General features: G+C 37.3%; 91 protein-coding genes, 2 tRNA genes and 1 pseudogene. 37 read left to right on the top strand and 57 right to left on the bottom strand.

Annotated elements, in window-relative coordinates; translation table 11 throughout:
* Positions 1-103: 103 nt before the first annotated feature.
* From A6A20_RS11110 to A6A20_RS11085, 6 genes are all read right to left on the bottom strand, one after another.
* Positions 104-913: a glycosyltransferase family 2 protein gene (locus A6A20_RS11110; RefSeq protein ID WP_279573492.1), complete on the bottom strand. Its 810-nt coding sequence runs from the start codon at positions 911-913 to the stop codon at positions 104-106.
* On the bottom strand, positions 913-1,800 hold the full coding sequence (locus tag A6A20_RS11105; protein WP_279573491.1) for a glycosyltransferase family 2 protein: 888 nt from the start codon (positions 1,798-1,800) through the stop codon (positions 913-915). Before A6A20_RS11105 ends, A6A20_RS11110 begins: the two co-directional genes overlap by 1 nt.
* A gap of 2 nt (positions 1,801-1,802) precedes the next feature.
* A complete protein-coding gene (locus tag A6A20_RS11100; protein ID WP_279573490.1) occupies positions 1,803-2,978 on the bottom strand; it encodes a hypothetical protein in 1,176 nt (391 codons plus the stop codon).
* Positions 2,979-3,755 carry a glycosyltransferase family 25 protein gene (locus A6A20_RS11095; RefSeq protein WP_279573489.1) on the bottom strand — a complete coding sequence of 259 codons (777 nt, stop codon included), beginning with the start codon at positions 3,753-3,755 and terminating at the stop codon, positions 2,979-2,981.
* Positions 3,756-3,865: 110 nt separating this feature from the next.
* Positions 3,866-5,056, bottom strand: coding sequence for a lipopolysaccharide biosynthesis protein (locus A6A20_RS11090; protein WP_279573488.1), 1,191 nt, complete (start codon positions 5,054-5,056; stop codon positions 3,866-3,868).
* Positions 5,046-6,023: a polysaccharide pyruvyl transferase family protein gene (locus A6A20_RS11085; protein WP_279573487.1), complete on the bottom strand. Its 978-nt coding sequence runs from the start codon at positions 6,021-6,023 to the stop codon at positions 5,046-5,048. The genes A6A20_RS11090 and A6A20_RS11085 overlap by 11 nt, the downstream gene beginning before the upstream one ends.
* A 179-nt stretch (positions 6,024-6,202) precedes the next feature.
* On the opposite strand from A6A20_RS11085, the gene A6A20_RS11080 reads away from it, so the two are divergent.
* Positions 6,203-6,955, top strand: a complete 753-nt coding sequence (locus A6A20_RS11080) for a YdcF family protein (protein WP_279573486.1) — start codon at positions 6,203-6,205, stop codon at positions 6,953-6,955.
* A 19-nt stretch (positions 6,956-6,974) separates the two neighbouring features.
* Here the strand turns inward: A6A20_RS11080 and A6A20_RS11075 are convergent, their stop codons facing one another.
* From A6A20_RS11075 to wecA, 3 genes are all read right to left on the bottom strand, one after another.
* Positions 6,975-8,339 (bottom strand): hypothetical protein, encoded by a 1,365-nt coding sequence (locus A6A20_RS11075; RefSeq protein WP_279573485.1) that lies wholly within the window; start codon positions 8,337-8,339, stop codon positions 6,975-6,977.
* A gap of 475 nt (positions 8,340-8,814) precedes the next feature.
* Positions 8,815-9,603: a hypothetical protein gene (locus tag A6A20_RS11070; RefSeq protein WP_279573484.1), complete on the bottom strand. Its 789-nt coding sequence runs from the start codon at positions 9,601-9,603 to the stop codon at positions 8,815-8,817.
* 13 nt (positions 9,604-9,616) lie between these two features.
* Positions 9,617-10,693 carry a UDP-N-acetylglucosamine--undecaprenyl-phosphate N-acetylglucosaminephosphotransferase gene (gene wecA, locus A6A20_RS11065; protein WP_279573483.1) on the bottom strand — a complete coding sequence of 359 codons (1,077 nt, stop codon included), beginning with the start codon at positions 10,691-10,693 and terminating at the stop codon, positions 9,617-9,619.
* A gap of 146 nt (positions 10,694-10,839) precedes the next feature.
* Between wecA and hemL the strand changes: the two genes are divergently transcribed.
* Positions 10,840-12,120, top strand: coding sequence for a glutamate-1-semialdehyde 2,1-aminomutase (gene hemL / locus A6A20_RS11060; protein WP_279573482.1), 1,281 nt, complete (start codon positions 10,840-10,842; stop codon positions 12,118-12,120).
* Between the two features lie 279 nt (positions 12,121-12,399).
* Positions 12,400-12,600: a hypothetical protein gene (locus A6A20_RS11055; RefSeq protein WP_279573481.1), complete on the top strand. Its 201-nt coding sequence runs from the start codon at positions 12,400-12,402 to the stop codon at positions 12,598-12,600.
* Between the two features lie 289 nt (positions 12,601-12,889).
* Here the strand turns inward: A6A20_RS11055 and A6A20_RS11050 are convergent, their stop codons facing one another.
* The 7 genes from A6A20_RS11050 to hinT all read right to left on the bottom strand — a co-directional run bounded on the left by A6A20_RS11050 (position 12,890) and on the right by hinT (position 18,834).
* Positions 12,890-13,729 carry a class II glutamine amidotransferase gene (locus A6A20_RS11050; protein WP_279573480.1) on the bottom strand — a complete coding sequence of 280 codons (840 nt, stop codon included), beginning with the start codon at positions 13,727-13,729 and terminating at the stop codon, positions 12,890-12,892.
* A 118-nt stretch (positions 13,730-13,847) separates the two neighbouring features.
* Positions 13,848-14,504 carry a hexitol phosphatase HxpB gene (gene hxpB / locus A6A20_RS11045; RefSeq protein WP_279573479.1) on the bottom strand — a complete coding sequence of 219 codons (657 nt, stop codon included), beginning with the start codon at positions 14,502-14,504 and terminating at the stop codon, positions 13,848-13,850.
* A 126-nt stretch (positions 14,505-14,630) separates the two neighbouring features.
* On the bottom strand, positions 14,631-15,530 hold the full coding sequence (locus A6A20_RS11040) for a mechanosensitive ion channel family protein (RefSeq protein ID WP_279573478.1): 900 nt from the start codon (positions 15,528-15,530) through the stop codon (positions 14,631-14,633).
* Positions 15,531-15,720: 190 nt separating this feature from the next.
* The gene (gene rlmC, locus A6A20_RS11035; protein WP_279573477.1) at positions 15,721-16,908 is read right to left on the bottom strand and encodes a 23S rRNA (uracil(747)-C(5))-methyltransferase RlmC; all 1,188 of its coding nucleotides are present in this window, start codon (positions 16,906-16,908) and stop codon (positions 15,721-15,723) included.
* 5 nt (positions 16,909-16,913) lie between these two features.
* Positions 16,914-17,963, bottom strand: coding sequence for a beta-N-acetylhexosaminidase (nagZ, locus tag A6A20_RS11030; protein WP_279573476.1), 1,050 nt, complete (start codon positions 17,961-17,963; stop codon positions 16,914-16,916).
* 147 nt (positions 17,964-18,110) lie between these two features.
* A complete protein-coding gene (locus tag A6A20_RS11025) occupies positions 18,111-18,482 on the bottom strand; it encodes a DUF1425 domain-containing protein (protein ID WP_279573475.1) in 372 nt (123 codons plus the stop codon).
* Between the two features lies 1 nt (position 18,483).
* Complete coding sequence (gene hinT / locus A6A20_RS11020; protein ID WP_279573474.1) at positions 18,484-18,834, bottom strand: purine nucleoside phosphoramidase; 351 nt, start codon at positions 18,832-18,834, stop codon at positions 18,484-18,486.
* A gap of 277 nt (positions 18,835-19,111) precedes the next feature.
* On the opposite strand from hinT, the gene focA reads away from it, so the two are divergent.
* The 3 genes from focA to pflA all read left to right on the top strand — a co-directional run bounded on the left by focA (position 19,112) and on the right by pflA (position 23,309).
* Positions 19,112-19,963, top strand: a complete 852-nt coding sequence (gene focA, locus A6A20_RS11015) for a formate transporter FocA (RefSeq protein WP_279573797.1) — start codon at positions 19,112-19,114, stop codon at positions 19,961-19,963.
* A gap of 103 nt (positions 19,964-20,066) precedes the next feature.
* Positions 20,067-22,379 (top strand): formate C-acetyltransferase, encoded by a 2,313-nt coding sequence (gene pflB, locus A6A20_RS11010; RefSeq protein WP_279573473.1) that lies wholly within the window; start codon positions 20,067-20,069, stop codon positions 22,377-22,379.
* 189 nt (positions 22,380-22,568) lie between these two features.
* Entirely contained in the window at positions 22,569-23,309 is a 741-nt protein-coding gene (gene pflA, locus A6A20_RS11005) for a pyruvate formate lyase 1-activating protein (protein WP_279573472.1), read from the top strand.
* Positions 23,310-23,316: 7 nt separating this feature from the next.
* Here the strand turns inward: pflA and tadA are convergent, their stop codons facing one another.
* The 6 genes from tadA to A6A20_RS10975 form a co-directional block, all read right to left on the bottom strand.
* Complete coding sequence (gene tadA / locus A6A20_RS11000; protein WP_279573796.1) at positions 23,317-23,820, bottom strand: tRNA adenosine(34) deaminase TadA; 504 nt, start codon at positions 23,818-23,820, stop codon at positions 23,317-23,319.
* Positions 23,821-23,889: 69 nt separating this feature from the next.
* Positions 23,890-25,692 carry a DEAD/DEAH box helicase gene (locus tag A6A20_RS10995; protein WP_279573471.1) on the bottom strand — a complete coding sequence of 601 codons (1,803 nt, stop codon included), beginning with the start codon at positions 25,690-25,692 and terminating at the stop codon, positions 23,890-23,892.
* A gap of 68 nt (positions 25,693-25,760) precedes the next feature.
* Positions 25,761-26,684 carry a lipoprotein NlpI gene (gene nlpI / locus A6A20_RS10990; protein ID WP_279573470.1) on the bottom strand — a complete coding sequence of 308 codons (924 nt, stop codon included), beginning with the start codon at positions 26,682-26,684 and terminating at the stop codon, positions 25,761-25,763.
* Between the two features lie 128 nt (positions 26,685-26,812).
* Positions 26,813-28,969 carry a polyribonucleotide nucleotidyltransferase gene (gene pnp, locus A6A20_RS10985; RefSeq protein WP_279573469.1) on the bottom strand — a complete coding sequence of 719 codons (2,157 nt, stop codon included), beginning with the start codon at positions 28,967-28,969 and terminating at the stop codon, positions 26,813-26,815.
* Positions 28,970-29,298: 329 nt separating this feature from the next.
* Positions 29,299-30,720 (bottom strand): sucrose-specific PTS transporter subunit IIBC, encoded by a 1,422-nt coding sequence (locus A6A20_RS10980; RefSeq protein WP_279573468.1) that lies wholly within the window; start codon positions 30,718-30,720, stop codon positions 29,299-29,301.
* A 73-nt stretch (positions 30,721-30,793) separates the two neighbouring features.
* The gene (locus A6A20_RS10975) at positions 30,794-31,969 is read right to left on the bottom strand and encodes a cytochrome-c peroxidase (protein WP_279573467.1); all 1,176 of its coding nucleotides are present in this window, start codon (positions 31,967-31,969) and stop codon (positions 30,794-30,796) included.
* 352 nt (positions 31,970-32,321) lie between these two features.
* Between A6A20_RS10975 and A6A20_RS10970 the strand changes: the two genes are divergently transcribed.
* The 6 genes from A6A20_RS10970 to bioD are packed head-to-tail and all read left to right on the top strand — an operon-like array spanning position 32,322 to position 37,742.
* Complete coding sequence (locus A6A20_RS10970; protein WP_279573466.1) at positions 32,322-33,188, top strand: alpha/beta hydrolase; 867 nt, start codon at positions 32,322-32,324, stop codon at positions 33,186-33,188.
* 19 nt (positions 33,189-33,207) lie between these two features.
* Positions 33,208-34,509 (top strand): adenosylmethionine--8-amino-7-oxononanoate transaminase, encoded by a 1,302-nt coding sequence (gene bioA, locus A6A20_RS10965; protein WP_279573465.1) that lies wholly within the window; start codon positions 33,208-33,210, stop codon positions 34,507-34,509.
* On the top strand, positions 34,502-35,653 hold the full coding sequence (locus A6A20_RS10960) for an 8-amino-7-oxononanoate synthase (RefSeq protein ID WP_279573464.1): 1,152 nt from the start codon (positions 34,502-34,504) through the stop codon (positions 35,651-35,653). The genes bioA and A6A20_RS10960 overlap by 8 nt, the downstream gene beginning before the upstream one ends.
* Before the next feature lie 13 nt (positions 35,654-35,666).
* Entirely contained in the window at positions 35,667-36,323 is a 657-nt protein-coding gene (locus tag A6A20_RS10955) for a DUF452 family protein (RefSeq protein ID WP_279573463.1), read from the top strand.
* Positions 36,314-37,084, top strand: a complete 771-nt coding sequence (bioC, locus tag A6A20_RS10950; RefSeq protein ID WP_279573462.1) for a malonyl-ACP O-methyltransferase BioC — start codon at positions 36,314-36,316, stop codon at positions 37,082-37,084. The genes A6A20_RS10955 and bioC overlap by 10 nt, the downstream gene beginning before the upstream one ends.
* A gap of 13 nt (positions 37,085-37,097) precedes the next feature.
* Positions 37,098-37,742, top strand: a complete 645-nt coding sequence (bioD, locus tag A6A20_RS10945; RefSeq protein ID WP_279573461.1) for a dethiobiotin synthase — start codon at positions 37,098-37,100, stop codon at positions 37,740-37,742.
* A 102-nt stretch (positions 37,743-37,844) separates the two neighbouring features.
* Here bioD and A6A20_RS10940 read toward each other — a convergent pair whose 3' ends face one another.
* From A6A20_RS10940 to A6A20_RS10830, 23 genes are all read right to left on the bottom strand, one after another.
* Positions 37,845-38,693, bottom strand: a complete 849-nt coding sequence (locus tag A6A20_RS10940) for a metal ABC transporter permease (RefSeq protein ID WP_279573460.1) — start codon at positions 38,691-38,693, stop codon at positions 37,845-37,847.
* On the bottom strand, positions 38,684-39,556 hold the full coding sequence (locus tag A6A20_RS10935; RefSeq protein WP_279573459.1) for a metal ABC transporter permease: 873 nt from the start codon (positions 39,554-39,556) through the stop codon (positions 38,684-38,686). The genes A6A20_RS10940 and A6A20_RS10935 overlap by 10 nt, the downstream gene beginning before the upstream one ends.
* The gene (locus tag A6A20_RS10930) at positions 39,556-40,437 is read right to left on the bottom strand and encodes an ATP-binding cassette domain-containing protein (RefSeq protein WP_279573458.1); all 882 of its coding nucleotides are present in this window, start codon (positions 40,435-40,437) and stop codon (positions 39,556-39,558) included. Before A6A20_RS10930 ends, A6A20_RS10935 begins: the two co-directional genes overlap by 1 nt.
* A complete protein-coding gene (locus A6A20_RS10925) occupies positions 40,437-41,300 on the bottom strand; it encodes a metal ABC transporter substrate-binding protein (RefSeq protein WP_279573795.1) in 864 nt (287 codons plus the stop codon). The genes A6A20_RS10930 and A6A20_RS10925 overlap by 1 nt, the downstream gene beginning before the upstream one ends.
* A gap of 435 nt (positions 41,301-41,735) precedes the next feature.
* The gene (gene gorA, locus A6A20_RS10920; RefSeq protein ID WP_279573457.1) at positions 41,736-43,091 is read right to left on the bottom strand and encodes a glutathione-disulfide reductase; all 1,356 of its coding nucleotides are present in this window, start codon (positions 43,089-43,091) and stop codon (positions 41,736-41,738) included.
* Between the two features lie 212 nt (positions 43,092-43,303).
* Positions 43,304-44,146, bottom strand: coding sequence for a 23S rRNA (adenine(2030)-N(6))-methyltransferase RlmJ (locus A6A20_RS10915; RefSeq protein WP_279573456.1), 843 nt, complete (start codon positions 44,144-44,146; stop codon positions 43,304-43,306).
* 275 nt (positions 44,147-44,421) lie between these two features.
* Entirely contained in the window at positions 44,422-46,161 is a 1,740-nt protein-coding gene (locus A6A20_RS10910) for a thiamine pyrophosphate-dependent enzyme (RefSeq protein ID WP_279573455.1), read from the bottom strand.
* 204 nt (positions 46,162-46,365) lie between these two features.
* Complete coding sequence (locus A6A20_RS10905) at positions 46,366-46,983, bottom strand: 2-dehydro-3-deoxy-6-phosphogalactonate aldolase (RefSeq protein WP_279573453.1); 618 nt, start codon at positions 46,981-46,983, stop codon at positions 46,366-46,368.
* Positions 46,980-47,876 carry a 2-dehydro-3-deoxygalactonokinase gene (locus tag A6A20_RS10900; protein WP_279573452.1) on the bottom strand — a complete coding sequence of 299 codons (897 nt, stop codon included), beginning with the start codon at positions 47,874-47,876 and terminating at the stop codon, positions 46,980-46,982. The genes A6A20_RS10905 and A6A20_RS10900 overlap by 4 nt, the downstream gene beginning before the upstream one ends.
* Positions 47,873-49,375: a tripartite tricarboxylate transporter permease gene (locus tag A6A20_RS10895; protein WP_279573451.1), complete on the bottom strand. Its 1,503-nt coding sequence runs from the start codon at positions 49,373-49,375 to the stop codon at positions 47,873-47,875. The genes A6A20_RS10900 and A6A20_RS10895 overlap by 4 nt, the downstream gene beginning before the upstream one ends.
* A 3-nt stretch (positions 49,376-49,378) precedes the next feature.
* Positions 49,379-49,849: a tripartite tricarboxylate transporter TctB family protein gene (locus tag A6A20_RS10890; protein WP_279573450.1), complete on the bottom strand. Its 471-nt coding sequence runs from the start codon at positions 49,847-49,849 to the stop codon at positions 49,379-49,381.
* Between the two features lie 69 nt (positions 49,850-49,918).
* Positions 49,919-50,869, bottom strand: a complete 951-nt coding sequence (locus A6A20_RS10885; protein ID WP_279573449.1) for a Bug family tripartite tricarboxylate transporter substrate binding protein — start codon at positions 50,867-50,869, stop codon at positions 49,919-49,921.
* Between the two features lie 43 nt (positions 50,870-50,912).
* The gene (locus tag A6A20_RS10880; RefSeq protein WP_279573448.1) at positions 50,913-51,680 is read right to left on the bottom strand and encodes an SDR family NAD(P)-dependent oxidoreductase; all 768 of its coding nucleotides are present in this window, start codon (positions 51,678-51,680) and stop codon (positions 50,913-50,915) included.
* Positions 51,681-51,703: 23 nt separating this feature from the next.
* A complete protein-coding gene (locus A6A20_RS10875) occupies positions 51,704-52,432 on the bottom strand; it encodes an IclR family transcriptional regulator (protein WP_279573447.1) in 729 nt (242 codons plus the stop codon).
* 405 nt (positions 52,433-52,837) lie between these two features.
* On the bottom strand, positions 52,838-54,319 hold the full coding sequence (locus A6A20_RS10870) for an aldehyde dehydrogenase family protein (RefSeq protein WP_279573446.1): 1,482 nt from the start codon (positions 54,317-54,319) through the stop codon (positions 52,838-52,840).
* Positions 54,320-54,512: 193 nt separating this feature from the next.
* Positions 54,513-55,355: a Dam family site-specific DNA-(adenine-N6)-methyltransferase gene (locus A6A20_RS10865; RefSeq protein WP_279573445.1), complete on the bottom strand. Its 843-nt coding sequence runs from the start codon at positions 55,353-55,355 to the stop codon at positions 54,513-54,515.
* Positions 55,356-55,369: 14 nt separating this feature from the next.
* Complete coding sequence (gene aroB, locus A6A20_RS10860; RefSeq protein ID WP_279573444.1) at positions 55,370-56,458, bottom strand: 3-dehydroquinate synthase; 1,089 nt, start codon at positions 56,456-56,458, stop codon at positions 55,370-55,372.
* 33 nt (positions 56,459-56,491) lie between these two features.
* Positions 56,492-57,019: a shikimate kinase AroK gene (gene aroK / locus A6A20_RS10855; RefSeq protein ID WP_279573443.1), complete on the bottom strand. Its 528-nt coding sequence runs from the start codon at positions 57,017-57,019 to the stop codon at positions 56,492-56,494.
* Between the two features lie 286 nt (positions 57,020-57,305).
* Entirely contained in the window at positions 57,306-58,658 is a 1,353-nt protein-coding gene (locus tag A6A20_RS10850; RefSeq protein WP_279573442.1) for a type IV pilus secretin PilQ, read from the bottom strand.
* Positions 58,659-58,666: 8 nt separating this feature from the next.
* Positions 58,667-59,038: a pilus assembly protein PilP gene (locus A6A20_RS10845; protein WP_279573441.1), complete on the bottom strand. Its 372-nt coding sequence runs from the start codon at positions 59,036-59,038 to the stop codon at positions 58,667-58,669.
* Between the two features lies 1 nt (position 59,039).
* On the bottom strand, positions 59,040-59,573 hold the full coding sequence (locus tag A6A20_RS10840; protein ID WP_279573440.1) for a hypothetical protein: 534 nt from the start codon (positions 59,571-59,573) through the stop codon (positions 59,040-59,042).
* Positions 59,563-60,108, bottom strand: coding sequence for a hypothetical protein (locus tag A6A20_RS10835; protein WP_279573439.1), 546 nt, complete (start codon positions 60,106-60,108; stop codon positions 59,563-59,565). Before A6A20_RS10835 ends, A6A20_RS10840 begins: the two co-directional genes overlap by 11 nt.
* A complete protein-coding gene (locus A6A20_RS10830; RefSeq protein ID WP_279573438.1) occupies positions 60,098-60,943 on the bottom strand; it encodes a competence protein ComA in 846 nt (281 codons plus the stop codon). The genes A6A20_RS10835 and A6A20_RS10830 overlap by 11 nt, the downstream gene beginning before the upstream one ends.
* Positions 60,944-61,050: 107 nt before the next feature.
* Here A6A20_RS10830 and A6A20_RS10825 point away from each other — a divergent pair, with 107 nt between their 5' ends.
* Together A6A20_RS10825 and A6A20_RS10820 are read left to right on the top strand one after the other, a co-directional pair.
* A complete protein-coding gene (locus A6A20_RS10825) occupies positions 61,051-63,612 on the top strand; it encodes a penicillin-binding protein 1A (protein ID WP_279573437.1) in 2,562 nt (853 codons plus the stop codon).
* Positions 63,613-63,686: 74 nt separating this feature from the next.
* Positions 63,687-64,493 carry a Cof-type HAD-IIB family hydrolase gene (locus A6A20_RS10820; protein ID WP_279573436.1) on the top strand — a complete coding sequence of 269 codons (807 nt, stop codon included), beginning with the start codon at positions 63,687-63,689 and terminating at the stop codon, positions 64,491-64,493.
* Between the two features lie 78 nt (positions 64,494-64,571).
* On the opposite strand, the gene A6A20_RS10815 is transcribed toward A6A20_RS10820, so the two are convergent.
* Positions 64,572-65,732, bottom strand: a complete 1,161-nt coding sequence (locus tag A6A20_RS10815; protein ID WP_279573434.1) for a 3-phenylpropionate MFS transporter — start codon at positions 65,730-65,732, stop codon at positions 64,572-64,574.
* Positions 65,732-66,550, bottom strand: coding sequence for a pyrroline-5-carboxylate reductase (proC, locus tag A6A20_RS10810; protein ID WP_279573432.1), 819 nt, complete (start codon positions 66,548-66,550; stop codon positions 65,732-65,734). The genes A6A20_RS10815 and proC overlap by 1 nt, the downstream gene beginning before the upstream one ends.
* Before the next feature lie 115 nt (positions 66,551-66,665).
* Between proC and rdgC the strand changes: the two genes are divergently transcribed.
* The gene (gene rdgC, locus A6A20_RS10805; RefSeq protein WP_279573431.1) at positions 66,666-67,574 is read left to right on the top strand and encodes a recombination-associated protein RdgC; all 909 of its coding nucleotides are present in this window, start codon (positions 66,666-66,668) and stop codon (positions 67,572-67,574) included.
* Positions 67,575-67,693: 119 nt separating this feature from the next.
* On the opposite strand, the gene A6A20_RS10800 is transcribed toward rdgC, so the two are convergent.
* On the bottom strand, positions 67,694-68,038 hold the full coding sequence (locus A6A20_RS10800; protein ID WP_279573430.1) for a helix-turn-helix domain-containing protein: 345 nt from the start codon (positions 68,036-68,038) through the stop codon (positions 67,694-67,696).
* Between the two features lie 224 nt (positions 68,039-68,262).
* Here A6A20_RS10800 and A6A20_RS10795 point away from each other — a divergent pair, with 224 nt between their 5' ends.
* From A6A20_RS10795 to A6A20_RS10755, 9 genes are all read left to right on the top strand, one after another.
* Positions 68,263-69,087 carry a hypothetical protein gene (locus tag A6A20_RS10795; protein WP_279573429.1) on the top strand — a complete coding sequence of 275 codons (825 nt, stop codon included), beginning with the start codon at positions 68,263-68,265 and terminating at the stop codon, positions 69,085-69,087.
* The gene (locus tag A6A20_RS10790; RefSeq protein ID WP_279573428.1) at positions 69,075-69,965 is read left to right on the top strand and encodes a helix-turn-helix transcriptional regulator; all 891 of its coding nucleotides are present in this window, start codon (positions 69,075-69,077) and stop codon (positions 69,963-69,965) included. Before A6A20_RS10795 ends, A6A20_RS10790 begins: the two co-directional genes overlap by 13 nt.
* Before the next feature lie 35 nt (positions 69,966-70,000).
* Positions 70,001-70,366 carry a hypothetical protein gene (locus A6A20_RS10785; RefSeq protein WP_279573427.1) on the top strand — a complete coding sequence of 122 codons (366 nt, stop codon included), beginning with the start codon at positions 70,001-70,003 and terminating at the stop codon, positions 70,364-70,366.
* Between the two features lie 328 nt (positions 70,367-70,694).
* Positions 70,695-74,024 carry a dynamin family protein gene (locus tag A6A20_RS10780; RefSeq protein WP_279573426.1) on the top strand — a complete coding sequence of 1,110 codons (3,330 nt, stop codon included), beginning with the start codon at positions 70,695-70,697 and terminating at the stop codon, positions 74,022-74,024.
* A gap of 62 nt (positions 74,025-74,086) precedes the next feature.
* Entirely contained in the window at positions 74,087-75,001 is a 915-nt protein-coding gene (locus A6A20_RS10775; RefSeq protein ID WP_279573425.1) for a hypothetical protein, read from the top strand.
* Between the two features lie 11 nt (positions 75,002-75,012).
* Positions 75,013-78,279, top strand: coding sequence for an ATP-binding protein (locus tag A6A20_RS10770; RefSeq protein ID WP_279573424.1), 3,267 nt, complete (start codon positions 75,013-75,015; stop codon positions 78,277-78,279).
* A 16-nt stretch (positions 78,280-78,295) separates the two neighbouring features.
* Positions 78,296-78,910: an HNH endonuclease gene (locus A6A20_RS10765; protein WP_279573423.1), complete on the top strand. Its 615-nt coding sequence runs from the start codon at positions 78,296-78,298 to the stop codon at positions 78,908-78,910.
* The gene (locus A6A20_RS10760) at positions 78,910-79,305 is read left to right on the top strand and encodes a hypothetical protein (RefSeq protein WP_279573422.1); all 396 of its coding nucleotides are present in this window, start codon (positions 78,910-78,912) and stop codon (positions 79,303-79,305) included. Before A6A20_RS10765 ends, A6A20_RS10760 begins: the two co-directional genes overlap by 1 nt.
* 98 nt (positions 79,306-79,403) lie before the next feature.
* Positions 79,404-80,048, top strand: a complete 645-nt coding sequence (locus A6A20_RS10755) for a HEPN domain-containing protein (RefSeq protein ID WP_279573421.1) — start codon at positions 79,404-79,406, stop codon at positions 80,046-80,048.
* A 124-nt stretch (positions 80,049-80,172) separates the two neighbouring features.
* On the opposite strand, the gene A6A20_RS10750 is transcribed toward A6A20_RS10755, so the two are convergent.
* From A6A20_RS10750 to rppH, 4 genes are read right to left on the bottom strand one after another with little or no spacing between them, the layout of a single operon-like run.
* The gene (locus A6A20_RS10750; RefSeq protein ID WP_279573420.1) at positions 80,173-81,024 is read right to left on the bottom strand and encodes a thymidylate synthase; all 852 of its coding nucleotides are present in this window, start codon (positions 81,022-81,024) and stop codon (positions 80,173-80,175) included.
* Positions 81,025-81,034: 10 nt separating this feature from the next.
* A complete protein-coding gene (lgt, locus tag A6A20_RS10745; protein WP_279573419.1) occupies positions 81,035-81,847 on the bottom strand; it encodes a prolipoprotein diacylglyceryl transferase in 813 nt (270 codons plus the stop codon).
* A 20-nt stretch (positions 81,848-81,867) separates the two neighbouring features.
* Positions 81,868-82,659 (bottom strand): sulfite exporter TauE/SafE family protein, encoded by a 792-nt coding sequence (locus tag A6A20_RS10740; RefSeq protein ID WP_279573418.1) that lies wholly within the window; start codon positions 82,657-82,659, stop codon positions 81,868-81,870.
* A 1-nt stretch (position 82,660) separates the two neighbouring features.
* On the bottom strand, positions 82,661-83,239 hold the full coding sequence (gene rppH, locus A6A20_RS10735) for an RNA pyrophosphohydrolase (protein WP_279573794.1): 579 nt from the start codon (positions 83,237-83,239) through the stop codon (positions 82,661-82,663).
* Between the two features lie 155 nt (positions 83,240-83,394).
* Here rppH and A6A20_RS10730 point away from each other — a divergent pair, with 155 nt between their 5' ends.
* The 4 genes from A6A20_RS10730 to A6A20_RS12790 all read left to right on the top strand — a co-directional run bounded on the left by A6A20_RS10730 (position 83,395) and on the right by A6A20_RS12790 (position 86,664).
* Positions 83,395-84,198, top strand: coding sequence for a cytochrome C assembly family protein (locus A6A20_RS10730; RefSeq protein WP_279573417.1), 804 nt, complete (start codon positions 83,395-83,397; stop codon positions 84,196-84,198).
* Positions 84,199-84,301: 103 nt separating this feature from the next.
* Positions 84,302-85,606 (top strand): HlyC/CorC family transporter, encoded by a 1,305-nt coding sequence (locus A6A20_RS10725; RefSeq protein ID WP_279573416.1) that lies wholly within the window; start codon positions 84,302-84,304, stop codon positions 85,604-85,606.
* 162 nt (positions 85,607-85,768) lie between these two features.
* Entirely contained in the window at positions 85,769-86,383 is a 615-nt protein-coding gene (locus A6A20_RS12795) for an IS256 family transposase, variant Zn-binding type (protein WP_424585449.1), read from the top strand.
* 80 nt (positions 86,384-86,463) lie between these two features.
* A complete protein-coding gene (locus tag A6A20_RS12790) occupies positions 86,464-86,664 on the top strand; it encodes a hypothetical protein (protein WP_424585430.1) in 201 nt (66 codons plus the stop codon).
* A 101-nt stretch (positions 86,665-86,765) separates the two neighbouring features.
* On the opposite strand, the gene A6A20_RS10715 is transcribed toward A6A20_RS12790, so the two are convergent.
* The 5 genes from A6A20_RS10715 to A6A20_RS10695 are packed head-to-tail and all read right to left on the bottom strand — an operon-like array spanning position 86,766 to position 91,053.
* Positions 86,766-87,791, bottom strand: a complete 1,026-nt coding sequence (locus tag A6A20_RS10715; RefSeq protein WP_279573415.1) for a tetratricopeptide repeat protein — start codon at positions 87,789-87,791, stop codon at positions 86,766-86,768.
* A gap of 13 nt (positions 87,792-87,804) precedes the next feature.
* Positions 87,805-88,617, bottom strand: coding sequence for a 4-hydroxy-tetrahydrodipicolinate reductase (dapB, locus tag A6A20_RS10710; protein ID WP_279573414.1), 813 nt, complete (start codon positions 88,615-88,617; stop codon positions 87,805-87,807).
* Positions 88,614-89,714: a 23S rRNA (cytidine(2498)-2'-O)-methyltransferase RlmM gene (gene rlmM, locus A6A20_RS10705; RefSeq protein ID WP_279573413.1), complete on the bottom strand. Its 1,101-nt coding sequence runs from the start codon at positions 89,712-89,714 to the stop codon at positions 88,614-88,616. The genes dapB and rlmM overlap by 4 nt, the downstream gene beginning before the upstream one ends.
* Before the next feature lie 10 nt (positions 89,715-89,724).
* The gene (locus A6A20_RS10700; RefSeq protein WP_279573412.1) at positions 89,725-90,144 is read right to left on the bottom strand and encodes a DUF423 domain-containing protein; all 420 of its coding nucleotides are present in this window, start codon (positions 90,142-90,144) and stop codon (positions 89,725-89,727) included.
* Between the two features lie 18 nt (positions 90,145-90,162).
* Positions 90,163-91,053, bottom strand: a complete 891-nt coding sequence (locus A6A20_RS10695; RefSeq protein WP_279573411.1) for a transcriptional regulator GcvA — start codon at positions 91,051-91,053, stop codon at positions 90,163-90,165.
* Between the two features lie 650 nt (positions 91,054-91,703).
* Here A6A20_RS10695 and A6A20_RS10690 point away from each other — a divergent pair.
* From A6A20_RS10690 to miaA, 9 genes and pseudogenes are all read left to right on the top strand, one after another.
* Positions 91,704-92,723, top strand: a complete 1,020-nt coding sequence (locus A6A20_RS10690; protein WP_279573410.1) for a branched-chain amino acid aminotransferase — start codon at positions 91,704-91,706, stop codon at positions 92,721-92,723.
* 175 nt (positions 92,724-92,898) lie between these two features.
* Complete coding sequence (locus A6A20_RS10685) at positions 92,899-93,612, top strand: YwiC-like family protein (protein ID WP_279573409.1); 714 nt, start codon at positions 92,899-92,901, stop codon at positions 93,610-93,612.
* A gap of 69 nt (positions 93,613-93,681) precedes the next feature.
* A tRNA-Gly gene (locus A6A20_RS10680) sits at positions 93,682-93,757 on the top strand.
* A 20-nt stretch (positions 93,758-93,777) separates the two neighbouring features.
* Positions 93,778-93,853, top strand: a tRNA-Gly gene (locus A6A20_RS10675).
* A 216-nt stretch (positions 93,854-94,069) separates the two neighbouring features.
* Positions 94,070-94,567 (top strand): tRNA (adenosine(37)-N6)-threonylcarbamoyltransferase complex ATPase subunit type 1 TsaE, encoded by a 498-nt coding sequence (gene tsaE, locus A6A20_RS10670; protein WP_279573408.1) that lies wholly within the window; start codon positions 94,070-94,072, stop codon positions 94,565-94,567.
* A gap of 70 nt (positions 94,568-94,637) precedes the next feature.
* Positions 94,638-95,069, top strand: a pseudogene (locus A6A20_RS10665) (AMIN domain-containing protein); the annotation flags it as partial.
* Between the two features lie 57 nt (positions 95,070-95,126).
* Positions 95,127-96,290 carry an N-acetylmuramoyl-L-alanine amidase gene (locus tag A6A20_RS10660; protein ID WP_279573793.1) on the top strand — a complete coding sequence of 388 codons (1,164 nt, stop codon included), beginning with the start codon at positions 95,127-95,129 and terminating at the stop codon, positions 96,288-96,290.
* Positions 96,290-98,185 carry a DNA mismatch repair endonuclease MutL gene (gene mutL / locus A6A20_RS10655; protein ID WP_279573407.1) on the top strand — a complete coding sequence of 632 codons (1,896 nt, stop codon included), beginning with the start codon at positions 96,290-96,292 and terminating at the stop codon, positions 98,183-98,185. The genes A6A20_RS10660 and mutL overlap by 1 nt, the downstream gene beginning before the upstream one ends.
* A complete protein-coding gene (gene miaA / locus A6A20_RS10650; RefSeq protein WP_279573792.1) occupies positions 98,185-99,117 on the top strand; it encodes a tRNA (adenosine(37)-N6)-dimethylallyltransferase MiaA in 933 nt (310 codons plus the stop codon). The genes mutL and miaA overlap by 1 nt, the downstream gene beginning before the upstream one ends.
* The last annotated feature ends 199 nt before the right edge of the window (positions 99,118-99,316 follow it).

The following is a 99,316-nucleotide window of genomic DNA, read 5'->3' as shown; positions in this document are numbered from 1 at the left end:
ATCCAAAACGTCTATTTTTATACCTTTATTAGATTAAAATCACAACATTCTTTTTTATAAGCCCTTAGTGATTGCTAAAAGTGCGGTCTAAAAATAAAAAATTTTATTTTTTTCTATGTAATAGACTATATACCAGGCTCAGTAAATCTCTTGGCAATAAACGAATTGCACTCCGCAAGAACCACGTCCACAGAATATTACCACAATGATCAAAATGATATTGTCGCTTTAATTTTGCTAATTGCCACTCGCTTTTCATATAAGTCCAGCCTTTACGTCTTGCGATCATACCTTTGCCTACTCGCATATAAAGCAAAACTTCAGGTAAGTTAGCCACACGATAGCCTTGTGCAATCAAACGTATCCATAAATTATAATCTTCCAAAAAAAGATGATGCTGGTAACCGCCCAAGGCTTGTAACATACTCTTGCGATAAGCCACTGTGGGGTGATTAAAAGGGCTACGTTTTTTAGCAAAACTAGCAATCTCCTCTGCGGTTGTCGGCACATAACGCTTTCCTGTTATATGCTCTATATCTTGTTCAAACTCAGCTAATTGTGTACCCACAATATCCACTTGATGAGCTTGAATAAATGCCATTTGCTGGGCAAAACGTTGTGGGTGGCAAATATCGTCGGTATCCATACGCAAGATCCATTCGTGCTGGCAATGTTTAATCCCCTCATTCAAGGCTTTACCCAAGCCGACATTTTGACTTAACGGCACAAGTTTTAGTGGTAATTGGCTTTGATATTGGCTAATAACCTGTTGTAAGGCAGTATTAATGTTACCGTCAAGCACTAAAACCACTTCATCGGCAGCTAAGGTTTGTGATAATAAGCTGTCAAAGCATTGTGCTAAAAACGCAGGCTTTTCTTTATCATACAAAGACATTAAAACCGAAAATTTCATTAGATAAACCTTTTTAAATTCACCGCTAATTTAGGCGATAACAAAATAATCATAGCAATAACCAGCATTTTTGGCTTAAAACCTTGCACAAATGCCATACGATAATAATATTTTGCCCCTCGTCTTGATAAGCTCATCAAGTAAGGATATGCCAAAATGGCTAAACGATTTTGGGAAAATTGCTGTTGTTGCTGTTTATTTTGCACATAATGTTGTTCAATATAATTCAGTGCCTGTTGAGTATTGGCAATATTTTTTGACACACTCATCACTTGCGTTTGAAAACGACAAAGGGTCAAGGCTTCAGCCACAAAGTGCGGTCTAAAATCCTTGTGTTTTACCGCTTTAAGCACAAATTCATAATCTTCCAAGGCATTCAATTCTGGGGTTAGCCCCCCCAAAGCAACAAAAAAGGCTTTTTTTACCGCCAACATAGGCATTCCGCCAATTTTATTAGCGGTTAATAAATTAACTAAGGTTAATTGCTGAATATCTTGATAGGGCTTGGTTTGATAGCAAAATCCCTCATTAACCATTTGGCATATTGCAGGGTGATAAATAAAATTAACCTGCGGTTGTTGAGCAATATGTTGGGTTAATAAGGCACATTTTTCCGCCACAAAACGATCATCATCATCTAAAAATAATAACCAATTATTGACCGCACTTTTAGCCCCAATATTACGGCTTTGTGCTGGGCCTTGGTTATGTTGATTGCGTATAAGGCTAACCTTAAAAGGATAAGATTGTGCAATACGAATCGGTTGGTTGGAACAATCATCAACCACAATCACTTCAAAATTTTGTAGGCTTTGTTCGCATAAACTTTGCAATAAACACAAAAGCTCGCTTTGCCGATTATAAGAAGGCACGATAATACTAAACATCATTATTTCCTAAATTTAAATAAGCTACCTTGTTTACCTTCTGTACTAAATAGCGATAAAAACATAAGTAAAACAAGCATTAAGCCGGGGAAAGCATAGCTATCCGCTTTAATGTTAAACAAGGAAATTAAGCCTAAGGTTGAAAGGAAAAATAGCCATTTTGATAGCCCTGTAAACCAATTTTGAGCCACTCGCCAAATAAAATAACTGGTAAATACTAAACAAAGTAGCACATAAGCCACGCCACCATAGAATAATTGGCGAATAAAGCCTGAATCCGAGCCTGCATAATAGCGTCCGTCTTGATTTAAATAATAACCATCGCCCATAACAAAATGCCTAAATTCTGGCACAAATAAATGTTTTTCCACCAAGGTAGTGGTTGAGGAGCTCACTTCTTGTCCTTGATGCAATAAATTTATTATCGGTTCTAAAGCATGAGCAATATAGCGTTGTTCGGGAAAATAATAGGCTAAACCAAAAATAAGCAACACAAATAACACTAAGCTCGGCAAGTAACGCCATTGAAAATACAACAATAGACTTCCCCAAGCACAGAGCAAAAATGTACGCCCTGACAATGTACCAATAATCAACAATGGCAATAACCACCACACTGAGCGAGAGGAATATGCCTTGTGATATGCCAAAAGAAAATGTAAAAGTAAACAATAAAAAATACTGAGCTGAAAAAAGGCAGAGGACGTCAAGGCATATAGGCGATATTGTTGTTCTGAGCCATAAAAACGCGGTAAGGGAATATGTACTGAAAATAAAAACTCAATAATAAACTCAACCCCCAATAACGCCAACATCGCCAAAACACATTGGATTGCAATGCCAATTTTAAGATCCCTTATGATTTTTTCTTTTTGTTGCACATATAACCATTGGTAAATTGCCCAAGCAAAAATAAATAAAATCAAGGTCTTACTATACATTTTTAGCACAGAAAAATCTTGGCTTTGATGAATAAGTAAAGGAATGGCACTCAAGCCAATGAGCAAGCCAATCGCCCATAGGCTATCTTTGGGAATGGCGATCCCTTGCGGATATTGTCCACGATAATATTTATATCCCACCGCCACACAAGCCATAATGCCCACCACAAACGCCATTCGCCAAATATGATTTAGCCAAGGATCATAAAGATAAAATAAAGAAACCAACGCCGACATTTAAACCCTCCAATTTCGCCATAACGCCATTACTTTTTTAAGGGGATATTTGGCTAATTTTAGCAGTAAATGATGATCTAAGGCTTGACGCTCTGGGGCAAGATTACTGGCTAACTGTGGATTTTCAATACAAAGCAATGGACGCACTAGCATTACGTCAATATGCCCTTGTTGGGCAAAAAAAGGATAATCGTCCGCTAACCAATAAGGTGGTTGCTGTTCGCAAAGTTGTAGAATACGCTGACAAGCGGATTTTTTGATTAAATAAGCCACTGTGCCAGCAAAATAATTTTTATAAGGATAACTATAAGCATAATGGCTGTTCATAATGGGCTTACGCCAACATTGCAAGGTGGTAGGATAATTGATTTCAAGCTCTTTATCATTAAAGCTGGCAATTTTAGATTGCCCCAATAACAGAATATCCGTCTCAATCTGTTGTTGCTCAATTTGGTTGAGATATTGAGCAAAATTATCAGCCCATAAGGCATCATCTTCACAAATTAACACAAATTCTTGCTCGTCAATTTGTTGGTCTTGACAAATTTTTTGATACACCGCCAAATGGCTCAAGGTACAACCAATCTCGCCACGGCTCACTTCTCGCTGATAGCGTTGGCGAAATTTCTCTTGCTCAAACACTGAAGTAAGATCTTGCAATGACTGATCTAACATATTTACTGCACTAAAAATTTCCACATCTTGGCTATCCGCTTGTGCAAAAAATAATTGTCGCCGTTGGCTATCCTTGGCTAAGGAAATTAAAAATTTTTTCATTTTTGACCGCTCTTTTTAAACATTATAGTCGTTTCAATTTAAAATGAGACAAGGCGGCACGCCGAAGACAGTACAAATAGTACGGCGAGGCGTGCCAACGCTGTATCATTTTAAGATTTTTCCCATAATACGGGATATTTATAATAATAAATGATTGAAATAATTAACCTGACCACACTCGCCCCAAGCAACGCATAGGCAACGCCCCATAATTGGTAAGATTGGAAAAGATAAAACAAGCCACAAAATATCAAGATAGATAGCATTTGTCGCAATAACAAGGCAGGTTGCTTACCTAGGATCAACATATTTTGCGACAATAACCAACCTAATCCCGCAATAATGGCATTTAGCATAAACCATAATAATAAGGGGGCAACCTCAAGATAGCTTTCACCAAAAAAGAATTTAATCACAGGTGCTGCCAATAACGGTGCAACCACAATCACCCCAAGCGCCAACAGCGATATAACCGCTAATACGGTTTTTAAACGATTAACTTGGTTAAGTAAGCCTGAATAATAATAATCCGCTAAGCTATTGATAAATCTCGTTATTAACGCATCAAAAGCAAGGCATACCGCATAAAGCCCCAGCACATAATGATTCATCAAAAGGGCAATCATAAATTTGTCTAAATTGACTACCGTTGCCCCAAATAATTGGAAAAGATTTTGTTTAACCCAAGTGGTAAGAAAAAATTTCGCTTGGATTTTATCAAGTTGCTGATGCTGTTGCTGAAATTTACGCGCAATATGAGCTAAATAATACAGGCAAAACAGGGCTTGTAACAGTGCAACGAAGGTCAATAACCCCAACACCACATCCAGTGCTTGTTGTCCCCAAATAACATAGCAAAGCCCATAACATAACACCGAAAGAAAAGGCTGTTGCAAAACCAACAAGCGATACACCGCCATATTGGCGTCAATTTTGCTTTTTTCCAATGTGATATTAAAAATCGCCGTTAACCCAACATTGAGGATAAATAAAAAGGCAAAAGGCTGAAACTCGGTAAAAGATAAGCCAATATAACTCGCCAACAAGCCATAAAGCAAAAATGCAATCATGTAACCTTGCCAATATTGATATTGTCGCTGTCGCATACTGAGGGTTAAGGCAAAGCCCACTCCCCCTGTGCCTAAAGTGGCGAGATAGGCGGTGCTGGTAACAAAGAGCAATAAAGTTCCTCTGTCTTCAACGGATAATAACCGAGCCAGCAAAAAGGAACTTGCCATAATCAGCAAGCTACTTAATAAGGTGGTGCTAATCAGTTGGATAAGATGACGTTCAATCTTCATAACGCTGACAATACTCTATGCCTTTTGTCCATTGCTGATAATAAGCAATATTCTTACCATAAGAATTATCACAAACTTGATTAGGAATACCTAATAAACAAGAAAAAATATGCCCATGCAAACGGCTAGTTATTACCAAATCATATTGGCTAAAAATCTGCTGGCAACGCTGAATAATCCTTTGGCTATAAGCATACCAAAAATGATTAATCTGATTTTTTAGCCAAGCCCATTGCAATTTATTGGCTAACTTCGCTAATTTACTGCATAATTTTTCCAGCTGATGATCACGAGCTAACAAAATATCTTGCCAATCCTTAATATCAGCGTTGCTGCCTAAATGTTGTTGTAAACGCCCCTCTAGCTGGCTTGCCTCAATATCTTCACGCAAAAAATATAAAATTTTTCTATTTTGCTCCGCACTTTTTTCTTGTTGAGGCTGAATTGGCAATAAACCATAAAGTTGATGTGCCAAATCTGGGCAAAGTTGTACCTTGTGGGAAAAGGATTGCATCAGTTGATAAGTGTTAAGATCCCTTGCAAATAAATGGCAATCCTGATGTTGCGCAAAAATAGCGGCGGATTGTTCCCTTGCGGTTTGATCGCTAAAATAGGCAGTTTGTGGCAACACAATAATACGATGATCAGGAAAGGTTTTTACCAATAATTCTCGCATTTGTTGCAAAGCAGGATAAAGATCGCCAAAGTTGCCACCGCCATGGCATAAAATGGTGGTGCTAGGTTTAATCTGTCGTTTAACTTCTTCAATATCAAAGGTTTGCCAACAACGTCTAAGGCGAATATCAATCTGATAATCTTGGAAAAATTGCTCTGTACCAGCATAAATTAATAAATCCCCCACATTGAGGTGTAAGGGATAATCAAAATAAAAAACCTGCTGTTTATCTTCAATCAAATCAGCAATTTTGCTTAATTGCTGTTTTAATTCAATCAATACGTTATTCATAAATGTTCACATTTAGCCATAAGGTTAAATTGCGTATCATAGCGATTATTTATTAAACTCACAAGAAAATAGTACAACAGGGCTTACCAATGCTAGATTATATTAAAGTGGGACAAGGATATTTGCTTTTTTGGCTGAAAATGGAAATAATAAGCAAAAAATTTTGAGTGAATCATACAATGTTTGAGCTAACGAAACTGCTTAGTGCTATTATTCTACCGCCCTTTAGTCTTATCTTAATGGCAATACTTGCTCTCTTATTATACAAATTAAAATATCCCAAATGGGCTTGTGCCTTTGCCAGTACAGCATTGCTAATGTTTTATATATTAAGCCTACCCTATACAGCAGAAAAATTAAGTGATAGCCTTATTAGCGAAGAAATCCCAAGCCAACAAGATTATCAACAAGCCCAAGCCATTGTGGTCTTAGGCGGTGGATTAAGGGATAGCAAAGAGTTATTCGCCAGTATTACCTTGCCAGCCCTGAGCTTAGAACGCCTGCGTTATGCCGCCTATTTACACCAAGTTACCCAGCTACCCATTTTAGTTACTGGCTCTGCTCCTAATGGCAATTCTGAGGCAAAAGTGATGGCACAAGAATTGCAAACCTTTTTCCATACCCCAGTAAAATGGCAAGAAAATAAAGCGATGAACACCAAACAAAATGCCTTATTTACCGCTCAGCTTTTATTACCTGAACATATCCATAAGATTATTTTAGTTACCCACGAATGGCATATGCAACGCGCAAAATGGCTATTTGAGCAACAAGGTTTTGAAGTATTACCTGCCCCAGTAGGGCATGGCAAAATCCCCGCCAGCTATGGCTTATCCTATATGCACTTTATCCCTCAAGCTAGTGCCTTAAACACCAATACGCAATTATTAAAAGAATGGTTGGGGTATTGGAAAGAGAAATGGGGGAAGTAATTTCCCCCTAAATAGCTTGTTATTGGTTGGCAATATGGAAATCCATTACTTCAGTAACGGACTGAGTTGAGAGTTTAAATATTGAGCAAGCTTTATATGAGAGACAACCCCAACCCCATTTATCTTTAAATTTTTCTATAAGCTCTATTGACCAAGGTAATGATTCATTATTAGAAAGCCAGTACCAATCCCATTTATCTTGAAATTTCTCAATTAATTCTATTGACCAAGGTAAAGCTTTATTCCAAGAAAGGTTCTTCCAATCCCATTTATCTCGAAATTTCCCAATCAACTCCATTGACCAAGGTAATGATTCATTATCAGAAAGCCAGTACCAATCCCATTTATCTTGGGATTTCTCAATAAACACTATTGACCAAGGTAATGCTTGATTAGCAGAGAGCCATTGCCAATACATATTATCTTGAAATTTCTCAATAAAAGCTATTGACCAAGGTAATGTTTTATAACCAAAGAGCCTTTGCCAATCCCTCTTATCTTGAAATTTTTCAATAAAGGCTATTGACCAAGGTAATGTTTTATTACCAGAGAGCCTTTGCCAATCCCTCTTATCTTGAAATTTCTCAACCAACTCCATTGACCAAGGTAAAGCTTTATTCCAAGAAAGTTCCTTCCAATCCCATTTATCTTCAAATATTTCGATCAATTCCATTGACCAAGGTAAACCTTCATTCCAAGAAAGCCTTTTCCAATCCCATTTATCTTCAAATGTTTCTATCAATTCCATTGACCAATGTGAGGCATCATTGCAAGAAAGCTCGTACCAATCCCATTTATCTTCAAATGTTTCAATCAATTCCATTGACCAAGGTAAACCTTCATTCCGAGAAAGCCTTTCCCAATCCCATTTATATTTAAATCTTTCAATCAATTCTATTGACCAAGGTAAACCTTCATTCCAAGAAAGTTCCCTCCAATCCCATTTATCTTTAAATCTTTCAATCAATTCCATTGACCAAGGTAAAGCTTCATTCCAAGAAAGCCTTTCCCAATCCCATTTATATTCAAATATTTCAATCAATTCCACTGACCAAGGTAAGGCTTCATTGCAAGAAAGCGATTCCCAATCCCATTTATCTTCAAATGTTTCAATAAACTCCATTGACCAAGGAAGAGATTGATTACCAGAAATACATTCCCACTCCCACTTATCTTGGTATTTTTCAATAAGTTCTACTATCCATGGAATATGTTCTAAACAAGAAAGTAACTCAAAAACCTCTTCTGCTTTTATCGCTTTTAAAATAGCCACCAATCGCCTTTCATTATTTTCATCAGTTAGGTTACAAAGGCTACGAGTTTGTTGATCTGCTTTAGAAGTAACGGTTTGTTTAAGATCATGTAAAAGAATGTCATCAGTCATTTTCTATCCCTATCAATACCTTTATATATCTAAAAATCAATAATTAATTGCAGGATCACTTTATATAGCCGTTTCAAATAAGAATAATACATCGTTGTTAGCTCTTTTATATACTTATTGTATATGCTTTCATTGTATTCCTTGTTTCATTTTTTATTTTAGTTGCCTATAAAACCAAGAAAACAAATAACTCTCCTTTCCCCCTTAAAAAGCCCCAGCCTAAACTTAGAACGATAGAATAATTTTGGCTGTTTGAGCGTAGCGAGTTCCAAAATTATTCATGCATCGTTCTTAGTGAAAGGCTGGATAAAGGCTTTTTCTAGGGGCGTGTTTCTTTGCCTACTTTCTTTACACGAGTAAAGAAAGTAGGGCGTCCCTTTTGAAAAAAGGGGCGAAAACCGTTACCAAAACGGAGAAATGAAAGTGAAAAATAATTTAAAAAACAACCGCACTTTACCTCAAAATAAGCCCAATCCTAATTATCCCTTGGTTTTCTCACTACAACCAAACTCAACAACAGCCCCAATAACAAACCAACCGCCGCTCCTATTGCAATATTTTTTATCATAGTTTGTTTTAAGCTAGAGCCTTGCAAACTTGGCGATTGTAAATAGCGGTAGCTGACGAGCTTATCATCAAGGGGTTGTACCGATAACATAATTTGCAATTTGCCTTTCCAGCTATCTGCTAAATTATTATCTGCGGCTAATTTTACTTGCTGAAATAATACCTTCCATTTATGCACTAAATCGGCATAAAGTTCTTGTTTCGCCTGTTGGTTGGCTTTTTGCACCATACCTTGCATTAATTCTATGGCTAAAGCGGGATTATTAATGGGGCTAGTAAAAGTAAGTTGCATAGCTTGTGATTGCGGACTAAGCTGAAAAGCCTGAGCAAATTGTTCAACCTGTTGGGTTAGCTCAATACCGTTATAATGTGCAAGATTTTGCACTAAGGTTTGTTCTTGCAAATAATCTTTGAGCAACTCTGGCGAACTTAACTGTTTAATAAATTCTTGATAAACCATATCGCTTACTTGTTGATCGGTCATTTTGCTTTCGTCATTGACTAAACGATAGGTGGTAAATAAAGAAAAATAATTGTTTAAGTCGCTAACACGAGGCGGTTCTAAAGTCGTTTCAAAGGCTTTATGCTGTGGTTGCATATAAGCTAAATAAGCCCCTACTGCCCCACCAATAAATAATAGAAAAAGCATACTGAAAATGCGTAGATGCCAAACCTTTGATTTCACTTGTGTCGTCATCAATCCTCCTATTTTATGACTTTTGATAATTTTTACGCCGTAACGCACGCCGTTTCAGGCGGCGTAACCAGCGAGTTACTCGCCAAGCGTGCATAATACTGTATGAATAGAGGAAAAATAAACCAATAAAGAGGATAAACATAATCCATTCATTGATATAATACACTTCCCCTAAAATGCCAAATCCTGCACAAAGTGCGGAAAATAAGGTTATCACTAAAAAAGCTTGCCGATGCGTTAAGCCTGCTCTTACCATTAAATGATGAATATGTAAGCGATCAGGGCGGAATGGGCTTTTGCCCTTGCGTAAACGGCGAAAAATAATGGCAACCATATCAATCAGCGGAATAGCAATAACCCATAATGCGGTAACAGGGTTCATAGGGTGTCCTTGCCCTTGGGTGCTGAGCAATAAAATCCAAATCATGGTAAAACCAATTAAGGTGCTACCTGAGTCGCCCATAAAGACTTTTTTCGCTTGCCCAAACACATTGAGGTTAAACAAGGCATAAGGCAAGATCGCTAAAATCAAGGCAAAACACCAAAATGCCAGATCCTGTTGATTATCTCTTAACATTAAAATCCCAATAGCGGCAAAGGATACGCAGGATAAACCGCTTAATAATCCGTCAATGCCGTCAATCATATTAAAAGCATTAATCACTGCAATGGTAACAAATATGGTAATCACAATGCCGATAAAGCCAAGTTGAACTTGAAAAGGCCCAATAACCTGTCCGAGATTATTAAGATAAATATCGCCAAACCATACCATTGCAATGGCAAGCAAGGCTTGAATACTGGCTCGTAACAAGGGGCTAATATCAAAACGGTCATCTAACACGCCAATGACCAATAACACTAACACGCAAAATAAATAAAGATAAGGTAAGCGTGTTTGATCCCAAGCCAAAAGATAAAAGCATAAATTGCCCATAAACAACGCTAAGCCCCCTATCAGCGGTATTGCCCCCTGATGACGCTTACGGTAATTGGGTTTATCTACTAACCCCCATTTAATGGCGAGGGGTCTTGCTAACATAATGGTTAAAAATGAACAGAGAAAGGTCAATAATAAATTCAACCACATAAATTCTGCCTTAAGCTCGCTAAAGATTGGCAAAGAATACCATTAAAAGCCTATAAAACTCTAATATTTTTATAAAATTTCCGCAAAATTTACCTGATTTTGCAGTACAATATTAGCTATTTGATTGACCCAAATTAGGAAAATTTATGAACCATTCTGAACAATTATTTCAACAAGCCCAACGTGTTATCCCCGGCGGTGTTAATTCCCCTGTGCGTGCCTTTACTGGTGTTGGCGGTACACCTGTTTTTATGCAAAAAGCCAAAGGGGCATATATTACCGATTCTGACGGCAATGATTATATTGACTATGTAGGCTCTTGGGGACCCATGGTATTAGGGCATAATCACCCTGCGATTATTCAAGCGGTAAAAAGTGCGGTAGAAAACGGCTTAAGTTTTGGTGCACCTACCGAATTAGAAATTCAATTAGCGGAATTAGTGTGTGAATTAATCCCCTCAATAGATATGGTAAGAATGGTTAGCTCTGGCACAGAGGCGACAATGTCCGCCATTCGTCTGGCTCGTGGCTATACCCAACGTGATAAAATCATTAAATTTGAAGGCTGTTACCATGGGCATGCTGATTCTTTGCTCGTAAAAGCAGGCTCTGGTGCATTGACCCTAGGGCAACCTAACTCGCCCGGTGTTCCAGCGGATTTTGCTAAGCATACCCTCACTTGTAGCTATAATGATTTAGCTTCAGTAAAACAAGCCTTTGAGCAATATCCTGATGAAATCGCCTGTGTGATTGTGGAACCTGTGGCGGGTAATATGAATTGTGTCTTGCCACAACCTGACTTTTTACCCGGCTTAAGACAGCTCTGCGATCAATATGGGGCAGTGTTTATTATTGATGAAGTAATGACCGGTTTTCGGGTGGCGTTAGGTGGAGCACAATCCCATTACAATGTTACCCCTGATTTAACCACATTAGGTAAAATCATCGGTGGCGGAATGCCAGTAGGAGCTTTCGGTGGTAAAAAAGAAATTATGTCGCACATTGCCCCATTAGGCGGTGTTTATCAAGCTGGCACATTATCAGGCAACCCTATTGCCATGTCGGCAGGCTTAGCTTGTTTAACTGAACTGAAAAAAGCAGGCAACCAAGAAAAACTCGCTCAACTCACTGAAAAACTCGCTCTCGGTTTAAAACAGCTTGCGGATAAACATAAAATTCCTTTTAGCGTAAATTATGTAGGGGGTATGTTTGGTCTTTTCTTTACCGATAAAGCCCAAATTACCAGTTATGCTGATGTGATGAGTTGCGATACCGAACGCTTTAAACAATTTTTCCACGCCATGCTCGCACAAGGCATTTATCTTGCCCCTTCCGCCTTTGAGGCAGGTTTTATGTCCTTAGCCCATACGGAACAAGATATTGAAAAAACGCTAGCGGCGGCAGATAAGGTGTTTGCGACATTATAGAATAATAGCCGTTATATTTTGAAATAACACGAGGCTTATCTCGGATTAAAAGTGCGGTGGGTTTTGAGATTATTTTACAGTAAGTTTTCCCACTTTACTAACAGTCTTCACTATTCAAAAAAGAATACGGAAATCCCTACCATATAGTGATTAATTTATATCCAAAGGGGATTAAATGTGCTAAAATGTCCTTGTATTCTATTAGAATAGAAATACAGCCCTTGTATCACAAAAAGGATTCAAACTTTTGGTTATGTATCAAACTATTGGAGGAATAAAATGCTATCATTAAAAGCAATATTAATTAGTCTTATTATAATAGTTCCTATTCTTCTTTGGTATATTAAAGGTTTAGAAGAGGCAGAAAAGTTTTACATGGAAGCTATCAAAAATGCAAAAGACTTAGAAACAAAAAGAATATTTATGGACGCACTTAGTAAGGTAAGGCGTAATCTGAGAAAAATGAAAGGTCAAGGCTAACACTCAAACCGCCATAAAAGGCGGTTTTTTTGTTGTGTAATAATATAAATCGTTTCAATTTAAAATAAACAAAATGGCAAGCAGAATACAGTACAGATAGTACGGCAAGGTGTGCCAACGCCTTATTATTTTAAAATGGGAAGACTAATAGTGTAACCATTATTCTGTCTTCTGATCTGTATTGCTCTCTTAAACAAAAGTGCAGTCAAAAAATAAAAAATTTTTGACCGCACTTTAATCATATAAACCCACTTTGAACAAATAACTTTAGCGATAAAACACAGGCTCATTAGGCAAAACAAGGCGTTACTCCAGCATTGCCGAGGGTGCCGTCATCTTCTAAGGTTTTGTCTATTCCTTCAATTTCGCGGATTTTTTCGCCGTCTTTGAAAAAGACAAAGCCACCATGTTTCATTTTTGTCCAAGTTTCATTTTTGGTAAGGGGAAAAGTAGAAATAATGGTTACTTTATCGCCGTCTTTAGCATAATCGTTAAAATCAATCACGCCATCATCATCAATGCGTTGTGCCTTGCCAAAAGGGGCTTGGCGCGTAAGATAATGCAAGTTGGTAGAACAATGGGCAATTAACCATTCGCCATTGGAAAGCATAAAGTTAAATGTACCACGATGCACTAATTCTTGAGTAATCTGTTGAATTGCTTGAAAAATTTCTTCTTCACTCGGCTTTTTGCGATAACGTTTTTTTAATTCTTCCGCAATATAACAAAAGGCGGTTTCTGAATCTGTCGTACCAATAGGTTGGCACAAACTATCGCTCATATCAGGTAAACTTTTTAAATTACCATTATGAGCAAATACCCAATTTTCGCCCCAAATTTCCCGAATAAAAGGGTGGGTATTTTCTAAGTTTACCTCGCCTTGAGTCGCTTTGCGGATATGGGCAATTACATTCAGGGATTTTATATGATATTGTTTTACGCAATCCGCAATCGGCGAGTTATGTCCTGGCTTATCATCACGAAAAACGCGTACCCCTTTGCCCTCAAAAAAAGCGATCCCAAAACCATCTGAATGTGTGTCTGTTAGCCCTGCACGGCGGCGGAAGCCCTCAAAGGAAAACACAATATCCGTTGGTGTATTACAATTCATTCCTAATAATTGACACATAATAGACCTAAACAAATAACCACATAATTATTGTTGATTTAACACGATAATTTAAACAATTTCAATAGTTATTGGCATAATTTTTAGATAGAAATGCTACATTAAATAACCAAATTAACTATACATCTAATTGTTGTAATAATGACTGATTAATCTCGCTTAGGCTATGTAATTTTTTATCCGCTAATGCCCAGTAAGGTTGTTCAAAGGCATTTTGAGCAGGAATAACAATACAGCTCATAGAGGCGGCTTTGACCGCAATCATACCCACTTTAGAATCTTCTATTCCTATAGCTTGTTGTGGCATTACGCCTAATTTTTCACAAGCCTGTAAATACACCATAGGGTGCGGTTTGTTAAATGGCAATTCATCAGCTGAAGAAATATAATCAAAATAATCTGCAATACCACAGCTTTGAACAATCCCCTCTAACATATAGCGTGGCGAGGCTGAGGCTATTGCCATACGCAGTCCTTGTTCCGCTAAAAAAGCTAAGGTGGATTTTACCGCAGGCATCAGCGGTTTTTGTGTGATAATCAACTGAATTGCATAATCAAGCATTGCTTGGGTAACCGCTTTTTGATCAAGGGAAATGGCATATTTATGACAAGCCGTTTGCACAATGACATTGGCAGGCATACCTGTCCAGGTTTGCATATCCGCTAAGGTAACAGGTACTTGATATTGATTAAGTACCGCTACCCCACTTTGTTGCCACAGGGGTTCTGAATCTATTAATACCCCGTCCATATCAAAAATGACTGCTGATTTCATCTTGTTTTCCTTATTATAGTCGTTTCAATGTAAAATGAGACAAGGCGGCACGCCGAAGACAGTACAAGTAGTACGGCGAGGCGTACCAACGCTGTATCATTTTAAAGTGGAATGACTATATTAATCCTACTTTTGGTTTTCAATTTTTATGGCTTTATCAAATAAATTTACGCCACCTTTTACCCCAAAATCAAGGGTTGTTACATTATAAGCTAAACTGATATTTTGTTCATCAAAACAACGTTTTAATTGCATAATCGCTTGGCTTTTTATTTCTAAATATTCTTCATAACCAGTAAAATCCGCCCAAAAATCCAGCATAAAATTAAAGGTTGAACTACCAATATCGGTAAAATAAAAATGAATTTCTTTTTTGTTAATCACAAAATTCCAACTATTGGCTAATGCTAGTGCGGTGGCTTTAACCTTTTCCAAATCATCGCCATAGGATACGCCACTACGAATAACCACACGTTTTTTCTTTAAACTGGAATAATTAAAAAATTCGCCACTATAAATTAATTGATTAGGAATTAATGCGGTTTCGCCCTCAAGGGTTTCAAGGCTGACCGTAACTAAACCAATATTACGCACCTTGCCAATGGTTCCCTTAATATTGACCCAATCGTGAATTTTAAAGGGTTGTTCCGATTTAATTAATAGCCCAGAAAAAGCGTTAGAGGCAATGTCTTTAAACGCAAAACCTGCGATAATCCCCACAATCCCTGCCCCTGCCAGTAAATGGGTAAGAAAAGAGGCGAGGTGTAAAATTTCTAAGGCAAGCAAAATGCCCATAAACCAGATAAAACTAAACACTGCCACCGAAAAAAGCTGAGTAAGGCGTTGGTTTTTTGGGAAAAAACGCTGATAAAACAATATACTGGCACGCCGTAAGGTACGAGCCAATACCCCAAATAAAATTAACACCAAAATCGCCGCAATAAAATTAGGCAACATACTAATTGCCCAACTTTTCCAACCAGCCAGATTTTTGCTAATTAAGGCTAAAGATTGTTCGGAAAACATAGTTACCTCAATAAAAAATAAGCGTTACCCTAAATTAGTCGTTCAATTTATAATCGTTTCAATTTAAAATGAGACAAGGCGGTACGGCAAGACGTACCAACGCTGTATCATTTTAAAGTGGGACGACTATAAAATAAGATAACGATAAAAGAACACTCAATAGCATACTGGGATTTATGCCAAAATAAAATTATTTTTTACTCGTCCTTTCCAACAACAGCAACACTTCATAATGGTAAGAATGGGGAAACATATCAAATAGCTGAACTTTACTGAGATGATAGCCCGTTAATTGTGTTAAATCTTGTGCCATACTGATAGCGTTGCAACTGGAATAGAGCAAAAAGTGCGGTTTAATTTGGTTAAGAAATTGAATCAAGGATTGCCCAATGCCTCGTCTTGGCGGATTAACAATAATTAAATCTGGCAAATGTTGTTCATTTTGCTTGAGGGCAAATTCTGCACTGTCTAAGGATTGAAAATTCACTTGCGTTAATCCCAATAATTGAGCGGATTTTTTGGCACAAGCAATGGCAGAGGCAGAAATTTCAATGCCTGTTAAACTTACGTCTGATTGAGCTTGTCTTAAAGCCTTAGCACAATGCAAGCCAAAGCCACCCACTCCGCAAAATAAATCCCATAAATGTTGAACAGGCAAGGCTTTTACCCATTCAGCCGCGGTGGCATAAAGCTGTTCAGCCACAATGGGGTTGGTTTGAAAAAAGCCTTGTGGGCGAATAAAAAGCGGAATTTGGTTAAACTGCTCTAATAAAGTTTGTTGTTCCGTCAGAAAAATCTCTTGTTCGCCCTCTAATACAGCGGAATGATACGGTTGAATATTTAAACTTACCACTTTGAGCTTAGGCAACTTTGCCATTAAACCGGCTAATTCTCGCTGTACCAAACTTAACCGACTGGACGAACGCACCACAAAGCGTAGCATCAATTCGCCATTATAACGGCTTTCGGTAAGCAATATATATTTGAGTTCGCCTTTTTGTTTTTGCACGTTATAAGGCACTAAGCCTGCTCGTGCGATAAAATCCTTTAACTGTAAAAAAATAGCTTGGAAATGTGGCGGATACAATAAACAATCGGTTAAATCCACCGCACTTTGTGGATTATCAATGGCTTTTAGTAAGCCCAGTTTGGGACGTTCCACCACACCACTTACCACCATTTTGGCTTTATTGCGAAACCCTTGGGTTGGCGATTTCACTGCGGGCAAACATTGGGTAGTAGGTTGTATCAGTTTCGCTAGCTGTTGAGCTAAATGAGCTTGTTTGCGTTGTAATTGTTGTGAGTATGACAATGCAAGCCACTGGCAAGATTGACATTCAAGCTGTTGATAATGAGAACAGGAAAGGGCTAACTGCATTTATTCTACCCTTGTTTACTGGCTAACCAGTTTTGTTGTAATTGATATAAGGCGTTATGGTTAGCTATCCAACGTGGCGAGCAAGTCAATTCACGCCAATTAAAGGGTTGAGGGCGGAATAAGGTTTGGATTCGTTGTTGGCGTAAACTGGCTTGTTCTGTTGTTTCTTGATATTTGAAATGATCTAAGAGTTGAATAACCGCTTGAGGATTATTACAAAGCAATAATAAATCACACCCCGCCTTTAAAGCACAATGGGAGCGTTGTACAAAATCCCCCATAAAACTCGCCCCCTCCATACCCAGATCATCGGAAAATATCACGCCCTTAAAGCCAAGTTGCTGACGTAACACCTGTTGTAGCCAATAGGAAGAACCGCTGGCAGGTTGGCTATCACATTGTGAATAAACCACATGAGCAGGCATAATTGCTGCTAATAAATTTTGCTCAATCAAGGTTTGAAAAGGTTTAATATCTTGTTGCCAGATTGCTTGCGGACTGCGGTCATCAATGGGCGTTTCTAAATGAGAATCGGCAATCACTTGCCCATGCCCTGGAAAATGTTTGCCTGTGGCAGACATTTTGGCTTGTTGCATACCAAGAATAAAAGCACGAGCTAAATTCACTACTTGTTGCCAATCTTCGCCAAAACTGCGATCGCCAATAGCTTGGCATTGATGCCCTAAATCTAGCACAGGGGCAAAACTCAAATCAATATCCAAGGCTCGCATTTCACTTGCCATTGTCCAACCTGCCTCTAACGCCATTGCTTGTTGAACTTGGGGATCTTCCAGCTGTTGAGCAAAGGCTTGCATAGCTGGTAATTGGGTAAAACCTTGGCGAAAACGCTGTACTCGCCCCCCTTCTTGATCAACGGTAATCAACAATCGCTTGTTTACACGTTGACGTAAGGATTTGACTAAGGCTTGAATTTGAGCAAGATCATAAAAATTACGACTAAATAAAATTACCCCTGCCACCAAGGGGTGATGTAAAATTTCTACTTCTTCTTGGCTAAGCTCTGTTCCTGCCAGATCAATTAATAAGGTTGACATAAAAATAAACTCGTATTTTAGGCTAAATATGGTCGTTCCACTTTAAATTGAAACAACGAGAAAAATAAACAACAAATCACAAAAACAAAGTGCGGTCAAAATTTTATATTTTTCAAAAAAAATTAAAAATCAGACCGCACTTTTTCACTATTGGGGCGTATCAATAAATAAGCGATAATTGACACTTTGTGCCGTTGGCTTAGTTAATGGCAAACGTAAATGTTGCTTGCCGTCAAGCTGAATTATGGCTTGTTGCTCGGTTTGTTGTTGAGCAAATAATTGGGTTACCCCTTGTTTATCATACCAAGTTACCGCATAACTCACAGTCAGCGGATTATCACTTTTGTTTTTGATACTAAAACTTTCGCTGTTTAATTGAATATCAAGCACAGGATCAAGGGCTGCCACCACATTTAAAATGGGCTTATGTGTACGCACTAAATTAGGTTGATGACTGCTACAAGCGGTTAATAACAATAGCAATGACAAGCCAAACCAATAAAAACCACGTTTTTTCATCTTATTTTCCTAACATTTTGCCTAGCGGTTCGCCACCAACTAAATGCATATGCAAATGAAACACCTCTTGCCCACCATGGCGATTACAATTCACAATTAAGCGGTAGCCATCTTCAGCAATCCCCTCTTGCTGGGCAATTTTCGCCGCCACGGTAAATAATCGCCCTAAAGCCAGTTCATCTTGTTCACTTACGTCATTAACCGTTGGAATTAACTGATTAGGAATAATTAAAATATGGGTTTTCGCCTGTGGGGCAATATCACGAAAGGCGGTAACAAGCTCATCTTGATACACAATATCCGCTGGAATTTCTTTACGAATAATTTTGCTAAAAATGGTTTCCTCTGCCATAGATCTCTCCTCAAAAATGTATATTATTTAAACCAATTTTATCCGTTAAAATAGCTTTCTTTTGTAACAGAAAACAGGGCAAATAGCAATTTGATTGAAAATTTGATCTGAATCAAAAAAGCCCTTGTTCCTGTAATTTTGCGGTAAAATAAACCTGTTATTCGCGGTAAAAAGGGCTTATAATTAACAAAACTTATAAAATATAAAAAATTTTTTAATCCTTAAATAGGGGATTTATTTTTATTATGGATTATTTTATCTATCGGAGTCTACTATGATGAAGTCAGAAAATTCTACTTCAACTTGTATGCTTAAACCTGCCGAAATGTCCCAAGTGGGCGAAGATGTGGCGGTTTATAAAGCAAGTAAAAAACAAATTTTCTCCTTCTTTTCTGCCATTCCTGCTGGTGCATTTATTGCCTTAGCATTTGTTTTCTATACCACAACCCAAACAGGCGGTGCTGATGTTTCTTGGGGTTTACTCAAGCTCGTTGGTGGGATCGTCTTTTCTCTTGGGGTAATTATGGTTGTGGTTTGTGGCTCAGAACTCTTTACCTCTTCAACCATGACCTTAGTGGCTAAAGCCAGTGGACGAATCTCTTGGCAACAAATGTTGCGTAATTGGGTTGTGGTTTACTTGGGTAATTTCCTCGGTGCGTTATTTATTGTATTGCTGATTTGGTTTGCTGGGCAAACCATGGCTGCCAATGGGCAATGGGGACTGACCATTTTGAAAACGGCTCAACACAAAATCCATCATACTTGGCTTGAGGCTTTTTGCTTAGGGATTTTATGTAATATTATGGTATGTATTGCCATTTGGTTAAGCTATGCAGGTAAGACCTTGTTAGATAAAGCATTAATTATGATTTTGCCGATTGCTATGTTTGTGGCTTCAGGCTTTGAACATAGCGTTGCCAATATGTTTATGATCCCTATGGGAATGGTTACTGCCCATTTTAGTGGGGCGGAATTTTGGCAAGCTATCGGTTTTGCACCTGAACAATTTGCAGATTTAGATATTTATCATTTGCTGGTGAAAAACCTTATTCCTGTTACCTTGGGAAATATTATCGGCGGTGGTTGTTGTGTTGCCTTAGCACAATGGTATATCAACAGACCCCATTAATCTTATTGGGCTAAACCCCACTAACCAAAAGTGCGGTGGGTTTTGGCAAAATTTTTTAACACAGTTTTACTTTTCATTTAATCAATAGAAGGAATGTACACACATGACTCAATTAACTGAACAACAACAGAAAGCATGGGCTGGTTTTACTGGCGGAGATTGGCAAAACGAAGTAAATGTTCGTGATTTTATTCAAAAAAACTATACCCCTTATGAGGGCGATGAATCTTTCTTAGCAGAAGTTACCCCAGCAACCACTGAATTATGGAATGCGGTAATGGAAGGCATTAAAGTGGAAAACAAAACCCACGAACCTTATGACTTTGATACTTCTAATCCATCAACCATTACTTCACACGCACCGGGCTATATTAAACAAGAGCTTGAGCAAATTGTCGGTTTACAAACTGATGCCCCATTAAAACGTGCCATTATGCCATTTGGTGGGATTAAAATGGTAGAAGGATCTTGTAAAGTTTACGGACGTGAGCTTGATCCTGAAGTGAAAAAAATCTTTACCGAATACCGTAAAACCCATAACCAAGGGGTATTTGATGTTTATACCCCAGATATTTTACGTTGCCGTAAATCTGGTGTATTAACAGGCTTACCTGACGCTTATGGACGTGGTCGTATTATCGGGGATTATCGCCGTTTAGCCGTTTATGGTGCTGATTTCTTAATGAAAGATAAAGTTAATCAGTTCAATTCATTACAAGCTCGTCTTGAAGCAGGCGAAGATATTCAAGCTACCATTCAATTACGAGAAGAAATTGCCGAGCAGCATCGTGCTTTAGGCAAAATCAAAGAAATGGCTGCGAGCTATGGCTATGATGTTTCTCACCCTGCAACCAATGCTAAAGAAGCAGTACAATGGACTTATTTTGCCTATCTTGCCGCAGTAAAATCACAAAACGGTGCAGCAATGTCCTTTGGACGTGTATCTTCATTCTTGGATATTTATATTGAGCGTGATTTACAAGCAGGAAAAATTACTGAGCAAGAAGCACAAGAATTAATTGACCATTTAGTGATGAAATTGCGTATGGTGCGTTTCTTGCGTACTCCTGAATACGATCAATTATTCTCTGGTGACCCAATTTGGGCAACAGAAACCCTTGCAGGTATGGGCTTAGACGGTCGTACTTTAGTGACCAAAAACAGCTTCCGTTTCTTACACACCCTTTATACCATGGGACCATCACCAGAACCAAACTTAACTATTCTTTGGTCTGAGCAATTACCTGATGCGTTCAAACGCTATTGTGCCAAAGTATCCATTGATACTTCTTCAGTACAATATGAAAATGACGATCTTATGCGTCCAGATTTCAACAACGATGACTATGCTATCGCTTGTTGTGTAAGCCCAATGGTCGTGGGTAAACAAATGCAATTCTTCGGTGCAAGAGCTAACTTAGCCAAAACCATGCTTTACGCAATCAACGGTGGTGTTGATGAGAAAAATGGTATGCAAGTTGGACCTAAAACTGCTCCGATTACCGATGAATACCTTAACTTTGATGATGTAATGACGCGTATGGATAGCTTTATGGATTGGTTAGCTACCCAATATGTTACCGCATTAAACATTATTCACTTTATGCACGATAAATATGCTTATGAGGCGGCATTAATGGCGTTCCACGATCGTGATGTTTATCGTACCATGGCTTGCGGTATCGCTGGACTTTCTGTGGCGGCGGACTCACTTTCAGCCATTAAATATGCCAAAGTGAAACCAATTCGTGGCGACATTAAAGATAAAGACGGCAATGTGGTGGCAAGCAATATCGCTATTGACTTTGAAATTGAGGGCGAATATCCACAATTTGGTAACAACGATAGTCGTGTTGATGAAATTGCTTGCGATTTAGTTGAACGCTTTATGAAGAAAATCAAAACCCATAAAACTTATCGTAACGCCGTTCCAACACAATCGGTATTAACCATTACGTCTAACGTTGTTTATGGTAAGAAAACAGGAAATACCCCTGACGGTCGTCGTGCTGGTGCGCCATTTGGTCCGGGTGCGAACCCTATGCACGGACGTGATCAAAAAGGTGCAGTAGCCTCTCTAACTTCTGTGGCTAAATTACCATTTGCTTATGCGAAAGACGGTATTTCTTATACCTTCTCTATCGTACCAAATGCGTTAGGTAAAGATTATGAAGCACAAAAACGTAATCTTGCAGGCTTAATGGACGGTTATTTCCACCACGAAGCTGAAGTGGAAGGCGGTCAACACCTCAATGTAAACGTGATGAACCGCGAAATGTTGTTAGACGCAATGGAAAATCCAGAAAAATATCCACAATTAACCATTCGTGTTTCTGGTTATGCGGTGCGTTTTAACTCTTTAACTAAAGAGCAACAACAAGATGTGATTACCCGTACTTTCACACAAAGTATGTAATCCTATCTATTAAACAAAAATAATTAAAATTCTGACCGCACTTTGGATCTAAGTGCGGTTAGTTTTTTCATCGTTTTTTGTTGATTTTTAAGGTAAGATCGTAGTCCTTTTAATTTGAGATAAGCCAAACAACCCAACCTAACATTATTTCAAATTAAAATGACTATCAAAAATTTTAATGAGGTAATTATGTCTGTTGTGGGAAGAATTCATTCCTTTGAATCCTGTGGCACGGTTGACGGCCCGGGTATTCGCTTTATTTTATTTTTGCAAGGCTGTTTGATGCGTTGTAAATATTGCCATAATCGTGATACTTGGGATCTGCACGCAGGTAAAGAAATTACTGTCCCTGAGCTAATGAAAGAAGTGGTAACCTATCGCCATTTTATGAAAGCCTCTGGTGGTGGGGTTACTGCCTCAGGCGGTGAGGCTGTCTTACAAGCTGAATTTGTCCGAGATTGGTTTCGGGCTTGTAAAGAGCAAGGTATTCATACTTGTTTAGACACCAACGGTTATGTTCGCCGTTACGATCATATTATTGATGAATTAATTGATGTTACTGACCTTGTATTATTAGACTTAAAAGAGTTAAATGATGATATTCATCGTAACCTTATCGGGGTTTCCAACAAGCGTACCCTTGAATTTGCCAAATATTTACAACGACGCAATCAACCTGTTTGGATTCGCTACGTGGTAGTACCGGGCTATACTGATGATCTGAATGATATTCATCAGCTTGGACAATTTATTCAGGGTATGGATAATATTGAAAAGGTAGAACTTCTTCCTTATCATCGCTTAGGGGCACACAAATGGGAAGCTATGGGCGAAAAATACGAATTAGAAGATGTTAAGCCACCAAGCAAAGAAAGTTTAGAAACCATTAAGCATATTTTGGAAAGCTATGGGCATACGGTAAAATATTAACCTTATTCTATGTTTTTTGTTTATGTGCTTTCTTTTCAGCTCGCCGACGCTGAAAAAAAGCACTTAATTTTTCGCTACATTGCGAGGCTAAAATCCCTTCAGTTATTTCAACACAATGATTCATAGTGTAATCATTAAACAAATGGAAACGTGAACCTAATGCCCCAGTCTTATAATCCCTTGCCCCGAACACTAAACGCTTAATCCGACTATGTAAAATTGCTCCTGCACACATAGGGCAAGGTTCAAGGGTAACATAAAGGGTTGTATTGATTAACCGATAATTCTGCAAATATTGCCCAGCTTGACGTAATGCCATAATCTCTGCATGGGCTGTGGGATCGGACAAACTAATGGATAAATTCCACCCCTCGCCAATAACCTGATGATTTTCATCAACTAGCACTGCCCCCACAGGGATTTCGCCTAATTGTTCTGCTTTATCCGCTAAGGATAATGCCTGTAACATAAATTTCTCGTCCAATTCTGACCGCACTTTTACTACCTCAATAATCCGTATTTAAAGTGGAACGACTATAAAAAGAGCGTTATCATAACGCCCTTTTTTTCTTACTCTAACTTATTTACGTCCACGAGAACGTTTTTCTCTAACAGGACGTTCAGTAAAAGCCTTCTCTTTAAAAGTTCGCGCCTTTTTATCCGCTTTTTTATCCTGTCCTGCAAAACGTTGATGACCTCGTTCACGCTTGGATTTACGTTCCTTACCACCCGCTTGTTGAGCATGACCAATCAGCGACATACGCATTTGTTTATTCAATACTCGTGTTTTAGCAAACATTTGCAACAATTCTTTTGGCATGCCCTGTGGTAGTTCAATGGTAGAATAATCATCATAGAGCTTAATATGCCCAATATAACGACTATCAATATTGCCCTCATTGGCAATCGCTCCCACAATATGGCGTACATCAACCCCATCGCCACGCCCAACTTCAATACGATATAAATCCATTTCTTTTGGTAAGCCATAGCCACTACGGCGTTCACCACCACGAGAAGATTGCCCTCTTTCACGCTCACGTTTAGGTTTTGCTGGCTCAATAGGATCTGGTGGTAAAATCATTTTTTGTTTACCTTGCAATAACATCATCATTGCAGCAGCAATATCTTCTTGATCCTGATCCGCAGTAAACATATCCTCTAATAGGCTACGATATAATTCCAAATCATGATGCTCAAGCTGTTTGGTAATTTTTTGTTGAAATTTCTTACGGCGACATTGCTCTAATGTAATATGATTTGGTACGCTCACTTCTTCAATGGCTTTTTTCATTAAATGTTCAATGTTACGCAATAAACGGCGTTCTCTTGGCTCAACAAATAATAAGGCTCGTCCTGCTCGTCCTGCTCGTCCTGTGCGACCAATACGGTGAACATAGGATTCTGCATCAAGAGGAATATCATAATTCACCACCAAACTAATACGTTCAATATCAATACCACGAGCAGCAACATCGGTTGCCACCACAATATCTAAACTACCATGACGTAAGCGTTCTAAGGTTTGTTCACGTAATTGTTGCGTCATATCGCCATTTAAGGCTGCTGCACGAAAACCATGCTTTTCCAATAACTCGGTAACCTCTAAGGTGGCAGTTTTAGTGCGTGTAAAAATAATCGCTGCATCAAACTCTTCCACTTCTAAAAAACGTAACAACGCCTCGTTTTTACGAAAACCTTTTACAAACCAGCAACTTTGGCTAATATCAGGAGCCGTACGCTGAGTAGATTGAATTTTTACTTCTTGCGGATTGTGCATAAAACGTTTGGTAATACGGCGAATTGGCTCAGGCATTGTCGCTGAAAATAATGCGGTTTGATGTTGTTCAGGTAATTCTGCCATTACCGTTTCTACATCATCAATAAAGCCCATACGCAACATTTCGTCAGCTTCATCTAACACAATAAAACGCAAAGCAGAAAGATCTAATGTGCCACGCCGTAAATGATCGAGAATACGCCCCGGTGTTCCCACCACCACTTGCGCTCCTTGTCTTAAGGCTCTAAGCTGAATATCATAACGTTGTCCGCCATAAAGGGTTACAATATGTATTCCTTTAGCATATTTACTAAATTGTTCACAAGCATCAGCCACTTGTATAGCTAATTCACGAGTTGGTGCCATCACTAACATTTGTGGATATTTTTTATCCACATCAATTTGTGCTAATAGAGGCAAAGAAAAGGCAGCGGTTTTCCCACTTCCTGTCTGTGCCATACCTAGCACATCTTGTCCTGCTAACAAAGAAGGAATACAAGCCTGCTGAATTGGTGAAGGAGTAGTAAAACCTAAATCAGAAACAGCAGAAAGAATGAATTCAGGCAAGCCCAAATCCGCAAAAGTCATTGTTTGTTCAGTCATTTAAAAATACTCAAAACGAAATAGTCAGGTAAAAATCTAGACTATTTAAGATAAAAAATTATGTTGCTTTATTGAGCAACCGCCCCTTGTTTATCATTATCTCGCCATTGAGATAATTCAAACAATGCAAAACGATACTCAACAAAGTTATATACTTGATTTGCTACGGCAAGTTTAAATAAACGCATTGCTTCATCAATATGATTTGTATTGAGTTGTTGTTTTGCCAGATAAAAATAAGTTTCGGTTAAAACCTCTGCATAACTCACAGATTGTTGATCGATTTCTGCGATTTTCTGCAAAAGTTGGTTTAGCGATATTTTCCCTACAAAGTAATCTACTATTTGGGTTCCCCAATAATCGGGGGATAGTGAGTTCGCTCGCTCACCAAGATTAACTATGGCTTGCCTTGGGTCAAGTTTTACTTCATTGAAATAAAGCCATAAAGCTCGATAAGGATCACTTGGATCATATTGATAAAAGCGTTCAAAATCCTGTTGAGCTAAATGATAACGTTCAGTGTAATAAAAATGTAGCCCTCGATTTAAATAGGCATATTCATAATTTGGTTGCAAAGTTAAGACCGCATTAAAAGCCTCTAAAGCCTCGTCATAATCTTGTTGCAATAAAAAATATAAACCTAAATAATTATAAGCTGGGGCCATTCCTGGTTGTAACCTCAAACTCAAGGCAAAATCATAGCTTGCTAATTTCCATAAACCGAGGCTATCATAAATGACACCTCGCTCAAAATGTAAATCAGCACGTTCCTCAGTATTTAAAGGAGCAATCAATAAGATTTGATTAAGACGTAGCAACATTTCCTCTTGTTCAGAATGTTGTTCTGGCGTTTGTTGTGCCAGTAACATACCTTGCTGAGTAAACCCGAAGTTATCTTGTGCTACGCACCCCATAAGTAATAGGCTAATAAAGAAATTAGATAAAAAAACACTTAAACCAAAACGTTTACACTGTTTACCTAATATCTTCATTTATCCTAACACCCTATTTTAAAGCGGGACGACTATAATAATCCCCGTATCATTAAAAGGGTTTATTATTCACAAATAATAAACCGCAGGCTTGTCTATAAAACAAACCTTGCGGTCTAACAATGTTATTATTGTTGCTCTGTATCAAGTTGTTGTGGTTGTGCTACAACCTGTTGCTCCGTATTATCGGCAAGATTTTTATTGGTTAAATCTTTCATGGTTAAACGGATACGACCTTGACGATCAATTTCAACCACTTTAACTTGCACATCTTGTCCAACCTGTAAATAATCAGACACTTTCTCTACACGCTCTTCAGCAATTTGTGAAATATGAACAAGTCCTTCTTTACCGCCAATAATCGCAACAAATGCTCCAAAATCAGCAATACGGGTTACCTTACCTTTGTAAATCGCCCCCGTTTCTACTTCAGCAACAATTTCTTCAATACGTGCCATTACTGCTTTAGCAGCATTATTATCCACTGCAGCAATTTTCACTGTACCATCATCTTCAATATCAATGGAGGTTGAGGTTTCTTCGGTTAAAGCACGAATAGTTGCACCACCTTTACCAATCACATCTTTGATTTTCTTCGGATCAATCTTCATGGTATGGATACGAGGAGCAAAATCAGAAATTTCCGCACGAGGAGCAGGAATGGCTTGTTCCATTACGCCTAAAATATGCAAACGAGCAGCTTTTGCTTGGTTTAACGCAATTTGCATAATTTCAGCGGTGATGCCTTCAATCTTAATATCCATTTGTAACGCCGTTACCCCTTCACGAGTCCCAGCAACTTTAAAGTCCATATCGCCAAGATGATCTTCATCACCAAGAATATCAGACAATACCACAAAATTATCTTGCTCTTTCACTAAGCCCATCGCAATACCAGCTACCGCCGATTTAATCGGCACACCTGCGTCCATTAAGGCTAATGATGCACCGCATACCGATGCCATAGAGGAAGAACCATTTGATTCGGTAATTTCAGAAACCACACGCACTACATAAGGGAATTCCGCTTGTGACGGCATTACTGCAGCCACACCACGTTTAGCAAGACGACCATGCCCAATTTCACGACGTTTTGGCGAACCAATCATACCCGTTTCCCCCACAGAATAAGGTGGGAAATTATAATGGAATAGGAAATGATCTGAACGTTCACCAGTTAATTCATCAATGATTTGCGCATCACGCTCAGTACCCAATGTCGCTACCGCTAAGGCTTGCGTTTCGCCACGAGTAAAAATAGCTGAACCATGAGTGCGAGGTAATACACCAGTACAAATATCTAAGGCACGCACAGTATCTACAGTTCGTCCATCAATTCGAGGCTCGCCACGCAAAATACGTCCACGCACCACTTCACTTTCTAGTTGACTTAGAATATCCGCAATTTTTCCCTCTGTAATGCTTTCATCTTCATTATCAGTAAGAATAGCTTGTAAAACATCGTTTTTAATGGCATCAATTTGCTCATAACGTGCTTGTTTTTCAGTAATACGATACGCCTCGCCTAAACGTTGCTCTGCTAATTCTTTTACACGATTAATTAAGGCTGTATTTGGTTCAGGGGCAACCCAATCCCAACGAGGTTTTCCTGCCTCTTGAGCAAATTCTTTAATGGCTTCAATCACGACTTGTTGTTGTTCGTGTCCAAAAACCACCGCTGCTAACATTTGTTCTTCCGTTAAAATATCCGCTTCGGATTCCACCATTAATACCGCTTTATCAGTACCTGCCACCACTAAATCTAAACGGCTTATTTTTTGCTCCGCCATGGTTGGATTTAGCACAAATTGGTCATTGATAAAACCGACTCTCGCTGCTCCAATCGGCCCATTAAAAGGCACACCAGAAAGGCTTAATGCTGCTGATGCTCCAATCATTGCCACTAAATCAGGGCTAACTTGCGGATTAACCGAAACTACTGTGGCAATAATTTGAATTTCATTATAAAAACCCTCAGGGAAAAGCGGACGAATTGGGCGATCAATTAAACGCGCAATTAAAGTTTCGCCCTCGGAAGGACGTCCCTCACGCTTGAAAAAACCACCCGGAATACGTCCTGCCGCATAGGTACGCTCTTGATAATTTACTGTTAATGGAAAGAAATCTTGCCCTTCCTTAACATCTTTTTTAGCTACCACTGTAACAAATACGGTAGTATCGTCCATACTTGCCATCACCGCCGCCGTAGCTTGGCGTGCAATAGCCCCTGTTTCTAATGTTACGGTATGTTGACCATATTTAAATTGTTTTACGATAGGTGTCACAATTTTTCCTTATAAATAAATGAATTAAACTTACTATTTTATTTATTCATTGCGACTAGCAAAAACAATCTCAAGAAAATCATTTTTGATAGCCGCACGCTAAAACGAATAAATAAAACCCTGCTATTATACAGGGTTTTAAAATAAAGGGTAATGTTATTTTTGTTGTAATCAAATAACTAAGCAAGAATATATAGCACTAAATAATGTCGCCCCACTTTTTAAACTAATGCGTTGTTTATTTTAAATTGAAACGACTATAATATTCTCTCAGAAAATGCTCAAAATCCACCGCACTTTTCTCGCTAATATGGCTATATCACAAATCATTAGCCTTGAGCTTTCGCTTTAGCACGTTTACCTAAAATTAAGGTCAACACAAAGGCAACGCTGAAAGAAACCAATAAACCAATAACAAACATACCCATATCTTTAGGTTGGATTGATGGGATTGCTGGAATACCTGCTGCCCCTAAGCCAATGGCTCGTACACCCCATAGGGCTAACCACGCACTGGCTAAGCCTGAGCCAATCATAGCTGCAATAAATGGATAGCGATAACGTAAATTTACCCCAAACATCGCAGGCTCAGTAATGCCTAAAACAGCACTAATACCTGATGGCACAGCTAAACCTCGCACTTTAGGTTCTTTATTAATTAATGCCACTGCAAGACAGGCTGCCCCTTGTGCCACATTTGACATCGCCGCAATAGGGAAAATAAAGGTTAAACCTACGCTCGCTAATAATTGGGTTTCTACCGCAAGGAAAGTTTGGTGCATACCTGTAATAACGATAGGTGCATAGAATGTACCAAATACCGCTCCCCCAATAAAGCCTAGAGAGCTATATAACCAAGTTAAGCCATCACTTAATACGGCCCCAGCTTCACGCCCTAATGGCCCAATAATGGTGAGCGCTAAAAAGCCTGTAATAAAAATGGACAATAATGGGGTTAATAAATTATCCAAGGCTGAAGGAATAATTTTGCGGAAGAATTTTTCTAGGCTCGCTAACACCCAAGCCGCAACAATCACAGGAATAACCGTACCTTGATAGCCTGCTCGCTCAATATCAATACCTAATACACTCCAGTAAGTCATATCGCCTGCGGCAAGAATATTGGCATAATTCCAGCCGTCAGCAGTTAACGCAGGGTGTACCAAAATCATTCCCAAGGTTGCCCCTAAGAAAGGATTTCCACCAAATTTTCTAGTGGCAGAGAAACCCAGTAATACAGGCAAGAACACAAAAGGAGCATTTGCCAGCATATTGACTAACTCGGACAAATCCTTGTATTGCGGATAAAGCTCAATTACTGATTTTTGTCCTAGGCTTTCATAAGGCGAGGTTAATAGGCTATAAATCCCCATTAATAAACCGCCTGCCACGATAGCAGGGATAATTGGAATAAAAATATCCGCTAAGCCTTTTACAATACGCTGTAAAATATTTTGTTTTTCTGCTGCCGCCTCAGCCACTTCACTTTTAGTTGCATCACCTAATTCAAGTAACTTACTCATTTCAGCATGAACTTTATTTACCGTACCAGAACCAAAAATAATTTGGTATTGCCCCGATACCGAAAATTGCCCTTTTACACCATCAATATTTTCAATCGCCTCTTTATTTACCTTGCTTTCATCTTTTAACACAATACGCAAACGTGTTGCACAATGGGCAAGGGTGGCGATATTCTCTTTGCCGCCTAAATGCTCAATTACCTGTTGAGCGATTTGTGGAAAATTCACAGTTTTCTCCTATTAGTAAAAATAATTAGGCGAATTTTAACGAAAAGGATTAAAGCTGGCTAGTAATTCTTAGTTATTTCTCTCTATCTTGCAATAAATATTCATAACGTTCATCAGTCAATAATTTAAGAAAGGACAACAAAGCCTCAATTTCTTCATCGCTTAATGCCCTAGCTTGCGTTAATTCAGCATAATTTAACGTTGTCGCATATTCTGCGGCTTGCCAAGGCAACTGAGTTTCTGGATTAATTTGGCGAGCAGAATTATTATAATGATCTAAAAATAACAAGACCGTTTTTAACTCACGAAAAACGCCATTGTGCATATAAGGGGCAGTAACTGCCACATTACGCAAACTCGGCACTTTAAATTTTCCCTTTTGTGCTTCATCGCCATTTACCTGCGGATTTTCAAATAAACCTAAATCCACAAAATCCTCACCTAAGGGATTATGTTGTAACAAAAACGGGTTCTTCGGCACACCTAAATTGTAATAATGATAATTGCTAAAGGTTTCTTCTGGGTGATCTTGCTGGGCTTGTAACTGATGACAACTGGCACAATTAGCCCCTTGCTTATCAAAAAATAAGGCTTTACCTCGCTGTTCCTGTTCAGTTAACTGATATTCACCACGCAAAGATTTATCATATTTAGAACTAAAAGGGGCAAGCAACGGCATCGTTTGCTGAAAAACCGCCAACGCATCTTGCATAGCTTGATAAATATCCTCCACCGATTGCCATACTTGTTCGCCATAATGTTGAGAAAATAAACGGCGATACATAGGATTAAACCATAAACGCTCCGCTAATGCCTCTTTACTCGGCATACCCATTTCCACTGGGTTTAATGGCGGTTGCCCTGCTTGTTCTGCCAAATTTTTTGCACGTCCGTCCCAAAATTGCCCACCAATATATTGTTGTTCTTTTTCATCGTAATAAAATTCTGGACTATATTTCGCATATAACATACTTTGGGTGTTGCGTGTCCCAAAAGACTGTAAATCATCGCCTAAGGATACCATTCGTTGTGCCGCATTATCACGCAAATCCACAAAAACAGTATCCGCATTGTGGCAAGTGGCACAATTTTGATTGCCATGCCAAGAAAGTGCGGTGTCAAAAAACAAAATTTGCCCTAATAAGGGTTTATCAATACCATTCGCTGGCATCACTCTTGCTGGCTTTTCCGCTGCCATAGTAACACCATTTAAGGTTAATATACCGATGAGGATAAAAAATATTTTCATTTTACACCGCACTTTTATCGTCCTTTCATTATCGGTTTTAGCTTAACCTGAATAAACGCCTATAACCTCCCCCTTTTAGGGTATTTCCCTTGATTTAGGTCAGAAAAAGCCTAATTCTTTAGTAACTTGCCATAAATAAGCTCAATTTAACAAAATAAATAAAATACAATAAAGGCAAGAAAATGACATACAAAAACCAAAATTTATAATTATAACTTAACATAATTTAAATAATCTGCTTATAGTTTTAAAGAATAAAATTTTTATTACCACTTTAATAAAAAAGTGCGGTTGATTTTTATTGTATTTTTGCTAAAAATAGTAACCACCGCCAAATCCAATAGCCTATGATATGTTTAAAAAATGTTCGCTGATTTTTATTTATTTAAGTCTCAGCTTTTTTGCTCAAGCACAAATTAACCAGAAAATTCCGATGATTAACCCTCAAGTAGTAGATTATTATCAAATTAGTGAACATGATTTAACCTTTAACCAACAAGCATATCGGCTTTTTATTGCTCAACCTAAGCAACCACAACAGAGCCAAAGGGTTATTTATGTATTAGATGGCAATGCGCAATTTCCTTTAGCCGTCAATGCCGTTGATCCCCATAAACCCCTGCCATTCATTGTGGGATTAGGCTATCCAGTAAATATGGCTTATCCAATCGCAGAGCGTACTCGAGATTATACTTTTGCCACATCTGGCGAACAATTTGCACAAGGAGGTGGTGCAAAAACTTTTTTACACTTTATGCAACAAAAAGTTTTGCCCTTTGTGCAACAACATTATCTCAATCAGCATAAAGCACAACGCCAAATGTTAGTTGGGCATTCTTTTGGCGGTTTGTTTGCATTATATACCTTATTGCAACAAGGAAATTTATTTAGCGATTATGTCATTGCTAGCCCCTCGTTATGGTGGGGCAATGGCGAAATCGTGCAACAACTGCCAGCCAGTTTAACAAGCAATATTCAGCATATTCAATTTTATTTAGGGGAATATGAAGCCAATCCTGAGCAAGATCCTACTATCAGCGCTGAACGTTTGGCTCGCATACAACAACGCCGTCAATCTATCAACACAGAGAATTTTGTCGCATTGTTACAACAGCGTTACCCTAAGCAAGAAATAGCTTTTCAACTGATTGCTAAACAAAATCACGGTGGAGTCATTCCTTTCGTTATCAAGCTTGCAGTAGCATCAATTCAACAATGAATTTTTAGAATAAATCAGTATGGATACACAGCAGTTATTACATTTTGATCAACAACACCTTTGGCATCCTTATTCATCAATAAGCCAGCCTAGCCCCGTTTATCCCGTAGAACGTGCCGAAGGGGTATATATTTATCTCAAAACAGGTGAGCAACTTATTGAGGGTATGTCTTCTTGGTGGGCAAGTTTACATGGCTATAACCACCCTCGTCTTAATCAAGCTATCCAGCAACAATTACAAAAAATGAGCCATATTATGTTTGGGGGGTTGACCCACGAACCTGCGGTAAAACTTGGCGAGAAATTATTGTCCGTTTTACCTGCCCCCCTCAACCAAGTTTTTTATGCCGATAGCGGTTCGGTGGCTGTGGAAGTCGCAATGAAAATGGCTATCCAATACCAACATAGCCAAGGCAAGCTACAACGCCAACATTTCGCCACCATAAAATCAGGCTATCATGGCGATACTTGGCACGCCATGTCCGTTTGCGATCCGCAAACAGGTATGCACCGCTTATTCCAAGCCAGTTTGCCTGTGCAATATTTCTTACCACAACCTAGTGTGAAATTTGATCAACCTTGGCAAGCAGAAGCAATCCGTCCCCTACAAGCGTTGCTCGCCCAACATCATCAAGATATTGCTGGCTTAATTCTTGAACCCATTGTGCAAGGGGCGGGCGGTATGTATTTTTATTCTCCACAATATTTGCGAGAAGCACAAAAACTCTGTCAACAATATGATATTTTGTTAATTTTTGATGAAATTGCCACCGGTTTTGGACGCACAGGAAAATTATTTGCCTTAGAGTTCGCCGAAGTCATTCCTGATATTATCTGTTTAGGCAAAGCCCTAACAGGTGGCTATTTAACCTTATCCGCTACCATTACCCAACGCCATATCGCCCAAGCTATTTGTAACGGCGAGGCAAAATGCTTTATGCACGGTCCGACTTTTATGGCAAATCCCTTAGCCTGTGCTGTCGCTTATGAGTCCTTGTGCTTATTATTAGAAAGTCCTTGGCAACAAAACGTGCAACACATTGAACATCAACTCAAAACCCTGCTTGCCCCAGCTCAACAATTTAAGGCGGTAAAAGAAGTGCGTGTATTGGGAGCGATTGGTGTGATTGAAATGCAACAACCTGTGGATATGGTAAGCTTACAACAACGTTTTATTCAACAAGGTATCTGGTTAAGACCTTTCGGACGTTTAGTCTATGTGATGCCACCTTTTATTATTACCACAAGCCAACTACAACAACTGGTGCAAGGCTTATTAACAGCCTTAAGCCAAGAATATCAGGAGGAATATCATGGTTAGCTTACAATATTTCGCTGATAGCTTAACCCAGTTAAAACAACAACAACAGTTACGCCAACTGCCTAATATTGAGCATAAGGGCAAATATATACGCAAAGATCAACAGCAAATGCTCAATCTCACTGCCAATGACTATTTAGGCTTAGCTAATGATGAACAACTGGCTTTACAATTTTGGCAACAATTTAAACAACAAGATTTTCCCTTTACCAGTTCATCATCACGTTTATTAACGGGAAATTACACCATTTATCAAGAATTAGAACAGCTTATTGCTCAACGTTTTCAACGAGAAAGCTGTTTATTATTCAACAGTGGTTATCACGCCAATATTGGTATTTTGCCTGCCCTTGCGAATAAACAAACCCTTATACTGGCAGATAAATTAGTACACGCCAGTATTATTGACGGTATCCGCCTAAGCCAAGCAGATTTTATCCGTTATCGGCATAACGATATGGCACATTTATTGCAATTATTAAACAAACATCAACAACAATATCAGCGGATTATTATTGTAACAGAAAGCATCTTCAGTATGGACGGCGATATTGCCCCACTCTCCACCTTAGTTCAATATAAAAAGCAATTTGATAATGTGATGCTCTATGTGGACGAAGCCCATGCTATCGGTGCTTATGGCGAACAAGGCTTAGGTATGGCGGAAGTCTTTGATTGTATTCAAGATATTGACCTACTTATCGGCACTTTTGGCAAAGCCCTCGCCTCTATGGGCGCTTATGTGGTTTGTGATGAAATTTTGCGTGAATACCTAATTAACCATATGCGATCGCTGATTTTTGCTACCGCCCTACCGCCAATTAATATTGCTTGGAGCTATTTTATTTTCCAACGTTTACCTTTATTGCAAGATAAACGCAACCATTTAGCCGAAATTAGTGCCTACTTACGCAATATTATTCAACAAAAAACAGGTATAATGCCGAGCCAAACGGCGATTATCCCCTATATTTTAGGGAAAAATGACTTAGCCCAACGTAAAGCGGAACAATTACAGCAAGCAGGCTTCTATTGCTTACCAATTCGCCCGCCAACAGTGCCAACCAATACAGCACGTATTCGCTTTTCGCTAAGTGCCGACATTAGCTTACAGGAATTACAGCAATTAACCCAATATTTATAATACGAAAAACATCATGAACATCGCCCTAACTCAAACAACACCAAATGCCACACAACTGATTATCTACTTTGCTGGCTGGGGAACACCACCGCAAGCGGTACAGCATTTAGCCTTACCCAACGCCACCGATCTTGCTATTTGCTATGATTATCAAGATTTCCACTTCTCCCTTGATATCAACCAATATCAGCAAATTCACTTAGTGGCTTGGTCAATGGGCGTTTGGGTTGCAGAAAGGGTCATGCAAAAAATCCCCGTACAACAAGCCATTGCCATTAATGGCACAGGGCTACCTATGCACGATCAATATGGTATTCCTGTTTCAATATTTAATGCGACCTTAAATCAACTTAGTGCCAGTAGTCGGAGCAAATTTGAACGCCGTATGTGCCAAAGCAAGGAGCTTTACCAACAATATCAGCAACTGACAACGAACCGTAGCCTGAATAATATTCAACAAGAATTACAATGGCTACACCAACAGCTCAATGCTGATCAACGCCACGATTTAATTACTTGGAATCGTGCTATCATTGGCGAGCAAGACAAAATTTTTCCCGTAACAAATTTACAGCAATATTGGCAATCTCGTTGCCCTATTCAGTATTATCCGCTACCTCATTATCCATTTGCTTATTTTCGCCATTGGGATCAGCTATTATGTCCATAAATAAACAACAAATAGCCCAACAGTTTGCCCAAGCGAGCCAATCTTATGATCATCAAGCTAAGGTGCAACAACAACTTTATCCGCTACTCATTGAATTATTACGCCCCTACCAACAACATTTCTCACATATTTTAGAGATTGGTTGTGGTTCTGGTGGTTTTAGCCGTTGTTTACAACAACAATTTCAAGCGGAGCAATGGACATTCAATGATCTTTGCCCACAAAATTTACCCCTATTACAACAAAAAATTGAAAAAACAGACCGCACTTTTTTTTGTTTTGGCGATGCAGAACAAGTTCACTTTCCACACCATTATCAACTGATAACCGCCGCCTCAAGCCTACAATGGTTTAATAATATTCCGCAATTTTTACAACGTTGTGCCAGCTTACTTGAACCTAAAGGCTATTTATTATTTAACGTCTTTACCTCACAAAATTTAACCGAAGTACGTCAGCTCACAGGCATAGGCTTAAATTATCCAAGCCTTATCCAATGGCGACAATGGCTTACCAAACAATTTGACATCATTGCCGAACAGCAACTCAATATAGCCCTTTATTTTGATCAACCTATTGCCGTATTAAAACACCTCAAACAAACTGGCGTTACTGCCACTTCCACAGGAAAAGGTTGGAGTAAACAAAAATACCAAGATTTTATCCAACAATATCGCCAGCAATTTAGTAATCATCAAGGGCAAGTTCGCTTAACCTATACCCCCCTATTATTTTTAGCTCGCAAAAAATCGGAACAATAAACAAGGATAAATTATGAGCGCAAACATCGTTTTTATTTCTGGCATAGATACCGACATAGGCAAAACCATTGCCACAGGCATTTACGCCAAGCGGCTTATGCAACAAGGCTATTCCGTTATTACACAAAAAATGATCCAAACAGGTTGCCAAGGAATTGCCCAAGATATTCTTTGTCATCGTAAAATTCAAGGCATAGGACTTACCGAAGAAGACAAAGCAGGCCAAACCTGTGGTTATGTGTTGGATTATCCTTGCTCGCCACACCTTGCCGCTGAAATGCAAGGTATCAAGATTGATACAAAAAAAATTGCCAAACAAACCGCACTTTTAGCGGAAAAATATGATTATGTACTGATTGAAGGAGCGGGCGGACTTGCCGTTCCCTACGATGAAAAACATACTAGCTTAGATTATTTACACCAATATGGCTACCCCGTTATCTTAGTAACATCAGGCAAATTAGGCAGCATTAATCATACCTTGCTAAGTTTAATGGCTTGCCAGCAGTATCAAATTAAAGTTCAAACCGTCATTTACAATCTCTACCCAAACAGCGATCCCTTAATTAACCAAAATAGCCAACAATTTATTAAAAATTATCTCGCCCAACATCACCCAGACTGTGAGTTTATGTTACTAGAACAAGTTGATTTATAGCCATTTCAATTTATAGTTGTTTTTAAAATGAAACGGCTATATTAATTGGCGAGAAAATAGCAATAACTAGCAAAAAGTGCAGTCATTTTTCCAAATTTTTTGCTAGCTTGGATTAGTTTCCATACCGAGCGACAGGCGTATTTTAGACCAAATTAATGCGAACAAAAAGAATAGGGCTTGCAATAAAATAATACAAGGTCCTGTGGCGGCATCAATATGATAACTTAATAATGTGCCTAGCACAGTGGAAAATACGGAAGTAATTAAAGCGATCAGTAGCATCATATCAAAACGATGAGTGAGTAAATAAGCGGTAATACCCGGCGAGATTAACATTGCCACCACTAAAATAATTCCCACCACTTGCATTGCAGTAATAATGGCTAAAGCTAATAAGATCAATAAACCATAATGTAAACGGCGAATGGATAATCCTGCAACCCTTGCGTGGCTAGGATCGAAGCAATATAACAAAAAATCTCGTCTTTTCGCTACAATTACAGCAAAAATTAACAAACTAATAATAAGCGTTTGGATAAGTTCGGCTTGGCTAATGCCTAATAAGTTACCAAATAAGATGTGCATTAAATGTTGGTTGGTTTCTACCTTAGTAAACAGCACTAAACCAAAAGCAAACATTCCCGCAAACACGATGCCCATTGCTGTATCTTCTTTAATACGGCTATTTTCTTTTAGATAACCCACGCTGACTGCACAAAAAATACCTGAGAAAAATGCCCCAATAGCCAGTGGAATGCCCAATAAAAATGCAATAACAATACCCGGTAAAACAGCGTGTGAAATAGCATCGCCCATTAATGACCAACCTTTTAAGACCAAATAACAGGATAATACAGCACAAATAATCGCTACCGTTAATGCGGTTATCAAGGCATTTTGCATAAAAGGGAAAACAAAAGGCTCGGTCAACCAATTCCAAATTATTTGCATGATTGCTCTCCTATGTTCATATTGCCTTTATTTGCTAAACGTTGTTTGACTAGTCCATATTTAGGGGCAAAAAAGAAAGCCAGTAGAAAACACAAGGTTTGTAAACTAACGATAATCCCCCCTGTTGAGCCGTCAAGATAATAACTTAAATAAGCGCCGATTCCACTGGTTAGTACGCCAAGTAATACGGCAATAATAATCAGTTTACCAAAACGATCCGTTAATAAATATGCGGTTGCCCCCGGGGTAATGACCATTGCGATGACTAAAATCGCCCCAACCGTTTGCAAAGCGGCAACTACACAAGCACTTAATAGGGTAAAAAATAAAATTTTATAGGCTAATGGCGATAACCCCACAGAACGAGCATGGGTTTCATCAAAAAAGACTAATAACAGATTTTTCCAATGTAAAATAAGAAAAATAAGGCTAATAGCGATAATCCATAATACTTGGATCATATCACTATCACTGATGCCAAGCACATTACCTAATACGATAGATTGTACATCAACCGAGGTGGGATTTAAGGAAATAATCAATAAGCCAATGGCAAAAAAAGTGGTAAAAATAAAGCCAATTACCGCATCTTCACGCAATTTGGTAATGGATTTTATCCATAAAATAGCGACTGCCGCTAAAAAACCAGAGAAAAAAGCCCCTAAAGCATAGGGTAAAGCAAAGGCATAAGCAATGGCGACACCAGGTACAACCGAATGGGATAACGCATCGCCAATTAATGACCAACCTTTTAGCATTAAATAAGCGGATAAAAAAGCACAAATTCCGCCCACCGCAGCACTGACAAGAATAGCCTTTAACATATAATTATATTGAAACGGCTCAATAAGCATCTCCAGCATTATGGTTTACCTTTATCATTTTTAATAATGGGGGCAGGTGGATCGCATTTGGTATGTCCATAAAATACCGCAGGGCGTTCATCATCGGTTAAGACGGTTACCGCTCGTGGATCTTCATCATCATGTAAATCATCGCCCAATAATTTAATATGGCGTAATACCCCACCAAATACACGTTCTAAATTTTCTTGGTTAAAAGTACTTTCTATATTTCCTGTAGCAAGAACGGTGCGATTAATCATCACCACTTGATCACAAAAATCTGGCACGCTACCTAAATTATGGGTGGACACTAAAATTAAATGCCCATCAGCACGTAATTGATTTAACAGATCCACTATGGCATTTTCCGTTTTGACGTCCACGCCCGTAAAAGGTTCATCAAGCAAAATAATTTTACTTTGCTGTGCCAAAGCACGAGCAAGAAAAACCCGTTTTTTTTGTCCACCAGATAGTTCACCAATCTGACGATGGGCTAAATGCTCAACATTTACCCGTTGCATCGCCTCTGCGACTTTCTGCTTATCCTGTTTACTGGGAATTCGCAAGAAGTTCATATAACCATAACGCCCCATCATAACCACATCATAGACTGAAACAGGAAATGCCCAATCTACATTTTCGCTTTGCGGAACATAAGACACTAAATTTTGTTTTAAGGCTTGGTTAATCGGCAATCCGCACAGGGTAATATTGCCTTTAGTAGGGCGCACTAAGCCCATTAGGCTGTTAAATAAGGTGGATTTACCACTGCCATTTACTCCTAATAACGCACAAGTCATACCTCCTTGCAACGCAAAGCTAACATCATAAATGGCAACGTGTCCGTTGCTATAACGGACACTGACATCTTCAACATGAATAGAAACTAATGATGACATTATTTATTAAAACCCTCTACAATGGTAGATACCGTTGTATTCAATAAATCAATATAGGTTGGCACAGGACCATCGGCAGTAGATAAAGAATCCACATATAACGCACCGCCGTATTTCGCCCCTGTTTCTTTCGCCACTTGTTGGGCTGGTTTTGGCGAAATTGTGCTTTCACTGAATACCACAGGAATGTTATTTTTCTTGACTAAATCAATTAATTGACGCACTTGTTGCGGCGTTCCCTGTTGCTCGGCATTAATTGGCCATAAATAAGCCTCTTTATAACCATAATCATGAGCTAAATAACTAAATGCCCCTTCGCTAGTTACAAGCCAACGTTGTGATTCTGGCACTTGGGATAATTTAGCCCGCAACGGTTGATCTAATAACTGAATTTTCTCCGCATAGGCTTGTGCGTTTTTGCGGTAAGTATCAGCATTTTTAGGATCATATTTGATTAATGCGTTTTTAATATTTTCAATATAAATCAACGCATTTGATGGCGACATCCAAGCGTGTGGATTAGGCATGTCTTTATAAGCCCCCTCTGTAATGGCAATAGGAGTAATGCCTTCCGTTACAACTACCGATGGTTTATCTTTTACATTTTGGAAAAAACGCTCAAACCAACGCTCTAAGTTTAAGCCATTCCACAACACCAAATCCGCTGATTGTGCTTTCACAATATCCTTTGGTGTGGGTTGATAATCGTGAATTTCTGCCCCCGGTTTAGTAATAGATTCCACTACCGCCGCATCACCCGCCACATTTTGAGCAATATCCTGAATGACGGTAAAGGTGGTTAATACTTTAAATTGTTGAGCTTGAGCAGTTATTCCCACACAAAACAGGGCAAGTCCTGTCATAAAATACTTTAATTTCATTGTTATCTCCTAGAATTGAGGATCAATATTAAAATATTGATCAGTAGAATATAATTTTTTCCATTTATGTATTTTTATGTAAATCCATAAATAGCAAATTAATATTACTTCAATTCCTCAACAAGTCAAGCGTTATTGATAATGATTATCAATAATAACCCATAAGAGTTATAGGGTTATTAACTTAATATTGACCATCTAAACTTGATATATCAAACAGTTGACTGATGAAATCTATGTTAAACCATAGGCTATACCATAACCTATGGTTTAAAACAGAAACACTTTTAAAATGGAACGACTATAAAAATCACATTTCATTATTGCTACTATGATTAATATTTAACAACAAGTGCGGTGGTTTTTAGCAAAATATTTTGCTAACGCACCGCACTTTAATTTATTCAATCCCCTTTATTAACGCATCGTTACAAATTCTTCCGAACCTGTTGGGTGAATAGCAACGGTATTATCAAAATCAGCCTTAGTCGCTCCCATTTTAATGGCAACAGCAAAACCTTGGATCATTTCATCAACACCAAACCCAATGCCATGTAACCCAACAATTTTTTCCTCTTTACCTACACAAACTAACTTCATACGGCAAGGCTGACGGTGTTGCGTAACGGCAGTGTACATGGCAGTGAAACTGGATTTATACACCTTAACATTGTCTTCCCCATATTGTGCAATAGCTTCAGGTTCGGTTAAACCAATAGTACCAATCGGTGGGTGGCTAAATACCACTGTTGGCACTAAATTATAATCTAAATGTTCATTTGGTTTATTATTGAATAAACGTTCAGATAAACGGCGACCTGCGGCGACTGCCACTGGCGTAAGTTCAATACCGCCCTCAATAATATCGCCCACCGCATAAATACCTGCCACATTGGTATTTTGGAATTTATCTACCTTGATAAAACCACGTTCATTAGTAGCTACGCCAGTGGCTTCAAGATTAATCACATCCGTAGCAGGCTCACGCCCAATCGCCCACACTAAACAATCCACATCGGTACTGCGTCCGTCTTCTAATGTTAAAGTTAATGAACCATCTGCATTTTTTACCACTCGTTGCGGAATAGCTTGAGTATGTAACTGAATACCATCTTGTTCAAAAACCTCCATTAAAGTTTCATACAACATCGGATCCATTGAACGCAATGGTGCGTGTTTACGCACAAATAAATGACTTTCCACACCAAAACTATTAAACACCCCTGCAAGCTCTACCGCAATATAACCTGCCCCAACAATGGCTACACGTTTTGGCAATTCACGCAAAGCAAATACGCCATCAGAGTCAATACCATATTCCGCTCCCTCAATATTTGGACGAGATGGACGACCACCTGTTGCAATCAAAATATGATCCGCGGTAATTTTTTCGCCATTCACTTCAACGGTTTTACTATCTACAAATTTAGCGAAACCTTGAATAACATCAACATTATTTTTACTTAATACATTATTATAAGAATTATGAATACGCCCAATATAAGCCTCACGACTTTCCACTAATTTGGCATAATCAAAGGATTTTAATTCAAGATCAAAACCATAATCTGGTGCATAAAGTTTCACTGCTTCAGCAATTTGAGCCCCATGCCACATCACTTTTTTCGGCACACAACCTACATTGACGCAAGTTCCACCTAAATGTTTTGCCTCAATAATGGCACATTTTTTACCATAGCTCGCCGCACGATTAATTGAGGCAATGCCCCCACTACCGCCACCAATAGCAATATAATCATAATGTCTTGTCATTTTTCTATCCTTTTAAAATATTAAAAAAATTTGCCCTATTGTGCTAGAAATTCACTTATAAGGCAAACGGATTGAATAGATTGGTTTGATTGGTGTTATCAATGGTTTAAGTACGATTACTTAACTATTAAAAATATATACATCAAAAGTGCGGTGTGTTTTGATAACATTTTTATCATTTTACTGTTTTACAATACCTAAATGGATAATTCTCACTCCCCCACAAGCCAATCCACAGTCCAATGCCCTGTTCCTGTGGGAACTAAACAATTCACTAAATAAGGCAATAATTGTTTTATTTGACTTTCTAACTGCCAAGGTGGATTAATCACAATCATACCACTCGCTGTCATACCTCGCTGTTGATTATCAGGGGCAACGGCAAGTTCAATTTGCAAAATTTTATTAATGCCCGTTTGTCGTAACCCATTGATCATACGTTTGGTTTGCTGACGTAATACCACAGGATACCAAATAGCATAAATCCCTGTTGCAAAACGTTTATAGCCCTCCTCAATAGCGTCTACCACCCATTCATAATCTTGCTTTAATTCATAAGGCGGATCAATCAAGATCAACCCTCGCCGTTCCTTAGGAGGTAAGGTTGATTTTAACTGCTGAAAACCATTTTCACGTTTTACCTTTACATTAGCAAATTGACTAAAATTATGACGCAATAAAGGGAAATCCGTAGGGTGTAATTCTGTCAATAACGCCCGATCTTGTGGACGTAACAAAGTGGCAGCAATTAACGGTGATCCCGCATAATAACGCAAAGTTTTACTGCCATTTAAACGCTGAATTAACTTCACATAACGTGCTAATTCGGAGGGTAAATCCGTTTTATCCCATAAACGTGCAATCCCCTCTTTATATTCCCCTGTTTTTTCCGATTGAGAACTGGTTAATTGATAATGCCCCGTCCCCGCATGGGTGTCTAAATAATAAAATCCTTTGTCTTTTTGTTGTAGGCTTTCAATTATCAACATTAATACTAAATGTTTTAATACATCGGCATGATTGCCTGCATGAAAGCTATGACGATAACTTAACATAATAAACCTTAATTTGTGCAAAAATTTTGGCAAAGTGTACCGCACTTTGCTATAAATAAGAATAGCAGAATAAAAGCAATTTTTTTGATTATTTAATATAAAGAAAAAGTGCGGTAGGTTCTAGGATTATTTTTAGAGCTACAAGTAGTACAACGAAGCGTACCAACGCTATATTATTTACTATAAAAGCAAAAATAACCGCACTTCGGAGTATTCTCAAACAAAAGTGCGGTCTATTTTCGTTATTTTTTACCGATAAAACAATGCGTTATTTTTTAGAATAAATCCTTAACGTGTTTTATTCCTGCTTTTGCGGCGGCAATCACTTCTTCTGTTTCGCCTGCATAGGCTTTTTTCATCATTGAAGTCATAAAACCACGCACTTGAGCAAGGCTAGTATGTGGTGGAGAGCTTAGTGCATCAGATGAAGTATAGATATTGACTAAAGCAGGGCCTTGATGAGCAAAGGCTTGTTTTAAGACATCTTCCACTTCGCTACCTTTATGGGCGGTAAAGCCTTTAATGCCCATAAGATCGGCGATTTTTTCAAAGGGTGGATTAACCATATTGGTTTGCCAGTCCACAAAACCGTGAGCTTGCATTTCTAATTTCACCATACCAAGGCTACGGTTATTAAACACAATAATTTTAATCGGCCATTGGTATTGCATAATGGTGGCTAAATCGCCGAGTAACATAGATAAGCCACCGTCGCCACAAAGTGCCACAATTTGACGTGGGGTATTGGTGGCAGCGGCGCCAATCGCCATAGGCATTGCATTTGCCATTGAGCCGTGATTAAAAGAACCTGTGAGGTAGCGATCTTTTTTGCGTCCAATAAAACGGGCTGCCCAAACTACTGTCATACCTGTATCTACGGTCATAATGGCGTCATCAGCGGCTAGTTCATTGACTAAGTGGGCAACATATTCAGGTTGAATTTCGTCTTCTTTGCTTTTTTCGGTGATATAGCTATTGAAATTCGCTTCTGATTTGGCAAATTCTTGTTGCATTGCTTGCAAGAAAGTGCGGTCAGTTTTGGCATTAATTAATGGCAGTAATGCTTGTAAGGTATCCGCAATATCGCCAGCTAAGCCTTGAGTTAATTGAGCTCGGCGTCCTAAACGTGCAGGATTAATATCAATTTGTACGATTTTATTGTTGGTTGGTAAAAATTCAGTATAAGGGAAATCGCAACCTAACATCACTAACACTTCCGCTTTATGGCAAGCATCATAGCCAGAACGGTAGCCCAATAAGCCATTAAGCCCCACTTTGTGTGCATTATCATCGCTATCAAAGAAAATTTTGCCACGGAAAGTATAGGCAATCGGTGCGTTTAATTTTTCCGCTAATTGACGTACTTCAGAGACCGCATTTTGGCAACCGTGTCCACAATAAAGGGTAATGTTTTTGTGCTGATTGAGTAAGTCTGCCAACTGTTGCAATTCTTGATCATTCGGGCGGAAAATCGGTTTTGCAGGATAATGTTGTGTTGCGGTACTAATGGCTACTGCTTTAGCGGAAGCCACATCGCCAGGTAAGCCCAATACGGCAACGCCACGTTGTGCTACGGCATTTTGCAATGCCGCTTGTAACATATGTGGTGTTTGCTCTGCGGTATTAGCAACGGCGACAAATTTACTGCAATCTTGGAATAAATAATAAGGGTTGGTTTCTTGGAAATAATCTTGAGCAAATTTATTGGTTGGACAAGTGCTGGCAATGGCGATCACTGGGTTGCCTGAACGGTTAGCATCATATAAGCCATTTACTAAATGCACATGTCCCGGCCCAGAACTGCCCATACAACAACCTATACCATTTAATTCTGCATCCATTGAAGCCGCATAAGCCGCCACTTCTTCGTGACGAACGTGAATCCATTCGATCTCACCATTACGACGAATAGCATCATTAACTGGGTTTAAGCTATCGCCAGTAATGGCATATACCCGTTTTACCCCTGCCTCAATTAACATTTCAACAACTTGATCGGCAACAGTTTTATTCATTTTATTCTCCTCTGTTGATAATAGTTTGTATAAAAATTCGCTTTATTATAATGAAAGTGTGGGTATTTGCTAACGTCTCTTACGTTGTTTTACGTTATAGTCGTTTCACTTTAAAATAACACTGTATTGGCACGCCTCGCCGTACTCTTTGTACTCTCTTCGGCGTGCCGCCTTGTCTTAGTTTAAATTGAAACCACTATACATTTAATTGATTGTTTGTAGAATACTTTTGGTTTTATTCAATACCGTAGCTGTATCATCTCCTACATTAAATAGCCCGTTACCTATACCAATGCCATCACAATATGTTAAATATAAATGAATATTGTGATGGTTAATACCACCAACCGCAATAAGTTTACTTGTCACTGGCAAAACAGTACGCCATGCCTTAATTGTTTGTGGTGATATGGCTTCGGCAGGGAATATTTTTAATGCATCAGCACCATGGTTTAATGCTAAGAATGCCTCGCTTGGGGTAAAAACACCAGGTAACCAAAGCATTTGTCGCTGTTTGGCAGCGATTCCTACTTGTAAATCAAGATTCGGAGCGATGATAATTTTTCCTCCTGCTTGATAAACTTGTTCTACTTGTTGATCAGTTAATACTGTTCCTGCTCCTATAATAGCTTTATGTTGAAAAGTATCTGCTAATCGCTGAATACTTATAAAAGGATTGGGAGAATTAAGGGGAACCTCAATAATTCTAATGCCAAGATCATAGAGAATTTGGCTAATAGCTAGGCAATTTTGTGGTTGGATCCCTCGTAAAATAGCAATAATAGGATTTTGTTGTAAATATTGAGAAAATAACTTATTCATAGCAAACCTCTTTGATATTGATTAAATATGGTTAAAGCTCCTAAGCTAGCTGCATTATTGGGTACAATTTGACTGCGGTAATTTAGATGAGCGAGGGCTTGTTGATAAAGTTGAGGTAATTTTCCATTACCTAAAATCCAAATATCAGGATAAGCATAATTTGAGGCACCAATTTCAGCACCAATTAGCATACCACTTAAAAAACTTGCTGCCTCTTGAGGGGGGAGTTTGGCTATTAATACTTGGCTACGTGCTTGAAATATAATATTTAATAAATCCCCTGCGTGTTGAGTTTGATAGGCTAATTCTACGCCTTGATAAAACCAAGGTGATGTTTCGCTTACTTTAGATCCAAAACTTCCTAAAATAGTGGCTTGACACAGGGCAGAAAACATTTCACCCGTCAAAAAAGTCTTGAAGTCTGTTAACAATCCCTGTTCAATTTTGACTACTTTGGAATGTGTACCGGGAATAATCATCGTGGTATCTATGAGATTTAAACTGGTTATTGCTCCGATGATTTCTGTTTCTTCACCACGTAATACATCGGTATCTTTGCCTGTTTTAGCAACACCTGCAATAATATAGATTTCTATTTCTGGTTCATTGAGTTTTACTATACCTTGTGCTAACGTCTGACTATTACAGGGGAGAGAAACATAAGGCACTTCATACCACCCATTTTTTGAGCCAATCATTCCTGACATAATAATGGGAATATTGGCTTGGTATCCCGTTAGTTGACCAAGATTTTGTTGTAATACTTGTTTAAAGGATTGATTTATTTGTGTAATACCTTGGTTATTTGCTATTGTTTCTATTACTTTTCCTTCACTTGTGACCAAGTTGGCTCTAAATGATGATGTTCCCCAATCAACAGTAATAATGTTCATAAATTAACCTCGCTACGTTTGATATATTGATACAGCTGTTTTATTAGTGGAAAAAAGAGGGTAAGTAATGCAATAACAAATAATGTTAAGGTGATTGGTCTAGTATAGAGAAAATCTAAATGACCATTGTGTAAAGCTAGTGCTCTTCTGAAATTAGCTTCGGCCATTGGTCCCATAATCATGGCTAAGACAATAGGGGATACAGGAAAATCCCGCATTCTGATAAAATAACCAATGATGCCAGCGATTAACATAACTCCTATATCAAAAATTGTATTATTGATTGCAAAAGTGCCAACTAAACAAAGCGTTAATATTATAGGTATTAAATATGCCTTAGGCATTGATAATATACGAACCAAATATTTTAATGTAGAGAAACCAACAACAAATAATGCAATATAACAAATAAACATACCTGCAAATAAAGTGAATAAAAGTTCACTATGTTCTGCAAATAATAATGGACCGGGCTGTAATCCTTGCAATGTTAATGCCCCAAGCATCACAGCGGTTACGGCATCACCAGGTATGCCCAAACTAAGCATAGGCAACATAGCACCACCAGTACAACCGTTTGATCCCGCCTCGGCAGCAATGACGCCTTCAATACGCCCAGTACCAAATTTTTCTTTATATTTAGAAAAACGCTTAGCCTCATTATAGGATACAAATGCCGCAATATCGGCTCCAGCACCCGGAATTGAGCCAATAAAGCTCCCAATTAATCCTGATTTAATCATTAGCGGAGAATATTGTTTCACTTCTTGTAATTTCGGCATGATTTTAGGGATCTGAATATGATTTCTTTGAATATCATTTGATTCAGCAATAGATTTAAAGACTTCTGATCCTGCAAATAAACCAATCATCACTGGGATAAAAGGCACTGTCATTAATTCATTGTTACCGAAAGTAAAGCGAGGATAGCCAGTCATTGGATCTAGCCCAATGGTGGAGACTAATAATCCTAGCATTCCAGCAATCAAGCCTTTTAAAATTGATTTACCTGAAATACCAATAATGATACTTAATCCAAATAAGGCTAAAGCAAAATTTTCTGGAGCAGAAAACTTCAATGCAAATTTAGCGAGAATAGGCGACATAAAGGTTAAAACAATGACACTAACCAAACCTCCTATTACCGAGGCCATCGTAGCAAACCCCAAAGCCTGTCCCGCTTTACCTTTTTGGGTTAAACTAAATCCATCTGCAGCAGTGGCTGCCGCCGCAGGGGTACCGGGAATATTAATTAAAATTGCTGTAATTGAGCCACCATAAATTCCGCCAAAAAACACCCCACTTAACATTAATAAGGCAACGACGGGTTCCATACCAAAGGTAAAAGGTAACAAAATAGCGACGCCCATAGTCGCGGTTAATCCGGGTAATACGCCTAATATCAAACCAAAACAAATGCTTACTATACCAAATAGCAATGCAGTTGGATTAGCAAATAAATGGCTAAAACCTTGTAATAATAGTGTAAGATTTTCCATAATTTATCCCTCCAAGAATTGTCCCATAGGAAGAGGGACATTCAATAATTGTTGGAAGATAAGATAGACAAATAAAATTAATAATAAATTGAGTAAGATAATGTGATATTTATTTTTAATACCAAGTAATATCATGATAGATACAGAAAAAATAAAGGTAGCAAGATAAAATCCAATCAGATCTATCAGTAAAATGGTGATAGTATTTAGTCCTATTGCGATAAATGCTTTTTTTAAGCCTGTTAAATAATTGTGGGTTGATTGGTTTTTGATAAAAATGGTACGGATTAATCCTATACCACATAATACACTCAAACTAATAGAAAATATTAAGGGAAAACGTGCAGTACCAACGTCATTGGCTAAATTAAATGTTGGGAATGTTGTACTATGTAATGCTGCACCTATCCCAATGATTAATAAGAATAAATAAATGATGATACTCAAATAGTCGTATTGTTTTGCTGATGACATCTTTTATCTCCTTCTTTAGTCGGTTAATAAGGGGGCTTGACGAATAGTTTTAGTCAAGCCAACCAATATTTATTGTACTAATCCCAGTTTTTGCATAATTTGTTGGAAAAATAAATTATCTTTTTTAATGATCTCAGCGAAAGATTCGCTATCTAAATAAACTGGTGTAACATTCATTTTTTCTAAAGCTGCAATAAATTCAGGATCATTTCCTACTTTTGCTGCGACTTCAGCGAGTTTTTGTTGAATTGCGGGGGAAGTATTTGGAGGAACAACTAATCCTCGCCATGTTGAAATAGATAAATCAACTCCTAATTCTTTTAAAGTAGGGACATCAGGAAATTGTTCTACCCTTTGCTCTGACATCACAGCAAGGATTTTTATACTCCCATTTTTGACATGGCTGATAACTTCGGCTGGACTAACGGTTACTGCCTCAATATGCCCTCCTAATAACTCTGTAACAGCTGGATTTGCTCCAGCATAAGGAATATGTTTAAACTTAGCACCTGTTTTCTCCCCTAAAGCCTCAGCAGCAATATGCCAAATGGCACCAGACCCCGAGTTTCCTATACGGATTTTGTCAGGATTTTCCTTTGCATAATCAATAAATTCTTGATAATTACTCCAAGGAGCATTGGCATTTACCGAAATAGCAGCAGGTTCGGCATTTAACAAAGCAATAGGAATTACATCAGTTGCTTTCCAATGTACTAAACCAAGATTTGGTAACATGGTTAATTCAACAGTGCCAATACCAATTTTATATCCATTAGGACGTGCAGTAACAATTTCGGTTAATCCTACAGCACCACCGCCACCTGTTTTATTAACTACACCCATATTGTGCGGTAAATGTTTATTTGCCATTTCAACAAAAGCACGCGCCACAAGATCGGTTCCTCCTCCTGCCGCATAAGGCACAATAACTTCAATATTTCTCGTAGGATAATTATTGGCGAATAAGGAGTGAGTTACCATTAATAAACAAAAGATTAAGCATTGTGTTAGTCGTTTCATCTTTTTATCTCCTATAAAATAAGGGGGAATAGATTGGCTAAAATTAAGGCATATATTGTCCACCATTTACATTGATAATTTGTCCTGTAATATAGCCTGAGGTTGAATGAGAAGCTAAAAAGGCAAAAGCGGGAGCCATTTCAGCAGGTTTACCAAATCGCCCTAAAGGAATCGTTTTATTAATCATCTCCCTGGTGTTCTGATCTTTATCAGCATGAAAATCCGTATCCACAGTACCAGGTGAAACAAGATTAAAACGTATGCCTTCTTTGGCATGGGCAATTGCCCAAGATTTATTTATTGTATGTAACCAGCCTTTTGCCGCTGCATATAGCGATGCTCCTGGCCCACCTCCCATATAAGCAGCAAATGAACCAACACTAATAACAGAAGCAGTCCAGTTTGGTTGTTGGGCGGATAAAATTAAATAAGGTAAGCAATGTTTGGTCATATATTGCACAGAGGCAACATTAAGATCAAAAACTTTATCCATAAAGTTTTGCTCAATATCATAGAGTTGTTTTCTTCCTACTAGCCCTCCTACATTATTAATTAATATATCAATGCCACCAAATTCTTGAACGAACTCATTAATAAATGTTTGACATTGTTGTTCTTGGCTAGCATCAAAGCAATAGAATTTAACTTGCCCTTCAATCTCTTGTAGCAGTTGATCAAGATTATCTGGTTTATGCCGTGCTGTCATTGCCACTTTTGCTCCTAGTTTGGCAAATAATTTCACTACAGCTAATCCAATCCCCTTGGTTGAACCAGTTACAATGACTTTTTTTTCTTTGAGATCAGTAAACATAATTTCTCCTTTAAATAAGTTAGTTAGAGGTGGTTTTCAATATCATTGGATATTTGTTGAGAAACGATTTTTAGTTGTTTAACTAGCTGATACATTCGTTCCGTAGGCATATAAAGACTGATACTCGCAATGGAGATTGCTGCAATAATGTTGCCATACTTATTTCTTATTGGCACAGCAACGCAATGTAGAAATTCACTATTGTCCTCTAAATCAAAACTAAAATCTTGCTGGCAATATTGTTTCATTCTTTGTTTTATTGCCTCTTTCTTATGATCAGCAACATAACGCCCAATTAATTTTTCAATTTCTGTTTGAGGTAAATCTAGCATTAAGGCTTTACCAATCCCCGTGACAACAAGAGGTAGACGATCCCCAATTTTAGAACGCATTTCAATGGCTCGGTTGCCCGGAATTTTCTCTAAATAAAAAACATAATCACCTTCACGTACACCTAAATGTACGGTATCACAAGTTTGCTCTGATAATTTTTTTAAATAAGGAAAAGCAATAGCTTTTAATGGCATTTGTTCTTGTGCCAAAATACCTAAACGAATTAAATTTGTACCTAGTACATAACCGATACCTTTAACATCACGAATATAATTTTCATTCGCTAAACTTTTTAAAATACGGTGTGTTGTCGTTTTAGGTAGTTGTAAATGTTTCTGAATATGCGTCAACGTTCGATAGCCCAATGCAATCGCTTCGATCACCTTTATTCCTTTAGTCAGGCTTTTAGATACTGCCATAAATGAACTCCTTCACTAATTCAGGTGATATAAATTATTCATGATTAAATAAAAATTTAATGTGATCTTATTCAAATTTTCAAAAATAGATTTAATTGTTCCGTTATATGGGAAATTTTTGTTGAGGGGGGAATTAGAAAAGCGATTTACTCCTATAATAAAGAGGGCAAATTCATTGAGTGAGAAATTATAGTCAGTGATACAGCGTTGGCACGTTTCGCCGTACTCTTTGAACTATCTTCGGCGTGCCGCCTTGTCTTAGTTTAAATTGAAACGATTATAGTTTGAATGGGGACATTTTATGCTTAAGTGCGGTCAAATTTTCAATAATTTTAAAGCAGACAATAAAAATCAAGCCAAACAATTTTTGTTTGGCTTGCTGTTCATTATCTTGTGATTGCTTATTTAATACATTCCCTCACGCTCTTCGCGCAAACTAATATAAATATTTTTTACTTGCGTATAAGCAGAAAGCATCATTTTATGGGTTTCTCGTCCGATACCAGAGGCTTTATAGCCACCGAATGGCGCACCTGCTGGTAAGCGATTATAGCAATTTACCCACATACGTCCTGTTTGTATTGCTTTGGCAACCCGTAATGCACGATTAATATTCATTGTCCAAACCGCACCACCTAAACCATATTCGCTATCATTTGCCATAGCAATGACTTCTTCTTCCGTTTTGAATTTGATAATCGTTGCCACTGGGCCAAAAATCTCTTCTTGGGCAATTTGAGCTTGATTGTTTGGCGCGGCAAGCAAGGTAGGTTCAACAAACTCTCCTTGTGCTAATTCTCCAGTTATTTTGTTACCACCAGTGATAACTTGACAGCCTTCTTGCTTACCGATTTCAATATAGTTCAAAATGGTATCAAGTTGCCCCTTGTTCACTTGCGCTCCCATTTGGGTATCATCTTCCCAAGGTAAACCGACTTTCACTTTTTTAAATTCTTCTGCCAAGGCAGTAACAAATTTATCGTAAATGCCCTCTTGTACAAAGATACGTGAGCCAGCACAGCAAACCTGTCCTTGATTAAATAAAATCCCTTTTTGAGCCCCCTCCAGTGCTTTATCAAAAGGCATATCATCAAAGAAAATATTTGCGGATTTGCCACCAAGTTCTAAGGTGGCAGGAATAAGCATTTCCGCAGCAGCAATACCGACTTGTCGCCCAATTTGGGTTGAGCCAGTAAAGGCTAATTTGTTAAAACCTTTATGGTGTAACATATATTCGCCTGATTGCGAGCCTTTTCCTGTGATCACATTTAATACCCCTTTAGGAAGTAAATGATGAATTTTTTGAACGAAAGACAACAGGCTTAAGGAGGTAGTGGAAGACGGGTGAATAACAATGGTACAGCCCGCCGCTAAAGCAGGAGCAATTTTCCAAGCTGCCATTAAAAATGGGAAATTCCAAGGGATAATTTGCCCAACAACACCGATAGGCTCGTGCAATACAATAGAAAGATCTTCTTGATCAATTTGGTTTACCGATCCTTCTTCTGCCCGAATAACGCCTGCAAAATAGCGAAAATGATCCGCAGCCAATGGAATATCGGCGGCACGAGTTTCACGAATAGGTTTGCCGTTGTCTAGGGTTTCCTGTAACGCAAATAATTCCGTATGTTCATCAATAATATCGGCTATTTGGTTTAAGATTGTGGCACGCTCTGTAACTGTGGTATGACGCCAAGTTTTTAGAGCTTGTTGTGCTGCGTTAATCGCCATATCAACATCTTCATTAGTGGCATTAACAAAAGAGGCTAAGGGTTGGTTATTGGCTGGATTGTAAGAGGTAAGCATTTCACCTCGGCTACCCATTGTCCATTCACCATTGATGAATAAGCCATATTGCTTATCAAAGACATTTAAATTTTTAGCCATAATTTATTCTCCATAACGAGTGCTTGGATTTTGGATAAAATTATGTTTTATCCAACGTAGTCGCCAATCAGGGAAGATTGACTAATTTTCATTCTATATGATTTATTTTTAATTTCAATTAACATTAATGTAAAGATATTGTTAATGATATGTTTTTTTATTAATTGATGATAAATGTAAATTTAGGAAAGAATTATTTAAACACGGCAATCAGTTCATTAACTTTAATGCGTTTTTGAGCTGAATGACTAATGGAACGTTGGACTTTAATTTTTTTGATTTTTGCCCCTTGATAGATTTCGCGGGTAAAAGCGGTATCGTGATTAGAAATAATCACAGGAATATTATGTTGAAGAACCGTTTTTTGAGCAAGTTCAGCTAATTCTCGTTGATGAATTAGCGTAAATTCTTTTTCAGCGTAATGGGTAAAATTACTGATTTGCTCAAGAGGAGCATAAGGTGGATCGCAATAAATTACCGAGTTTTTATCGGCAAGTTGGAAGGTTTCACGAAAATCTTTGCAAATAAACACCGCACTTTGTGCTTTTTGGGCAAAAAAGCGGAGTTCACGTTCAGGGAAATAATGGGTTTTATAAGCCCCAAAGGGAACATTAAATTTATTCTGTGAATTGTAACGACATAAACCATTAAAACCAAAACGGTTAAGGTATAAAAATAAAATAGCACGTTGATAAATATCTTGCGATTGATTAAATTCGTCCCGTTTTAAATAATAATAGCTAGCAGTATTTGCCTCAGGGTGAAAAAAAATCGGTTTGCAATCAGCAATATATTGCTCAACATCTTGTTTCACAATATTGAATAAGTTAATTAAGTCAGGATTAACATCCGCCAAAATATATTGCTTAAAATTACTATTGAGAAAAACCGAACCCGCTCCCACAAAAGGCTCAATTAAACAGGCTTTGCGTTTAGGCAATAATTGGCTAATTTGTTCGGTAAGACGATATTTTCCCCCTGCCCATTTGAGGAATGAACGTGATTTAAGGGCAGGTTGGGATACAGCTTTGGTCATAAGATAATGATAAGTTAGCTTTGTGGGCTACAGCAACGGATTGTTTCAAGCACTAATTCTTGATTGGCATCTTTCGCCACATAAGCCTGACCAAGTTGTTTAAGTAACACGAGGCGTAACTTGCCTGCTAAAACTTTTTTATCACGCATCATTAAAGGCAAATAATCCTGTGCGGTCATACCATCTGGCGATTGGGTAGGTAAATTTGCTCGAGCAAGTAGTTTTTCTAGGCGAGCCACTTCTTGTGGCGAAAGATCGCCCAGTTTTTGTGAAAATACCGCAGCCATCATCATACCCGCTGCTACGGCTTCGCCATGTAACCAATTACCATAACCTAAATGTGCTTCAATAGCGTGTCCAAAAGTATGTCCTAAATTTAATAAGGCACGATCTCCTTGTTCAGTTTCATCACGTGCCACCACATCGGCTTTAATTTGACAACAACGAGCAATACAATATTGTAAAGGCTCGCTATGTAACGCGACCAACTGATCAATATGCTGTTCTAACCATTGGAAAAAATCAATATCTAAAATCGCCCCATATTTGATGACTTCCGCTAATCCTGCATTGACTTCCCGTTTTGGCAAGGTATTGAGAGTAAGCGTATCAATAATTACCGCAATAGGCTGATAGAAAGCCCCAATCATATTTTTACCTAATTCATGATTCACTGCGGTTTTGCCACCAACGGAAGAATCCACTTGGGCTAATAATGTGGTAGGAATTTGAATAAAGGGAATACCTCGTTGATAACTGGCAGCAGCAAAACCTGCGACATCGCCAATTACGCCGCCACCTAAAGCAATTAAGGTACTATCTCTTCCATGATTACCCGCTAATAAAGCGGTAAAAATCATATTGAGGGAGTCAAGATTTTTATATTGTTCACCATCAGGGATTAACACATAATCCACCTGACAACCTATTTTTTCTAATGTTGTGGTTACAGGGGCAAGATAGTATTCCGCTACCGTAGGATTACTGACGATCATCACTTTTTGTCCCGCTTTTAACGGATAAACCTGCGTATCAGAAAGTAAATTTTCGCCAATATGGATAGGGTAACCACGCTCTTTTAATTCAACATTAACGCACAACATTAGAGTTCCTTATTTTATTTGGTTGTGAAAGGATTAACTGTGGAAACCCTCAATCAGATCCACAATTTGATTTGCCATGACTTTTGCACTTTGTTCATCAGTAGGCAAGGTAAAATCCGCAATTTCTTCATAAAGTGGGTTACGAATTTTCGCTAATTCCTCTAATACCGCTCGAGGATCTTCCACATCTTGTAACAAAGGGCGTTTTTTATCACGCTGAGTACGTTGAAATTGTTTTTCAACAGTGGTTTGTAAATAGATGACAATGCCTCGTGCAGACAAATGATTACGTGTATCTTTGGATAATACAGCACCACCACCAGTGGAAAGCACTAAGCCTTGTTTTTGGGTAAGTTCATTAATAACACGTTCTTCACGTTTGCGGAAACCTTCTTCGCCTTCAAGGTCAAAAATCCAGCTAATATCAGCACCAGCACGTTGCTCAATTTCCTGATCAGAATCAATAAATTCCATATTTAATTGCTGGGCAAGTTGACGTCCAATCGTGCTTTTACCTGCACCCATAGGACCAATAAGAAAAATATTACGTTTTTCAGCCATTGTTATGTTCTTTGTTATTAAATATCTAATTATTCATTAATCTTAAAAAATTATATCGCTGAGGATAGCGACATAATCTAAGATCAGCCAAACCTCGAATTTTAATAAATTTTGAGATGAGGCGTATTATCTCAATAAATGCCCCCATTTTTCAACCTTGCATCAGGCTTTTTTCACTTTTTATTTTGCTTAACAAAAAATGTACTTTGCTTATTTGGTTGTTATCGTCGTCCCATTTTAAAGTAATACCGCCTTTACATATCTTGCCTTATTCAAATTGAAACGACTATAAAATATATGGGGTAACAAAAATAACCAATTCTCGGCGTTGTTGACGTTCCATTTCTTTAGAGAATAAACGCTTAATTAAGGGTAAATCACCGAGCAATGGCACTTTGTCCACTTGCTTAGTAATACTATTATGAAAGATCCCGCCTAAGACAATGGTTTCTCCATTTTGGGCAAAGACTTGGGTACGAATTTCCTGTTTATCAATACTAACAGCATGGCTTGTACCCGCCGCCATATTATTCCCTACGGAATTTTGAGTAACCACTAAATCTAACAAAATATGCTTATTGGGGCTGATTTGTGGGGTAACTTCTAAACCTAATACCGCTTCTTTAAATTCAATACGATGATTATTATTTTTAGCATCAAGGATTACATAGGGAATCTCCGTACCTTGTTTAATATTTGCCATTTGTTTATTGGTGGTAAGTAAGCGAGGGCTAGCAATAATTTCCACATTATTTTCTCGCTCCAATGCCGTTAATTCTAAATCTAATAAACGCCCATTGATTTTAGCCAGTTGCAAGGTCATTGCGGCGGCAGGGTTAATTGCAGCGAAATTGACATTCAACTGTTCTGTTAGTTGATTAAAATTATTGGCTTCTAAACGTCCTGTTATATGCTGAGCCTGCTCCGTTGGATTAAACATTCCCCAGCGTACACCCAATTCTTTAAGGCTTTCATCACTGATGGTAACAATTCTTGCCTCAATGGCAATTTGTTCAATGGGTTTATCCATGGCTTGGATCAGTTTTTTGATATTTTTGACGGAGGCTTTTTCATCTTGCAATAAAATAAGATTACTACGCTGATCAAAGGATAAGCTCCCTTGTGCAGAAAGTAATGACCCCATTTGTGGGGTCAGCGACTTTATTACCTCTGAGGCTTTAGCAAAATGCAATTTGATCGCTTCCGTATGTAATTTCTCAGAGGTCATACTAGAAGGCTCAAAGGTTATGGCGTTTTCTGGGGGCAAAGGCGTGAGCTTTGCTTGGCGAGAGAGGTAATAAATGTTATTTTCCTGCCATAACGAGAGATTTTTAATTTGAGCAATAGCGGTTAATAATTCCTCAAAATGGGTTTGTTGTAATTGTAAAGAAATTGTGCCAGTTAATTCATCATCAATGACTAAATTGGTGTGATAATCATTGGCAAGGCGTTGCAAGGTGGCGACCAATGGGGCTTGTTTGAGCTGAATGGAAAAAGGTTGTTGCTCAAGAGAAGATGAAAGGGTTGCATTTTGTGTTAATCCCAGCGTTGAGAGGAAAAAAATTAAGCAAAACAGACCGCACTTTATGACTCGTTCCTTGTTGAGCGGATTAAAATTGAAAGAAAGCCAAGATTGCATTTTGCCCCCTAAAAATGAATAAAACGTGTATTAGGCTGTTCACAGCTTAGGCTTTGTTGCCAATCTAATAAACGAATTTGTTGCGTTGAAACCTGTTGAATTTGCAGGCGTTGTTGGCTGATAAAATCCCCTTGTTTAGCTTGTAATACTTGTTGGGTTGGAAGACTGAATAACAAGCTGATATTCTCTGCTTGTTGAATGATCCCTACCCATTGTATATCCTCAAATGGAATATGTTGTGCAAGAACTTTTTGCTCTTTATGGCAATTAAGTTGCGCCAGATGCGGTGTTGTTGTACTCGCTTTATTAAAGGGATCGGCAAAGGCTTGAGTTAAGCCTATTAGCACTAGAAACATGAATAAAAGTAATGGCGTACGCATACTATTTCCTTTGAAGTCGTAAGTGAATTTCACTAAAAATGGAATGTTGTGGATTTTTCTCGGTGTGTTGTTGTACCTTAAGTTTAAGAAGCTGTATTGAGTTATCTTGTAATAAATGGAACAAAAAAGGGACTAATTGAACATAATGTCCAGTAACTTGTAATTGTAAATTGGCTTGTGGCGTAAAGAACCAGCGTTGATGCTGAATATGTAGTTGATATTGTTGGCTAAGTTGTTGGATTTTTTGATTAGCCAAACTAAGATCCGCTCCTTTTTCTAATATTGGCGAAGATAATTGTTGACGTAGGTGGTGTGATAATTTTTGTTGATGAATAAAGCGTTGTTGTAATTGTGCGACATCGTTTTGTAGCCTCATTAACGCCTGTTGGTTTTTAGCATATTGAGCGGTAAGTAAATAGATTATGGGTAATGTTAATAGAAACAAGGGGAGATAGCTTTGCCATAATGGCAAGGCTAGCCATTTACCAAATGAATTATGGGGTTGGTCAAAATAACGTAGTACGTTAATTCGCATAATGATCCTCGCTTTTTATGTGTAAATACAGTTCAAATTGTACTAATTGTGGGCTTTGAGGGATAAAATCCGTTAATTCCATTTGCTGTAACCATAATTGTTGATGCAACAGTTGTTCAATCCCACTAAACTCTTGAGGCGTACTTTTACCTTGCAAAATTAAGACAAGTTGTTGTTCGTGATAATGTAATAAAAGTTGGGTCAATTCGCCTTGGGCTAAAGGAAATTGTTGAATGGTTAAGAGTATTTGCTCAAGTTGGTGGACGCTAATTGCCCTCAAGGGTTTAGGATTTGCTTGTTGCCGAAGTTGATATAATTGTTGTTGGCTTTCGGCAAGTTGTTGTTCTATTTGCTGTTGTTGGCGTTGTAATTGATAATATTGGCGTTGGCTTTGTTGATTTTTGCTACTCATGATTTGATGATATATAAAGGTGGCTAACATCATTATCAGCAAAACCAATAAAAATTGGTTACGTTTTTGACGATGGGCATAAAGTCGCCAAGGTAATAAGTTAAGTTCTCGTTTAATTGACATAGTGGCTATTTCCTTGTGGAACATTTATTACATTAGCTTTTCCCCATAAGGCACAACCTAGCGGAATAAGCGGCAATTGATTATCAACAAGATGCCAATCATATTGCTTGGCTAAATGACTTGAGAAATTAGCACTGCGATATAAGACATAATGTTTAATATTAGCCGCATAAGATTGTTGATATTGCTGAATAAGTGCGGTCAAATTTTCCGACGTTTTTTGCAAGAGTTGGCATTGTTGTGGTTTATCTTGGATTGCAATAGCCATTTGCTGATCTTGATATAACCATAATACTTCGTTGTTATGCTGTAATTCAGGGCAAAGATAATAAAAAGCACGCAATAAAACAGCGGAAAGATGATCTAATACATTGATTTTTATGGGTAAAAATTGTTGGATATATTGTTGAGCGGACAGAGAATTAATCGCCACAATATCTAGCTGACTAGCATGCAGATTTTGTTCTACGGGTAAGGTTTGGTAACAATAGTCAAACCAAATTTGTTCATTTGCTAGGGGTAATTCTTGCTGTAAAGTATAGTGGCATTGTTGTTCACATTCTTGGGGGCTAAGTAAATGTGGTAAAATTAACCGCTTTGACCAAGTATGCTGTGGTAATATAGCGGTTACCCATTGTATTCTGCTTGATTTGCTTTGCTGTTTAACCTGTTGTTGTACAGATGCTATTGCCGTAAGCGGCAATATTTCTACATGGGGCGTTTGTTGTTGATCAAACCACAATAATTCAAGGGATTGATCCTGCCATATCCCCACATTAAGCGGAATACGAGCTTGTTGAAACTGGCAAATTTTTTGTTTAATTTGATGTATCATTTTGTTATATCTTTTGTGTACTTGCGGATAACATTCATAAATTTGTGATTAAATGATATAGTTAATTAATTTTGATATTTATGCACTAATTGAGAGAGAATTTCGCGATGAGGATCGTAAAATTAATATTTAGTACGCTATTAACCTTAATTATTTTGGGTTGCGTAGCAGTGGGTATTTTTTATGTACAAATAAAATCAGATTTACCTGATGTACAAGCATTAAAAACCGTAGAACTGCAACAGCCTATGCAAATCTTTACTGCCGATAATAAACTTATTGGCGAAGTGGGTGAACAACGGCGTATCCCAGTGAAGTTAGCAGATATACCTCAACCCTTGATTGACGCGGTACTTGCGACCGAAGATAGCCGTTTCTATGAACATCATGGCTTAGATCCTATTGGAATTGCAAGAGCATTAAAGGTAGCTCTTGAAAATAGAGGGGCATCACAAGGGGCGAGTACCATTACTCAACAGCTTGCGCGTAATTTTTTCCTTACCCCTGAACGTACTTTTATGCGTAAAGTAAAAGAAGCCATTTTAGCCATTGAAATTGAGAATACCCTGAGTAAAGACGAAATTTTAGAACTTTATTTAAATAAAATTTATTTAGGCTATCGTTCTTATGGCGTGGTTGCTGCGGCAAAAACCTATTTTGGTAAAGATTTGGATCAGCTGACTTTATCCGAAATGGCAATGATCGCAGGCTTACCCAAAGCCCCTTCTACCATGAACCCTTTATATTCGGTAAAACGAGCGGAAGAACGGCGTAATATTGTGTTGTCTCGGATGTTAAGCCAAAAAATGATTAGTCAACAGCAATATGAAGAAACCATTAAACAACCGATAGTAGCGGCTTATCATGGCTCACAACTTGATTTTCGGGCAGATTATGTTACCGAAATGGTACGCCAAGAAATGGTAAGACGCTATGGTGAAGAAAATGCTTATACCAAAGGTTATAAGGTTTATACCACAGTACAATCGCAAGATCAGGCTGCTGCACAAAAAGCCCTAAGAGATAATTTGATAAATTATGATATGCGTCATGGTTATCGTGGTGGTGCACCTTTATGGAAACAAGGGGAAGAAGTTTGGGATAATGATCGCATTATTGGTTTCTTAAAACGCTTACCTAATGCTAACCCATTAATCCCTGCCGCAGTGCTTGCTGTGAATAAAGAGCGTGCAGAATTGTTATTAGCCAATGGCGATAAAATGCAATTGCCTGCTAGTGCAATGCGTTGGACAGGGCGAACAATGCCAATTAAAGTGGGCGAGCAAATTTGGATTCGGCAACGAGAAAATGGCGATTGGCTTTTAGCACAAATTCCTGAAGCAAATTCAGGCTTGGTTTCAATTAATAGCGATAATGGAGCGATTGAGGCAATTGTCGGCGGATTTAGTTTTGATTTGAGTAAATTCAACCGAGCAACACAATCTTTAGTGCAGGTGGGGTCATCAATTAAACCTTTTGTCTATGCTGCCGCCTTAGATCGTGGTTTATCCCTGTCCACTATTTTGCTTGATTCTCCTATTGTGATTCATAAACCCGGACAAGCAGTTTGGAGCCCAAAAAATTCACCAAATCGTTTTGACGGACCTTTGCGTTTGCGTGTTGGACTTGGCTTATCCAAAAATATGATTGCAGTGCGTGCAATCCAAATGGCAGGGGTAGATTATGTAGCAGATTATTTACAACGTTTTGGTTTTCAACGAGATCAATATTATGCCAGTGAAGCCTTAGCCTTAGGCGCAGCTTCATTTACTCCTCTAGAAATGGCTCGTGCTTATGCCGTCTTTGATAATGGCGGATTTTTAGTTGATCCTTATTTAATTGATAAAATTGTAGATAATAACGGCAATGATATTTTTGTGGCTAACCCGAAAATTGCTTGCCCAACCTGCGACAATATTCCTGTGATTTACGGGGAAACACAAAAACTTGATGCCTTTAATGTGGAATTACAAAATAGTCAAGCGTTAGCACAAGATCATTTGCCTACCGATGAATATGCCGAAGATCAACAACAAGCTGTGCCAGACTTACCTGAATTAGCACAGGATAATAAAATTTTAGACGACAACGCATTAAACTTAATGGCACAAGCGAAAAGTGAAAATGATCAAGTGATTTATGCGCCGAGAGTAATCAGTGGCGAACTTGCCTTTTTAATGCGAAGTGCATTAACTTCTGCAGTTTTCGGCGAAGCAGGGCAAAGCTGGCGAGGAACAAGTTGGCGTATGGCAAATGAATTCAAACGACGTGATATTGGTGGAAAAACAGGGACAACCAATAACAATAAAGTGGCTTGGTATGCTGGATTCGGTGCTAACCTCGCTACCGCAGTGTATATTGGTTTTGATGATAATAAATTAGTATTAGGACGTGGCGAATCAGGTGGAACTAGTGCGATGCCCGCATGGATTGCTTATATGAAAACTGCCTTAAAAGATGTACCTGAACGTAAATTACCCATTCCTCAAGGCATTGTTGAACGCCGTATCGATCCACGTTCAGGCTTGCTTGCTACTGAGGGAGGAATGAACGAATACTTTATTTCAGGCACAGAGCCAACTCGAGCCTATGTACCTGAACGAGGCTACCAAATTGAAAGCCTAACTCCAACGGGAGGAGAAGGCAAACAAATGGAAGAATTATTTTAGTTAATCTCGCACTTTGTTTTAAAGCAAAGTGCGGTAAATTTTTACATCGTTTTTTGTATTCTGAGGTGTAAATAATGACACAGTATAAGGCGATATTTAGTGATATGGACGGTACAGTATTAACCCGCCAACATCAAATTTCCCCTCGTACTTTACAGGCTATTCAATCTCTCTATCAGCAACTACAAATCCCCTTTATTTTGGTTTCAGCTCGTCCACCACGAGCTATGATTCCTTATGCCGATCAATTGAATAATCAACAATGTATCATTTGTTATAGTGGCGCTTTGATTTTAGATAAAGAATTAAACTCAATTTATTCGCTTCCCCTTGATACAACCGATTTTATTCAATTAGAACAATTTTTAGCTCACTATTCATCATCAATTTCCATAAATTATTATTATCAATTCTCTTGGCTAACCAATGATGTCAGTAATGCTTGGGTAAAACAAGAACAACAAATTACAGGTTTACAGGCAGAATATAAGAAAGATGCCTTATCACAAGTACATAAGGTATTGTTAATGGCTGAGCCTGAAGTGATTAATGAATTAGCCCAACAACTTAGCCATCGTTTTCCACAACTTGCTATTCATCGCTCTAAACCTTGTTATTTAGAAATTATGCATCCAAAAGCAACCAAAGCTCAGGCGATTGCTTTTATATTGAAACAATTAAAGATAAAGCCACAACAAATTATTGCTTTTGGTGATAATTTTAATGATAAAGATATGTTGCAATATGCAGGATTAAGCGTAGCCATGGGAAATGCACCTAATGAAATCAAGCAAATTTGTCGGCGAGTTACTGAAGATAATGATAATGATGGTATTGCGTTAGTGTTAGAAGATATTTTCAATCTTAGTTACCAAGGTTAAATGCTATTGTCGTTTCAATTTAAAATAAAGCGGTACGACAAAGCGTGCCAACATTATTTTAAAGAGGAACTGCTAGAATTAATGCTGATAAATCACCGCTTTTATATGGCGTGGAATAATAAAAATGGCAGTGGCAGCACAAATTGCCATTGTAGTAAATAATACAGTGGCAGAATAATGTTGATAAAGTACGCCAGAAAGTGCGGTCATTATTCCAATCCCTACACAATTTGATAGCACATTATATAGGCTTTGTAGTTTCGCCATATTTTGTTGTGGTTGTGTGGCGATATAATTCACCATAGCATAATGCATTACCGCAAAAGTTAAACTATGAAAGGTTTGCAATAAGGCAATCAGCCAGAGATCCGTTACATTGCCATAAACTAACCAACGAATAACACAAGCAATCGCAGAAAGATAAAATAAATGGGCAATATTCCAATTTTTGAATAAGCGCCGTGAAAAGAAAAAGATTAAAATTTCAGCAGTAACCGCCAAGCCCCATAATAAACTAGTATAACCCACCGAAATCCCCTGACTTGTCCAATAAAGCACACTATAAGCATAATAACCTGCGTGTGAGCCTTGAATTAAACAAGCGGCAATTAATAATCTTAAGGTCGTAGGCTCACGCAATAATTGCAAATAACTGCTTGATGAACCTTGTTGTGTGCCTTGCTGATTTGCTGGGGCAAGACTTGGTGTTGCCATTTGTAACAGGCTATACAACAAAAAAAGTGCGGTCAAAATCCAGACAATATATTGATCGCCTAACCAACCAATAAGATTGCCAAAGATCACTACGCCGAGGGTAAATGCCACTGAGCCAATTAAGCGAGCTTTGCCATAATCAAGGGAAATTTGTTTTTGCCAAGTATTGGCAAGGGTATCGGTTAAAGGAATACCTGCGGAATTAACCATACTGTATAGGGCAATAACGATAAATAATAACCAAAAATAATTGGCAGTAAAAATCATTAATAGGCTTAATCCAATACTTAACCAAGCAAGGGTTCTCAGCATAGGAATTAATTGTTGTGGCGACTTGATCTGATTGGCGATAAGTATGCCGCCTAAAAAGCGAAAGAAATAGGAACAAGCTAACACTAAGCCAATTAATTCAGCCCCATAGGATTGATGTTTTAACCAAACAGGTAAAAAAGGTACGGCTACGCCATAAGCAATAAAATAGCCAAAAAAACTCAAGGCTAGCCAAGTAAAAGGACGAACTATCATTAGAATTGTTTTTCCATTTGTTGTGAACGTGCAATACAAGCCTGCATCGCTTGTTGTACTTGCTGAGTAAATTGATGTTGTTGGAAAACCTGCAACGCTGCGGCGGTTGTACCACCCTTTGAAGTTACATTTTCACGCAGTTGACTTAAGGATAACTGAGGATTATCTACCACCATTTTGGCTGCCCCCAATGCTGACTGCTGAATTAACAAGCGAATTTGCTCAGGTTCTAAGCCACTGTCTGCCAAGGCTTGTGCCATTGCCTCCATAAACAGGAAAAAATAAGCGGGACTACTGCCTGCTGCTGCGGTAATATGGTGCATTTGTTGTTCATCGTCCACCCAACAAATTTGCCCCACCGCTGAAAAAAGTTGTTGTGCAAATTGTTTCAATGGCAAATTAACCTGTTCAGTGGCAAATAAGCCTGTCATTCCCTCTGATACCAAAGCTGGCGTGTTCGGCATAACCCGAATAATGGCTTGTGCGGACGGCAATAATTGGGCTAATCTGGCACAACTGATCCCAGCGGCAATGGAAATCACTAATTTATCGCTAAAATCCACCGCACTTGCAAATTCCGCACAAGTTTCCGCCATAGCTTGTGGCTTAACTGCTAATACCACAACCTCTGCCTGTTGCAAGGCTTTCTCTTTATCTTGTTCAATGGCAACCTCTTTGTGTGCAAACAAGGCTAATTTGCTTGGATTGCGATCACACACATTGATCAACTGAGCAGGATAGCCTTTACTCAATAAACCAAAAATAATGGCTTGTGCCATATTACCGCCACCAATAAATACTATGGATTTTTGTTGCATATTCTTTTCCTATTTTAGGGTACAATATCCCATTTAGCTCAATCATCTTTATCTGCCTTGCCATAAAGCAAGCAAATTGGGCGACTATTCTAACAAAATAATAAAAGGATTGACTATGTTCTGGTTTAAAAATGTCATGATATACCGTTTAACCAAGCCTTTAGATTGGTCAGACAATGCCTTACAGGCTCAATTACAACAACAGCAGTATTTTGCTTGCCAACAACAGGATATGAGCAAATTTGGTTGGATAAGCCCACTCAAAGGTAGCGAAATGCTGCATTTCTCCGCTAATCAACAAATTTTACTGGTTGCCCATAAAGAAGAAAAAATCTTACCTGCTCAAGTTATCAAAAAAGCCCTTGATGAACGCATTGATGAACTTGAACAAAAACAACAACGTAAATTAAACAAAACCGAGAAACAAAGCCTAAAAGATGATGTGATTGCCACCTTATTACCACGAGCCTTTAGCAAACACCAACAAACCGCCCTATGGATTGATAGTGCAAATCAACTGATTTATGTGGACGCCGCCTCAAGTAAACGCGCGGAAGATATGTTAGCCTTATTGCGTAAATCCTTAGGCTCATTGCCTGTTGTCCCCCTCGCCTTTGCTAATGAACCTAGCTTAGTAATGACCGATTGGATTAAGCAACAGCATTTGCCACAATGGTTGCTTAGTTTAGATGAAGCGGAATTAAAAGGCGATGATGAACAAGCGGTTATTCGCTGTAAAAATCAACCCTTGGATAGCCAAGAAATCCTTACCGCATTAAGTGCCAACAAACGCATTACCAAATTAGCCTTAGATTGGGAAAATCATCTAAGTTTTCTCTTTAACGAAGATGGCAGTTTAAAACGCTTAAAATTTGCCGATGATATTCGTAGTAAAAACGACGATATTTTAAAAGAAGATTATGCTCAACGTTTTGATGCCGATTTTCTGTTAATGACCAGCGAACTCGCCAATCTAACCCAACATTTACTTGATGAATTTGGTGGCGAAAAAGCCAGAATATAATCTTTTTAATATGACAAGTGCGGTCAGTTTTGCCAAAATTTCTGCAAAACTGACCGCACTTTTATAGAAAAGAGAAATATAGATGTTTCAATTTAAAATGAGACGACTATAAAATTATTTTATTCCTTTTTATGCCAATTAATCATTGACTCAATAATATGGATTAATTGACAACGTTCCTGTTCATCTAATTGATTTAATAACTGAAATAAATATTGTGATTGATCTTGTAATCTTGGGCTACTCGCTGTTAACAAATCTGCCGCCTCACAATCAAAAATTTCCGCTAACTCAATTAAACGTGCCACTGAGGGCATAATAATCCCCCGTTCCATACGTGAAACCGCATCAATACTAATGTTTAAAATCTCAGCAACTTCGGCTTGCGTCAGCTTTGCCGATTGGCGATATTTAGCAATCGCCCTACCAACATTTTTGCCCAAGTTTTTTTCTGTTTTTTGCAACGATATACCCTCCTGCATTTAACAGAAAATAGTAGGCTTTTGCCTATTGATGTAAACGGCATTTTGATCTTATAATCGACATAAAATTCTGTAAAAAAGGTCAAGGCTTGCAAAAAAAGACAAAATAATTCTTTAAAAGAGGACATAAGCTGTCTAATTTGGTTGTTAGTATATTAATCAAAAGCAATATTCTACATCTGTGATTGTCAAAAAAGGAGATTATTATGAGCAATAAGTTTGAATTGGTCAGTAGAGAAGAATTCTTAAATAATGAAAATATAGATAGATATATTGAAGATTTCATTGAAAGGGAATATAACGGATGGGGGATTCTTCTCAATGAATATATCTGTGATGCAGAAATAAAACAGTTACAAAGAAAATTAAGTAAATTAGAACCTGGACTAGTTTTTTTATATAACCTAGATAAAAATTCATTAGAAGATTTATTTGATTCATTATATCAATCTTCTATTGTTAAAATTAAAGGTGGAAGCAAACCGATACAAGCAGAAATAACATTAATGAATAAAAAAGGTGAGACAGTTTTTAATTGTATAAAGAAACCAGATGATGATACTATTAAACATTATTATATAAGTCATATTATTAGATCAATTAGGAGTTTTTCATATATATATAAAAACGAGTTTAAAAAAGATAAAGAAAATAATTATAAAACACTTTTAATGTTTGTACACCAAAGAATTCATTTGTTGTTTAATATATTTACAAACTCAAAAGAAGATGCAATAGAGATTATTGAGGCAGATTTATTACATTCTATTATAAAAATGGGTAATAATAAATCATTACAAAATATTGAATATAAAAATAAAATAAATGATGAAATTTTAAATTATGAAAACTATAGTTGTAACCATATTAACTCTTTTTTAAATGAGATAATTATGAATATGGATAAAACTATTGGTGACTTTAACCATAATGAATATCAACAAAATAGAGAGGAGAAAATAGAATTATTTAAATTACTAGAAATCATACTAAAAATTATTTTTCTGAGAAAAGCACTATGCCAAAAGTAAATGATTACAGTGAAAAACTCGCTGATCGATTAGTCGACATTATTCGTCGCCTTAATCTTGGTGAATCTTTTACACGTCAAGAATTAGCACAACAATATAAAGTGAGTGAGAAAACTATCCAACGAGATATTGCTCGCTTATCTTCATTAAATATTCAATATACGGGTCGTCCAAGAAAATATTCTTTAGAAAAAGAACAGCTAGGTAAATTTGATGAAGAAAGTTTTCAACATTTTTCTCAAGCTATTAGTACCGATAAATTATTACCAAATATCAAAAAGAATTACCTCGACAAACAAATGAGAAATGAAAATCTTGGCTTTACAGTGAAGCATCGCTACCAAGATTTAAAAGACATTAAAGAACAATTTAATAAATTACAAGATTGTATTAATGATAAAACACAAGTTATTTTTTATTACATTCATAAAAAGAAAACCTATCAAGTTGAACCTTATAAACTAGTCAATCATAATGATATTTGGTATCTCGCCGCTAAACACGAAAATAAAATTAAGAATTTTTTACTTAGCAAAATAGATAAAATTCAAAAAACCTTTATTCAATTTGAAGTAGATCAAAACTTATTAAAGAGAATTGAACAAGAAGAAAGCGTTTGGCACAAAGAACATAAAGTAGAAATTATCATTAAAATAAAAGCAGAAGTTAGCCAATATTTTACTCGCCGTTCATTATTGCCTGAACAAAAAACAGTAAAGCAATTAGATAATGGCGAATTAATTATCTCGACAATGATTTCTCATAAACTAGAACTTTTCCCAATTATTCGCTATTGGATCCCAAATTTAACCATTATTAGCCCAGAAGATTGGCAACAGGAGTTAGAGATGGGATTGAGGGAGTATTTGGGGAAATAAAGAAACAGTAAATTTATATTAAATAAGGAGTTGTTATGTTAGTTATCACGACTAAAGAAGAATTAGAGAAAGCTGTAAAAAATAAAGAACCTGAATTTATCGTAAAAGGAGAATTAGCTGAACAAATAAAGAAAAGCAAAAAAGTTAAAAATTTAGGAAAATTTTCTTTATTAGCTTTAAGTGCATCAATAGCAGCAATACCTTTTACAGGCGGTAGCTCTGCAGCTGTAGGAGTTGCAACGCTTAGTGCTACAACAGGATTAAGTATTGCAGCACTTACGGCTATTATTTGTTTAGGATTAACATTGTTAATAAACTTACATAAAGAATATGATCTTGAATACGAATACGACTTAATTAAATTTACGTTAAAAATAAAATTAACTAAACCTAAAAATTAGATTAACAGTTCTTTATTTTTAATCACTTATTGATAAAAGAGAAAAATATATTTTACCCTATTTATATAAAATAATTTGTAATATTCAGGATAAAACAATATGACTAATCAATTTTATCAATCCCCTTTACAAAGAATAAAGGGGAGACAATATTATCGTTGTTATCAATGCGATCATCATTTTTATATAGATCATAATAATATTCTTAATAGAATAAGTAACTTATTTAAAAATAATCAAGTTATTTGTCCTAATTGTAAAAGTAATGATATAAGAAAGGCTGTATTTTGACAAATACTAAAATGCAGAAATTATACAGGAACAATCTATGAATAAAATTACTCTTGATAAAGAAAACAACTTTAAAGTATTAATTGTTTCTACAATGAGTTCAGGTAAATCTACTCTGATTAATGCTTTAATAGGCCAAAATCTATTACATTCTGCAAATGAAGCTACAACATCACTTATAACGGAGATACAACATTGCAGCCAAAAAAATTTCTATGCTTATATAAGTTTTAATGAACAAAGTGAAAATGCAGAAATCAACACAAGAGAATACTATATTGATAATGTTAATCGTGATTTATTAAAGCAATGGAATAAAAATCCAGCAATTAATCATATTAAGGTAAAAGGGTGTTTAGCTAATTTTTCTCATCAAGAACATCATTGGTCTATTATAGATACGCCGGGTGTAAATAATAGTCAAGACTACCGACATCAAAAAATAACCCAAGATTATTTAGATAATGGCGATTATAACTTATTAATTTATATTCTGAATGCCACACAATTAGGTATCAACGATGATTATCTTTTATTAAAGAACATAAAAAATATTTTAAGCAAACGTTGCGATAAGAATATTGTCTTTGTTTTAAATAAAATTGATGTTATAGATGAAGAGAAAGAAAGTTTACTAGATATGCTAAACAATGCTAATCTTTATCTAAAAAAATTAGGTTTTACAAAACCAATTATTATATCAACATCAGCGGTAAATGCCTTAAATTTAAGAAAAATAATAAATGGTGATAAAATAACTTATTATGATAAGGTTTCATTATTATCCCATTTAGCAGAACCCACAAAAAGTGTTTTTAAATACTATCTTAACTTACCTGTAGGATTATTAGAAACTTTTGATTCTAAATTGGAAATCACTACTGATCAAACAAAAAGCTTTTCTGTTGGCACAAAACGAAATATTTCCTCTAAAGAGTTAGCTAAAGCATTAGTTAATAGCGGTATTCCTTTATTAGAACATTTAATTTCTTATTATATCAACTTAGAAAAAAACATTATCAAACCAACAAATATAGGAGAAAACCTTATGAATCCGCACAAAATATTCATTGAACATAACCCATTTACTATTCAAACAACTTTCAAAGTTGATGGGTATGATATTGCTGAAAATTCTGAATTAGATCAATACAAAAATCAACGTTTACAGCATTGGATTGATCATTTATTTGAAGCTTTATATAGGGAACTTAATAATCAGACTTCGTTTAATATTCATTTTAAAGGCACAACAACAGATTGTGCAGATATGCAACTAGCGGTAGAAAATGCCAAAGAACAAGGTATGGATATTGAACTGCAATGTACAGAAGTGGATGGTGGTGAACAACGCTTAAACAAAATTCAAGAATTAATGGAACAAGCTAAAAATGATCCGATATTTAGTAGCTATATTGCCGATAATCCTCAGGTAAAAGAGGATTTTGAAGAAGCAATTAATCGTGATTTTGATGTGTATGTTGTGGCAACCATGTCTTCAGGAAAATCCACTTTAATTAATGCCATGCTTGGCTGTGGCGTTTTACCAGCCCTTAATGAAGCCACGACAGCTACTATTGCCTCTATTAAAGATAATGACAGCATGGAAAGAGGATATTTTATTGCCAACCGTATTGATAAAAATGGGAAATATCTTAGTAAAAATACTAATCTTTGTTTTACTACCAAAACTGAAGCTGATGAATCACTTGAAATATTAAGTAACTGGAATAAAGATAAGGAAACCCATCAAATCAATATTGAGGGAAATATTGTTGGTATTACTGAGCGAGACAATGTTCGTTTAGTTTTAACGGATACCCCGGGACCAAATAATAGTCAAGATCAAACACATAATTTAGCCACAATGAGACATATTCGTGATTCTAAACGGAATCCACTTATTTTATATGTATTAAATGGTACACAGTTAGGGATTAACGATGATCGTTCTCTTTTACAAGATATTGCTGAAATAATGCATAAAGAGGGTAAACAAAACCGTGATCGCTTTATTTTTGTTGTCAATAAAGCGGATGTGTTTGATCCAGAAAAAGGGGAAAACATTGAAGGCGTAGTAGAAAGAGCAAAAACTTATTTGGAAAAAAATGGTATTCAGAATCCTATGGTATATCCTGTATCGGCTTATTTAACAGGCTTACTAAGGAAACATGCACTAAATGAAGACTTATTAACACGTCTCGAACGTGCTGATATGAATGGCAAAATTGATCTATTTAAAGAAGAAGCCACAATGGATTTAGTGCAATATATGCCACTTAGCCCACAAGTCAAAATGGATTTAGACAAAAAAAATTACCCCATAGCCCTATATCGCAGTGGCCTACCTGCAGTAGAAGCCATGATTGATGACTATATTAATAAATATAATTTACCACATAGGGTAAACCGCGCTTATGAGGCATTAAAACGTATTATTGAAGACAGTTCAAATAAAGAGAAAATTAAAGCGAGTCTAAATCAAAATCAAGGAGAATTAGAAAAATTAGCTCAAAGCATTGGAGTACTTGAACAAAAACGTAAAGAAGGGTTTACTAGCGAGGGCTATATTGAGCAATTAAAACAACAAGAACGAGGTATTTCCAATACTGTAGCTAAAAGTCTGTTAACTCAAGAAAGTAAAACTCGCCAATTAATTAATCAATGGCAAGATAAGTTCAAAGGCAAAGTAAAACCAAATGAGGCTGAGAAATTACTTGATAGCTTTACTAAAGACATTAAACATGAATATAACCGCACTATTCTTGATTTAGAAGAATTAATTGAAATGGATCAAGATACTGTAAAACAAGAGCTAGCCAAGGATTATCATCGTTTTGTGGAAAGACTCTTTAGTGAAGTTGAAAGTTTAAATCTATCTGTATTAACAGGTATTAAGCATCAAGTTAATGCATTCAATTTTAATACTATATCTAAAATCCAAAAAGATGAAATAAATATTGAAATGGAAAAAACTGATGAATGGGTTAGTACAAGTACATGGTGGAACATATTCTCATGGGGTGATGGCTATTATAAGGAGATTGAGAAAGAATATATTGATTTAGAACAGGTTTGGGATAATCGTTCTAGCGAGGTAATTAATGCCTTTAATAGTTTAATGCGTAGTGCAAAAGCAAAAGTGTTGGAAAATGGCGAACAGTTAGTAGAACAATTTATTCTATTCTTTAATGCTCAATTTGACCAACGCTTTAATCAATTATTAGAGGATTATAAAGAAACGATTAAAAATAGTGCAAACCTTAAACAAGCTATAGCCGAAGCTAAAAATAAATTAATGGTAATTCAAAACTTTGAACAAGAGTTAGATAAAACCATAGAGTTAAATAAAATCATAGAGTTATAATCATTCTATATTGCTACATCATATTTGATGTAGCAATAATCATCTAAAAAGGATTAATTACAATGAAAGAAACAAAAGACAAATTTCTGAATAATTTAGGCAATAAAACAATCCCTGCTACTGAATCAAAAGTTTTATTGAATAAGTTAGATGAAAATGAATTTATTGCAATCACACCTGAAGAAAATCAATATATTCAAGAACAAGCCTATTGGAATAGTGATTATTTTTATAAACTATTTGCCATAGCCAAAAGAAATTTTTCCAAGGAAATTTGTGAACATTTAATCGAAGTGAAACGTGTTTTACAAAAAAGGGGAGAAAAAGGTTTCGAGCTAACCAAAGTACAAGAGGATTTATCATCTGATAACAATCAAAACGATACCTACACTAATTCGCACATCTCTTTTAAACAATTAGATAAGCATATTGATTTATTAAAAAATTATGTACCAGATATAGAGCTAAAAAACATTGTTGCTCAAGGCGATATTGATGCTATTAAAAACAAACTGTTGTTTATGCTATCAAATCAACGGCTAGCTACAAAAGATATTTTACTTGTCATATCATATATTCGGCAAAATATCCCAACATTTTTTGAAGCTTATTCAGTTAAAAAATTTCATCCTGCCTATGATGAAAATGAAAAATCTTGGGATGATGAATATTTTTCTTATCAGCAAAGCTATTTAAACCATAATTTTTCCTTAGAACGTCTTTTACATTTAGTAAATGTTCGTGATTTTATGATTGAAAATGGTCTATCTGGCTTTAATAAAGAAAATATTAAATCGACACAGCAAACTTATCAATATAACAACCAAAAAGAGCAAAAACAACGATCTAATCAATATGACAATAATCATAATCAATCTACTCCTCAGGATAGACAAAATCAATTTATTAAAACAATTGCTATTATTGGTGGAGCTGTACTAGCAGGTTTATTGTTATTATTATCTGCATTTCGGTAGGAGTAAGTTTTATGAACCAACAAGTTATGACAAAAAATACAGCTAATAATATACAACAAAAAGCTATGGATGTATTATTGGATGGCACTAAACTTATTAATAAAGATTATTTAATAGAGATGTCAAATTACCAAGTGCATCCTTTATTCTCTAATAATATCAATATTAATGGTGATGTACGTATTTTTAAAGTAGAACGTATTGTTTTAGAAAATAAACAAGCCGTCTTAGAAAGCTTAACTGCAACTTATGTTGCTTTGGGTACAGCGGGATTTTCAGTATTTATTTGGTTAGATAGTGATGGTAATAAAACGGATCTCTACTTAGGGGTACGAGGAGAAAAAAATAGGTTACAAGGAGGAACTGCTGGCAAATTATTACAAGAATCTTTTAAAGGACATTTTTCAGGCAGTTTACTTCATCAATTAGATGGTACACAAAGCCAAGATTTACTTAATAAAATAACAAAACAGGAGGCAGATAATAATGAGATTCAATCTGTTACTGCTGTTTCCAGTATACCCTCTTTATCAACTGAAGAACGAGAGCATTTTTCCCAAGGCTTAGAACGTTTTATTGATGCAGCGGAAGGGCGTACTTATCAAGCACTAATTTTGGCGGAGCCTCTTACGACACATCAATTATCTAATATTCGAACTTCTTATGAACAAATCGCAACGCATATTTCACCTTTATTAAAACAACAAGTCTCATTTGGTGAAAATCAAAGTCAAGCTGTAAGTTTATCGTTAAATGAAACCATTAGTACAGCTTTAGGACAAAGTTTAACTTCGACTGAAACAAGCACTTACACTGATACCAAAACAAAAAATAAAACCTATACTACAAATCAATCTGTATCCGGCAAAAGTACAGAAGACAAAATAATGGGGACAATTGCTGGAGTAGCGGCAGCAGGTGCAACAATTGCATTTGGACCTATCGGTATGATAGCTGGAGGAGCAGTAATGTCGGCAGTTAACACGCTATCCGATACCTATACTAAAGGCTCTAGTGATTCCACATCATACGGTACTTCTCATTCTATAAGCAATGCAAGTTCTTATGCTCAAGGGCAAACGGCTACTGAAACTCAAAGCTATGGAAAAACCGTGAGTGATACACAAACGCTTGGTAATTCTTATCAAATTAATTTAGAAACAACTAATAAGCATATTGAACAATGGTTAAAACGTATTGATCAACATTTACAACGCTTAGATGATGCACAACGTTATGGTGGTTGGCAAAGTGCCGCCTACTTTATGAGTAAAAATACAGCTTCAACAGAAGCATTAGCCAGTATCTTTTTAGGCTTGATGAGAGGAAAAGATTCTAATGGCGAAAATTTTGCTTTAACAACATGGAGCAATAAAGAAAAAAAACAACTTAACAATATATTAAACTGGCTAAAGAATTTATCTCACCCACGTTTGAAACCTAATATATTTCAAGCTATTGAGTTAAATTATTTAACCCCAGCTACATTGCTTTCAAGTAAAGAAGTAGCAATACAGTTGAGTTTACCAAGACGCTCTACTACAGCCACCCCTGTGATAGAAACACAATCCTTTGGGCGTAGTATTCAAAATCTCGATCAAAATATTCACTATAATGAAAATAAAAGTATTGAATTAGGTAAAATACGCCATTTATGGGCGGATACCCAACAAAGAGTTTCGTTAAATCTTAATGATTTAACCAGCCATGTATTTGTTACTGGCTCAACTGGATCAGGAAAAAGCAATACTGTCTATCAAATTATTGATGAATTGATGCAGAAAGATATTCCTTTCTTAGCAATTGAACCTGCGAAAGGTGAATATAAACATATTTTTGGTAATAAAGATAATGTAAGAGTATTTTCTACCAATATTACAGAGGCGGAAGTATTAAAAATTAATCCATTTAAATTTCCTAAAGGTATTCATGTTTTTGAACATATCGATCGTTTAGTGGAAATTTTTAATGTTTGCTGGCCAATGTATGCCGCTATGCCAGCGATTTTAAAAGAAGCCATTTTGCTTGCCTATGAAAATGCTGGTTGGGATTTAACAACTTCCAATAATAGAACTAGTGAAAATTTATTCCCTAATTTCTGTGATTTATTGGAAGCATTAGAACTTGTTATTGAGGAATCTAGTTATTCTCAAGAGGTAAAAAGTAATTATTCAGGCTCATTAATAACTCGTATCCGTTCCTTAACCAATGGATTAAATAGCCAAATATTTTCTAGTAATGAAATTGGTAATGAAGTTTTATTTGATGAGAATGTAATTATTGACTTAAGCCGAGTAGGATCTCAAGAAACAAAATCCTTAATTATGGGGATATTAATTTTACGTTTAACCGAATACCGTATGACCAGTAAACGTATTAACTCTGAACTTCGACATATTACAATATTAGAAGAAGCACATAATATTTTAAAAAGAACCTCTACTGAGCAAAACAGTGAAGGGGCAAATGTAGCCGGAAAAGCGGTTGAAATGCTGTCTAATGCCATTGCTGAAATGCGAACTTATGGAGAAGGCTTTATTATTGCAGATCAATCGCCCAATGCAGTAGATATTTCAGCAATTCGTAATACTAATACCAAAATTATTATGCGATTGCCTGATGATACTGATAGAAGATTAGCTGGTAAAGCTGCAGCTTTAAATGATGAGCAAATTGCAGAATTGGCGAAACTTCCTAAAGGCAATGCTGTTGTTTACCAAAATAATTGGTTGGAGGCCGTATTATGCCAAGTCAATCACTTTAAAGTTGATAATGCGTTATTTAATTATCAGCCACCAACCTCAAATAATAATATTGTTGATAGAACAACATTTAATCTTCATCTTGCCCGTTTATTATTAAGCAAATCCATGATAAATATGGAAAAAATCGATTTAAGTATATTAGAAAAAAATATCGATTATTTTGATATTAGCATAAAAAATAAAAAAGAAATTATTTATGCTATTCATCATATTCATAAACATAGAGGTAAAGCTCCGCAGGATAAATCCTTATTACAAGGTATTTTCCTTGAAGTAACAGGGCTAGGTAATCAGACAATGCAATTAATTAGAAATATGAATAAGGATATAGACCTAGAAGCATTTTTAATAAAATTGAAAAGATTTGTTGTGGAACAAATTGGAGATAATACCTCAGAAGAGCTATTGTTATTTGCAACAGATAGTTGTTTAGAAATGTATCGAAAAAAAGACATTTATGGTCAGAAATTTTATCATATTTGTCGAGAACAATATAAACAATTCACTTCATAAGCATAGGAGAAATATAATGAACGAACTTAAAGAAGTTTTTAATAATTTAGAATATTATTTAGATCAAAAAGTTGATAATGATGTATTAGATAACATGGACTTAAAAACTTATCTCTTGTTTAAAGAAAGAGAAAACTCAAGACTATTTGGTATTCCAAGGATAGGGGGCGAATGGGTGGATAAAGAAGGCGATTCTGTATGGAAACCTAACCCAGATGTTATTCCAGATCCTGAGAATAAAAAAAATGGTAATCCTGATTTTAAAACTTGGAAGGAAATTCTTGATAAATATGATATAGATGGTATACCTTTTGAAGATGGTTATCCTGATTTTTCAGAAGTATCTAGTGGCGAAGTAAAAATTGATGATTTTACTACAGAACGCTGGAAAAACTTTGCTCAAGCCGATGATAAAATGGCGGAAGAGTGGTCTAAATCCAGTAAAGATGGTAAAGCTGATTGGACGGCTGATGATGTTGCTCAATGGCGTAAAGAAAATAATCATACTTGGCATGAACATCAAGATTGTAAAACTATGCAGTTAGTACCAAGTGAAGTACATAATAATATTCCACATAATGGCGGTATTTCAGTTAAAAAACAAGAAGTTTCTAATGGAGGACAAGCATAATGACACAACTAAATAATTTATTAGATGAAGTTACTTTTAATTATGGCTGGGTAAGTAATACTAAACTTAAACTTTCATTAAATAACAAAGAGTATGAAGTAAGTTGTGTTTTCCAATCACAAAAATCACAATCTATTTCAGAAGAGCAAAAACAATCTCTGGCTTCATTTTTAAATAAACAATCTGAATATGAGAAAAAGGCTAATGCTTTATTAAATGGCTATATTACAGCCGAAAACATAAGTAATGATGAGAAGATTAAACCTAAAACATTACTGTTTAAACGTGATGGAAGTTTTGCTATTTTGGCTGACTGTTCTTGGGATATTGAAAATGGTATAGCTATTATTCTTAGCCCACAACAAAGTATCGGTATTCAAGATATTTTCTTATAATAGATTTAACATTTTAACCAATACAAAGGCAACTTGATTTTTTATAATTAAGTTGCTTTACTTATTATTCTATAATATTAACTACAATAATTGATCTTATGTACAACTATCAATCTCTTAAACAAAAACATCGTGAATTACGAGAACAACTATCCGCTCAATTATCATTACGTATTCATCGTTCTTTAAGTTGGTTAAATAAAGCAGAACAAAGTAATGATATGGATAGTCAATTTATTTTTAGTTGGATAGCCTTTAATGCAGCTTATGCGAAAGATTTATTTAATTGTCAATCAGAAAGAGATCAACTAAAAGACTTTTTACAATTAATTTGTCAATTAGATCAGCAAAAACATCTTTATCGTTTGATTTGGCAACAATTCCCTAAAGCTATTCGTACATTGTTAGAAAACCAATTTGTTTATCAACCATTCTGGAATTATTATAATCAATATCAATTAAACGATTGGCGAGTGAGCTTTGAACGAGAAAAACAACAAGCTTATCAAGCCTTAGCTCAGCAAAATACAATCGAAATATTACATATTATTTTTTCTCGTTTATATACTTTGCGTAATCAATTAGTCCATGGTGGGGCAACTTGGAATAGTGCAGTTAATCGCTCTCAAATTCGTGATGCGTGCGGTATTATGATGAATCTAGTACCAATTATTATTGATATTATGTTAGATAATCCTACACAACAATGGGGGGAGGTATTTTATCCTGTTATTGAGGATTAAAGTTATCTCACTTTAAAATAATACGGTGTTGGCACGCTTTGTCTTATTTTAAATCAAACGGCTATAAAACAAGTGCGGTCAGTTTTGCAGAAATTTTTTTAAAACTGACCGCACTTTTTATACTTTACACCGAAAACGGATATTTAATTGGTGGGTGATATTGGTAGCCTTCTACCTTGAAATCATCAAGGGTTACCCAAGTTTCAAGATCTTCTAGGGTTTTGATTTCTGGGTTGATGATTAATTTAGGCAAAGGATAAGGCTGGCGTGTTAATTGGACATCACGCATTAATGCCAGTTGATCTTCGTAAATATGGGCGTTGACGACTTTATGGTAAGCCATACCTGCTTTTTTACCTGTGATTTGCGCCATAAGGGCAAGGAAAGTAAAGACCTGCACTTGATTAAAATTAAATCCTAAGGGCATATCCGCAGAACGTTGGTAGCTGGTTAAATAGAGGGTGTCGCCCAATAATGAAAAAGTATGAGTGTGCATACAAGGGCGTAGGCAACCTAAGTCAAATTCGCCAGGGTTATAAAAAGTAATAATTTCGCCACGATCATCAATGCCTTTGCTCAAATTATCTACAACCTTACGAAGTTGATCCACTGTTTCGCCATTAGGTTTACGCCAACGCCGTCCTTGTACGCCATACACTCGTCCCATATCATCAGTGCCTTTGCGATTTGGGTTATTGAGCCAAGCCTGATTTTCATTGGCGTTGGCGTCCCAAGTTTTTGCCCCTAGTTGGCGAAAATCCGCAGCGTTATCATAACCTCGCAAATAACCGAGAAATTCGGCAATCGCGGCTTTCCAATAACTTTTGCGGGTGGTAATTAAAGGAAACTGATTATTGCCTACATCATAGCTAAGATCGGCGTTGATCAAGGTTAAACAACGTTTACCTGTGCGTTGATTATCTATCCAAGTGCCATGCTGGATAATCTTGTTACATAAATCTAGATATTGTTGCATAAAAATTTTCCTATTTTTGACCGCACTTATTATGTGGTTGGCGATATGCCCATAACATAATGATCGCTCCAAGAATAATCATTGGAGTTGAGAGGATTTGTCCCATAGAGATATGTTGTCCAAAGTATAATCCCAGTTGTACATCAGGCTCTCGGAAAAATTCTACAATAAAACGGAATACGCCGTAGCCTAGTAGGAATAAGCCTGAAGCCGCTCCCATTGGACGTGGCTTTTTAATGAAAATATTGAGGATAATAAAGAGTACCAGTCCTTCTAGGAAAGCCTCATAAAGTTGTGAGGGGTGGCGAGGTAAATAACCGCCAGAAGGGAATAATACCGCCCAAGGTACATCAGTTACTCTTCCCCATAATTCGTCATTAATAAAATTACCGATACGCCCCATACCTAATCCAAAGGGAATTAAAGGTGCGATAAAGTCTGCGGTTTGCCAGAAATGGCGATGCTGCATCATAGAAACGATAAACATTGCCACAATGACGCCAATTAGACCGCCATGAAATGACATTCCCCCTTCCCACACACGAAATAAATAGAGGGGATCTTGCAAAAAGAGTTCAAATTGGTAAAACAGAACATAACCTATTCTGCCACCAAGAAAAAGCCCAAGAAAACCACTAAATAATAGATTATCCACTTGCTCTACTGTCCAACCGCTATTAGGCTGTTTCGCTCGGCGAACCCCTAGCCAACGAGCAAAAATAAAGCCAAGTAAGTACATTAATCCATACCAACGTAAGCCAATAGGCCCTATGGCAAAAATGACAGGATCGATTTGTGGAAAGGTTAAAAATTGACTTGTCATAAATTTCCTTGTAATCAACGTTATTTCATAAACATATTAATGGCGATACAAATTAATAACAGGGCAAATCCCCGTTTTAATGTCGCAACAGGAAGTTTAGTTACCGCTGTCGCCCCCAGTTTTGAGGTGAAAAAAGACGTTAGCGTAATCCCTACTATGGCTGGCAAATAGACATAGCCAAGGGAATATGCTGGCATACCTTCTGCTTGCCAACCGCCCACAATAAAACTGAGTGTGCCTGCAATACCTAATAACATGCCACAAAACGCCGAAGAACCAATGGCTTGTTTCATATCAATGCCTCTATTGTGCAAAAATGGTACAATAAAACCACCGCCACCAATGCCTGCGGCACTAGAGGCAATACCGATCAATACCCCACCAACCACGCTTGATAGTGGCGTTAATGGCTTGGATAAGGCTTGTGGTTTAATGGAAAATAGCATTTTTATGGCAAGGTAAACCACTAAACAAGCGAATATTTTACTTGTAATATCGGTGGGAAGTTTACCAATAAAAATCCCCGTAATAAAGGTGGATAGCATAATCACAGGGGCTAAAATACTTACAGCTGACCACACAATATTACCATGTTTATGATGACGTTGAGCGGAAGCAAAGCCTGTAATCACAATAGTTCCAAAGGACGTGCCTAAGGCGGTAGACATTAATAAAGGCTCTGGCACGCCCATTTGTGGCAACAAATAAACCAACACAGGCACAATAATTAAGCCACCGCCGATACCGAATAATCCTGCGAGAAAGCCCACCATCGCCCCAAGTCCAAGACAAATCACTAAAAAGGTCAGCATATTAACCCCGATATTTGCTATAAAATTTTTTATGACGTTTATTGGCGTAAGCCGAAGTGGGCTTTTTGCCTTTATGCTCTAAGGCATTATCTTGCTGACGAGCGGGAAGATGATTTAATACCTGCGCAAATTCTTTTAAGGCTTTACGATACACATCACGTTTAAACGCCACAACCTGACGCACAGGATACCAAAAACTGACCCAACGCCAACCATCAAACTCAGGGGATTTATTGCTTTTCAAATTAATATTTTGTTCATCTGACACAAGCTGTAATAAAAACCAACGCTGTTTTTGACCGATACACATCGGTTTAGAATCGTGGCGTAATAAACGTTTAGGCAGTTTGTAACGTAACCAATATTTAGAGACATAGAGAATACGCACATCTTTACGATTTAACCCCACTTCCTCAAACAACTCACGATACATCGCTTGTTCAGGCGTTTCATTATCCTGAATTCCACCTTGTGGAAATTGCCAAGAATTTTGTCCGTATCTCTTCGCCCAAAGCACTTGCCCTTTGCGATTACAAATCACAATGCCTACATTCGGACGATAGCCATCGCAATCGATCACTATCTTCACCTTAACTCATTATTTTCTAAACTTAATTAGTGCAGATTGTTTCATAATATAGGAAATTTAACAACTCTAATTTTACGCATTCTATTTGCGATTTTCATCGCTCATCGTTAGAATACCCCTTATGACTAAATTATCGGATCAAAACTATGTTGCTTGCTTTCGTATCAATTTTTGCTTACCTCATTAGCTTATTGCTGATTACACCAATGTTGTTAAAAGTACAAGCAGGGGAACATACCAGCAAACCCAATAAAACATTGTTTTTTCTGACCGCACTTTTTGCCATTATTTTTCATCTTATTAGCCTTAACAACCTGCTAATTAATTTAGCGGAAGGGCAAAATTTTACCCTAATGGAAATAGGATCATTAGTCAGTGTCATCGTAGCAATATTAGCAACCTTTGCCATGTTATTTAATGTAAACACCCTCTGGTTTTTACTGCCCATTGTCTATTGTTTTGCCATCATCAATATTATTGTCGCCACCTTTTTACCTGGGCATATTGTGCAACATCTCTCCCAAAACCTTGGCTTACTTATTCATATTGGCTTTGCCCTCTTTGCTTATGCCGTTTGCTTTATGGCAATGCTATATGCCTTACAACTTACTTGGATAGACTATAATCTCAAACACAATAAAATGGCATTTTCGCCCATTATCCCCCCATTAATGACCGTAGAACGGCATTTTTTCCGCTTAATGCTTAGTGGCGAAATTTTATTAACCCTCACCTTAATTTCAGGCGCCATTTACCTCGCCGATTTCTTTGCCGAAAAAAATATCCAAAAAGCCATTTTTTCCTTTATTGCTTGGCTGATTTTTGGCATCTTGCTAATTGGGCATAAAACCCTGTATTGGCGAGGAAAGAGGGTGCTTATTTATACGATTTCAGGTATGATATTATTAACGGTTGCCTATTTTGGTAGCCGAGCAATGTTGACACTTTAATCAAACAAACAAAAAGTGAATACAACATAACAAGGTAAGTGCGGTAAAAAATTTATTTATTTTTCACCGCACTTTATGATTAATTAACCAAAGGAAGTTCAATTTGGACACTGTATCCCTTAGTACATTATTTATTATTTTAATTATTTTATTAATTTTATCCGCTTATTTCTCAAGCTCAGAAACCGCATTACTTTCCCTTAACCGCTATCGTATGCGTTTTATGGCAGAGAAAGGGCATCGTGGGGCAAAAAAAGCCGAACAACTATTAAAAAATACCGATAAATTATTAAGTTTAGTCTTAATCTGCAACAACCTTGTCAATATTCTCGCCTCAGCACTTGCCACCATCATTGGTATGCGTATGTATGGCGATATGGGTGTTGCCATTGCAACAGGGATACTTACCTTTGTTATGTTAGTTTTCTCTGAAATCTTCCCCAAAACAGTCGCCTCTATTTATCCTGAACGGGTTGCCTTTACCAGCAGTCATTTATTGGCGATCTTTATGAAACTTTGCACCCCTATCGTGTTTTTTATGAACCTCTTTATCAATGGGTTAATGAAAATCACTGGCTTAAAATCCGAAGTTAAAGTTCACTCTCTCAGCCCCGAAGAGCTGCGTTCTATTGTCAATGAATCAGGCAAATTTATCCCCTCATCACACCAAGAAATGCTACTTTCTATCTTAGATCTGGAACGAGCCACTGTGGACGATATTATGGTGCCACGCAATGATATTGGCGCAATTAATATTGATGATGACTGGAAAGCCATTATGCGTCAATTAAATCACGCCCCCCATAGCCGAGTAGTGCTTTATAAAGAAAGCCTAGATAAAAATATCCTCGGTATGCTTAGAGTAAGAGAAGCGTATCGCTTAATGTTCGATAAGAATGAATTTACCAAAGAAATGCTTATTCGTGCTGCCGATGAAGTCTATTTTATCCCTGAAAGCACAGGCTTAACCGCACAATTACTTAATTTTCGCAATAATAAAGAACGTATCGGTTTAGTGGTTGATGAATACGGCGATATTAAAGGATTAGTTACCTTAGAAGATATTTTAGAGGAAATTGTCGGCGAATTTACCACCTCAACGACCCCGTCCATTGAACAAGAGGTTATTCCACAATCTGATGGCTCGGTATTAATTGACGGTTCTGCGAATATTCGTGATATTAATAAATTATTTAATTGGAATTTAGCCACCGAAGAAGCGAGAACCTTTAATGGTCTTATTCTTGAACATTTAGAAGAAATCCCATTAGAGGGTACAGTTTGTGAAATTGATGATTTAGTCATTACCATTTTAGAAGTGAGTGATAATATGATTAAATTAGCGAAAGTTACTAAGAAAAAACAGTTATTACCGCATAATAACGAACATTATTCAGGAAATCATTAACTGGAATTATTCTACAAAAAAGCATTTTTAATCATACATTGATTAAGATAATGATGTGTAATGGACAAAATAGTTGCTAAAAAGTAGCTTGAAGCCTTATAGTACAAGGCTTTAACCTACTTTTTTGAAAATGAACAAAAAACTTGTCCTTTTTGCTTAAATCTGAATATTAAGAAACATGGCACTCAAAATCATATTCAACGCTATAAATGTAATCATTGTAATAAAACCTTTACCTTTCAAAACAAATTAAATCCCACCGAAATTTGGTTTTATTATTCTCAAGGAAAACAAACGTATAAAGAGCTTGCCATTAAATATCAATGTTCTGTTAAAACAATCCAAAGATATATTGATAAAGCCCCGAAAAATACCTTAAATTTACCCTCATCAACTTATTTAAATATTATTATGGATACCACTTTCTTTAAGCGAAATTTTGGTGTATTAGTGCTAATGAATAGCCTCACAGGAAAAGTGATTTATCATCAAATTGTGAAAACAGAAAAAGAGATTTATTATCAAACAGCATTAAATCGGTTAAGAGAAAAAGACTATATTATTCAATTAATTACCTGCAATGGTCGTCGTGGGTTATTAAAAGAGGTATTTAATACGCCTATTCAAATGTGCCATTTTCATCTTATGGCAATGGTGATGAGAAAATTAAGAAAAAAACATCAATCTCAAGCTGGAAAGGAATTAAAAATTATTATGAAAACCTTAAAAGAAAGCCAAAAACATGATTTTTTCGTCGTTTGCATTATTGGTATTTAAGACATCAAGATTATTTGAATGAACGATCAGAGAAATGCAATGAAAAAGGTTATTTTCCTTATAAACATAAAGGATTAAGAGTGGCATTAGCGAGTATTAAATATGATGAAAAGTATTTATTTACTTTTGAAAAATATTCGGAATTAAATATTGAAAAAACAACAAATCGGTTAGAAGGTTTATTTAGTGAACTTAAGCGTAAACTAATTAATCATAATGGATTAAGCAGAAAGCGTAAGATTATGTTCATAAAGGATTTTTTAAATAAAAAGAGTTGCTAATAATTTGAGGAAATTATTATTAGCAACTATTTTTCCATTACACCACTGCTTTTATTTATCATCTTGCTAGCTAAGTCGATGAGTATTTTTATTATACCAAATTAATGTTGACGTATTTCAGACATCATATTTAACAAATATTGTGAATAATAATTATTATGATTACGCTCATCAAATAATCGTGCTAATTGTTGAGCTATTCGTGCTTTTTCTTCATCAAATTTAGCAGTAGCAATAAAATATTCCAACTGTATCAGCGGATCATTATGCCCACGCTGTAAAATTGCTTGTTCATATTGTTGCGCCAATGATTTAGCTTGTTGATCTAAACCTAATTTTACAGAGAGCTCTATCATTTTACTGATTAAGGAAATAAACTCAGGTTCTGCTACAATTTCTTCTATTGCCACCAATAATAATGCTTCAGCTTGTTGCCATTGTCCTAATTTAATTAAACTATTGATAACCGAAAAATAAATAATATGAGGGACTTCTGCACAACTCATCTCTCCCGTTAAAATCGGCTCTGCATAAGAGAGTACCGATTGAGCATCACCAATAAAATTAAAATAATTAACGATCTCAGCTTGCTCACAAGCTTCACAATCAGCTAACACATCATCTGGAGTAGCAGTTTGTTGCCACAAAGTAAAATACATCTTTGCACCATCCACATCACCCATATTCATTTTCATCAGCATCAAAGTTTTATAAAACGCAGCAAGATTAACATCAACAAACTTATAAAACTGCTGCATTTCTGTAGCATAATTTTCAATTTGCTGTTTAGTTAAATCAACATCTTGTGGTAATTGATAAATAAACCATTTATATTTCCATAAACAATGTAATAAATTGTTAAAAATACGATCTTTTTCCTGCTCTTCACATTGTTGCAGATGCAAAATGAGCTGATGAGTCAGCCAACTTAAGCTATGCATTTTTATATAGACCGAGAATTCTTCATTACGTTTTTCAGTACCAGTTACCCAATTAACTAGTTCCTCTAATAAAGAATAATTCTGTTGTTGTTGCCCCTCATTAAAATACTGAATATAACAATTTTCAATTTCATCTATTTCAGTGAGTTTTTTAATATCTTGCAAAAATTGGCGAAATGTTTTCATTAATTATTCTGCATTACAAATTCGCCAGATCCAACACATCAGTCATATCAAATAACCCTGCTTGTTTGTTAGCAAGCCATTTGGCGGCTCGTACTGCTCCTTTTGCAAAGGTCATTCGGCTTGAGGCTTTGTGGCTGATTTCAACTCGCTCGCCGTCATCTGCAAACCAAACTGTATGCTCGCCTACTACATCAGCAGCCCGAATAGTCGCAAAGCCGATTTCATTTTGCTTACGCTCGCCAGTAATGCCTTCTCGTGCAAATACGCCGTCCGTTTTTAAATCTCGCCCTAACGTTTTGGCTATATGTTCTCCCATTGATAATGCCGTTCCAGAAGGGGCATCAACTTTATGGCGATGATGCGCTTCAATAATTTCAATATCACAATAATCGCCCATTACTTTGGCGGCTTTTTCTAATAATTTAAAAACAAGATTGACACCAACACTGTAATTAGAGGCAAACACAATAGGGATCGCTTTAGCGGCATCTTTAATGGCTTGTTTGCCTATATCATCAAAACCTGTGGTACCAATAACCATTGCTTTTTGGTGAGTTTGGCAAAAATCAAGATAAGCTAATGTTCCTTCTGGGCGAGTAAAATCAATTAATACATCAAATTTATCTACTTGCTGTAACAAATCATCTGCGACTTGAATACCTAAATGCCCGATTCCTGCTAATTCGCCTGCATCAGCCCCGATTAGCGAAGATCCTTGGCGTTCAAATGCCGCCCCTAACATCACTCCTTCCGCTTGATGAACTGCTTGAATTAATTGGCGTCCCATACGTCCGCCTGCCCCAACTACGGCAATTTTTAATGTCATTTTTTACTTCCTTCATTTAATTTAATATGTACGCTAATTTCTTCACGATCGTGATAAAGTTGTTTGGCTTGAATTTCATAATCAAGCTGATGATTATCTAATTGTTGCTCAATAAATTGTAAACATTGTTGAACTTCCTGATAACGTTTTTTCATAGGCAATTTTAAATTAAAAATGGTTTCTCGACACCAACCATTCAATAGCCATTTGCTAATTAAATGTGCAATTCGCTTGGGTTGTTCTACCATATCACACACTAACCAATCCGCTTTTTTCCGTTTCGGTAATTGAAATTTAAAGCCATCTTCTGGACAATGTTCAATTCGCCCTGTGTCGTGCAAACTGCTCGCCATTTTACCGTGATCCACCGCATAAACAAATAACCCTCGTTTTACTAGCTGATATGTCCAACCGCCCGGGCAAGCTCCTAAATCAACGCCGATCATATTTTCATTCATTCGCTGTTTTTCTTGTTGGCGAGGAATAAAGCTCAAAATCGCCTCTTCTAATTTTAAGGTAGAACGGCTTGGGGCTTGAGCTGGAAATTTTAAGCGTGGAATCCCCATAAAATAAGGGGAATGATTAGGATTATAAGAATACCCCACATAACAGCAATGGGTTTGTAGGAAAAAAATATGCAAAGTAATACCTCGCATAGCATTTTTACCCATTAACCAACCTTGTTGCTTACAGGCTTGACGTAATGGCACAGTAAATTTGCTACAAAACGTTAATAAGGCTTTTGCTTGATTGGTATCTGCGGTTTCTACCCATAATTCCGTAGATTGTGATAAGGGAACTTGATCGGCAACTTGTTGATAGGTTTGAATAATAGGACTAATCCGATCCTTGAGCGGTAAATCGGTCAATAAATCAGACACCACCAGCATTTGGCGAGCAAAAATTAATCGCTGAAAAGATAATTGTTGAGCTAAACGATCCGCTTCTCCTGCTTGATAACATTGATACAGCACATAACCGCTGTTTTCTTCCACACGAGCAAAACCAAACACGCCTAATTCATTGGCTTTATCGCTCACTTCTGCCGCTACTTCCTTTTCAAAGCCCACTCGGCAATAAAACATTAATTTATTCACGCTTATTCCATTATTTTTGTTTTAATAAACTGTTGCGAATACTAACATAAATCAGTACCGCCCAGCCAATTAAAAAGGCAATACCGCCTATTGGCACAATCATAACCATTGAATGCCATTGCTCGTGAACTTGCCCCAATGCCATTGCATATAAGCCACCGCTAAATCCTATAATACCCAAACACCAAAAAATACCGATAAAATTGACCGCTCTTTTACGACAAACTGGAGCAAAGGATTGTGTGGCTGAAGAATAAAAGCCTAAAGCCAGCAACGCCAAGGTATGAAACACTTGATAACGCCAAGCTTTTTCAAACCACATTAATTGGTTTACTGACCAAGTTGTTTCAAGGCGATGAGCAACCAATGCACCCAATGCCACCGCAACAAAGCCACTAATACTGGCAAAAACTAAAAAACGATTACCCATTTATTTCCCCCTATCTCTTTAATTTCGCATCGCTTGAGTAATCCAACGGCGAAAAGCAATAATTTTTGGATCATTCATATTACTTAAATGATTAACTAAATAAAATGCTTTAGGATCACGAATTTCACTTTCAAAAGCAAGGGTCAATTTACCTTGTTCAATTTCCTGTTTAGCCAAAATTTCATTGGCTAACACCACTCCTTGCCCATGAATTGCCGCTTGAAGTGCCATAAAAGTATGGCTAAACACAGGTCCATGCTGAATATTAATATCCTCAATATGCAATGCGGTTGCCATATTCTGCCAATTATCACGCGTATGAATATGCAATAATGTATGTTGCTTTAAATCCTCAGCACAATGAATCGGTTTTTTAGCCAATAATTGCGGCGATGCCAAAATTTGCAACCGATTTTCTTCTACCCCCGTTAAACACTCCATATGCACATTATTCCAATTTCCTCGCCCATAATATACCGCAACATCAATATCTCTACTCAACAATCCTTCATCTTGATCCACACCTGTCAAACGAATTTCTATTTCAGGATATTGCTGATTAAAATCACTTAACCTCGGCACAAGCCAATGAATCCCAAAGGTTTGCGGCACACTAATGGTTAAATGTTTTGCCTCATTTTGGCTCAATAATTTATCAGTTACCTCTGCCAACTTACGCAAAATATGTTTTATATCGGTGTAATAATGTCGCCCTAATTCTGTTAATTCTAATGCCCTATTTTTACGTTTAAACAACTCAATGCCTAAAAATTGTTCTAACAGTTTAATTTGATGACTTACCGCTGCTTGTGTAACAAAGAGTTCTTGAGCGGCTTTCGTAAAACTTAAATGCCTTGCAGCCGATTCAAAGGCTTTCAGTGAATTCAAGGGAGGCAATCGTTTACTCATAAATTATACCCTAATTATTTTTATCCGATTTTAACAAAAATCGGATAAATTTTGCTTTCGCATTAGTTTTTTTTATCAATCAAATAAAAAAAAGTCTGTTGTATCCTATCAACATTCTACATAGAATAGCTCGCATACTTAATGAGATGTTATTCCTTACTGGTTAAAGAGTTTCAAATTTAAGTATGATGTTGTGTTTGCATATGTTCAGTTCGCTGAACATCGTAATAAAAGTAATTTTATTACTTTTAACTTCCTGTATTAATTATTAAACCTTATGATTTGGTTTTTAACATTGTTCGCCGCTCAGTAACATGAGCGGTTTTTTTTGGCTGATTTTAGCATACCCCATTTATTTTCACAGTATAAAATCCGTTTTTTCCCCTTGTTTTGAGAGAATAAAGTGCGGTGTTTTTTTGAATTATTTTGTTTTATAGGCGTCCCACCTTGCTAACGGCATTTCACAGAAAATGAAATACAGAGGACGGAATAATCGTTAAAATATCAATATTCGTAACAAAATTATCCTAATCGCACCGCACTTTTTCCGTTGATATTTATTTGTAATCTTTGCAGAATGGTGTAAATTAGACAAAGTCTATGTTAAACGCTTTTATTTATGCAAAATTATCAATATAAGGAAGGAAAAAATGACAAAAGATCTTGACTGGAATAATCTCGGTTTTAGTTATATCAAAACGGATTATCGCTATATTGCACGTTGGAAAGAGGGAAAATGGTCAGAGGGCGAACTAAGCCAAGACAATGTGCTTCATCTTAGTGAGGGGGCGACAGCCTTGCATTATGGTCAGCAATGCTTTGAGGGATTAAAAGCCTATCGTTGTAAAGACGGCTCCATTAACTTATTCCGTCCTGATCAAAATGCTGAACGTATGCAACGTAGCTGTCAACGTTTATTAATGCCTGAAGTGCCGACAGAAATGTTTGTTGATGCTTGTAAACAAGTGGTTAAAGCCAATGAACAATGGCTTGCCCCTTATGGCACTGGTGCAACCCTTTATTTGCGTCCATTATTGATTGGCGTAGGCGACAATATCGGTGTCGGTCCTGCGCCTGAGTATATTTTCTGCGTATTCTGTTGCCCTGTGGGTGCATATTTTAAAGGGGGAATGAAACCCACCAACTTTATTGTTTCTGATTATGATCGTGCAGCCCCTCATGGCACAGGTGCAGCTAAAGTAGGGGGGAATTATGCAGCAAGTTTATTACCCGGCAAAGAGGCGAAAAAACGTCATTTTGGCGATTGTATTTATCTTGATCCCGCCACACACACCAAAATTGAGGAAGTAGGTTCAGCTAATTTCTTTGGGATTACCAAAGACAATAAATTTGTTACCCCATTATCGCCGTCTATTTTACCAAGTATTACCAAATATTCTCTGCTTTATCTCGCTCAACAGCGTTTAGGTATGGAAGTAGAAGAAGGCGATGTTTATATTAATGATTTAGCACGTTTTAAAGAAGCTGGGGCTTGTGGTACGGCAGCGGTAATCACTCCGATTGGTGGTATTCAATATGGCGATGATTTCCATGTTTTCCACTCTGAAACAGAAGTTGGCGAAATCACAAAACGCCTTTATGACGAATTAGTGGGCATTCAATTCGGCGATATTGCTGCCCCTGAGGGTTGGATTGTCAAAGTAGATTAAAAATTGACCGCACTTAAAATCCCCCGTATATTTAAGGGGGATTTTCTTGTGCTAATGTATACGTCCCACTTTAAAATGATACAGCGTTGGTACGCCTCGCCATACTATGTTGTACTGTCTTCGGCGTACCGCCTTGTCTCATTTTAAATTGAAACGACTATAAATGGATAAGCCTATGAAATTACTCATTTCTAACCAGCATGGTGCCATTGTTATGGCATTAATGCCATTTTTATATGGTATGCTCAATAGCCCTTTTATTTGGCAACAATGTTTCTTGTTACTGGCTTGGTGTTGTTTGTATTTGATGACTTACCCTTTCTTTAATCTTTTTAAAGGGCGTCAACTCGCTTTATATGGTAAATGGACACTGATTTATGGGATCAGTGGCTTGCTCTTTTCTTTACCTGCCCTCTATTATAATTGGAAAGTGTTATATTTTTTAATCGCTATGCTCCCTTTTAGCTTGGTACATATTTATTATGTCAAACAAAAAAACGAACGTGCCTTACTTAATGATTTATCTGCCATTGTCATCTTTGCCCTAGCGGGTATGGCAGCTTATTATTTTCCACGACAACAATTTGATCCTAAAATTTGGCTGATTGCCCTTTATCCTGCACTCTTTTTTATTGGTACAACTTTATATGTCAAATCAGTCCTCAGAGAACGTAAAAATCCTTATTATGGCTATGCTTCCATTTTATTTCATAGCCTTTGTGTGCTTGGGCTTTTATTATTTCAACAATATGCCATTGCCATAACTTTTCTGCCCGCATTATTCCGAGCGGTTTATTTACCTAAGATAAAATTAAGCGTTAAACAAGTAGGGCTATGGGAAATGGCGATTTCATTGTTGTTTTTTGTGATGTTGGTTTGTTTTAGTTAAAATTTTTTAACGTTCCCTTGCTTTACGCCATTTTTTTTGTATAATGCACTGCGCAATTTGATATTGCTTGCGGGAATAGCTCAGTTGGTAGAGCACGACCTTGCCAAGGTCGGGGTCGCGAGTTCGAGCCTCGTTTCCCGCTCCATTTTATCTTTTCTCTTTTATGCGGGAATAGCTCAGTTGGTAGAGCACGACCTTGCCAAGGTCGGGGTCGCGAGTTCGAGCCTCGTTTCCCGCTCCATTATTTCCTTAATCATCGTAAAATTAGGCTTTATTTATTCATTTTATGGCTAAAAGTGCGGTATAATTTTCGTTTATTTTTTATAGTGGTTTCAATTTAAAATAAGACAAGGCAGTACGCCGAAGACAGTACAAGTAGTATGGCGAGGTGTACCAACGCTGTATCATTTTAAAGTGGAACCACTATAATATGAAAGGACAATATCACGAGCAATATATGAAATATAACAATTATCAATGTGATCTTGCTGATGAGCAGGCGATGCAACAATTTGGACAAAAGTTGATCCAAGCGATCATTAAAATGCCTGTTACTCCAAATGGTATCATTCTTCATCTCAATGGCGATCTTGGTGCTGGCAAAACCACTTTAAGCCGAGCGATGATTCAAGCCTTAGGTTATCAAGGCAATGTGAAAAGCCCCACTTATACCTTGGTGGAAGAATATGCTATTGGCGAGAAAAGGATTTATCATTTTGATCTTTATCGCCTTGCTGATCCTGAAGAATTGGAATTTATGGGGATTCGTGATTATTTTTCCCCACAAAGTATTTGCTTGTTGGAATGGGCTGAGAAAGGTAAAGGCTTTTTGCCTGAGCAAAGTTTGACCATTAATATTGATTTTGCTCCACAAGGGCGACATATTTATTTACAAGCAAATACATTACTTGGCGAGCAAATTATTTGCCAATTTGTTGAAGATCAAGCAAAATAAGGACGGTTTGAATAAGTTGAATAGGGGCAAAATAGGTAAATAGACGAGCCTACGCAAGCAAATTCAAACGATGAGATTTTATCATTTTAATTGGTTATGTTGTTTTAGTAATTTTATGATGTTGAACATGAATTTCCCCAAATTAGCGTTAAAAAAATATTGTACTTTTTTGTTCTTTTTTATAGCAGTTTGGTTACTGGTGCCTTATGCCATGGCAGGAACATTAACCAATATTCAGGTTAATCATGCCAATAAGCAAAGCCAAATTCAGTTTCAATTTAACAGTAAAACCCAATACCGTTATTTTTATTTAACCAATCCTTATCGTTTAGTGATTGATTTTCCTAATAGCCAAGCACCCAATAAATTGTTTCCCTATGTCATCAATAATGGCTCGTTGAAAGCAATTCGTTTAAATAATCCGCCTCGTCCTAATACCCTCAGATTAGTGATTGATTTAAATCGTAAAACAGAGGCAACATTGAGTGTAAAAGGTAACAATATTGTGGTGAGTTTACCCAATCCACAAGTGAGCAATGCCAATTCAAATAAGCAAACGATAACCCATAATGCTTCCTCTAAAGCAAGGGTACAACGAGCTCCCGTTTGGACTATTGCCATTGACCCGGGACATGGTGGCAAAGATCCCGGGGCGATTGGGCGTAATCTTAAAATTTATGAAAAAAATGTTACCCTTTCTATTGCTCGAGAATTAAAAGCCTTGTTAGACGCCGATCCGAATTTTCGTGGCGTACTCACACGCAACAGCGATTACTATATTTCTGTACCAGAACGCTCGGAAATTGCACGCAAAAATAAAGCAAATTATTTGGTTTCCATTCATGCCGATTCCTCCGTATCGCCAAATTTACGTGGTGCTTCCGTTTGGGTCTTATCCAATCGGCGAGCCAATAGTGAAATGGGACGTTGGTTAGAGGATCATGAAAAACAATCCGAGCTTTTAGGTGGGGCTGGCGATGTGTTGAGTAATAACAAAGAAAAATACCTCAATCAGACAGTGTTAGACTTGCAATTCGGTCATTCGCAACGAGCGGGTTATGAGCTTGGTAGCATTGTGTTACGCCATTTTGCCAATATTACGCAATTAAGTAAAAGTACACCACAACACGCCAGCCTTGGGGTTTTACGTTCGCCAGATATTCCTTCTATTTTAGTGGAAACAGGCTTTTTATCTAATGCGGAAGAAGAACGAAAATTAAATACCGCCGCTTACCGTAAGCGAGTGGCAAGAATGATTTATAACGGATTGGTAGAATATCGTAAAAAGAATATTCAAGCGGAAATGTTGCCTGAAGTAAAATCGCCACAAACCGCAAGCACCAGTAGCAATGTGGTTGCCTCTGGTACAGTGCATACCGTAACTAAAGGGGAAACCTTATTGGGTTTAGCTAATAGATACAAAGTAAAAAGTAACGATATTGTCAGTTTAAATAATTTGAAAAGCCGTAATTTATTGATTGGGCAAAAATTGAAAATTCCTGCTCAAAGTAGTGTCACCACAGGCTCGGCAAGCCAATCTTCATCAAGTGCGGTTAAAAATAACAAAAATATACCTAAAACCTTGGTGATTAAGCCCGGACAAACTCTGAGTGCGGTTTCTCGAGAGTATGGTATTCCATTAAAAACCTTATTGGATCTCAATCCAAACTTGAAAAATGGGCATGTGCAAGCAGGACAAACCATTAAATTAAGAGATAAATAATGCGTATTCAAATTTTACCTCCCCAACTGGCTAATCAAATTGCCGCTGGCGAAGTGGTGGAACGCCCTGCCTCTGTGGTTAAAGAATTAGTGGAAAATAGCCTTGATGCTGGGGCAAATAAAATCCATATTGATATTGAACAAGGCGGTGCTAGCCTTATTCGGGTAAGAGATAACGGGATAGGTATTGCTAAACAAGAATTAGCTTTGGCACTGACACGCCATGCCACCAGTAAAATCAGTTGTCTAGCGGATCTTGAGGCAATATTAAGTTTAGGTTTTCGTGGCGAAGCCCTAGCCAGTATTAGTTCAGTATCAAGACTAACCCTTACTTCTCGCCCAGCTGAACAAACTGAGGCTTGGCAAGTATATGCTCAGGGGCGAGATATGGAGGTTATTATGCAACCCGCCTCGCACCCTGTGGGCTGTACCGTTGAAGTGGCAAATCTGTTTTTTAATACCCCAGCAAGACGTAAATTTTTACGCACCGATAAAACCGAATTTGCTCATATTGACGAAGTGATACGGCGAATTGCCTTAGTGAAAAATCATGTGGCGTTTACCCTTACCCATAATGGCAAAATAATACGTCAATATAAAGCGGCTCAAAATCAAACTCAACAATTAAAACGTGTAGCAAGCATTTGTGGCGAGGAATTTGTTCAGCAAGCCTTACATATTGATTGGAAACACGAAGATTTACATTTATCTGGCTGGGTAGCACTGCCGAGTTTTAACCGTTCACAAAATGATTTAGCTTATAGTTATGTGAATGGACGAATGGTTAAGGATAAAGTGATTAATCATGCCATAAGACAAGCCTATAATGAATATCTTTCGCAAGATGCTTTTCCTGCTTTCGTCTTATTTTTAGACATTAATCCCAATGATGTTGATGTCAATGTACACCCTACCAAACACGAAGTCCGTTTCCAACAATCAAGATTGGTACACGACTTTATTTATCAAGGGATCAGTAATGCGTTAAAAAGTGAAATTCAGCCAACGTTAAATGATTACCCTACTGCAACCGCCCCTGCCAAACACATTGCCGAGCCAAGCCAACCTTGGCTAACTCATACGCCACCGAGCGAAACTAACCGAGCCAGTGCGGGCAAAAATATTTTCACGCATCATACACACAATGATGAACCTAAAACCGACAAAACCATTTCTTTTGCACCGATACATAAGCCAAAAGTAACAGGCAAAGAACAACGGCTTTACCAACAATTATTGAGCAATACGAACAATGCAACCACCGCATTAGAGCAACCAATAGAGCAACCAAGTAGCTCATCAAATAAACAAGCCACCAATAGCACAAGTGCGGTACAATTTTCGCCAAATTTTGTCCCTGTTGCCACCAATCAGCATTTACACGCTTTAGCATTAGTTAAACAGCAAGCCTTGTTATTGCAACAAAACGAACAATTTTATTTATTGCCACTGAAAAGCCTGCAATTGCATCATCTTCGCTTAAAATTACAATATGATCCTAATCCGCAAGCCTTGCTCATTCCTTTGGCTTTACGTTTGGATCAAGCCAAGTTAGCGAGTTGGCAACAACAAAAATCTTATTTTCATCAGCTCGGCTTTAGCTATCACGAAAACCTTGCTCAACAGCGAATTACCCTTAATAGCGTGCCAGCTTGCTTACGTCAGCAAAACTTACAACAATGCCTTATGGCAATCTTAACCCAACCCAAAGAAAATTTTTCTCAATTTATGACCGCACTTTTTCATCAGTTGGCATTAGATCCCATTAGCAGTTTAGCCGAGGCGGTCAATTTACTTGATGAAAGTGAACGATTAGCAAGTAACACAAATAAAGAACAAGCCCAATTACAGGACTTATTGGTTAAAATTAATTTTGATCCATATTTAAATAAATGATGAATAAGCCAAAGCCTAAAGCCATTTTTCTTATGGGGCCTACTGCCTCAGGCAAAACCGATCTTGCCATTCAACTGCGACAACAGCTCCCCGTTGAAATTATTAGTGTAGATTCCGCATTAATTTATCGTGGTATGGATATTGGCACAGCCAAACCCTCGCCACAAGAATTAGCCCTTGCCCCTCATCGGCTTATTGATATTAAAGATCCCGCAGAAAGCTATTCGGTTTCAGATTTCTGTCAAGATGCGTTACAGGAAATGGCGCAAATTAGCCAACAGGGAAAAATCCCTTTACTGGTGGGCGGTACAATGCTTTATTATAAAGGCTTGCTTGAAGGGTTATCGCCATTACCTGCGGCAAATCTGCAATTACGCCAAGACATTGAACAGCGTGCAGAACAACAAGGTTGGCAGGCATTACACCAAGAACTCAGCCTGATTGATCCTATTTCGGCACAACGCATTAACCCAAACGATTCACAGCGGATTAATCGGGCTTTAGAAGTCTATTATTTAACAGGGCAACCCTTTAGCCAACTGATTAAGCAACAGGGAAAACCTTTACCTTATGAGCTTTATTCTTTTGCCATTGCCCCACAAGAGAGAAGTATTTTACATACTCGCATTGAGCAACGTTTTCACAAGATGATTGAACTGGGTTTTCAGCAAGAAGTTGAAAAACTTTATCAGCGTCCTGATCTCCACCCTGATTTACCTGCCATTCGCTGTGTGGGTTATCGTCAAATGTGGGAATATCTTAGCGGTTATTATGGACATGATGAAATGATCTATCGGGGAATTTGTGCCACTCGCCAACTGGCTAAACGGCAAATTACTTGGCTAAGAGGGTGGAAATCGCCCTTGGTTTGGCTAGACAGCTTAACCCCTCAACAAAACCAACAAATCCTGTTGTCCCATATTACGCCATAGTATAGTCGTTCCGCTTTAAAATGAGACAACGTTGGTACGCCTTACCATACCACCTTGTCTTATTCCAAATTGAAACCACTATACAAACTCCATTTGGTGTAAGTAGTGTGGCTAAAAAACGGGAAATTTTGCTTTCTAAGCGTATTGCTTAATGACAACGAGCAAAATTATTGTTATATTGGTTAGTGGGGACAATAAG

The organism is Volucribacter amazonae, assembly GCF_029783845.1.
GTDB lineage: Bacteria > Pseudomonadota > Gammaproteobacteria > Enterobacterales > Pasteurellaceae > Volucribacter > Volucribacter amazonae.
Note: the sequence above shows the minus strand (reverse complement) of the source record. Positions and strands in the feature narration are given on the sequence as shown.

Bases quoted from the DNA above. Each gene is read 5' to 3' on its own strand.
- A6A20_RS10790 (WP_279573428.1), top strand. From the start codon at position 69,075: ATGCCAAAAGTAAATGATTACAGTGAAAAACTCGCTGATCGATTAGTC.
- A6A20_RS10695 (WP_279573411.1), bottom strand. From the start codon at position 91,053: ATGAGTAAACGATTGCCTCCCTTGAATTCACTGAAAGCCTTTGAATCG.
- rlmC (WP_279573477.1), bottom strand. From the start codon at position 16,908: ATGCAGTTAGCCCTTTCCTGTTCTCATTATCAACAGCTTGAATGTCAA.
- A6A20_RS10740 (WP_279573418.1), bottom strand. From the start codon at position 82,659: ATGCTGACCTTTTTAGTGATTTGTCTTGGACTTGGGGCGATGGTGGGC.
- A6A20_RS11055 (WP_279573481.1), top strand. From the start codon at position 12,400: ATGCTATCATTAAAAGCAATATTAATTAGTCTTATTATAATAGTTCCT.
- A6A20_RS10995 (WP_279573471.1), bottom strand. From the start codon at position 25,692: ATGACTGAACAAACAATGACTTTTGCGGATTTGGGCTTGCCTGAATTC.
- A6A20_RS10875 (WP_279573447.1), bottom strand. From the start codon at position 52,432: ATGGCAGTATCTAAAAGCCTGACTAAAGGAATAAAGGTGATCGAAGCG.
- rdgC (WP_279573431.1), top strand. From the start codon at position 66,666: ATGTTCTGGTTTAAAAATGTCATGATATACCGTTTAACCAAGCCTTTA.
- A6A20_RS10685 (WP_279573409.1), top strand. From the start codon at position 92,899: ATGAAATTACTCATTTCTAACCAGCATGGTGCCATTGTTATGGCATTA.
- pflA (WP_279573472.1), top strand. From the start codon at position 22,569: ATGTCTGTTGTGGGAAGAATTCATTCCTTTGAATCCTGTGGCACGGTT.
- wecA (WP_279573483.1), bottom strand. From the start codon at position 10,693: ATGTGGTTGAATTTATTATTGACCTTTCTCTGTTCATTTTTAACCATT.
- A6A20_RS11050 (WP_279573480.1), bottom strand. From the start codon at position 13,729: ATGTGTCAATTATTAGGAATGAATTGTAATACACCAACGGATATTGTG.
- A6A20_RS10690 (WP_279573410.1), top strand. From the start codon at position 91,704: ATGACAAAAGATCTTGACTGGAATAATCTCGGTTTTAGTTATATCAAA.
- hemL (WP_279573482.1), top strand. From the start codon at position 10,840: ATGAACCATTCTGAACAATTATTTCAACAAGCCCAACGTGTTATCCCC.
- gorA (WP_279573457.1), bottom strand. From the start codon at position 43,091: ATGACAAGACATTATGATTATATTGCTATTGGTGGCGGTAGTGGGGGC.
- A6A20_RS10850 (WP_279573442.1), bottom strand. From the start codon at position 58,658: ATGCAATCTTGGCTTTCTTTCAATTTTAATCCGCTCAACAAGGAACGA.
- A6A20_RS11075 (WP_279573485.1), bottom strand. From the start codon at position 8,339: ATGACTGATGACATTCTTTTACATGATCTTAAACAAACCGTTACTTCT.
- A6A20_RS10715 (WP_279573415.1), bottom strand. From the start codon at position 87,791: ATGAAAACATTTCGCCAATTTTTGCAAGATATTAAAAAACTCACTGAA.
- A6A20_RS10815 (WP_279573434.1), bottom strand. From the start codon at position 65,732: ATGATAGTTCGTCCTTTTACTTGGCTAGCCTTGAGTTTTTTTGGCTAT.
- A6A20_RS10970 (WP_279573466.1), top strand. From the start codon at position 32,322: ATGTTTAAAAAATGTTCGCTGATTTTTATTTATTTAAGTCTCAGCTTT.
- A6A20_RS10785 (WP_279573427.1), top strand. From the start codon at position 70,001: ATGTTAGTTATCACGACTAAAGAAGAATTAGAGAAAGCTGTAAAAAAT.
- bioC (WP_279573462.1), top strand. From the start codon at position 36,314: ATGTCCATAAATAAACAACAAATAGCCCAACAGTTTGCCCAAGCGAGC.
- A6A20_RS10845 (WP_279573441.1), bottom strand. From the start codon at position 59,038: ATGCGTACGCCATTACTTTTATTCATGTTTCTAGTGCTAATAGGCTTA.
- A6A20_RS11025 (WP_279573475.1), bottom strand. From the start codon at position 18,482: ATGAAAAAACGTGGTTTTTATTGGTTTGGCTTGTCATTGCTATTGTTA.
- aroB (WP_279573444.1), bottom strand. From the start codon at position 56,458: ATGTTGTGCGTTAATGTTGAATTAAAAGAGCGTGGTTACCCTATCCAT.
- A6A20_RS10870 (WP_279573446.1), bottom strand. From the start codon at position 54,319: ATGGCTAAAAATTTAAATGTCTTTGATAAGCAATATGGCTTATTCATC.
- A6A20_RS10830 (WP_279573438.1), bottom strand. From the start codon at position 60,943: ATGATACATCAAATTAAACAAAAAATTTGCCAGTTTCAACAAGCTCGT.
- A6A20_RS10910 (WP_279573455.1), bottom strand. From the start codon at position 46,161: ATGAATAAAACTGTTGCCGATCAAGTTGTTGAAATGTTAATTGAGGCA.
- aroK (WP_279573443.1), bottom strand. From the start codon at position 57,019: ATGGCTGAAAAACGTAATATTTTTCTTATTGGTCCTATGGGTGCAGGT.
- A6A20_RS10765 (WP_279573423.1), top strand. From the start codon at position 78,296: ATGAACGAACTTAAAGAAGTTTTTAATAATTTAGAATATTATTTAGAT.
- A6A20_RS11090 (WP_279573488.1), bottom strand. From the start codon at position 5,056: ATGAAGATTGAACGTCATCTTATCCAACTGATTAGCACCACCTTATTA.
- nagZ (WP_279573476.1), bottom strand. From the start codon at position 17,963: ATGTCAACCTTATTAATTGATCTGGCAGGAACAGAGCTTAGCCAAGAA.
- A6A20_RS10940 (WP_279573460.1), bottom strand. From the start codon at position 38,693: ATGCAAATAATTTGGAATTGGTTGACCGAGCCTTTTGTTTTCCCTTTT.
- hxpB (WP_279573479.1), bottom strand. From the start codon at position 14,504: ATGAAATCAGCAGTCATTTTTGATATGGACGGGGTATTAATAGATTCA.
- A6A20_RS10895 (WP_279573451.1), bottom strand. From the start codon at position 49,375: ATGGAAAATCTTACACTATTATTACAAGGTTTTAGCCATTTATTTGCT.
- A6A20_RS11040 (WP_279573478.1), bottom strand. From the start codon at position 15,530: ATGTTTTCCGAACAATCTTTAGCCTTAATTAGCAAAAATCTGGCTGGT.
- A6A20_RS10795 (WP_279573429.1), top strand. From the start codon at position 68,263: ATGAGCAATAAGTTTGAATTGGTCAGTAGAGAAGAATTCTTAAATAAT.
- bioD (WP_279573461.1), top strand. From the start codon at position 37,098: ATGAGCGCAAACATCGTTTTTATTTCTGGCATAGATACCGACATAGGC.
- A6A20_RS10750 (WP_279573420.1), bottom strand. From the start codon at position 81,024: ATGCAACAATATCTAGATTTATGTAACAAGATTATCCAGCATGGCACT.
- A6A20_RS11110 (WP_279573492.1), bottom strand. From the start codon at position 913: ATGAAATTTTCGGTTTTAATGTCTTTGTATGATAAAGAAAAGCCTGCG.
- A6A20_RS11105 (WP_279573491.1), bottom strand. From the start codon at position 1,800: ATGTTTAGTATTATCGTGCCTTCTTATAATCGGCAAAGCGAGCTTTTG.
- A6A20_RS11100 (WP_279573490.1), bottom strand. From the start codon at position 2,978: ATGTCGGCGTTGGTTTCTTTATTTTATCTTTATGATCCTTGGCTAAAT.
- focA (WP_279573797.1), top strand. From the start codon at position 19,112: ATGAAGTCAGAAAATTCTACTTCAACTTGTATGCTTAAACCTGCCGAA.
- bioA (WP_279573465.1), top strand. From the start codon at position 33,208: ATGGATACACAGCAGTTATTACATTTTGATCAACAACACCTTTGGCAT.
- A6A20_RS11095 (WP_279573489.1), bottom strand. From the start codon at position 3,755: ATGAAAAAATTTTTAATTTCCTTAGCCAAGGATAGCCAACGGCGACAA.
- A6A20_RS11085 (WP_279573487.1), bottom strand. From the start codon at position 6,023: ATGAATAACGTATTGATTGAATTAAAACAGCAATTAAGCAAAATTGCT.
- A6A20_RS10930 (WP_279573458.1), bottom strand. From the start codon at position 40,437: ATGTCATCATTAGTTTCTATTCATGTTGAAGATGTCAGTGTCCGTTAT.
- hinT (WP_279573474.1), bottom strand. From the start codon at position 18,834: ATGGCAGAGGAAACCATTTTTAGCAAAATTATTCGTAAAGAAATTCCA.
- A6A20_RS10825 (WP_279573437.1), top strand. From the start codon at position 61,051: ATGAGGATCGTAAAATTAATATTTAGTACGCTATTAACCTTAATTATT.
- A6A20_RS10915 (WP_279573456.1), bottom strand. From the start codon at position 44,146: ATGTTAAGTTATCGTCATAGCTTTCATGCAGGCAATCATGCCGATGTA.
- A6A20_RS10840 (WP_279573440.1), bottom strand. From the start codon at position 59,573: ATGCGAATTAACGTACTACGTTATTTTGACCAACCCCATAATTCATTT.
- A6A20_RS10820 (WP_279573436.1), top strand. From the start codon at position 63,687: ATGACACAGTATAAGGCGATATTTAGTGATATGGACGGTACAGTATTA.
- A6A20_RS10900 (WP_279573452.1), bottom strand. From the start codon at position 47,876: ATGAACATTATTACTGTTGATTGGGGAACATCATCATTTAGAGCCAAC.
- A6A20_RS10730 (WP_279573417.1), top strand. From the start codon at position 83,395: ATGTTGCTTGCTTTCGTATCAATTTTTGCTTACCTCATTAGCTTATTG.
- A6A20_RS10755 (WP_279573421.1), top strand. From the start codon at position 79,404: ATGTACAACTATCAATCTCTTAAACAAAAACATCGTGAATTACGAGAA.
- A6A20_RS10925 (WP_279573795.1), bottom strand. From the start codon at position 41,300: ATGACAGGACTTGCCCTGTTTTGTGTGGGAATAACTGCTCAAGCTCAA.
- mutL (WP_279573407.1), top strand. From the start codon at position 96,290: ATGCGTATTCAAATTTTACCTCCCCAACTGGCTAATCAAATTGCCGCT.
- A6A20_RS11080 (WP_279573486.1), top strand. From the start codon at position 6,203: ATGTTTGAGCTAACGAAACTGCTTAGTGCTATTATTCTACCGCCCTTT.
- A6A20_RS10960 (WP_279573464.1), top strand. From the start codon at position 34,502: ATGGTTAGCTTACAATATTTCGCTGATAGCTTAACCCAGTTAAAACAA.
- A6A20_RS10955 (WP_279573463.1), top strand. From the start codon at position 35,667: ATGAACATCGCCCTAACTCAAACAACACCAAATGCCACACAACTGATT.
- A6A20_RS10760 (WP_279573422.1), top strand. From the start codon at position 78,910: ATGACACAACTAAATAATTTATTAGATGAAGTTACTTTTAATTATGGC.
- dapB (WP_279573414.1), bottom strand. From the start codon at position 88,617: ATGACATTAAAAATTGCCGTAGTTGGGGCAGGCGGACGTATGGGACGC.
- proC (WP_279573432.1), bottom strand. From the start codon at position 66,550: ATGCAACAAAAATCCATAGTATTTATTGGTGGCGGTAATATGGCACAA.
- A6A20_RS10885 (WP_279573449.1), bottom strand. From the start codon at position 50,869: ATGAAACGACTAACACAATGCTTAATCTTTTGTTTATTAATGGTAACT.
- pflB (WP_279573473.1), top strand. From the start codon at position 20,067: ATGACTCAATTAACTGAACAACAACAGAAAGCATGGGCTGGTTTTACT.
- A6A20_RS10975 (WP_279573467.1), bottom strand. From the start codon at position 31,969: ATGAAAATATTTTTTATCCTCATCGGTATATTAACCTTAAATGGTGTT.
- A6A20_RS10890 (WP_279573450.1), bottom strand. From the start codon at position 49,849: ATGTCATCAGCAAAACAATACGACTATTTGAGTATCATCATTTATTTA.
- A6A20_RS10865 (WP_279573445.1), bottom strand. From the start codon at position 55,355: ATGACCAAAGCTGTATCCCAACCTGCCCTTAAATCACGTTCATTCCTC.
- miaA (WP_279573792.1), top strand. From the start codon at position 98,185: ATGAATAAGCCAAAGCCTAAAGCCATTTTTCTTATGGGGCCTACTGCC.
- A6A20_RS10935 (WP_279573459.1), bottom strand. From the start codon at position 39,556: ATGCTGGAGATGCTTATTGAGCCGTTTCAATATAATTATATGTTAAAG.
- nlpI (WP_279573470.1), bottom strand. From the start codon at position 26,684: ATGAAGATATTAGGTAAACAGTGTAAACGTTTTGGTTTAAGTGTTTTT.
- A6A20_RS10770 (WP_279573424.1), top strand. From the start codon at position 75,013: ATGAACCAACAAGTTATGACAAAAAATACAGCTAATAATATACAACAA.
- A6A20_RS10775 (WP_279573425.1), top strand. From the start codon at position 74,087: ATGAAAGAAACAAAAGACAAATTTCTGAATAATTTAGGCAATAAAACA.
- A6A20_RS10880 (WP_279573448.1), bottom strand. From the start codon at position 51,680: ATGTTTACTGATCTCAAAGAAAAAAAAGTCATTGTAACTGGTTCAACC.
- A6A20_RS11070 (WP_279573484.1), bottom strand. From the start codon at position 9,603: ATGACGACACAAGTGAAATCAAAGGTTTGGCATCTACGCATTTTCAGT.
- A6A20_RS10780 (WP_279573426.1), top strand. From the start codon at position 70,695: ATGAATAAAATTACTCTTGATAAAGAAAACAACTTTAAAGTATTAATT.
- lgt (WP_279573419.1), bottom strand. From the start codon at position 81,847: ATGACAAGTCAATTTTTAACCTTTCCACAAATCGATCCTGTCATTTTT.
- tsaE (WP_279573408.1), top strand. From the start codon at position 94,070: ATGAAATATAACAATTATCAATGTGATCTTGCTGATGAGCAGGCGATG.
- A6A20_RS10700 (WP_279573412.1), bottom strand. From the start codon at position 90,144: ATGGGTAATCGTTTTTTAGTTTTTGCCAGTATTAGTGGCTTTGTTGCG.
- A6A20_RS10905 (WP_279573453.1), bottom strand. From the start codon at position 46,983: ATGAATAAGTTATTTTCTCAATATTTACAACAAAATCCTATTATTGCT.
- A6A20_RS10835 (WP_279573439.1), bottom strand. From the start codon at position 60,108: ATGTCAATTAAACGAGAACTTAACTTATTACCTTGGCGACTTTATGCC.